The 110195-nt window shown below is 66.6% G+C and carries 104 protein-coding genes and 3 pseudogenes; 34 read left to right on the forward strand and 73 right to left on the reverse strand.

What is annotated here, in order from left to right:
* Positions 1-756: threonine ammonia-lyase (locus OMP44_RS19795; protein ID WP_488803455.1), on the forward strand; the 756-nt coding region annotated here is incomplete at its 5' end.
* 609 nt (positions 757-1365) lie between these two features.
* Here the strand turns inward: OMP44_RS19795 and OMP44_RS19800 are convergent.
* The 22 genes from OMP44_RS19800 to OMP44_RS19905 all read right to left on the reverse strand — a co-directional run bounded on the left by OMP44_RS19800 (position 1366) and on the right by OMP44_RS19905 (position 20327).
* Positions 1366-1602: a hypothetical protein gene (locus OMP44_RS19800; protein ID WP_133862244.1), complete on the reverse strand. Its 237-nt coding sequence runs from the start codon at positions 1600-1602 to the stop codon at positions 1366-1368.
* A 59-nt stretch (positions 1603-1661) separates the two neighbouring features.
* Positions 1662-2111, reverse strand: a complete 450-nt coding sequence (locus tag OMP44_RS19805) for an excinuclease (protein WP_158894320.1) — start codon at positions 2109-2111, stop codon at positions 1662-1664.
* 101 nt (positions 2112-2212) lie between these two features.
* On the reverse strand, positions 2213-2611 hold the full coding sequence (locus OMP44_RS19810) for a hypothetical protein (protein ID WP_133862242.1): 399 nt from the start codon (positions 2609-2611) through the stop codon (positions 2213-2215).
* 23 nt (positions 2612-2634) lie between these two features.
* A complete protein-coding gene (locus OMP44_RS19815) occupies positions 2635-3867 on the reverse strand; it encodes a beta-ketoacyl-ACP synthase (protein ID WP_273862459.1) in 1233 nt (410 codons plus the stop codon).
* Positions 3867-4604 carry a 3-oxoacyl-ACP reductase FabG gene (fabG, locus tag OMP44_RS19820; protein ID WP_208693989.1) on the reverse strand — a complete coding sequence of 246 codons (738 nt, stop codon included), beginning with the start codon at positions 4602-4604 and terminating at the stop codon, positions 3867-3869. The genes OMP44_RS19815 and fabG overlap by 1 nt, the downstream gene beginning before the upstream one ends.
* Positions 4601-5050: a hotdog family protein gene (locus tag OMP44_RS19825; RefSeq protein ID WP_280310666.1), complete on the reverse strand. Its 450-nt coding sequence runs from the start codon at positions 5048-5050 to the stop codon at positions 4601-4603. The genes fabG and OMP44_RS19825 overlap by 4 nt, the downstream gene beginning before the upstream one ends.
* Positions 5047-6231: a beta-ketoacyl-[acyl-carrier-protein] synthase family protein gene (locus OMP44_RS19830; RefSeq protein ID WP_280310668.1), complete on the reverse strand. Its 1185-nt coding sequence runs from the start codon at positions 6229-6231 to the stop codon at positions 5047-5049. The genes OMP44_RS19825 and OMP44_RS19830 overlap by 4 nt, the downstream gene beginning before the upstream one ends.
* The gene (locus OMP44_RS19835; protein WP_280310670.1) at positions 6228-6728 is read right to left on the reverse strand and encodes a hypothetical protein; all 501 of its coding nucleotides are present in this window, start codon (positions 6726-6728) and stop codon (positions 6228-6230) included. Before OMP44_RS19835 ends, OMP44_RS19830 begins: the two co-directional genes overlap by 4 nt.
* Entirely contained in the window at positions 6725-7972 is a 1248-nt protein-coding gene (locus OMP44_RS19840) for an NAD(P)/FAD-dependent oxidoreductase (RefSeq protein ID WP_093257486.1), read from the reverse strand. Before OMP44_RS19840 ends, OMP44_RS19835 begins: the two co-directional genes overlap by 4 nt.
* The gene (locus OMP44_RS19845) at positions 7965-10289 is read right to left on the reverse strand and encodes an MMPL family transporter (protein ID WP_280310674.1); all 2325 of its coding nucleotides are present in this window, start codon (positions 10287-10289) and stop codon (positions 7965-7967) included. The genes OMP44_RS19840 and OMP44_RS19845 overlap by 8 nt, the downstream gene beginning before the upstream one ends.
* On the reverse strand, positions 10286-10870 hold the full coding sequence (locus OMP44_RS19850; RefSeq protein ID WP_280310676.1) for an outer membrane lipoprotein carrier protein LolA: 585 nt from the start codon (positions 10868-10870) through the stop codon (positions 10286-10288). The genes OMP44_RS19845 and OMP44_RS19850 overlap by 4 nt, the downstream gene beginning before the upstream one ends.
* Complete coding sequence (locus tag OMP44_RS19855) at positions 10858-11292, reverse strand: acyl-CoA thioesterase (protein WP_187981072.1); 435 nt, start codon at positions 11290-11292, stop codon at positions 10858-10860. Before OMP44_RS19855 ends, OMP44_RS19850 begins: the two co-directional genes overlap by 13 nt.
* A complete protein-coding gene (locus tag OMP44_RS19860) occupies positions 11285-12811 on the reverse strand; it encodes an HAL/PAL/TAL family ammonia-lyase (protein WP_187981073.1) in 1527 nt (508 codons plus the stop codon). Before OMP44_RS19860 ends, OMP44_RS19855 begins: the two co-directional genes overlap by 8 nt.
* Positions 12801-13721, reverse strand: coding sequence for a lysophospholipid acyltransferase family protein (locus OMP44_RS19865; RefSeq protein ID WP_187981074.1), 921 nt, complete (start codon positions 13719-13721; stop codon positions 12801-12803). Before OMP44_RS19865 ends, OMP44_RS19860 begins: the two co-directional genes overlap by 11 nt.
* Positions 13718-14455, reverse strand: coding sequence for a glycosyltransferase family 2 protein (locus tag OMP44_RS19870; RefSeq protein WP_280310680.1), 738 nt, complete (start codon positions 14453-14455; stop codon positions 13718-13720). Before OMP44_RS19870 ends, OMP44_RS19865 begins: the two co-directional genes overlap by 4 nt.
* On the reverse strand, positions 14452-16098 hold the full coding sequence (locus OMP44_RS19875; protein ID WP_280310682.1) for an ApeI family dehydratase: 1647 nt from the start codon (positions 16096-16098) through the stop codon (positions 14452-14454). Before OMP44_RS19875 ends, OMP44_RS19870 begins: the two co-directional genes overlap by 4 nt.
* Positions 16095-16667, reverse strand: coding sequence for a COG4648 family protein (locus tag OMP44_RS19880; RefSeq protein WP_133862228.1), 573 nt, complete (start codon positions 16665-16667; stop codon positions 16095-16097). The genes OMP44_RS19875 and OMP44_RS19880 overlap by 4 nt, the downstream gene beginning before the upstream one ends.
* Positions 16668-16677: 10 nt before the next feature.
* Positions 16678-16932: an acyl carrier protein gene (locus OMP44_RS19885; protein WP_278438662.1), complete on the reverse strand. Its 255-nt coding sequence runs from the start codon at positions 16930-16932 to the stop codon at positions 16678-16680.
* 10 nt (positions 16933-16942) lie between these two features.
* Complete coding sequence (locus OMP44_RS19890; RefSeq protein ID WP_017642722.1) at positions 16943-17203, reverse strand: phosphopantetheine-binding protein; 261 nt, start codon at positions 17201-17203, stop codon at positions 16943-16945.
* Positions 17196-17963 carry a lysophospholipid acyltransferase family protein gene (locus OMP44_RS19895; protein ID WP_280310689.1) on the reverse strand — a complete coding sequence of 256 codons (768 nt, stop codon included), beginning with the start codon at positions 17961-17963 and terminating at the stop codon, positions 17196-17198. The genes OMP44_RS19890 and OMP44_RS19895 overlap by 8 nt, the downstream gene beginning before the upstream one ends.
* The gene (locus OMP44_RS19900) at positions 17963-18682 is read right to left on the reverse strand and encodes a beta-ketoacyl synthase chain length factor (protein ID WP_280310691.1); all 720 of its coding nucleotides are present in this window, start codon (positions 18680-18682) and stop codon (positions 17963-17965) included. Before OMP44_RS19900 ends, OMP44_RS19895 begins: the two co-directional genes overlap by 1 nt.
* 367 nt (positions 18683-19049) lie before the next feature.
* Positions 19050-20327, reverse strand: coding sequence for an MFS transporter (locus OMP44_RS19905; RefSeq protein WP_431312665.1), 1278 nt, complete (start codon positions 20325-20327; stop codon positions 19050-19052).
* 107 nt (positions 20328-20434) lie between these two features.
* On the opposite strand from OMP44_RS19905, the gene OMP44_RS19910 reads away from it, so the two are divergent.
* Positions 20435-21331 (forward strand): LysR substrate-binding domain-containing protein, encoded by an 897-nt coding sequence (locus OMP44_RS19910; protein ID WP_280310693.1) that lies wholly within the window; start codon positions 20435-20437, stop codon positions 21329-21331.
* Between the two features lie 21 nt (positions 21332-21352).
* On the opposite strand, the gene OMP44_RS19915 is transcribed toward OMP44_RS19910, so the two are convergent.
* The 4 genes and pseudogenes from OMP44_RS19915 to OMP44_RS19930 all read right to left on the reverse strand — a co-directional run bounded on the left by OMP44_RS19915 (position 21353) and on the right by OMP44_RS19930 (position 25612).
* Complete coding sequence (locus OMP44_RS19915; protein WP_280310695.1) at positions 21353-23035, reverse strand: ATP-dependent nuclease; 1683 nt, start codon at positions 23033-23035, stop codon at positions 21353-21355.
* Positions 23016-24506: a DEAD/DEAH box helicase gene (locus OMP44_RS19920; protein ID WP_348529687.1), complete on the reverse strand. Its 1491-nt coding sequence runs from the start codon at positions 24504-24506 to the stop codon at positions 23016-23018. Before OMP44_RS19920 ends, OMP44_RS19915 begins: the two co-directional genes overlap by 20 nt.
* A 72-nt stretch (positions 24507-24578) precedes the next feature.
* Positions 24579-24764, reverse strand: a pseudogene (locus OMP44_RS19925) (nuclease-related domain-containing protein); the annotation flags it as partial.
* Between the two features lie 455 nt (positions 24765-25219).
* Positions 25220-25612: a globin domain-containing protein gene (locus OMP44_RS19930; RefSeq protein ID WP_280310697.1), complete on the reverse strand. Its 393-nt coding sequence runs from the start codon at positions 25610-25612 to the stop codon at positions 25220-25222.
* Between the two features lie 215 nt (positions 25613-25827).
* On the opposite strand from OMP44_RS19930, the gene OMP44_RS19935 reads away from it, so the two are divergent.
* Both OMP44_RS19935 and OMP44_RS19940 read left to right on the forward strand, forming a co-directional pair.
* Positions 25828-26520 (forward strand): bacteriorhodopsin, encoded by a 693-nt coding sequence (locus OMP44_RS19935; RefSeq protein WP_280310698.1) that lies wholly within the window; start codon positions 25828-25830, stop codon positions 26518-26520.
* 2 nt (positions 26521-26522) lie between these two features.
* Complete coding sequence (locus tag OMP44_RS19940; protein WP_280310700.1) at positions 26523-27374, forward strand: Brp/Blh family beta-carotene 15,15'-dioxygenase; 852 nt, start codon at positions 26523-26525, stop codon at positions 27372-27374.
* Here OMP44_RS19940 and OMP44_RS19945 read toward each other — a convergent pair.
* Together OMP44_RS19945 and proP are read right to left on the reverse strand one after the other, a co-directional pair.
* Positions 27348-27827 carry an Lrp/AsnC family transcriptional regulator gene (locus OMP44_RS19945; RefSeq protein ID WP_064309082.1) on the reverse strand — a complete coding sequence of 160 codons (480 nt, stop codon included), beginning with the start codon at positions 27825-27827 and terminating at the stop codon, positions 27348-27350. The two genes, OMP44_RS19940 and OMP44_RS19945, sit on opposite strands and share 27 nt — an antisense overlap.
* 478 nt (positions 27828-28305) lie before the next feature.
* A complete protein-coding gene (proP, locus tag OMP44_RS19950; RefSeq protein ID WP_280310703.1) occupies positions 28306-29757 on the reverse strand; it encodes a glycine betaine/L-proline transporter ProP in 1452 nt (483 codons plus the stop codon).
* A 291-nt stretch (positions 29758-30048) separates the two neighbouring features.
* Between proP and OMP44_RS19955 the strand changes: the two genes are divergently transcribed.
* Positions 30049-31029: a DUF6515 family protein gene (locus tag OMP44_RS19955; protein ID WP_280310705.1), complete on the forward strand. Its 981-nt coding sequence runs from the start codon at positions 30049-30051 to the stop codon at positions 31027-31029.
* Between the two features lie 19 nt (positions 31030-31048).
* Here the strand turns inward: OMP44_RS19955 and OMP44_RS19960 are convergent, their stop codons facing one another.
* Entirely contained in the window at positions 31049-31732 is a 684-nt protein-coding gene (locus OMP44_RS19960) for a class I SAM-dependent methyltransferase (RefSeq protein ID WP_208694012.1), read from the reverse strand.
* Between the two features lie 1165 nt (positions 31733-32897).
* On the opposite strand from OMP44_RS19960, the gene OMP44_RS19965 reads away from it, so the two are divergent.
* From OMP44_RS19965 to OMP44_RS19990, 6 genes are read left to right on the forward strand one after another with little or no spacing between them, the layout of a single operon-like run.
* Positions 32898-33422: a GspH/FimT family pseudopilin gene (locus OMP44_RS19965; protein WP_280310708.1), complete on the forward strand. Its 525-nt coding sequence runs from the start codon at positions 32898-32900 to the stop codon at positions 33420-33422.
* Positions 33419-33946, forward strand: coding sequence for a type IV pilus modification protein PilV (pilV, locus tag OMP44_RS19970; protein WP_431312666.1), 528 nt, complete (start codon positions 33419-33421; stop codon positions 33944-33946). Before OMP44_RS19965 ends, pilV begins: the two co-directional genes overlap by 4 nt.
* A 10-nt stretch (positions 33947-33956) precedes the next feature.
* Positions 33957-34868 (forward strand): PilW family protein, encoded by a 912-nt coding sequence (locus OMP44_RS19975; protein WP_280310712.1) that lies wholly within the window; start codon positions 33957-33959, stop codon positions 34866-34868.
* On the forward strand, positions 34865-35488 hold the full coding sequence (locus OMP44_RS19980; protein ID WP_280310714.1) for a PilX N-terminal domain-containing pilus assembly protein: 624 nt from the start codon (positions 34865-34867) through the stop codon (positions 35486-35488). The genes OMP44_RS19975 and OMP44_RS19980 overlap by 4 nt, the downstream gene beginning before the upstream one ends.
* A gap of 19 nt (positions 35489-35507) precedes the next feature.
* The gene (locus tag OMP44_RS19985) at positions 35508-39959 is read left to right on the forward strand and encodes a pilus assembly protein (RefSeq protein ID WP_280310716.1); all 4452 of its coding nucleotides are present in this window, start codon (positions 35508-35510) and stop codon (positions 39957-39959) included.
* Between the two features lie 20 nt (positions 39960-39979).
* Positions 39980-40420: a type IV pilin protein gene (locus tag OMP44_RS19990; RefSeq protein ID WP_280310718.1), complete on the forward strand. Its 441-nt coding sequence runs from the start codon at positions 39980-39982 to the stop codon at positions 40418-40420.
* On the opposite strand, the gene OMP44_RS19995 is transcribed toward OMP44_RS19990, so the two are convergent.
* Positions 40417-41256 (reverse strand): DUF6502 family protein, encoded by an 840-nt coding sequence (locus OMP44_RS19995; RefSeq protein WP_133863247.1) that lies wholly within the window; start codon positions 41254-41256, stop codon positions 40417-40419. The two genes, OMP44_RS19990 and OMP44_RS19995, sit on opposite strands and share 4 nt — an antisense overlap.
* Positions 41257-41377: 121 nt before the next feature.
* Entirely contained in the window at positions 41378-41521 is a 144-nt protein-coding gene (locus tag OMP44_RS20000) for a hypothetical protein (RefSeq protein WP_007161029.1), read from the reverse strand.
* A 177-nt stretch (positions 41522-41698) separates the two neighbouring features.
* On the opposite strand from OMP44_RS20000, the gene OMP44_RS20005 reads away from it, so the two are divergent.
* On the forward strand, positions 41699-42799 hold the full coding sequence (locus tag OMP44_RS20005; protein WP_280310723.1) for a catalase family protein: 1101 nt from the start codon (positions 41699-41701) through the stop codon (positions 42797-42799).
* An 8-nt stretch (positions 42800-42807) separates the two neighbouring features.
* On the opposite strand, the gene OMP44_RS20010 is transcribed toward OMP44_RS20005, so the two are convergent.
* Positions 42808-43440, reverse strand: coding sequence for a glutathione S-transferase family protein (locus OMP44_RS20010; RefSeq protein ID WP_280310725.1), 633 nt, complete (start codon positions 43438-43440; stop codon positions 42808-42810).
* A gap of 127 nt (positions 43441-43567) precedes the next feature.
* On the opposite strand from OMP44_RS20010, the gene dbpA reads away from it, so the two are divergent.
* Positions 43568-44941 carry an ATP-dependent RNA helicase DbpA gene (dbpA, locus tag OMP44_RS20015; protein WP_280310727.1) on the forward strand — a complete coding sequence of 458 codons (1374 nt, stop codon included), beginning with the start codon at positions 43568-43570 and terminating at the stop codon, positions 44939-44941.
* Positions 44942-45254: 313 nt separating this feature from the next.
* On the opposite strand, the gene OMP44_RS20020 is transcribed toward dbpA, so the two are convergent.
* The 5 genes from OMP44_RS20020 to OMP44_RS20040 all read right to left on the reverse strand — a co-directional run bounded on the left by OMP44_RS20020 (position 45255) and on the right by OMP44_RS20040 (position 48789).
* Complete coding sequence (locus tag OMP44_RS20020; RefSeq protein ID WP_280310729.1) at positions 45255-46127, reverse strand: oxygenase MpaB family protein; 873 nt, start codon at positions 46125-46127, stop codon at positions 45255-45257.
* A 3-nt stretch (positions 46128-46130) separates the two neighbouring features.
* Positions 46131-46718, reverse strand: coding sequence for an NUDIX domain-containing protein (locus OMP44_RS20025; protein WP_133863251.1), 588 nt, complete (start codon positions 46716-46718; stop codon positions 46131-46133).
* A 115-nt stretch (positions 46719-46833) separates the two neighbouring features.
* The gene (locus OMP44_RS20030) at positions 46834-47481 is read right to left on the reverse strand and encodes a TIGR04211 family SH3 domain-containing protein (RefSeq protein ID WP_133863252.1); all 648 of its coding nucleotides are present in this window, start codon (positions 47479-47481) and stop codon (positions 46834-46836) included.
* Between the two features lie 236 nt (positions 47482-47717).
* On the reverse strand, positions 47718-47930 hold the full coding sequence (locus tag OMP44_RS20035; protein ID WP_133863253.1) for a hypothetical protein: 213 nt from the start codon (positions 47928-47930) through the stop codon (positions 47718-47720).
* A gap of 22 nt (positions 47931-47952) precedes the next feature.
* Positions 47953-48789, reverse strand: a complete 837-nt coding sequence (locus OMP44_RS20040) for a CDP-diacylglycerol diphosphatase (RefSeq protein WP_280310731.1) — start codon at positions 48787-48789, stop codon at positions 47953-47955.
* Here OMP44_RS20040 and OMP44_RS20045 point away from each other — a divergent pair.
* A complete protein-coding gene (locus OMP44_RS20045; RefSeq protein WP_017642690.1) occupies positions 48788-49054 on the forward strand; it encodes a DksA/TraR family C4-type zinc finger protein in 267 nt (88 codons plus the stop codon). The two genes, OMP44_RS20040 and OMP44_RS20045, sit on opposite strands and share 2 nt — an antisense overlap.
* A gap of 150 nt (positions 49055-49204) precedes the next feature.
* On the opposite strand, the gene OMP44_RS20050 is transcribed toward OMP44_RS20045, so the two are convergent.
* The 5 genes from OMP44_RS20050 to OMP44_RS20070 form a co-directional block, all read right to left on the reverse strand.
* Complete coding sequence (locus OMP44_RS20050; RefSeq protein ID WP_187981093.1) at positions 49205-49576, reverse strand: VOC family protein; 372 nt, start codon at positions 49574-49576, stop codon at positions 49205-49207.
* Positions 49577-49641: 65 nt separating this feature from the next.
* Entirely contained in the window at positions 49642-50340 is a 699-nt protein-coding gene (locus tag OMP44_RS20055; RefSeq protein ID WP_273862470.1) for a helix-turn-helix transcriptional regulator, read from the reverse strand.
* A 78-nt stretch (positions 50341-50418) separates the two neighbouring features.
* Complete coding sequence (locus OMP44_RS20060) at positions 50419-50784, reverse strand: hypothetical protein (protein WP_252977265.1); 366 nt, start codon at positions 50782-50784, stop codon at positions 50419-50421.
* Positions 50785-50936: 152 nt separating this feature from the next.
* Positions 50937-51491 (reverse strand): GNAT family N-acetyltransferase, encoded by a 555-nt coding sequence (locus tag OMP44_RS20065; protein ID WP_280310735.1) that lies wholly within the window; start codon positions 51489-51491, stop codon positions 50937-50939.
* On the reverse strand, positions 51491-52195 hold the full coding sequence (locus OMP44_RS20070) for a glutathione S-transferase N-terminal domain-containing protein (RefSeq protein ID WP_280310737.1): 705 nt from the start codon (positions 52193-52195) through the stop codon (positions 51491-51493). Before OMP44_RS20070 ends, OMP44_RS20065 begins: the two co-directional genes overlap by 1 nt.
* Before the next feature lie 145 nt (positions 52196-52340).
* Here OMP44_RS20070 and OMP44_RS20075 point away from each other — a divergent pair, with 145 nt between their 5' ends.
* Entirely contained in the window at positions 52341-53090 is a 750-nt protein-coding gene (locus OMP44_RS20075; protein WP_280310738.1) for an alpha/beta fold hydrolase, read from the forward strand.
* 3 nt (positions 53091-53093) lie between these two features.
* Positions 53094-54140 (forward strand): metal-dependent hydrolase, encoded by a 1047-nt coding sequence (locus OMP44_RS20080; RefSeq protein WP_280310741.1) that lies wholly within the window; start codon positions 53094-53096, stop codon positions 54138-54140.
* 86 nt (positions 54141-54226) lie between these two features.
* On the opposite strand, the pseudogene OMP44_RS25150 reads toward OMP44_RS20080, so the two are convergent.
* Positions 54227-54334 (reverse strand): annotated as a pseudogene (locus tag OMP44_RS25150) (hypothetical protein); the annotation flags it as partial.
* Positions 54335-54502: 168 nt separating this feature from the next.
* On the opposite strand from OMP44_RS25150, the gene OMP44_RS20090 reads away from it, so the two are divergent.
* Complete coding sequence (locus OMP44_RS20090) at positions 54503-55948, forward strand: aminotransferase-like domain-containing protein (protein ID WP_280310743.1); 1446 nt, start codon at positions 54503-54505, stop codon at positions 55946-55948.
* Here OMP44_RS20090 and OMP44_RS20095 read toward each other — a convergent pair.
* A complete protein-coding gene (locus OMP44_RS20095; protein ID WP_280310745.1) occupies positions 55945-57663 on the reverse strand; it encodes a GGDEF domain-containing protein in 1719 nt (572 codons plus the stop codon). The two genes, OMP44_RS20090 and OMP44_RS20095, sit on opposite strands and share 4 nt — an antisense overlap.
* 245 nt (positions 57664-57908) lie before the next feature.
* Here OMP44_RS20095 and OMP44_RS20100 point away from each other — a divergent pair, with 245 nt between their 5' ends.
* Positions 57909-58418, forward strand: a complete 510-nt coding sequence (locus OMP44_RS20100) for a nucleoside 2-deoxyribosyltransferase (RefSeq protein WP_273862476.1) — start codon at positions 57909-57911, stop codon at positions 58416-58418.
* Between the two features lie 139 nt (positions 58419-58557).
* Here OMP44_RS20100 and OMP44_RS20105 read toward each other — a convergent pair whose 3' ends face one another.
* Positions 58558-59259 (reverse strand): glutathione S-transferase family protein, encoded by a 702-nt coding sequence (locus tag OMP44_RS20105; RefSeq protein ID WP_273862477.1) that lies wholly within the window; start codon positions 59257-59259, stop codon positions 58558-58560.
* A gap of 154 nt (positions 59260-59413) precedes the next feature.
* Positions 59414-60315 (reverse strand): annotated as a pseudogene (locus OMP44_RS20110) (LysR family transcriptional regulator).
* 87 nt (positions 60316-60402) lie between these two features.
* Here OMP44_RS20110 and OMP44_RS20115 point away from each other — a divergent pair.
* Positions 60403-61185 carry an NAD(P)H-dependent oxidoreductase gene (locus OMP44_RS20115; protein WP_273862478.1) on the forward strand — a complete coding sequence of 261 codons (783 nt, stop codon included), beginning with the start codon at positions 60403-60405 and terminating at the stop codon, positions 61183-61185.
* Between the two features lie 437 nt (positions 61186-61622).
* Here OMP44_RS20115 and OMP44_RS20120 read toward each other — a convergent pair whose 3' ends face one another.
* The 3 genes from OMP44_RS20120 to OMP44_RS20130 are packed head-to-tail and all read right to left on the reverse strand — an operon-like array spanning position 61623 to position 65073.
* Positions 61623-61922, reverse strand: a complete 300-nt coding sequence (locus OMP44_RS20120; RefSeq protein ID WP_133862216.1) for a DUF2845 domain-containing protein — start codon at positions 61920-61922, stop codon at positions 61623-61625.
* Complete coding sequence (locus OMP44_RS20125) at positions 61919-62203, reverse strand: DUF2845 domain-containing protein (RefSeq protein ID WP_133862215.1); 285 nt, start codon at positions 62201-62203, stop codon at positions 61919-61921. Before OMP44_RS20125 ends, OMP44_RS20120 begins: the two co-directional genes overlap by 4 nt.
* 17 nt (positions 62204-62220) lie before the next feature.
* Positions 62221-65073 (reverse strand): DUF748 domain-containing protein, encoded by a 2853-nt coding sequence (locus tag OMP44_RS20130; RefSeq protein WP_488803456.1) that lies wholly within the window; start codon positions 65071-65073, stop codon positions 62221-62223.
* A 431-nt stretch (positions 65074-65504) separates the two neighbouring features.
* Here OMP44_RS20130 and OMP44_RS20135 point away from each other — a divergent pair, with 431 nt between their 5' ends.
* From OMP44_RS20135 to OMP44_RS20155, 5 genes are all read left to right on the forward strand, one after another.
* Complete coding sequence (locus OMP44_RS20135) at positions 65505-66458, forward strand: bestrophin family protein (protein WP_280310752.1); 954 nt, start codon at positions 65505-65507, stop codon at positions 66456-66458.
* A gap of 251 nt (positions 66459-66709) precedes the next feature.
* The gene (locus OMP44_RS20140; protein ID WP_187981103.1) at positions 66710-68014 is read left to right on the forward strand and encodes an MFS transporter; all 1305 of its coding nucleotides are present in this window, start codon (positions 66710-66712) and stop codon (positions 68012-68014) included.
* 1 nt (position 68015) lies between these two features.
* The gene (locus OMP44_RS20145; RefSeq protein ID WP_280310755.1) at positions 68016-69119 is read left to right on the forward strand and encodes a metallophosphoesterase family protein; all 1104 of its coding nucleotides are present in this window, start codon (positions 68016-68018) and stop codon (positions 69117-69119) included.
* Positions 69120-69167: 48 nt separating this feature from the next.
* Positions 69168-70436, forward strand: coding sequence for an arsenic transporter (locus tag OMP44_RS20150; RefSeq protein WP_280310757.1), 1269 nt, complete (start codon positions 69168-69170; stop codon positions 70434-70436).
* Positions 70437-70524: 88 nt separating this feature from the next.
* On the forward strand, positions 70525-71058 hold the full coding sequence (locus tag OMP44_RS20155) for a cytochrome b (RefSeq protein ID WP_280310759.1): 534 nt from the start codon (positions 70525-70527) through the stop codon (positions 71056-71058).
* A gap of 4 nt (positions 71059-71062) precedes the next feature.
* Here OMP44_RS20155 and OMP44_RS20160 read toward each other — a convergent pair whose 3' ends face one another.
* Positions 71063-71992 (reverse strand): LysR family transcriptional regulator, encoded by a 930-nt coding sequence (locus OMP44_RS20160; RefSeq protein ID WP_280310761.1) that lies wholly within the window; start codon positions 71990-71992, stop codon positions 71063-71065.
* 164 nt (positions 71993-72156) lie between these two features.
* On the opposite strand from OMP44_RS20160, the gene OMP44_RS20165 reads away from it, so the two are divergent.
* Complete coding sequence (locus OMP44_RS20165) at positions 72157-74388, forward strand: FUSC family protein (RefSeq protein WP_280310763.1); 2232 nt, start codon at positions 72157-72159, stop codon at positions 74386-74388.
* A 101-nt stretch (positions 74389-74489) separates the two neighbouring features.
* A complete protein-coding gene (locus OMP44_RS20170) occupies positions 74490-76922 on the forward strand; it encodes a glucan 1,4-alpha-glucosidase (RefSeq protein ID WP_280310765.1) in 2433 nt (810 codons plus the stop codon).
* A 30-nt stretch (positions 76923-76952) separates the two neighbouring features.
* Here OMP44_RS20170 and OMP44_RS20175 read toward each other — a convergent pair whose 3' ends face one another.
* Together OMP44_RS20175 and OMP44_RS20180 are read right to left on the reverse strand one after the other, a co-directional pair.
* Positions 76953-77405 carry a DNA-binding protein gene (locus OMP44_RS20175; protein ID WP_187981109.1) on the reverse strand — a complete coding sequence of 151 codons (453 nt, stop codon included), beginning with the start codon at positions 77403-77405 and terminating at the stop codon, positions 76953-76955.
* A complete protein-coding gene (locus OMP44_RS20180) occupies positions 77392-77994 on the reverse strand; it encodes a nucleotidyltransferase domain-containing protein (protein ID WP_187981110.1) in 603 nt (200 codons plus the stop codon). The genes OMP44_RS20175 and OMP44_RS20180 overlap by 14 nt, the downstream gene beginning before the upstream one ends.
* Positions 77995-78390: 396 nt before the next feature.
* Here OMP44_RS20180 and OMP44_RS20185 point away from each other — a divergent pair, with 396 nt between their 5' ends.
* Positions 78391-79536 (forward strand): acyltransferase family protein, encoded by a 1146-nt coding sequence (locus OMP44_RS20185; protein ID WP_280310768.1) that lies wholly within the window; start codon positions 78391-78393, stop codon positions 79534-79536.
* Here the strand turns inward: OMP44_RS20185 and OMP44_RS20190 are convergent.
* The 3 genes from OMP44_RS20190 to OMP44_RS20200 all read right to left on the reverse strand — a co-directional run bounded on the left by OMP44_RS20190 (position 79463) and on the right by OMP44_RS20200 (position 81732).
* A complete protein-coding gene (locus OMP44_RS20190) occupies positions 79463-80365 on the reverse strand; it encodes an NAD-dependent protein deacetylase (RefSeq protein ID WP_187981112.1) in 903 nt (300 codons plus the stop codon). The two genes, OMP44_RS20185 and OMP44_RS20190, sit on opposite strands and share 74 nt — an antisense overlap.
* 116 nt (positions 80366-80481) lie before the next feature.
* Positions 80482-80931: a GyrI-like domain-containing protein gene (locus tag OMP44_RS20195; RefSeq protein ID WP_280310771.1), complete on the reverse strand. Its 450-nt coding sequence runs from the start codon at positions 80929-80931 to the stop codon at positions 80482-80484.
* 201 nt (positions 80932-81132) lie between these two features.
* Complete coding sequence (locus tag OMP44_RS20200; protein WP_280310773.1) at positions 81133-81732, reverse strand: TetR/AcrR family transcriptional regulator; 600 nt, start codon at positions 81730-81732, stop codon at positions 81133-81135.
* Between the two features lie 72 nt (positions 81733-81804).
* Here OMP44_RS20200 and bdcA point away from each other — a divergent pair, with 72 nt between their 5' ends.
* Positions 81805-82518: an SDR family oxidoreductase gene (gene bdcA / locus OMP44_RS20205; RefSeq protein WP_208694042.1), complete on the forward strand. Its 714-nt coding sequence runs from the start codon at positions 81805-81807 to the stop codon at positions 82516-82518.
* Between the two features lie 36 nt (positions 82519-82554).
* Here the strand turns inward: bdcA and OMP44_RS20210 are convergent, their stop codons facing one another.
* Together OMP44_RS20210 and OMP44_RS20215 are read right to left on the reverse strand one after the other, a co-directional pair.
* The gene (locus OMP44_RS20210; protein ID WP_133862196.1) at positions 82555-83820 is read right to left on the reverse strand and encodes an Hsp70 family protein; all 1266 of its coding nucleotides are present in this window, start codon (positions 83818-83820) and stop codon (positions 82555-82557) included.
* Positions 83821-83949: 129 nt separating this feature from the next.
* Complete coding sequence (locus OMP44_RS20215; RefSeq protein ID WP_280310777.1) at positions 83950-84393, reverse strand: thiol-disulfide oxidoreductase DCC family protein; 444 nt, start codon at positions 84391-84393, stop codon at positions 83950-83952.
* Between the two features lie 153 nt (positions 84394-84546).
* On the opposite strand from OMP44_RS20215, the gene OMP44_RS20220 reads away from it, so the two are divergent.
* Positions 84547-85344, forward strand: coding sequence for an SDR family NAD(P)-dependent oxidoreductase (locus tag OMP44_RS20220; protein WP_187981120.1), 798 nt, complete (start codon positions 84547-84549; stop codon positions 85342-85344).
* 155 nt (positions 85345-85499) lie between these two features.
* Here the strand turns inward: OMP44_RS20220 and OMP44_RS20225 are convergent, their stop codons facing one another.
* The 5 genes from OMP44_RS20225 to OMP44_RS20245 form a co-directional block, all read right to left on the reverse strand.
* Positions 85500-86234 carry a DUF502 domain-containing protein gene (locus OMP44_RS20225; protein WP_133862193.1) on the reverse strand — a complete coding sequence of 245 codons (735 nt, stop codon included), beginning with the start codon at positions 86232-86234 and terminating at the stop codon, positions 85500-85502.
* 86 nt (positions 86235-86320) lie between these two features.
* The gene (locus OMP44_RS20230; RefSeq protein WP_280310781.1) at positions 86321-88138 is read right to left on the reverse strand and encodes an alpha/beta hydrolase family protein; all 1818 of its coding nucleotides are present in this window, start codon (positions 88136-88138) and stop codon (positions 86321-86323) included.
* Positions 88139-88693: 555 nt separating this feature from the next.
* Positions 88694-89758 carry a PA0069 family radical SAM protein gene (locus OMP44_RS20235; RefSeq protein ID WP_280310783.1) on the reverse strand — a complete coding sequence of 355 codons (1065 nt, stop codon included), beginning with the start codon at positions 89756-89758 and terminating at the stop codon, positions 88694-88696.
* Positions 89759-89853: 95 nt separating this feature from the next.
* Positions 89854-91119 carry an OprD family porin gene (locus tag OMP44_RS20240; protein ID WP_280310785.1) on the reverse strand — a complete coding sequence of 422 codons (1266 nt, stop codon included), beginning with the start codon at positions 91117-91119 and terminating at the stop codon, positions 89854-89856.
* Positions 91120-91371: 252 nt separating this feature from the next.
* On the reverse strand, positions 91372-92769 hold the full coding sequence (locus tag OMP44_RS20245; protein WP_208694052.1) for an MFS transporter: 1398 nt from the start codon (positions 92767-92769) through the stop codon (positions 91372-91374).
* Between the two features lie 448 nt (positions 92770-93217).
* Here OMP44_RS20245 and quiC point away from each other — a divergent pair, with 448 nt between their 5' ends.
* Positions 93218-95119: a 3-dehydroshikimate dehydratase QuiC gene (gene quiC, locus OMP44_RS20250; protein WP_280310788.1), complete on the forward strand. Its 1902-nt coding sequence runs from the start codon at positions 93218-93220 to the stop codon at positions 95117-95119.
* A gap of 54 nt (positions 95120-95173) precedes the next feature.
* The gene (locus OMP44_RS20255; RefSeq protein ID WP_158896317.1) at positions 95174-95830 is read left to right on the forward strand and encodes a TetR/AcrR family transcriptional regulator; all 657 of its coding nucleotides are present in this window, start codon (positions 95174-95176) and stop codon (positions 95828-95830) included.
* A 267-nt stretch (positions 95831-96097) separates the two neighbouring features.
* Here the strand turns inward: OMP44_RS20255 and OMP44_RS20260 are convergent, their stop codons facing one another.
* The 3 genes from OMP44_RS20260 to OMP44_RS20270 all read right to left on the reverse strand — a co-directional run bounded on the left by OMP44_RS20260 (position 96098) and on the right by OMP44_RS20270 (position 98562).
* Positions 96098-96955: a glucose 1-dehydrogenase gene (locus OMP44_RS20260; RefSeq protein ID WP_133862186.1), complete on the reverse strand. Its 858-nt coding sequence runs from the start codon at positions 96953-96955 to the stop codon at positions 96098-96100.
* 64 nt (positions 96956-97019) lie between these two features.
* On the reverse strand, positions 97020-97877 hold the full coding sequence (locus OMP44_RS20265) for an SDR family oxidoreductase (RefSeq protein WP_187981128.1): 858 nt from the start codon (positions 97875-97877) through the stop codon (positions 97020-97022).
* Between the two features lie 97 nt (positions 97878-97974).
* Complete coding sequence (locus tag OMP44_RS20270; protein ID WP_074585072.1) at positions 97975-98562, reverse strand: cytokinin riboside 5'-monophosphate phosphoribohydrolase; 588 nt, start codon at positions 98560-98562, stop codon at positions 97975-97977.
* 330 nt (positions 98563-98892) lie between these two features.
* On the opposite strand from OMP44_RS20270, the gene azu reads away from it, so the two are divergent.
* Positions 98893-99342, forward strand: coding sequence for an azurin (azu, locus tag OMP44_RS20275; RefSeq protein WP_280310795.1), 450 nt, complete (start codon positions 98893-98895; stop codon positions 99340-99342).
* 906 nt (positions 99343-100248) lie between these two features.
* On the opposite strand, the gene OMP44_RS20280 is transcribed toward azu, so the two are convergent.
* Positions 100249-100797, reverse strand: coding sequence for a glutathione peroxidase (locus tag OMP44_RS20280; RefSeq protein WP_280310797.1), 549 nt, complete (start codon positions 100795-100797; stop codon positions 100249-100251).
* An 81-nt stretch (positions 100798-100878) separates the two neighbouring features.
* Entirely contained in the window at positions 100879-101208 is a 330-nt protein-coding gene (locus OMP44_RS20285) for a hypothetical protein (RefSeq protein ID WP_280310799.1), read from the reverse strand.
* A gap of 221 nt (positions 101209-101429) precedes the next feature.
* Here OMP44_RS20285 and OMP44_RS20290 point away from each other — a divergent pair, with 221 nt between their 5' ends.
* Together OMP44_RS20290 and OMP44_RS20295 are read left to right on the forward strand one after the other, a co-directional pair.
* Complete coding sequence (locus tag OMP44_RS20290; protein WP_280310801.1) at positions 101430-102836, forward strand: L-cystine transporter; 1407 nt, start codon at positions 101430-101432, stop codon at positions 102834-102836.
* A 242-nt stretch (positions 102837-103078) separates the two neighbouring features.
* Positions 103079-103609, forward strand: coding sequence for an REP-associated tyrosine transposase (locus OMP44_RS20295; protein ID WP_280310920.1), 531 nt, complete (start codon positions 103079-103081; stop codon positions 103607-103609).
* Positions 103610-103753: 144 nt separating this feature from the next.
* On the opposite strand, the gene ureC is transcribed toward OMP44_RS20295, so the two are convergent.
* The 6 genes from ureC to qhpR all read right to left on the reverse strand — a co-directional run bounded on the left by ureC (position 103754) and on the right by qhpR (position 109954).
* A complete protein-coding gene (ureC, locus tag OMP44_RS20300; protein WP_187981133.1) occupies positions 103754-105454 on the reverse strand; it encodes an urease subunit alpha in 1701 nt (566 codons plus the stop codon).
* Between the two features lie 405 nt (positions 105455-105859).
* The gene (locus OMP44_RS20305) at positions 105860-106165 is read right to left on the reverse strand and encodes an urease subunit beta (protein ID WP_273863173.1); all 306 of its coding nucleotides are present in this window, start codon (positions 106163-106165) and stop codon (positions 105860-105862) included.
* Positions 106162-106671: a GNAT family N-acetyltransferase gene (locus tag OMP44_RS20310; RefSeq protein ID WP_133862177.1), complete on the reverse strand. Its 510-nt coding sequence runs from the start codon at positions 106669-106671 to the stop codon at positions 106162-106164. Before OMP44_RS20310 ends, OMP44_RS20305 begins: the two co-directional genes overlap by 4 nt.
* Before the next feature lie 10 nt (positions 106672-106681).
* The gene (gene ureA, locus OMP44_RS20315) at positions 106682-106984 is read right to left on the reverse strand and encodes an urease subunit gamma (protein WP_007162996.1); all 303 of its coding nucleotides are present in this window, start codon (positions 106982-106984) and stop codon (positions 106682-106684) included.
* A gap of 79 nt (positions 106985-107063) precedes the next feature.
* Positions 107064-107903 carry an urease accessory protein UreD gene (locus tag OMP44_RS20320; RefSeq protein WP_273863171.1) on the reverse strand — a complete coding sequence of 280 codons (840 nt, stop codon included), beginning with the start codon at positions 107901-107903 and terminating at the stop codon, positions 107064-107066.
* 1007 nt (positions 107904-108910) lie between these two features.
* Complete coding sequence (gene qhpR, locus OMP44_RS20325; protein ID WP_273863170.1) at positions 108911-109954, reverse strand: AraC-like transcriptional regulator QhpR; 1044 nt, start codon at positions 109952-109954, stop codon at positions 108911-108913.
* Positions 109955-110195: the final 241 nt, after the last annotated feature.

Genomic DNA, 110195 nt, shown 5'->3' on the forward strand with positions numbered 1-110195 from the left:
ACCGTCAGCTCGGACGAGATCTGCGCGGCGATCAAGGACATCTACGACGACACCCGCTCCATCACCGAGCCCTCGGGCGCCCTGGGCGTGGCCGGGATCAAGAAGTACGCCGAGCGCGCGGGCTCCGGCGGCCAGGTGCTGGTGGCCATCGATTCCGGTGCCAACATCAACTTCGACCGCTTGCGCCATGTGGCCGAACGCGCCGAACTGGGCGAGCAGCGCGAAGCCATCATCGCCGTGACCATTCCCGAGCGGCCAGGGAGCTTCCGGGCCTTCTGCGAAGCCCTGGGCCGGCGGCAGATCACCGAATTCAACTACCGCTACCACACCGGCGAAGAGGCCCATATCTTCGTTGGCGTCCAGACCCATCCCCAGCGCGATCCGCGCGAGGACCTGCTGCAGGGGCTGCGCGACCAGGGTTTTCCGGTGCTGGACCTGACCGACAACGAACTGGCCAAGCTGCATATCCGCCATACCGTGGGCGGTCATGCCGCGCGGGTGGGCCAGGAGCAGGTGTTCCGTTTCGAATTCCCCGAGCGACCGGGCGCACTGTTCGACTTCCTCGAAAAGCTGGGCGGACGCTGGAACATCAGCATGTTCCACTACCGCAACCACGGCGCGGCGGACGGCCGGGTGTTCGCCGGGCTGGAAGCCAGCCAGGCCGAACGGCCGGAGCTGCTGGCGACGCTGGATGCCATCGGCTATCGCTACTGGGACGAGACCGAGAATCCGGCGTACCGGTTGTTCCTGGGCTGAGATCTGGCGGTGTTGGGCTTCGCTGCAGGTAGGGTGGACAACGGCGCAGCCTTGTCCACCGTTGGCACCGGAGCCCCTCAGTGGAAAAGGCTGCGCCGTTTTCCACGCTACGGCGATGATCGCGGCCATGGGCCGCTCCTACAGGGAATGACGCTGTTGTAGGAGCGGCCGCAGCGGCGAACTGCCATGGTCGCGATGCGCCCACAAGCCCACGCTGGACCAGACCGCCCCCTCTCCCTGTGGGAGAGGGCTGGGGTGAGGGTAGCCCCATACCGGAAGGTGCCACCTGCTGGACTTTGCGGCGCCCAGCGCCAAGCTACGGGTAGGGTGGATAACGGCGCAGCCTTATCCACCGTTGGCACCGCAGCTCGTCTGTGGAAAAGGCTGCGCCGTTTTCCACGCTACGGGTAAGCGCAATTGATCGCGGCCATGGGCCGCTCCTACGGTCAAGCCTGTAGGAGCGGCCCATGGCCGCGATTGGTATTTGGCGCAAAAAGTGGAAAACGCTGCGCGGTTTTCCGCGCTACGCGCTGCGGAGCCCAACCGCCCCTTCTCCCTGCGGGAGAGGGTTGGGTGAGGATGACCACGCGCCAGACGCTCGACACCAACCTACGAAGCCAGCGGCTCCACTTGGATATCCGTCAGTCCATGCACCTCCGCCTGGCGCAGGATGGCCGCGGCGGGGGCATCGGCGGGCGGCAGCGCCAGGCTGTTCTCGGCGTCGGCGCGCAGCTGTTCCAGCACCGCCAGGGCGGCTTCGTGCGGGGCGAGACTGGCCTGCGGATGCTCGAGGTCGAGCTGGCGGGACTCGCCGTCCTTGCGGTAGTGGACGCGAAACGTGGGCATGGCGGCGGCCTCTAGGTAGGTCTCTAGAAAGACCCACCCGGCCGCACCGCCGTTCCGAGCTACTTGAGGATGACCAGCTTGCCCTTGAGGGCGACACCGGCCATGAGGGCGCCGGCGTGGCACTCGTAGCGGGTGGGATCGCTCCACTCGTTCTTCTTGTAGTAGCTGGTGATGTCGGTGACCGCATTGGCACCGGCGGCCTTGGCCGCTTCCTGCAGGCGGATCAGCGCCGATTGCAGCACCCAGCGGCAGGCGACCTCGTCGGTCTTGTTGAAGGCGTTGGTCTTCTGGTTGGTGGTGATGCTGGAGTTGACCACCGTGGCCTTGCCCGGCACCGGGTTGCCGGCCAGGTAGAACTTCACGCTGCCATCCAGACGCTTGGCGGCCAGGGCTTCCTGGACGACTTCGGCGAAGGGCAGTTGCAGGGTGGTGTCGCGGGCCTGGGCGGCGCTGGGCAGCAGGGTGGCGAGGCTCAGGGTAAGGGCGAGGGTGGAGGCTAGGGTACGCATGGCGACTTCCTTGTGGTGGTGGGGATGACTGTTTAACCCAGAACGTCCGCGCCGTCAGCCTGGAGAGCGGCGTTCTGCGCTATCGCGCAGGCCACGGGCGGTCATTCCGCGTCGGCTGCGGGGGCGGGCAACTGCAATTGCCGGCGGATGTCGGCGTCGAGCAGCTGGACCCATTTGTTGTAGTTGCGATGGATGCGTTCGCCGTCGTAGTCGAGGCCGGCGCTGTCGCGGTAGCGGATCTGGTAGCCCTTGGTGCTGTAGGGGATATCGACCCAGGCCTGGTGGCGATCGCGCACCACGATGCTGGCGACCACCAGGCCGGGGCTCTCCTGGCCGACGCTCCAGCCACGGCGTTCGAGGGTGTCGACGATGGCGCGGCGGACATCGGCGGCGTTCTCCGTGCGGTCGGCGGGAAAGACCTCCTGGGGCGTCACCAGGGGCGCGCGGGTGCAGGCCGCCAGGAACAGCAGCGCGGAGACGAGCAGCAGGCGACGCAACATGGGAGTACCTCGGGCTATGGCCATCAGGACCAGCGACGGAAGATCAGCGAGGTGTTGACCCCGCCAAAGGCGAAATTGTTGTTCATCACGTGATCGGTACGCAGGGTCCGCGGTCCGTCACGCAGATAGTCCAGCTCGCCGCACTGGGGGTCCAGGTCATCGAGGTTGAGCGTCGGCACGAACAGCTCCTCGTTCATCATGGCGATGCTGAACCAGGATTCCAGGGCGCCGCAGGCACCGAGGGTATGGCCCAGGTAGCTCTTCTGCGAGCTGATGGGCATGCGGGCGCCGAACAGCGCCTGGGTGGCGCGGGTCTCGGCGATGTCGCCCTGTTCGGTGGCGGTGCCGTGACCGTTGACGTAGCCGATGGCCTCCGGCCTCAGCCCGGCGTCTTCCAGGGCCAGCTCCATGGCGCGCTGCATGGTGGCCTGCTCGGGGCGGGTGGAATGCTGGCCGTCGGCGTTGCTGCCGAAGCCGACGATCTCGGCGTGGATGTGCGCGCCGCGCGCCAGGGCGTGCTCCAGCTCTTCCAGCACCAGGATGCCGGCGCCTTCGCCGATCACCAGGCCGTCGCGTCCGCGGTCGTAGGGACGCGGCGAGGTGTGGGGGGCGTCGTTGCGCAGGCTGGTGGCATAGAGGGTGTCGAAGACCATGGCCTCGCTGGGGCAGAGTTCTTCGGCGCCGCCCGCCAGCATCAGCGGCAGACGGCCGAACTTGATGGCCTCGTAGGCGTAGCCGATGCCCTGGCTGCCGCTGGTGCAGGCGCTGGAGGTGGGGATCAGCCGGCCCTTGAGGCCAAAGAACAGACTCAGGTTGGCGGCCGCCGTGTGCGGCATCATGCGCACATAGGTGTTGGCATTGAGGCCCACCGCGGCGTCGCTGAGCAGCATGTTGGCCAGCGCCTTGATGTCGTCGGTGCTGCCGGTGGAGGAACCGCAGGCCACGCCCATGCGGCCGTCGGTGATGCGGGCGTCGTCCAGCAGCCCGGCATCGGCCAGGGCGCGCTCGCCGGCGGCCACCGCCAGCTGGGAGACGCGGCCCATGCTGCGCAGTTGCTTGCGCGTCCAGTGGCCGGGCACCTGGAAGTCGACGATGGGTCCACCCAGGCGGGTGTTCATCTCGGTGTAGCGATCCCAGGCGTCCATGCGGCGGATGCCGCTGTGGCCGGCGAGAAAATGGTCGCGGATGGTCGGCCAGTCACTGCCCAGGGCGGTGACGCCGGCCATCCCGGTGATCACGACGCGGCGGCCGTTCATCAGCACAGTCCTCCGTTGACCGCCAGCACCTGGCGGGTGATGTAGCCGGCTTCGGGGGCGAGCAGGAAGGCCACGGCGTGGGCCACCTCCTCGGGGGTGCCCATGCGCCCGGCGGGAATCATTTCGAGGATCTTGTCCACCGGTACGTGCTCATCGAGAATCTCGGTGTCGATCAGCCCCGGGGCCACGCAGTTGACGGTGATCCTGCGCTTGGCCAGCTCCACGGCCAGGGCCTTGGCGGCACCGATCAGCCCCGCCTTGGAGGCGCTGTAGTTGACCTGGCCGCGATTGCCGATCAGTCCGGAGACCGAGGTGATGCAGACGATGCGCCCTGGCGCGCGGCGGCGGATCATCGGCATGACCACCGGGTGCAGGACATTGTAGAAACCGTCGAGATTGGTGCGCAGGACCACGTCCCAGTCTTCCCCGGTCAGCGCCGGAAAGGCGCCGTCGCGGGTCAGGCCGGCGTTGCAGACCACCCCGTAGTAGCCGCCGTGGGCCTCGGTATCGGCCTCGAGGATGGCCGCGCAGGCAGCGCGATCGCCGACGTCGAATTGCAGCACCCGGGCCGTGCGGCCCAGGGCCTCCACCTCGACACGGACGGCCTCGGCGTCCTCGCGACGGCTGCGGCAGTGCAGCACCAGGTCGTGCCCGGCCGCGGCCAGGCGCAGGGCGATGGCGCGGCCCAGGCCGCGGCTGGAACCGGTCACCAGGACCGGAGCGGGGGCGACGCTCATGGCGCGGGCTCCTCTAGGTACAGATCCGCCCGGGGCGGACGATAGACGTTCAGGCGGGCGCTGGCCTGGCAGCCAGGACCCTGCAGGTGGCAGTCGAAGATGGCCATGCCATCGTCGTTCTGCAGTGCCGGCCGGGCCTGGATGCGCAACTCACCGCCGGCGGGAAAGGCCGGCACGTCGCAGGCGAACTGGCGGGTGCCGAGCAGGAAACCCAGGGCCGGGGCCTCGCCACGGCGGCGCGCCTGGCAGCCAGCGAAGGCGGCCACGCTCTGGGCCATCAGCTCCACGCCGATCCAGGCCGGCAGGGCGCCCGCGGCATCGGTGAAGAGACCAGGCCTGACCACCAGGCGGGTCTCGATGCCGCCCTCGTCGCAGGCGAGGATCTCGTCGATCAGCAGCATGTCGCCGGCGTGGGGCACCAGCTCGGCAAGGGGCCAGGGGATCATGGCGTGGCTCCGAGGATGAGGCTGACGTTGCTGCCGCCAAAGGCGAAGCTGTTGCTCATGGCATGGCGACGACCGTCCAGGCGACTGTCGGCGTGGGCCAGCGCCAGGCGTGGCAGGGCCGGATCGGCCTGCCCGTCCCAGCGCTGCGGTGGCAGCTGGCCGGCGGGATTGAGCAGCGGGTCCAGGGTCAGCCAGGCGAAGGCGGCTTCCAGGGCGCCGGCGGCGCCGAGGGTATGGCCGGTCAGCGGCTTGGTCGAGGAGCAGGGCACCCCGGCCGGGAATACCTCATGGGTGGCGTGGCTTTCCATGGCGTCATTATGTGGCGTGGCGGTGCCGTGCAGGTTGAGATAGCCGATGTCGCCCGGCTCCAGACCGCTGGTGCGCAGCGCCGCCTGCATGGCCTGGACGGCGCCGCGACCGCTGGGATCGGGGGCGGAGATATGGTGGGCATCGGAACTGGCGCCGCCGCCGAGGAGGGCGATGGGACCGGGTTCGCGGGTCAGCAGGAACAGCGCCGCGCCCTCGCCGATGTTGATGCCGCAACGATTGACCGAGAAGGGATTGCACAGCGACTCGCTGACCGCTTCGAGGGCGGCGAAGCCGTTCAGGGTCAGGCCGCAGAGGCTGTCGACACCCCCGCAGAGCACGGCATCGCAATGGCCCTGGACCAGTAGCCGACGGGCGCTGAGCAGGGCGCGGGCGCTGCTGGTGCAGGCGGTGGACAGGCCGTAGCAGGGGCCGCTCAGGCCCAGGTAGCGGGCGAGGAAATCCGCCGGCGCCACCAGTTCCTGCTGGGCGTACTGATAGCCCTCGGGCAGCTGACCGCTGCGCTGGTGCACGGCGATGCCCTGACTGGCCTCGTGAATGCCCGAGGTGCTGGTGCCCAGCACCACGCCGATGCGGGCGGGGCCATGGCGCTCGATGGCCTGGCGCACCTGGGGCTCGATCTCGGCCAGGGCCGCCAGCAGGAGCTGGTTGTTGCGACTGAAATAGGGCGTCCAGGCCGCTGGCCAGGCCGGCAGCGGGGCGCTGACGGTGCCCACCGGTGGCTGGCGCTCGGGAATCCAGCCCGGGGTGGGCTGCATGCCCGCCGTGTCGCCGGCGAACAGACCGCGCGCCACCTCGGCCTTGCCCTGGCCCAGGGCGCAGAGCAGCCCCAGGGCGTTCAGGTAGGCGCTCAAGGCGCGGACTCCGGCAGCAGGGTCAGGCGATAGCGCGACCCGTCCGGCGCCTCCAGCTCCAGGCGCTCGGCAGCGGGGTAGCGCACCTGCCAGTCCTTGAGGCGGCGACTGCCGTCGGCGTCCCTGTGCCAGTCGCCCGCGGCATAGGCCCGCGGCAACTGGTCGGTCGGGGTCAGGGCGAACAGCAGCACGCTGAAGAAGGTGCGCGCCCGGGGATTGGGCGGCAGCAGGCCGTCGGCGTGCCAGGCGCCGTCGAGCAGCCGCTGGCGCGCCTGGGGCACGCCCAGGGGATCGAACAGCGAAAAGCGCAGGGCCTGACCTTCCGGCTGGATGGCCAGCAGCAGGGCGTCATTGCCCTCGGCGGTCTGACGCTCCACCTGGTAGACGAGGGCGCGCGCCAGCGGGGGCGGATTGCTGGGCAGTGGCGGCTGGCTGGCGCAGGCGGCGAGCAGCAGCAGGCAGGCCAGCGCGAAGACGAACGGACGGGGCAGGGTCATGCAGGATGGGCCGAATTCAGCTGGCAGAGCTCGACAAGCAGGCGCAGGCGCCGCTTGGGCTCCTTGACGAAGGGGTTGCGAAGGTCCCAGGCGTAGCCGGCGAGAATGGCGCAGATCATGCGGCGGATCTCGGGATCGGCGTTCTCGAAATAGATGACGTCCTGGAAGCTGCCATCGTACCAGCCCTCCACATAGGCACGGAACGTATCGACGCCCGCCTTGAGCGGTCGGGCGAATTCGCCCTCCCAGTCCACCGCCTCGCCACGCAGCTGGCGATCCACCAGGGGCGCAGCCAGGCTGGCCGAGCGCAGGGCGATGGTGACGCCCGAGGAAAACACCGGATCGAGGAATTCGGCGGCGTTGCCCAGCAGGGCGAAGCCAGGGCCGTGCAGGCGCTTGACGTTGGCCGCATAGCCGCCCAGTTCGCGCACCGGGGTATCCCAGACCGCATTGTGCAGCACCCGGGCCAGGCTCGGGGTCTCGGCCACCCAGTCGCGCAGACAGGTGGCGAGATCGGGGGCGCGTCCGGCATAGCGCTCGGCGGCGGCCACCACCCCGAGCGAGGTGCGGCCATCGCTGAACGGAATGGTCCAGAACCAGACGTCGCGCAGGGTCGGATGGGTGGTGATGAGGATGCGTTCGCGGTCGAAGCCGGGATCGTCGATGCGATCCTCGACATGGGTGAAGAGGGCGCGACGCACCGGGAAGTCCGAAGGGGCTTCCAGGTCCAGCAGGCGTGGCAGCACCCGCCCGTAGCCGCTAGCGTCGAGCAGGAAGTCGGTGGTCAGCGCATAGGCCTGGCCGTCGTCGCCCAGCACCTCGATCCGGGTCCTTTCACCGCCTTCGCCCAGGGTCACGGCGGTCACCCGCTGGCCGTAGCGGATCGCCACGCCCTGGCGCGCGGCGTCATCGGCGAGGATCTTGTCGAAGGGGCCGCGCTGGACCTGGAAGGTGCTGCGGCCACCGCTATAAGTGTCGCGAAAGTCGAAGTCGGTGTAGCGCTCGCCCCAGGCGAAGGCGGCGCCGACCTTGGTCTGGAAACCGGCGGCCTCGACCGCCGGCAGCATCCCGGCTTCCTCGACGAAGTCCAGGCTGTGGGAGAGCAGGCTCTCGCCGATGGAAAAGCGCGGAAAGTGCTGGGCTTCCAGCACCAGCACCGGATGGCCGCGACGCTTGAGCAGGGCGGCGACCACGGCGCCGGCCGGGCCGGCACCGATGACGACCAGGGGGTGATGTTCAACCATGACGAAGGTCCTTTTCGTGGGAGACGGGGGGCGAAGCCCAAGGCGCCAGCAGGAAGCTGAATACCAGCCCCAGGCTGATGGCCAGGCCGAAGTTGGCGATGGCCGGGGTGCTGCTGAGCATCAGCAGACCGAACGACAGCCAGCTGCCGACGCCGGACAGCAGGCCGCCGAGCAGACTGACCGCCGCGCCGCCGATGGCCTCGTGCATGAGGATGGCGTAGTCCACGCCGATGGCGGTGATGAGCAGCAGGGCGAAGAGGCTGAACAGGGTCAGCGGCTGGCCCAGCCAGCCCAGGCAGGCCAGGGCCGCGAGGGCCGCCAGCAGTGGCAGGCAGACGATGCGTAGCGCCGCGCGGCGACCGAAGGCCCAGAGCAGTAGGAGGAAGATGGCCCCCGAGGCCAGCAGCTTGAGTTCCACCGCCAGGCGCTGGGTATGAAGGAACAGTCCGCGCAATTCGCCGAGGCGATCCACCAGCTGCACCCCGGGCAAACCCTCGGCCACCGTCTGCAGCACCTGGGCGTTGCCCAGCCCTTGCAGGCTGACCAGGCCGGCTGCGTTGCCGTCGGCCGTGCGGCCCAGCCAGAGCGGTCGCCAGGGCTCGCCCAGCGGGCCGGCCAGGGCCTGGTCGAGACTCAGGTCGGGTAGCTGCTGCAATAGCTTGAGTTCGGCGTCCAGCGCCTCGGCCGGTATGCCTACCGCCAGCAGGGGTTGCAGGCGCTCGCCCCAACCGGCCAGGGCCTGGCGCAATTCGGCCTGGGCTGCGGCAGGGGCGACCAGACCACTGAGGGCGCGATAGCCCTGCAGCTGACCCTGACTGACCAGGCTATCCAGGCGCTGCCCCAGGGCAGCCTGGCGGCGCAGCACCTCATCGGCATCCGCCCCGCGCACCAGGAAGAACTGGCTGGTGGGTTGCAGCCCGGTAAGGCGGGCGATGGCCTGGGCTTCGCGGGTCAGTGCCGGGTCTTGGCCAAGCCAGAGGCGCAGATCGTTCTGCAGGTGCAGTTGCCAGACGCCCGCGCCGCAAAAGGCCAGCAGCGCCAGCAGCAGCGGCAGGCTGCCGGTACGCGCCAGCAGGCGCAGCCGCAGGTCGAGCAGGCGCTGCATCAGCCGCAGCGGCGCGGCGGGCGGTGCCAGGTCCAGACGCTGCCACCAGGCCGGCAAGAGGCAGACGGTGGTGAGGTAGGCGCCGATCAGGCCGGCGGCGGAAAACGCCGCCACCTGGGTCAGCGCCGGAAAGGGCGTGCAGGCCAGCGCCAGGTAGCCCAGCAGATTGGTCGCCAGGCTCAGGGACAATCCCGGCAGCGTCTCGCGCAGGATGGCCGTGGCATTCCAGGGGCCGCCCTTCCAGCTCTTGCTCAGGTAGTGCAGCGGATAGTCGGCGGCCACCCCGGTCAGGCTGGCACCGAGGATCAGGGTGAGGGCGTTGATCTGGCCGAACAGCAGCACGCAGGCGGCGCTGCCGGCCAGGAGCGCCACGCCCACCGCCAGCAGGCTGAGCAGTACCCGCCAGCGGCGGAACAGCCCCAGCAGCAGGGCCAGGGTGCCAAGGGTGGCCAGGCCGCCGATCAGCGACATCTCGCGACTGGCGGTGGCCTGGCCGGCGGCGGCGTATCTCAGGCCGCTGGCGGCGAGTAGCTGACCGCCCTCCGCGACCACCTCACGGCGGGCGGCCTCGATCAGGGCTTCCACCCGGGGCGGGGCATCGAAGTCGAAGGCATCGGCGCGGGTACGTGCGCGGATCAGGGCCCAGGTCAGGCCGTCGCCCTGGGTCAGCAGCAGGCCGCTGCCGGCGTCGAATTGCACCTTGCTGGCCGGGGTGAGCTGGCGCTGCAGCAGCAGGCCGAGGCCGAACCAGTCCTGCTCCAGGGGCAGGGCGCCGGCGCCGGCGAAGGGATCAAAGAGGGCCGCGGCGCGGGCCTGTAGATAGCTGTCGGGCGTCTTGAGCAACTCGTCGCGCGCCGGCCCTGGTGCCAACGCCAGGCGACTGGCCAGGAGTTGCTGGCGCAGACCGGGCAGGTCCGGCGTGAGTTGCCACTGCACCTTCTCGAACAGCGGCTCCCGCGACCAGGCCTGGCCCAGGCGCTCGGTCAGGGCCGGCAGTCGCTCACGCTGGGGATGGCCGACCAGCAGCAGGACCTCGCGATTGAGCGGCTCGGTCATGCGCGCCTCGGCCTGCAGGGTGAGGGCATCACCGGCGCCCTGGGGCAGCAGCGCCAGCAGGTCGGCGGCCACCGGCGGACCCTGCCGCCACTGCCAGGCGCTGAGCGCCAGCAGGGCGAGCAGGAACAGCAGGAAGGGGCGCTGCAGCCGGGTCACTGGAAGACCGCGCGCTGCTCGGCGCTCAGGGTGTCGCCAGGCTGGCCGTCCAGCTTGAGCAGGCTGCGGTCGCCCTGGGTCTCGCGGATCTCCACCTGTTCGACCAGGGCGCCGCCCTGGATGAGGATGGCGTCGAACACCTGCTTGAGCAGGGCGCCGCGCGGCGTCAGGCGCAGCTGCCAGTGGTTGGCGTCGCCGGTCAGGGCCAGCTCGAAGCCGCGTTCCAGGCCGCTGCGATCACCGCCGAGCACGGCCAGGAACAGCGCGCTCTGGCGCGCGGCCAGGTCGCTGCCGGGCAGGGGCGTCCAGCCCGTCGGCGTCTGCTTGGCGATGGCGCCGGGGGTGATGCGATAGGTCTGCGCCAGCGGCTTTTCCAGCCGCCAGAGCAGGCCCAGGCCGCGGGCCAGGGTGAAGTGACCGCTGCTGGTCAGCGGCTGCGGCAGGGCGCGCAGATAGCGCTGCTGGACGAAGCTGCCCGCGACCGCCGCGGGGCGCGCCAGCTGGGCGGCCAGGTCGTCGAGATCGAAGGCCTGGGCCAGGGGCGCGGCCAGGATGAATAGCAGAGCGATCAGCGTGCGCATGCCAGGGCCCTCTCCACGGCGTCGATGAAGACCCTGGGCGAGGCCAGCTGCATCTCGCGGCTGGCCAGGTCCACGGCGACCTGCACGGTGCTGGCGCGGGTCAGGCGCTCGCCGGTGGCGGCATCGCTGATCAGGTAGTTAAGCTTGAGGCGGTTCTCCCACTCCACCAGATCGGCCTTTACCCGCACGCGCTGCTGAAACAGCAGGGGGCGGATGTAGCGGATCTGCAGGTCGATCACCGGCCAGCCATAGCCGGAGTCGCGCATCTGCAGGTAGTTATGGTCAAGGCGGTCGAGCAGCGCGCAGCGCGCCACCTCCAGGTACTTCACATAATGGCCGTGCCAGGCGATTTCCATCATGTCGACGTCGAAGAAGGGGATCTGCATCTCCACCTCGACCTGCAGGGCACCGGTCTTACGCATAGAGCCTCCAGTGGCGGGCGCGAATCAGGGTCAGGGTCTGGCGCAATTCGGCTTCCAGGGCACGGTCTTCGATCAGCGGCGGGAAGGTCTCGCCCAGCGCGCGGTGCATGGCGGCCAGGGGTGCGGGCGGTTGCCCGCCCTGCTCGCACCTGAGCCAGACGCCCTGCTGGGCGGCCAGCAGGGTGGCGGCGGCCACCTGCTCGGTGAGCTCCAGCACGCGCAGGGCATCGCGGGCGGCGATGGTGCCCATGCTGACCTTGTCCTGGTTGTGGCATTCGGTGGAACGGGAGAAGACGCTGGCCGGCAGGGTGCCCTTGAGCGCCTCGGCGGTCCAGGCGCTGGCGCCGATCTGCACCGCCTTGAAACCATGGTTGAGCATGGCCCGCGCGGCCGGGGCGCCGGAGAGATTGCCCGGCAGGCCGTGGTTATAGCGCGCATCCACCAAGAGAGCGAGCTGGCGGTCGAGCAGGTCGGCGACGTTGGCCACCAGGGTCTTGAGACTGTCCATGGCGCAGGCGATATGGCCGCCATAGAAGTGGCCGCCGTGCAGCACCCGCTCGTCTTCGGCGTCGATCAGCGGATTGTCGTTGGCGCTGTTGAGTTCGGTCTCGATGAACTGGCGCAGCCAGGGCAGGCTGTCGGCCAGTACCCCCAGCACATGGGGCGCGCAGCGCAGCGAATATCTGTCCTGCAGGCGGTGCAGGGGCGCGGCCGGACCCTCTGCGGCCAGATCCGCGCGCAGCCAGGCGGCCACCTGGCCCTGGCCCGGATGGGGCTTGGCGGCGAACAGGCGCTGGTCGAAGTGCTCGGGGTTGCCGGCCAGGGCCACCACATTGAGCGCGGTGATGCGGGTTGCCAGGCGCAGCAGGTACTCGGCGCGGGAGAAGGCCAGGCAGGCCAGGCCGGTCATCACCGCGGTGCCGTTCATCAGCGCCAGGGCTTCCTTGGGTCTGAGCACCAGCGGCGTCCAGCCCAGCTCGGCATGGACGTCCGCCGCTTCCCGTAGCTCATTGCGCCAGAGCACCTGGCGCTCGCCGCAGAGGGCGGCGGCCACATAGGACAGCGGGGTGAGATCGCCGCTGGCGCCCACCGAACCCTCTTCGGGGATCAGCGGCAGGATGTCTTCGCGCAGGAAGGCGGTGAGGCGTTCGAGCAACTCGACGCGCACCCCGGAGACGCCCTGGCACAGCGACTGCAGCCGCGCTGCCAGTACCGCGCGGGTCGCCGCCGCATCCAGATGGCGACCCAGGCCGCAGCCGTGGAAGGTATAGAGCTGACGCGGCAGCGCCTCGACCTGGGCCAGGGGCACGGCGACCACGCAGGAGTCGCCATAGCCGGTGGTGATGCCGTAGACCGAGCCCTCGCGGGCCAGCAGCGACTCGACGAAGCGGGCACCGCGGGCGATGCCGTCGCGAAAGGCGGCGTCGTCCTGCAATTCGGCCTGGGCCCGGCCCTCGGCCAGGGCGACCAGGTCTTCGATGGCGAGGGCTTGGCTACCAAAGCGAACACTAGCGTTCATCGCGACTCCAGAAGGGGTAGAAGTTGAACCACTGCCGCGGCGCCTTGAGGCAATGGGCGGCAAGGCGCTCGGCATAGGCCTGGGCCAGACCCTGGATGCCGGCGGCGCGCTCCTGGCGACGCCAGGCCGGGGCCGGGGCGAAGTCTTCCAGATAGAGGTGGTAGCCGTCGGCTTCGCGCAGGCAGAACAGCAGGTTGGTCGGGCAGCGCAGCAGGTGCGCCAGCAGCCAGGGGCCCTGGGGGAAGGGCGCCGGGGCGCCGAGGAAATCCACCTCGACGGTCCGGCCGCCGTGCAGCGGCACCCGGTCACCGGCGATGGCCAGCCATTCGCCGCGCTCCAGGCGCTCGCTGAGCTGCAGCATCACCGCCGGGTCCAGCTCGCTGACCTGGATCAGCCGCAGATCACTGGCGCCGGCTTCCTCCAGCAGGCGATTGAAGGCTTCGGCATGGCGGGTGTGCACCAGCACATTGAGGCGCACCCGCCGCCCCAGCTGGGCCAGGGCGCGACAGACTTCGAGGTTGCCCAGGTGGGCGGTGACCAGGATCTCGCCGCGCGGCGCGTGCATGCGGCTGTGCACCTGATCCGGATCGTGCAGTTGCACCTGATCCAGGCCGAGACGGCCGTTCCAGGCATCGAGCTTGTCCAGCAGGGCTTCGGCGAAGGCCATGAACTGGGCGTAGCCGCTGCGCCAGCTGGGCTGCAGGTCGGGACGACCGCTCCAGCGGGCCAGGCGCTGCTGGTAGTCGCGGATGCCACGGCGGGCGCGGGCGCCGAACAGGAAGAAGTACAGCACGATCAGCCGCAGCAGCGGGGCGATGGCGCGGCGGCCCAGGTGCCGTGCCAGCCAGGCGGTGAGGCGCATCAGCAGGGGGCTGCCACGCTCGCGCTGCTGCGCCCAGTGGCCGCTCACGCGCGCACCCGGCGCCAGAGCAGGCGCGGCGCGCGCAGCAGCATGCCGAAGAACAGCCGGGTGTGCATGCGCGAGATCAGCACGTTGTCCTGCCAGAGGCGAAAGTGCGACCGGCCATCCAGCGGATAGTGCACCCGGGTCGGCCGCCAGCGCATGGGCTGCTCGCGCCAGGCCAGGCGCACCAGGATCTCCGGGTCGAAATCCATGCGCTTGCCCAGGCCGCCGGCGCGGATCACCGCCAGGGTCGGCGCCAGCGGATAGACGCGAAAGCCGCACATACTGTCGCGGATCGCCAGCGACAGGCTGTTGATCCACACCCAGACATGGGTGAGGTAGCGGGCATAGAGCCGACCCCTGGGCACCGAGTCGTCGAATTGCGGATAGCCGCAGATCAGCGCCTCGGGATAGGTCTGGGCCTCGGCGAGAAAGGCGGCCACGTCGGCCAGGTCGTGCTGGCCGTCGGCGTCCACCTGCAGGGCATGGCTGAAGCCCAGCCGCTGCGCCTCGGCGAGTCCGGCCATCACCGCGCCGCCCTTGCCCTGGTTGACCGGCAGGCGCAGCAGATGGACGTCGGGCTGGGTCGCCAGCTCGTCCATCACCTGGGCGCAGGCGGGGCTGGAGGCGTCGTCCACCAGCACGCAGGGCAGGGCGCGCTGGCGCAGCGCCTGGACCACCAGCGGCAGGGCGTGCTCATGGTCGAACACCGGGATCACCGCGCAGGCCCGAAAGCTCATGGCTGCGCCTCCTTGAGCAGGATGCGCCCGGAAGAGCAGGCCGCGGTGCCCTGGCGAAAGGCGAAGTGCAGCTTGCTGCGGGTGGCGTCGAAGTGGAAGGTCAGGGTCACCCGGTCACCGGGGCGCAGCAACTGCTGGAATTTCAGCACCTCCATCCCGGCGAAGTCCGCGGGCAGATCCAGGTGCTGGCGGGCCAGGCGCTGGGCCCAGCCGACCTGCACCACCCCGGGCACCACCGGCGCCGTGGGGAAGTGGCCGGAAAAGAACGCCAGGTCCGGGGCGACTTCCAGCTCCAGCCGCCAGCCGTCCGCGGTCCGCTCGACGTCGAGCGGTTCGATCTCCACTGGCCGTGGCTGGGCCAGCAGGCGTTCTACTTCGGCCTGGGCCAGCTTGCCCTGGGCGCTGTAGGGCAGCGCCAGCAGCAGGCGCCAGCGGCGTGGCAGGGCGATGGCCTCGCAATGGCCGACCAGGTGTTCGCGCAACTCGGCCACCAGGGCGCGGCGACCGCCATTGCGCAGCTGGTGCAGGCCGTGTTCGCTCAGGGCGACCAGGGCGCCGAGCAGGGCGCGACCCTGCTGCACCACGCCCAGGCGGACGTCGGCGACGGCGGGATGGTCGAGCAGGCGCGCTTCCAGTGCCGGCAAGGCGATGCGCTTCTCTTCCAGTTTGACGATGCGATCCAGGCGCCCGAGCAGTTCGAAGCGACCGTCATCCAGCAGGCGGACGCCGTCCATGGTCTGCTCGCGCACGCCCTGGGGCAGATAGGGCGAGGTCAGCCAGAGGGCGCCGTCAGCGTCCTGGCCCAGCTTCAGGTCAGCGAAGGCCTGCCAGGGCTGCGGGCCCTGGCGCCAGGCGATGCCGCCGGTCTCGGAGCTGCCATAGACCTCGGTGGGGTACTGGCCGAAACGGACCTGGCAGGCCGTCGCCGCCGCTTCCGGCAGCACGCCGCCAGAGGAAAACACCCGTACCACCTGAGCGAGGATGGCGTCGTCGAGGTTCTCGCCCAGGCGCTTGAGCAGCGCCGGGCTGCTGATCCACACCACACGGCGACCTTCGCGCAGCAGAGCGGCGGTCTCGCGCTGCAGTTCCTCGGTGAAGGGCAGCGCCTGGCGGGCGAAGGGGCGACCGGCGCAGAGCGGCCAGAGCACGCGAAACAGCAGGCCATAGATGTGCTGGGTGGAGACGCTGCCAAGGAGGGTCGCGTCGCCAAGAGAGCCACCCCACAGCCGCTCCAGGGCAGCGACCTCGTTGGCCAGCTGGAACAGCTGCTTGGCGATCAGTTTGGGTTCGCCACTGGAGCCCGAGGTGCTCAGGGTCAACAGCGGTGCCTGGAGGTCGAGCGCGGCGGGCGCCAGGGGCTCGGCAGCGGTCCAGCCGGCAAGATCGTCGAGCCAGGCATCGAGCGTAGGCATCAGCCGAGCACGGGTTGCGGGCTGGACGTCGGCCGGCAGGATCACCTCGATGCCGGCGCGCCAGGCACCGAGCAGGGCGCAGGCCAGGTCCTCGGCATCGTCCAGATGCAGCGCCAGGCGCTTGAGGCCAGCGGTCTGGAAGGCCGCCGCCAGGCTCAGGGCGCGCTGCTTGAGGGCCGCATCCAGCGGGCTCGCGGCGCCCAGCAGGTCGGCGAGAGGGGTGAACGTCATGACAGCCTCCGCACGCGCTGGCGGACCAGCCATTCACCGGCGAACAGCAGGCCCATCAGGCCATAGGCGATGACGCCGGTATAGAGCGTCCACCAGGCCAGCGGCGCCCAGAGCGCCAGGGCGGCGGCGGTGAGCGCATTGAACAGAAAGAACAGGCACCAGACCTGGGTCACCCGGCGGGTATAGCGCACCGCACGGGGTGGCAGCTCGGGTTCGCGCAGCCGCGCCAGGCGCTCAATCAGCGGCTGGCCGCGCAGCAGGCTCAGGCCGAATACCGCCAGCAGGAAGAGGCTGAGCAGCACCGGATACCAGCGCAGCAGCACGGCGGCGTCGCTCAGGGCCAGCAGCAGGCAGAAGCCCAGGGCGACCAGGGCGGTGCCGCGCTGCAGGCCGTTGAGGCCGGGTTGCAGCAGGCGCAGGCCCCAGAGGGCGCCGAGGCCGGCGGCGAACAGGCGCGGCGAAAGGTGCTGCAGGCCGAAGTAGACGGCGAAGGGGTAGGCCAGGCCGAGCAGGAGCAGCAGGGCACTGGCGACCAGGCCCAGGGGGGAGCGGGAAGGCAGGGCACTCATAAGCGGCGGATCAGGCGTCCGCCTGGCTGATGCGATGGACGGCCTCGACCACGTCACCCACGGTACGCACCTGGCGGAATTGCTCGGCGGCGATCTTGTGCCCGGTCTGACGGCGCAGGTGGTCGATCAGGTCGACGGCGTCGATGCTGTCGATCTCCAGGTCCTCGTAGAGGTTGGCGTCCAGGGTCACCCGCTCGGGCTCCAGTTCGAAGAGTTCGACCAAGGCGCTGCGCAGGGTCTCGAAGATGGCTTCACGGCTTTGCATGGCGATCTCCTCAGGCGGCGCGCTGGGCGGCGACGAAGGCCGCAAGGGCGTTGACGTTGGCGAAATGGGTGCGGGTGTCCTTGGCTTCGGCGTCGATGCGGATGCCGTAGCGCTTCTGGATCGCCAGACCCAGCTCCAGGGCGTCCACCGAATCCAGGCCCAGGCCGTCGCCGAACAGGATCTGGTCGTCGCCGATGTCGTCGACGGTGACGTCCTCGAGGCCGAGCGCCTCGATGATCAGGCTTTTGAGCTCAAGGTTGAGATCAGTCATGGTTGCCGGTTTCCTTCAGGTAGAGCTGGTGCAGCTGGTCGTTGAGTTCACGCGACGCCAGCGGCAACGGCCGCCCGGCGAAGGTGGTGGGGTCGATGTCGGCGCCCACTTCCAGCTGGAAGTCGAAGCGCCGCGCGGGAATGCGATACCAGGGCGTGGCCTTGGTCAGGGTGCTGGGCACCACGCGGATAATGACCGGGGTGATGCAGCGGGCGCCGCGCAGGGCGATGGCCGCGGCGCCACGATGGAAGCGCGGCGGCTCGCCGGGAGTGGTGCGGGTACCCTCGGGAAAGATGATCAGCGTCTGGCCTTCGCGCAGGGCGTCGGCAGCGTCGTCGAGCATCTCGGCGCTGCCGTTGTTGCTGATGTAGCCGGCGGCCTGGATCTGCCGCTTGAGATAGGGGTTTTGCCAGAGGCCCTGTTTGACCACGCAATTGGCGTCGGGCACCAGGCCGATGAGCACCACCACGTCGATCAGCGAGGGGTGGTTGGCGATGATCAGCTGGCCCGGACGACCCAGGCGCTCGCGGCCCTGGATGCGCAGATTCATCACCCGGGTCAGCACCATGAAGGCGACGAAGAAGCGGAACAGCCGGGCATTGGCCCGCCGCGCGCGCTGGCGGCGGCGCAGGGTATCGCCCGGCAGCACCAGCAGCACCGGCAGGATCAGCAGGCGGAAGACCAGGGCGCCGCAGCCGAACACCACGAAGTTGAGCCCCGTGGCCAGCAGCCGGTAGCCGTAGTCCAGCCGGCCAGTCATCAGCAGGTCTCCGCCTGCCAATGCCAGGCGCGCCCGGCATAGGCGAGGTGGCGCTCGCCGCGTGCTTGCAGCAGGCGCAGCAGTTCCAGGGCATGGGGCCAGGCGCTGATCCCGGCGTCCGCCGGGGCCGGTTCGCCGCTCAGGCCCACGTCGCTGCCAGGGGTGAGCAGCAAGCTCACGGCATAGGGAAAGGGAACATCGTCGATCTGGGGCGCATAGAGGGTGGGCGGCGCTTCCTCGGCGATCACCACCAACACCCCGCTGGCGCCTTCGGCGAGCAGGGTGCAGGCCTCCAGCACGGCGTGTTCGAGACCGTCGCGGCCGGTGGCCAGGGCATTCATCTCGCTGTGGTCGCCGCGCAGGATCGACCATTGGCCGATGATGGCGTTGTGCACCGAGAGGCTGAACTGGGTCGGGGAGAGCGGCTCGCCGCGAGCCAGTTCCTGGAGGATGGCCAGGGTGCGCGGGGTCTCGCCATGACGCGAGGCGAAGATCAGCGGCAGCGGCTCGCCATGGGCGTCGGCCAGCGGCCAGGCCACCTGGAAGGTCATGCGCGCCAGCCGGCTCAGGCGGCGGCGCTGCATGGCCGGCAGGAAGCTGGCATCGGGTTGGCTGCCGTCGTCCGCCGGGCGCCAGGGCGCGGCGCACCACTGCCGCCAGGCGTCCTGGTCGCCAAGACCAGGCGCCCAGGCGCGCCAATCGCTAATCTGGAAGTGCATGTTCACAGCCGAATCTACCCCGGAGCCTTGCGTGCTTGCCGTTTCATCTATCCCTGATGAGCAGGGTATTGCAGCGTTCGGCGCGCATTATCCAAGCGGCTCCCACCCTAGGCAAACATTTGTCTGAACTTTGCGAAGAGGTGACAGTCGCGCCGCCAAGCCAGGGACAGGCTAGCGTGGCGGGAGGTAGAGGGCCCCTTTTCAGGGCACGAAACGCCGCTCCGTGCGACGAGCGGCAGTGGAAACGGCGATTTAGGGAAGAGCGCTGAAGGTAAAGGTGAAGCTGTCGCTGACGGTTATCGCGATCATGGCTGCAGGGACCGCTCCACGGGCGTTTCAACCTCAAGGGAGCGGTCGAGGCCTGGCGTCACGCCGCTGGCAGCGGCTGCAACCTGGACAGGCGGACCGCCACGGCCAGGGCCGCGAGCAGCAGGGCGCCGATGAACAAACCGACACCAGTCCAGCCGCCCAGGTGCCAGCAGAAGCCACCCAGGGTGCCGGCCACGCTGGAACCGGCGTAGTAACTGAACAGATAGAGCGAAGAGGCCTGGCCCCGCGCCTGGCGCGCCCGCCGCCCGACCCAACTGCTGGCCACCGAATGGGCGCCGAAGAAGCCGAAGGTGAACAGCAGCATCCCCGGCAGCACCAGCCACAGCGGGGTGAACAGGGTCAGCAGCAGACCGCACAGCTTGAGCACGATGGCGCCAGCGAATACCTGCCGCCGGCCGAAACGGTCGGCCAGACTGCCGAACTTGGCCGAACTGTAGATCCCCGCCAGATAGACCAGCGACAAGACGCCGATCCAGGCCTGGCTCAGGTGATAGGGCTCGGCCAGCAGGCGATAGGCGATGTAGTTGAACAGGGTGACGAAGGCGCCCATCAGCAGGAAGGCTTCCAGGAACAGCCAGGGCAGGCCGGCATCGCGAAAGTGCAGGGCATAGCCGGCGAGCAGGCTGCGTGGCCGCAGGGGCCGCGGCTGGAAGCGCTTCGAGGCTGGCAGGCTGCGCTTGAACAGCACCGCCGCCACCAGGGCCAGCACCCCCAGGGCGCCGAGGGCAATGCGCCAGGAGACGAAATCCACCAGCACCCCGCTGATCACCCGGCCGGACATCCCGCCCAGGGCGTTGCCACTGATATAGAGGCCCATGGCATAGCCCAGGTGTTCGGGATGCACCTCTTCGGCCAGGTAGGTCATGGCCACCGCCGCCACCCCGGCCAGCGACAGCCCGACCAGGGCACGGGTCACCAGGATGCCGTCCCAGGTGGGCATCAGGGCGCTGAGCAGGGTGAAGCCACCCGCGGCGAACAGCGCATAGACCATCACCGACTTGCGCCCGATGGCATCGGAAAGCGGTCCGGTCACCAGCAGGCCGCAGGCCATCAGGCCCGTGGCCAGGGACAGCGACAGACTGCTGGCCGCGGCGGTGAGGCCAAAGGCCTGGGAAAAGATCGGCATCAGCGGCTGCACGCAATAGAGCAGGGCGAAGGTGGCGAAACCGCCGCAGAACAGCGCCAGGGCGGTGCGCAGGAATTGCGGCGTACCCTTTTCGATGAAGGCGTCCGGCGCGTGCTGCGGCTCATTGGCGGCAGGGCGGGTTTCCAGCGGCGGGGCAGGGGGCGTTGCGGACGACCGGGACGTATTCACGGGTACCTCAGGGCAAGTCTGACCCCATCACCCTAGGCTGGCAGCTGCCATATATCCAATATATTGTCCGTCTCGATTGATAGGTTTTACGACTCAATGGAGACGACGTGGAATTGCGCCACCTGAGGTACTTCGTGGCGGTGGCCGAAGAGCTGCACTTCGGTCGCGCGGCCGAGCGCCTGAACATCTCCCAGCCACCGCTCAGCCAGCAGATCCAGGCCCTGGAGACCGAACTGGGCACGCGTCTGCTGGAGCGCACCAACCGACGCGTCGCTCTCACCGAGGCCGGCCGGCTGTTTCTCGACGAGGCCCGGCAGATCCTCCTGGCCAGCGAGCGCGCCGCCGAACGGGTCCGCCGCGCCGGCCGTGGCGAGACCGGGCAACTGCAGGTGGGCTTCAGCGCCTCTTCACCCTTCGTCGCCACCATCCCCAAGACGCTGTTCGCCTATCGCCGCGCCTATCCGGAGGTGCGCCTGCAACTGCAGGAGATGAGCAGCCGCGAACAGATCGACGCCATGCTCGCCGGCAACCTGCAGATCGGCCTGATCCGCCCCATCGAATTGCCCGACGCCCTGGTGGCGGTCGAACTTTTCCGCGAACCCCTGGTGGTCGCCCTGAGACATGACCACCCGCTGGCACAGCAGGGCAGCACGCCGCTGCCCCTGGCCGCGCTCGCCGAAGAACCCTTCGTCTACTTCCCACGCAGCTTCGGCACCGGCCTCTACCAACAGCTCCACACCCTCGCCGCCCGCGCCGGCTTCACCCCGCGCATCGTCCAGGAGGCCAGCGAAGTCCTCATCATCCTCGGCCTGGTCGCCGCCGGCCTCGGCGTCACCGTGCTGCCCGCCACCTACCAACGTACCCAGATGGAGGGGCTGGTGTATCGGGAGCTGGATGATCCTGAAGCGACTTCGGCGGTGTGGTTGCTTAGACGTAGGGAGGAGGTGTCGCCGCAGGCGGAGGCGTTTGTGGGGTTGTTGGTAAGTCAATCATGTTCTAATTAGTTTAGTTGTTGCGGTTAGCAATCATGGCTCGTTTAATAGTCGTTTTAGGCCTCTTTCAGCAATTTCATTTACTGCTTCGATAACGATGTCAAAGGGGGCTGGGTGCGATTCTTCGTAAGGATTTTTCATGTAATCTAACATTAAATTCATGAAGTTTTTTTTGTGTTGATCGAAGATTTTTACCTTCTTTATATTTTTGGCCGCGTCATAATCGAATCCTTCCGGATCAAACCAGTTTTGATGATCCCTATGGGCAGCCCATATCCACTCATCAGGGAAAAGGCCTTCTATTTCTTTTCCTCCAGGAATGGATGTGTAATCTCTGTCGGGATAAAAGCCACCCTTCGATCCGAAAAATCCCCTCAGATCTTGTGTTGCTCTATCTCCCGCCTCGTCTCCGTCAAAGAGCGAGATTGCAATCACTTCTTTTGAGATGAACTCGTAGTTTGCTCTGAGGAAGCCAGATAGATTTTTGCAGCCGCCAAAGCTAATTATGTTTGTATTGCTTCCAATTACAAGTTTCTTTGAGTGTTTATTTTCGTATGATTTTATTGCGGATCGAAGATACTCCACATCGGTTTCTCCTTCGACAAAAATATTTATCTGCGAAAGGTTGAAATAGTCGGAAAATCGTACCCCTAGCGCGCTTCGAATGTCAGATGTTGCATGAGATATTGTTTTGTAGGTTTTAAGTGATGTGCTTTTTTCTTTTCTATCAAAAAATACGCCGCTTATTAGTGAGGGGTTGTTAGGAAGAAAGCCCAAACTGTGGGTCGTCTTTACAAGAGTAGAGGCATCTCCGAGTTTTTCAAGAATCATGCAGGCTTTCTGCGCCAATGCCGGATGCATAAAAGTTTCAGGTTCTTCTATGAGCCACACTACGTGATTGTCCTGTTGCTGCTTTGTAACCCACTCAAGCGCCGAAAAAAGGATCGTGGACTGCAGTCCCATTCCTTTTGAATAAATCGAGCTTTTGTTCGCATCGTCGACTTGCAGTTCTAAAGAAGATATCAGGTTTTCTAAAGCGCCTGATGGATAGTCTAGAGTAACTTCCGCTTCGGTAATTCCTGCTTCTGTCAGAGATTGATTCATGCTGATGCTAAGAGAATTGATGCTTTCTCTAATCATTGCATCATATGGCTGAATTGCTTTTGCAATTTCTTTTTTAACTAGTGGCGTTACAAACTCTTTATAGATTTTTTCAACGGATTTTTCAGATGGAATTCTGTAGCATTTAAAGTGATCCAGAATTGAGTCGATTACAAATTTTTGTAATGATAGGTATTCGGTTCTTTTTCGGATGTCTTGTTTTACTCCCGGGAATATCTGATATACGGGTGAGGACTTTCTAAAAACTAGATTTATTGTGAAAGTGTTTGTTATGCCCTCTTGTTTGTGATCAAGAAGCATGCCTTGCATTTTTCTTGCGGCATTTACTATTTCTCTGTCTAGGTTTTTGGATAAATCAAAATCAAATGCGCATGTTAGACTGGTTTGTATTGTTTCTTGATTGAATGGAAGGTCTATTGTGTGATTGTATTTATGGGTATTTTCCGGGCCAGTAAAGAAGTAGTATATGCCTAAAAGGGTGTTTGATTTTCCTGAGTTGTTAGGTCCTACGATCGTAAGCCCATTACTTAAGTCGATTACCTGTTCGGATGTTATGGTTCTTAGGTTTTTTATTCTAAGCTTGGATATTTTCATGATCGTATTTGCGTTTCTGGATGGTTAAGTTAATTTTTTGGGAAAAGGGTGAAGAGGTTTGATAACTCATCACCAACCGATCAATCGCCCGCGTCATCGCCACATACAGCAATCGCGCCTCGTCCGCTTCCGGCTCGCCCTGCTTGGGCATTTCGCCTAGTCCTGGAATCAGTACCAAGCCGAACTCCAGCCCTTTGCTGGAGTGCATGCTGACGATCTTCACGCTGTCTTCGGCGTCGTAGAGTTGGGCGCGGCCCTTGTTGCTGGCGCCGGAGCGGTAGGGGATGGCGGCCTTCTTGAGTTCGTATTCGGTCTGGTAGGCCTGGCTGGTGCTGCGGTAGAGGATGGCCATGTCGCTGAGCTGGCGGCCGTTTGCCTGTTCGTCGCGGATGCGGGCGATGAGCAGGTCCCATTCCTCGCGGTCGCTGCCGCACTGGATGAGTTCAGGGAAGGGGCCGCGGCGGCCGGCGCTTTCCGGGGCGATCAGGGGCACGCCGTCTTCGCTGGCGTCACGGCTGGTCAGCAGTTCGGTAGCGAAGGCGCGGGCGACGGCGAGGATCTCCACCGTGTTGCGGTAGTTGAGCTTGAGGATGGTGGTGCGGCCCTGGGCTTGGATGCCGACGCTGGCGAAGCTGAAGTCCAGCGCCTTCTTGCCGCCCTTGCCGCGGTAGATGGCCTGGGCGTCGTCATAGAGCACCAGCAGGGACTGGGTGCTGGGGTCGACCATCTGCACCACCAGCTGGAACCACTCGGGGGCGAAGTCGTGGCCTTCGTCGATCAGCACGGCGCTGTACTGGCCGCGGGGGATCTGGCCGCGGTCGACGCCCTCGATGGTGCGCAGCACGTACTGCTCCATCTTGGCCGCTACCGGCAGGCGGTGGTCCGGCTTGTCCACCTGGTAGGCGGTGAGCATCTCGGCGCACCAGGCGTGGAAGTTCTGCACCACCACCCGTTCGCCCAGGCCCTTCTGCTCGATCACCTGGCGCAGTCGCCCGGCCAGGGACTTGTTGTAGCAGAGCACCAGGATGGGTTTGACCGAGACCTGGGCCAGGTGGGCGCATCGATAGCCGAGGATCATGGTCTTGCCGCTGCCGGCGGCGCCGTGGATGACGCGGTGGCCGTCGCCTAGCGAGCGGGCCAGCTGTTCCTGTTGCAGGTCCATGACCTTGATCAGGCTGGGCAGCGGCGCCTCGGCGGCGTCGAACAGGCCGAATTGGCCGGGCTGGCTGTTGACTCGCACCTCGGGGTAGAGGTGATAGCGCACCCGGTCGATTTGCGGCAGGGTCAGGGCGCAGGGAAAGACGTGGGGAAACATGTCCCAGAGGCGTTGCTGGAAGGCTTCGGGGTCGGCGGACTCGGTCATCTCGTCCTGGAAGAGCACGCGCTGCGGATCGAGGACGTCGGCGAGATCGGTCTGCTCGAACTGGCGCCGGGTGATGCCGGTGAGCACCACGCCCCAGCCCCAGGGCATGATCAGCTGGCCCGGATGGGGCGAGCCGGCGCTCTGGCGCAGCAACGGGTCCTTTTTCAGCAGCAGGTCGACTTCGAGGATGTAGGAGCGGGCTTGCAGCAGGGGATTGGCGACGGTCTTGAGGCCGTCCTGGGTATGCAGCCGCACCTTGCCCGGGGTGACGGATTCCAGGGTGGCCAGCTTCCAGTCCTTGACCTCCAGCACCAGGATGCCGCGACGCGGATGCAGTACGACGAAATCCGGATAGCGCGCCTTGGGGCCGACCGGGACGTTGCTCTAGCAGAGGTAGTCGTCTTCGAGCAGTTTTTCCAGGCGTTCGGCGAAGCGACGTTCACCGGGGGTATCGAACTGGCATTGGCTGCGAGCGGGGAAAAAGCGGGCCATCGGTCATCCATTCCGAGAGGCGGCAGGGCGCGGTAAAGCGAGACCTGGCGCACAAAAATCCTTTCGTCATACGTTAGTCAGGCAGGTGCGGCGGGTAAAGCGCGAGACGGGTGTTGCCGGGCGATTGGCCGAGTTGGCCGACCGATGGTGGCTGGCAGGTGGCCGGTATTGGGCTGTCTTGGGGGGGATAGCGGTACTTCGGGGTTTGGTTTGCCCTCACCCCGGCCCTCTCCCGGAGGAAGAGGGGGCGTTTGGGTGCGGTGCGGTGCGGTGCGGTGCCGTGGGGTGTTGGGCTGAGCGCGGCGAAGCCCAATAGGCCCCAGGCCGGCTCAGTAATAACTGCGCATCACCGCGATCCCTGCCTCCAGCACGCCATGCCATTCCTGGCGCAGCGCTGGAGAGAAGTCAGGATCGTGTTGGGTCAGGGTGGCGAGCAGACAGTCGACCCAGAGGTCGTAGAGCTCGGGGTCGATGTTCAGCCGTGCGCGGCAATGGCTTTCGCCAAGCTGACGCAGCTTGGTGGTGGGCATGCCGCGGGCGACGAGTACCAGATTCATGATGCCGTGACGCAGCAGCAGCTTCTGCGCGGCCATGTCGGTGTGGGCGAATTTCTCCCGGACCCGGGGCGAGCTGGCCAGGAAGCGCTGGTAGAAATCATCGAAGAAGGCGGGGCTGGCGCAGCAGCGTCCATAGCTCAGCATCACGTTCTGGGCCGGCAGCATGCGGATTCCTGGGCGGGCATGAAGCGGCGCAGCCTGCCTGGGCGCGGGGCAGGCCGTGTTGATCCGGATCAGGTGACAGCCAGTTTGCCGCCCTGAAACATTTTGAACCAATTCACAGGGCCGCTTCTCTACCCTAGGCGCAGCGGTAGCCGAGAAACCCCTACTCCAGAGGGTCTGGTTCGTCGCGGCGCGACTAACGTCCCCTGGAGAACCCCATGAGTCAGACTCCCCTGCTAATCGGCTTCGTCATCATGTCGCTGGCTTCCCTGGCCATCTATGCCAAGGGTGCGCACCGCGGACCGTTGCGCGGCCATACCCTGGTCCATGCCGCAGTGCCCTTCATCGCTGCTACGGCCTATCTTTCCATGTACCTGGGAGTCGGTAATCTGATCAAGCCCGATGGGAGCATCACCTATCTGGCTCGCTACCTGGACTGGACCTTCACCACGCCGCTGCTGCTGGCCGGGGTGGTCAGTTCAGCCTATCTGGGCGCACGCGAGCAGGAAGGCCAGGCCGGCTTCGTGGCCTCCATCGTCACCCTGGACGTGGTGATGATCGTCACCGGCCTGGTCGCCTCCCTGGCGCCCTACGGCACCCTCAAGTGGGTGTTCTTCGCCTGGTCCTGCGCGGCCTTCGTCGGGGTGCTCTATCTGCTGTGGAAACCGCTGGCGGCCCTGGCTGGGCAGCACGCTGCGATCGGCGCGGCCTATCGCAAGAATGTCGGCTTTCTCAGTGTGCTCTGGCTGATCTATCCGGTGGTCTTCGCCGTGGGTCCCGAGGGGATCTGGGCGGTGAGCGACGCCGCCACGGTCTGGGTCTTCCTGATCCTCGATGTGCTGGCCAAGGTGGTTTATGCCTTCACCTCGGAGCGCAATCTCAAGGCGGCCCTGGCGCGGCCTGGCGTCTAGGGATGAGCGTGAGCGGGCGCGGCTGGCTGGCGCTGGTGCTGACCGCCGGGCTCGCCAGTCTGGCGAGCGGGGCCGGGCAACTGGCCTATGCCCTGGCGGTAGGCCTGGGTCTGGGCCTGCTGCATGGGGCCAGCGATCTGCGCCTGGTCGCACCCGGGCGGCGCCTCGCCTTTCTCGGCTGCTATCTGGCGACAGCCCTGGCCTGCCTGCTCTGCTGGCAACTGGCGGGCACGGCAGCGCTGCTGCTGTTCCTGCTGCTCTCGGCCTGGCATTTCGCCCATGAAGACGAGCTGTTTCCCAATCGGCTGACCTCGCTGGCCCTGGGGCTGTTCATCATTGGCGGTCCGGCGGTGGTGCACGAAGCCGCCGTCGCCCGGTTGCTGGCTTTGGCCATGGGGCCGGCTGCCTCTCTGGCCCTCGCGGACTGGCTGGCCCGCGTGCTCGCCCTGGGTGGGCTGCTGGCGCTGCCGGTGCTGTTGCTGGCCGCCTGGCAGCAGCGGTGCCCCAGGTTGGCGGTGACGCTGCTGGCCGTGGTGCTGGCGCCGCCGCTGGTGGGGTTCGCCCTGGGCTTCTACCTGCTGCACGCCGCGCCCCAGACCGGGGTGCGCCAACGTTTGTTGGGGGCGGCCACCTTCAAGGCCTATCTGCGTCTGACGTGGCCGATCCTGCTGGGCGCTGCGCTGTTTACCCTGGCCGGTGGCCTGGTGTCCCTGCTGCAGGAGCGCACCGGCATCCGCGCGCTGTTCGCCGTGCTGGCTGCCTTCGCCGTGCCGCACATGCTGGTGTTGCCGCGTTTTCTCGAAGCCGGCGTCGAAGCCGCGCCGCGCTCAGGGCCGCAGGTGATTGAGCGGTAGCTCGGTACTGGCCAGGATCTGGTTGAGCACAAAGCTCGACCGCACGCTGGAGACGCCCTCGATGCGCGTCAGGGTGCCCAGCAGCAGCTGCTGGTAGTGCTCCATGTCGGGTACGACGACCTTGAGCTGATAGTCCGCATCCATGCCGGTGACCAGGCAGCACTCCAGCACCTCGGGGCACTGGGCGATGATCGCCTGGAAGTTCTCGAAGCGCTCGGGGGTGTGCCTGTCCATGCCGATCAGCACGAAGGCGGTCAGCGACAGGCCAAGTTTCTTGCGATCCAGCAGGGCGACCTGGCGGGTGATGTAGCCGCTGTCTTCCAGTTGCTTGACCCGGCGTGAGCAGGGTGAGGGCGACAGGCCAATGCGTTCGGCCAATTCCTGGTTGGAGAGACGCGCATCGCGCTGCAGTTCTGCCAAGATTTTCAGATCGAAGCGATCGAGTTTGTCCATTTTGTGTGCCTTGCGCTAGCCGATTGCGTTCAATCCTAGGTTTGTGGCCATGGATTGCGCAAGAGGCAGGAAAGAAGCTGCACAACGCAACCCGCTGCCGGCAGCAGGGGCGTAAGCTGAACTCAACTTCGATAGCCCGGTAGAGCTGTCCAACGAAGGCGCCCTAGGAGGGCCTTTCGCATCGTCAACGACGGTATCCCGTCCGCGACGCCCGGGCCCGCCCAGGTCACCATTCCTGGTCGATCGCAGCCACCGTCACGAGCGGTGCGAGAGGACAACGAATTCAAGGGGAGGCCGCAAGGTCTCCCCTTTTCTTTTGGGCGGAAGTTTTTGGCGTTTGGCTTACCCTCACCCCGGCCCTCTCCCAGGGGGAGAGGGGCATTTGGGGGAGGTTGGGTGGGAAGAGCATCGCGGCCATGGGCCGCTCCTACAACAGTGCATGCCTATAGGAGCGGACCGCCATGGCCGCGATTGGGGCTTACGCCTGCCCGGGCGGTTGCTTGTCCACGGTCAGGGGCGCGTCGCTGGCGAGGAATTCCTTGGCCTCCTCTTCGCTGGCCACCGAGGGCGGCGAGCCGCGCAGGGGCTGGCCGGCGGTTTCGCGCACGGTGAGCATGGTCAGGATGCCGATCACCGCCGCGGCCATCATGTAGTAGGCCGGCACCAGGGGGTCGCCGGTCTTTTCCACCAGCCAGGCGGTGACCAGCGGGGTGGTCCCGCCAAACAGCGACACCGAGATGTTGAAGGCGATGGACAGGGCGCTGTAGCGGATCGGGGTGTAGAACAGCGCCGGAAGGGTGGACGGCATGGTGCTGGTGAAGCAGGCCAGGGCCATGCCCAGGAGCATCAGGCCGAGGAAGATCAGCCAGTCGTGGCCGCTGCCGATCAGCTTGAGGCAGGGAATCGCCAGCACCAGGATCGCCAAGCAGGCACCGATGATCATCGGCTTGCGGCCCAGGCGGTCGCTGAAGAAGCCACCGAGGATGTTGAGCGGCATCATCACCACCATGACGATGAGGATCAGCAGCAGGCCCTTGGTCTCTGCATAGCCCATGGTCACGGCCAGGTAGCTGGGCATGTAGGTCAGCAGCATGTAGTCGGTGACGTTGAACACCAGCACCAGGCCGATGCACTTGAGCAGGGCGACGCGATGCAGGGTGAACAGCTCGCGCAGGCTGTGCGCCGGGCTCTCCGCCGCCTTGCCCTCGTTGGCCTCGGTATGAGCCTTGAATGCCGGGGTCTCTTCCAGCTTGAGACGCATGTAGAGGCCGAGCAGGCCGAGCGGGCCTGCGATGAAGAAGGGCACGCGCCAGCCCCAGTCGAGCAGCTGCTCCTGCGTCAGGGCCGCCGTGAGCGCCGTCACCGTTCCCGCGCCGGCGATGTAGCCGGCGAGGGTGCCGAACTCCAGCCAGCTGCCCATGCGTCCGCGGGTCTTGTCGGTGGCGTATTCGGCGATGAAGGTGGCCGCGCCGCCGTATTCCCCCCCGGTGGAGAAGCCCTGCACCACCCGCGCCAGCAGCAGCAGGGCGGGCGCCCAGATGCCGATGCTCTGATAGCTGGGGATGAGGCCGATGCTGAAGGTGCCCAGGGCCATCATGATCATGGTCAGGGCCAGCACCTTCTGGCGACCGTACTTGTCACCCAGGGGGCCAAAGACCATGCCGCCGATGGGGCGAACCAGGAAGGCCACGGTAAAGGTGGCGAAAGTGGCGATCAACTGGGCCGCGGCATCGCCGTCGGGAAAGAAGACCTTGCCGAGGGTTACGGCCAGGTAGCCATAGACGCCGAAATCGAACCACTCCATGGCATTGCCAAGGGCGGCGGCACCGACGGCGCGCTTGACCAGGGAATTGTCGACGATGGTGAGGTCGTCCGGCTTTACCTCATGGCGGCGTTTGAACCAGCCAACGTGATGATGGTGTTTCGACATGTGTTTTCCTCCTTGCGTGGGGCCATAGACCCGAGCGGACCGCTAGAAGTGCGATGACAGAGGGGCAGAAACTTCCCCGCTACCCCCAGGGATCGACCCCGGGAATGCCCGAAGCCCGAGATGATTGCAGGCGCGGACGTTCGCTCCGTCCTTGCGGGCTCCGGGTTTCTCGGCGTGCTCTCGGCACCTGCAATGGCCGTTCGATGGCAGATCGGCGCGGGGCTAACAGCCAGGCTGGGGCAGGGTCCAAGCCTTGGGGTACTCTGGGTCATCCCCTCGTGGAGCCGTGCGATGAAATCGCCTGCCGTGCTGTGTGCGCTTGTCCTTTCCGGCGTTTCCCTGTGGAGCGCCGGGCCCGCCTGGGCCGATAACAACTATCGCCTCGGCGGCGGCTATGTCACGCCCCCGGCGGGCGCCCAGCCGCCACCGGTCATGCTCCCAGGCAATGCCGGACGCTGGCAGGGCGGCGGTCAGGGTGACTGGAATGGCAGCCCGCCCGGGCGGGGCGACGGTCCCGGGCGCGGCAATGGTCCGGCCCTGGAGCGCTGGGAGCGCAACGACCCCCCACCACCGCGGCCGGGCTATCAGCCGGCCTGGCAGGATCGACCCGTCCCCGTGCCGCGTCCCGGCTACATGATGCCGGCGCCCGACCAGCCGGGTCGGAACTATCCGCCGCCCCCGCCACCGCGTCCGGAGCGGGATCCGCACTGGGCCGGCCAGCGTCCGGGCTGGGGCGCCAATCCCCAGTGGCGACCGGGTTTCGAGGTGCCGGGCGTGCCGGCCGGCTTCACCCGCGTCTGGTACCGGGACAGCCAGTATTACTATGCCGATGGCTACTGGTATCGACCCCAGGGGCCGCGCTATGTGGTGACCCTGCCGCCGACCGGGGTGCGCGTCAGCGTCCTGCCGGCCTTCGCCGAGACCCTGTGGATGGGCGGCACCACCTACTATTTCGCTGCGGGCAGCTACTACCGCACCGATCCGGGTGGCGGCTTCGTCACCGTCGCCGATCCCAACGTGGCGGCCGTGCCGACCACGACGGCAGCGCCGGCAGGAACGGGTTACGACGCCTATGACGTCACCGCCTATCCCTTGCAGGGGCAGTCGCCGCAGCGCTACGCCACGGATCGCTACGACTGTCGGCGCTACGCCGCCGGAGAGTCGGGCTTCGATCCCGAACGCCCCGGCGCGGTCGCCGATCCCTATCTTGCCCAGCGCTTCCGCCAGGCCTTGGCGGCCTGTCTGGCGGGGCGTGGTTATCGCGTAGAGTAGCCGTCGCCTGGAGTAGTGCTCAGTCGTTGGTCAGTTGCACCAGGGTGAACAGTCCGAAGGGCGGCACGCTGCTGCGACTGGCGCGGCGCAGGTCTTCGCGGGAGAGGATGGAGTCCATGGCGAAGTCCGGGTGCCAGCCAAGCTTGCGCGAGGCCGGCGCCAGGGCTTTTTCCGCCAGCAGCCGCAGGCCGCTCTCGGCCTGGAAGTGATTGACCAGCAGGAGGTGACCGCCCGGCTTCACCACCCGCCGCATCTCCTGCATCAGCTTGCGCGGATTGGGCACCACGGAGGCCACGAACATGGCCACGGCGATATCGAAGGAGCCGGTGGGCAGCCCGGTGTCCTCGGCATTGGCTTCGAGCAGGGCGTCCACCGTGGTGATGGCGTCGCGGCTGACCCGCTCCCGGGCCTTGGCCAGCATGTCGGGCGAGAGATCGATGCCGGTGACGCGCTTGTCGGCGCTGTAGTGGGGCAGGGCCAGCCCCGTCCCTACCCCCACTTCCAGTACCCGGGTACCCGCCAGGGCGTTGACCGCCGCCACCGCGCGCTTGCGGCCGGGGGCGGAAACGCCGCCGAACACCCGGTCATAGACATTGGCCCAGCGCCGGTACGCGGAAATGATGGCGGCATTGTCCAGCGCGGAGTGTGGAGCTGAGGTGTCGGCAGTATTCAGCGAGTAATCGATTTTCTTCGAGTCGTGCATAGCGGCCTTGTCATTGTCGGTAGATGAAAGCAGCGGTGTTACGAAGCGAATTCGGCGCGTCGTTTGAGGGTGATAAGTGCGATCTATGGGTGGCTACAGGCGTTGCGCTATTTCGTCATGCGGATTGAAAGATGGCCTGGCGCTTGGCTGTCCAGGGCCTGCAAGCCAGGCGTAGCGGCTGCTCCAGATAGGATTTTTACCGTTTTAGAACAATCTAACGGGGTTTGGCTAGTTATGGCTGGTGTTATCTCGCCTGGATGAGAAGTTGGTAGTTTTAATTTTTTTTGATTGTTCGTTCTTTCAATTTAAATATTATTTTATTGTTTGTTCGTTCAATTAATGGAGCGGATAACCAGGAAGAGCGCTGATTTGCAATCCTTTGGCCGGGAAAGGGGAGGCAGAACGCAGGGACAGCTGGGAACCGAGTGTGGGGTAGCTACAGAGACGCGATGATCAGAAGCACCTTGGTTGCTTTCGCGAAAGCGCCTTGGCTTTTCTGGGCGCTGGCTGATAGACCTCGGGCGCAAGGCATTCGGAGCAGATTCGAATGCTTAGGTGGCACATTGATAGCTGGCTTTATTTGCATTTTGCAAGGTAATGCAGCCTGGCTACTGACTGCCGTTTCGCTTGTCCTAGTCTTGTCCGGTCATCCCGCCAGGATGGCCGAATATCCAGTCGTTACTGATTTGCAGGCCGCCTGGGTGCAGCATTCTCACTACGCCCTTACCCACACGGCAGAGCTGGCATACAGAAGGCTGCGGGCTTCACTCTTGCCTGATAGCTAAGGATCAGGCCGCTGCTGTACGGTGCCACACCGGAACGCTGTACCCGTGGCTGGAGAGAAAACTCCTCGACGGCCAAAGCCAGTGAGTGGCCCTTGGAACTCAGATCGCTTTGCCAATGGAGGCTGCCTTCGCTACCCATCACGGGTCTGCCCGGCCTGATTGTCAGGGCTGATACAGGCCAGGGACGGCTATGCCGGCCATCAAGGTTTCGGGGCCGACTATCCCGCGTCTGCTGACTTGCGTTGTCCATGGATTCAGCATGCCAGACGCAGGTATCAGCGAAACACGTCCAGGCTTGTGACGCCAGGTCGATACGTTTTTGTCTGAATGCTCAAGGATGACGACTGAGTGCTGTCTCGCTGCGGAAGGAGATTCCCGGCTTGCGCTTTTCACTTGGATACCCCGTCATGAAAAATAGGTCATTACGTCCAGTCCAGGGTTTCACCCTGATCGAGATGTTGGTAGTTGTCGCCTTGCTGGGCATCTTCTTGGCCATCGCCGCGCCCAGTTTTGCCGGTCTGATTCGCTCCAACAAGGTCCAGGCCGCTGCCGATGAGTTGGTGACGGTATTGCAGTATGCGCGTAGCGAAGCCATCACCCGGGGGGTGACCGTAACGCTGACGGCTGATAGTGCGACCACCTGGAACGCCGGCTTCAACATCACCGCGGCAGGGCAGATACTCCGGCGTATCGACGCCGGCGGTTTGCAGAGTGGCATAACGGTGAGCTCGGGTGCCGCTCAGGCAAGTTTCAGCGCGACCGGTACCACGGGTGGCACAACCAGCCAGTGTTTCACCCTTTGCCCGGCCGACCAGGCGGGGCAATGCCGCTTCGTTGGCGTCAGCGTGACCGGACGTATCACCCCGCCATCCATCGACCGGCCACTGACTGGGGAGTGCACGTGAGGAGGCTGCAGTCAGGCTTCAGCATGATCGAGGTGTTGGTCAGCGTCGTGCTGATCTGCGTGGGCCTGCTTGGCATCGCTGCGTTGCAAAGCAAAGCAGTGCCTTTCACTCAGGACTCCGTCCAGCGCAATGCAGCCATGATGCTGACCAATGACCTCCTGGAGCTCGTCCGCGCTAATCCGACGGCAGTCGATAGCTATATCAAGGCGCCCGACAGTGATTTCGCGAGTGCGCCGGCAAGCTGTCGCCCGACCCCAGCGGCTGCGGCTGATCAGCTTGCCTGCTGGGCAGCCCAGGCCAGTTCGCTGCTGCCCGGTGCGGCGGATCTGCTGAGCAGTTCCTTCTATGTCTGTCAGAACGCGACCCCAGGTCCTGCGGGGGCGGCGGCGTCCTGCAAGGGAGGCAGCTACCTTGAGATCCAGGTGGCCTGGGTCGCGCCGGTCGACAGCTGCCTGGACGGTGGTACTCCGACTGGCAACGGTACCAGCTCCATCTGTACCTACCGTTTGCGAACCCGACTCTGAGGCCAGTTCAATGCTCAACCGCTTCGCGAACGCATCGGCCCGGCAACGGGGACTGTCCATCGTCGAGCTGATGGTTGCCCTGGCCATCAGCAGCTTTCTGATCCTGGGAATCACCCAGCTCTACATCAACAACAAGAAAACCTACCTGTTCCAGCAGAGCCAGGAGGTCAACCAGGAGAATGGTCGCTTCGCGCTGGCGCTGCTGAATCAGGAGCTGGCCAAGGCGGGCTATCGACGGCGGCCGGATATCGCGGTCACCCAGGATTTTCCGGCTGACAGCGGAAGCTCGAATACCGGCAACGCCCTGGGTTGCAAATTCGCGGCGGGTGCCTCGGTGACTGGCGATGCGACCAGTATCTGTATTCGTTACCAGGCGCGCGATGCGCGGGAAGTCGACTGCCGCGGTCAGGTGCTGAGCGCCCAGTCGAGCACCTTGGCCAACAACGCCGATGCCCCCTACGAGTACTCCAATACCGCTCAGAACGCGGTGATCGTCGAACGCTTTTCCCTGGCGACCGATCTCAACTTCACCTCTGGCATCAAGGGCGAACGTCCAGGTGCTCTGGTCTGTGCCAGCAACCTGCTGGCCTGCGGCAATGGTGTCTGTACCCAAGTAGACGGAGCTACCGATACCGCCCAGCTCATCAGCGGTATTCGCGATCTGCGCTTCGACTATGGCGTCGGTGTCGACAGGAGCGTCTCCTCCTTTACCCTCACGCCCTCTAGCAGTGCAGCCACCCTGATCCGGGCTGTGCGCTACTCGGCAATGCTGCAGTCGGTGGCCCAGGGATCACGAGATACCAGCGATACACCGCTCGTCCTGAACCAGTGGAACCAGACCTATTCCACGACCTTTACCGGCAACGCCTATCTGTACCAGATCGCCCAGGACACCATCACCCTGAGGAACCTGATGCCATGATCGCCTCTCGACGCCAACCATTAAGACGAGAGCGTGGCGCGTCTCTGCTGATCGCGCTGGTGCTGCTCCTGCTGTTGACGATTCTGGCCCTGACCAGCCTAAGGGGCGTCACCCTGGAGTCACGGGTCATGGGCAATATCAAGCAGCAGCACAATCTGCAAAGTGCCGCTGAGACCGCACTGAGAGCGGGCGAGGGCGCCATTGGCAAAGCCGTTGCCGCGCCAGACCTGGCGAGTACCTGTACCGTGACCTTCTGTATTCCCTATCTGCTGCGCAACAACGTCTATCTGAATGCCGGGGGTGCCGCCCTGGGCAGCGAGAAGATTGGTAATCGCAACGTTCCCCTGGGGTACATGACGCCGCTGTTCCGTAATGGCGATCCCAGCGCCACCCTGGAGGGCTACAGCATCCTGAGCTCGGGCAGCACGGCTGAAACCCCCAATGCCCGCTGGTACGTGGTCGATCTGGGCCCCCTGGATACCGGTAGCGAAAACAATTGCGCCCTGACCGGGTGCGGCACGCGCTACTACGAGGTGGACAGCTGTGCGGGCGCAGGCTGTGCGAGCAATCAAGTCGGCCAGCGGATCACCTTGAGATCCGTCATGGCGAAATCCTTCTGATCGACCGGGAACGCTTTCTATGAACGCTCGTGGCCGCCGTTGCCTCCTGTTGTCCGCTCAGTTGATCGCCTGGTCGATCAGTGTCCAGGCGGCTACCAATTTCCCCACCCAGACGCCGCTGTTCGTCAACAGCGCAGTACCACCGCTGAACATGCTGGTGGTAGAGCGCGACCACAAGCTCTATGCCCCGGCTTACAACGATGCAGCGGATCTGGATGGCGATGGCGTCCTGGATATCTATTACAAGCCGGGAGTCATCGACTACACGGGCTACTTCGATTCCGCCAAGTGCTATTCCTACGATACCGCCAATGGCTACTTTGTCCCCCAGGGGGCGGGCACGGCGATTTCCGCAGCGCCCACGACCGGTACGCCGAAGAAGTGCGGGACGGGTAACAGCAACGCGCCCTGGAGTGGAGACTTCCTCAACTACCTGACCACCTCGCGGATGGATGCTCTGCGCAAGGTGCTCTATGGCGGCTATCGCTCCACCGATACCGCGACCAGTACCGTCCTGGCGCGTGTCAACGTGCCGACGGATGCCCACTCCTGGGGCAAGGAATACAACCGTGGCAACGGCTACAACATTTCCGACTATGCGCCTATCAGCACACCGAGCAGCGCCAATACCTACGTGCTGTTCGCCAACACCACCTACAACAGCCAGCCGAGCCTGAGAATCATCCCCAGCACCTCGGATATCCGCATCTGGGGCTGGGTGTCACGCGAATCGGTGCAGGGGCAGAATACCGCGACCACTACGTCCTTCTCGGACGTCAACCTGTCGGCGACCATTCCCTCGGGCACCCTTACCAGTTCGTCCGGCCGCAACGTCTACAGCTTCAACGTGCGTGTCCAGGCGTGCGTCAACGGGTTGCTGGAAAGCAACTGCAAGGCCTATCCCAATGGCCAGTACAAGCCGACCGGTTTGCTGCACGACTACGGCGAAGGCAACCAGATGTACTTCGGGCTGCTGACCGGTACCTACAATGACAACCTCCAGGGCGGAGTGCTGCGCAAGGCCATCAGCTCCTTCGCCAACGAGGTGGATGCCACCACCGGTATCTTCGGTGTGGCCTCGGGGAGTGGTAGGAACATCACCTACACCAAGCAGGGCATCATCGCTACGCTCGATGGCATCCAGTACTCGCCGGACGGCGCCTGCTCGGGCTGGGGAACGCCTGGCAACGACCTGCCCAACGGCCGGTGCTATAACTACGGCAATCCGCTGGGTGAAATGTCCTACGAGGTACTGCGCTACTTCAGCGGCGCCACTACGCCAACCTCCGGCTATGCCTCCGGTGCAGTGGACAGTGGTCTAGGGCTGCCAGCGGTGACCAGCTGGAGCAATCCCTATAGTACCTATCCCTCGTGCTCGAAACCCTTCCAGACGCTGCTCAGCGATGTGAATCCCAGCTACGACTCGGATCTGCCGGACAGCGCCTTCACCGCCACGTCCGTGCCCGCCACGCTCGCCCAGTTCAGTAGCCGCGCCCTGGGGCAGACCATCTGGGACAACGACATAGGCGGCAACCGCAGCATCAACATCGGCGAGGTGGCCGGCAGCGCTACCGATTATGCTCCCACCGCCAAGACGGCGAACGGCTTCGGCAACTTCCGCGGCCTGCCCGACGAACCCACCCGGCAGGGCACCTACAACGTCGCCAGCGTCGCCTACTACGGCAACAAGACCGCCCTGACCACGAGCGGGCAACGGCTGAAAACCTTCGCCGTGGCGCTGTCCTCGACCCAGCCGCGGATCCAGATGACCACCAGTCTCGGAACCCTCACCCTGGTACCCTTCGGCAAGGTCGTCACCGGTGGCAACACCTACCAGGCCACCGAGCAGATCACCGGCTTCTACATCGACACCATGGCCAATCTCAGCGGCATGCCGGTGGACAACAGCAAGAACGGCGGTCGGCCGCTGATCAGTTTCCGCGTGGTATACGACGACGCCGGTCAGGGCGGCGACTACGACATGGACGCCATCGTCCTCTACACCCTGGCGGCCAACGCCAATGGCACCATCACGGTCACCAGCGATACCCAGTATTCGGTTTCGGGCAACGATTCCCACATGGGCTACACCCTATCGGGCACCACGGCTGACGGTATCTACCTGGAGGTGACCGGTGGCGGTACGGCGTTCAACAGCGGAAGCCTGCATTATCCGCTGGATACCCCGCCCAACCGCTTGCCGGGGTCCTGCGTAAGCAATCCCAATGGCTGCCCGGCCTTGCCGGGGCGCAAGAGCAACAGCGTGATGGTGAACGGCACTACCGCTACCTCCCGGATCTTTACCCCGTCAGCCAGCTCCCTGGTCACCAATCTGCAAAATCCGCTGTGGTACGCGGCCAAATGGGGCGGCTACAACTACTCCAGCAGCAATCCCTTGCCGGTAGCCGGCGATTGGGACTCCAACACGGCGGGTACGCCGGACAATTACTTCCTGGTCACCAACGCCTCGACGCTCAAGACGCAGCTGTCGAGCGCCTTCAACCAGATTCTGCAGAGCAACAACTCGGTAGCGGCTCCGGCAGTGCTGCCCTACCAGAGCACCAGCAGCGGCACAGCCACGCGCTACGACACCTACGCCACGGCCATGAACGCCACTTACTGGAGCGGTGATCTGACTAAGAGCACTATTGAAGTTGCTCCCAGTACCACTGGTACGGCGACCAAGACGACCACCACGGTATGGAAGGCCAGTGCCCAGCTACCGGCCTGGGGTGCGCGCAACATTCAGATGGCCGCAGTTCCCGGAACGGGAAGCGGTCTGCAGGCTTTCACCTATGGCGCTCTAGCTGGGCGTACCTACGGCGGGATCAATCTGCAGTCCAATCTGGATACCAACAAGGTCGCTTTCCTGAAAGGGGATAACAGCCTGGCGACTTCCAGTTATCGACAGCGGTCGAGCCCGTTGGGCGACATCATCAATTCGGCGCCAGCCTTGGCCAATGGGGCGCAATATCTGACCAGCGCGGCCAACGCCCTGGAAAGCGGCAGTGACTACGGTGCCTTCAAGGTCAGTCAGGCTGCCGAGGCGCCGATGATCTATGTGGGCGCCAATGACGGGATGCTCCACGGCTTCAATGCAACCTCGGGTCAGGAGACTTTCGCCTTCGTGCCCACGGCGGTGATCCCCAATCTCTATCTGCTGGCCAAACCGAACTACAACAACGCCAGTGCCTCGCAGCACACCTACTACGTGGATGGCTCGCCCGTCATCGCCGATGTCTACTTCGGCAGTGCCTGGCACAAGGTGCTGATCGGAACCCTGCGTGGCGGCGGTCGTTCGCTCTTTGCTCTGGACATCACAGATCCGGATGCCGTCAAGCTGCTCTGGGAGTTCAGCGGTGAGGCCAGCAGCGCGGGTGGTAACAGCCAGACCAATGCGGCGCTGGGCTACAGCTTCGGCACACCTCTGGTATCACGCCTGCATACGGGCCAATGGGCGGTGCTGGCCGGGAATGGCTACAACAGCAATGGCGGGACGGCATCGCTGCTGATTCTCGACATCGCCACAGGTCGCCTGCTCAAGAAGCTGGACGCCGAGACCGCCACCCAGAGCAACGGCTTGTTCAATCTCAAGGTGCTGGATGTCAATTCCGATGGTATCGCCGACTACGTCTATGGCGGTGATCTGAAGGGCAATCTCTGGCGCTTCGATCTGCTCAACAACGGCAACCTCACGGCCACGGCAACGGTCGACAATTTCACGGTCGCCTTCGGTGGCAAGCCGCTGTATACGGCGCGGAGCAGCGACACCAATGGCGTGATCCAGCCCATCACGGCAGCACCCTCGGTGGTCAGGCATCCCTCCGGTACCGGCTTTATTGTGATGTTCGGTACCGGCAGCTACTTTGCCACCGAGGACAAGACTTCGACGGATCTGCAGAGCGTCTATGGCATCTGGGACAAGAATGTCTCGACCGTCTCAATTTCGAATACCGTCGCGACGTTGCCGGTGCTCAAGCGCAGCAATCTGCAGCGGCAGTCCATCACCCGTGAGACCGCCATCGGCGGCAAGAGTGCGCGCCTGCTGAGCAACACGGCAGTGGACTGGACGACGACCAGTGGCTGGTACCTGGATCTGCAGACCAATAACCAGGCGGTGGGTGAGCGGGTGGTGGATCCCATGACCGCCAGTGGCCAGACGCTCGTGTTTAGCACCGTGACGCCCAATGCGGATGTCTGCTCCTCGGGCATCAGCGGCTGGGCCTATGCGATAGATCCGGCCTCCGGTGGCCGTACCAGTTTCAATGTCTTCGACCTCAATGGCGATGGTGTGGTCAATAGCCTGGACAGCCTCGATGGCATGGTCGTCTCGAGTTTCGGTACGATCGCCGGAGGCACCACTCTGTCGAACAATCAACTGATCACCACGGACGGTAGCTCGACTACCGTCAATAGAGGTGGCCAGACGTCCGGCCGGCAAACCTGGCGGGTAATACCGCAACCTCAATGAGTTCGGGAGACCAACGCAGCATGACCAGTACCCGGGGCTTTACCCTGATCGAGCTGATGATCACCGTCGCCATCGTCGGCATCCTGGCTGCCATCGCCTATCCGAGCTACCAGAGCTACATCCTGCGCAGTCATCGTTCGGAGGGCATGGCGCTGCTCAGCGAGGCAGCGGCTCGGATGGAGCGTTATTATGCGCAGAACAGTACTTACAAGACGGCGTCACTAAAGGGGTTGGGCCTAACCGGCGACGATAAAGCCACGTCTCTGGACTCATCGAACAAGTACTACGCCCTGAGTCTTGGAACGCCAACAGATACCACCTACAACCTGAGCGTGGTGCCGCAGAACGCGCAGAGCAAGGACAGCTGCGGAACCTTGACGCTGGATTCGACCGGCCTGCGCGGTGCGGCGGGCAAGACCTCCGACAAGGACGCTGCGACCGTCACCAACTGCTGGCGCTAATCCTCCCGCCCCTGTACCAGGCCGGCATCCCGGTCCTGTTCCACACGATAGCCGCCAAAGCCCAGGGTCACCCGCTGGGTGGCGTCGGGCTTGCCGGCGTCGCGGGCTTCGTGTTCGACCACCAGGCGGTTGAGGCGGTTGAGCAGGTGCATGGATTCGTCGTAGGCGGTGCGATAGAGACTCAGGGTCGAGTCCTGGGTCAGGTTGTGGCCGTAGACCACGTGAAAGGTGAAGTCCGGCGCGGCGCGGTCCTGCAGGTAAAGGCGCTCGAACCCGGCCAGCAGGTCGCCGGTGAAGTGGGCCAGCAGCCGCCCCGCGCCTTCCTGGCTCTCGGTGCCGCGCAGCAGCGAGCGGGGCGTGAGCACCACGCGATCTTCCTCGTCGAGACGGGCGTAACCCTTGCGCAGCCATTCATCCAGCACGGTGCGGGCGCGGACGTCGCTGCCGACGCTGGCGACCAAGGCGTCGAAACTCTGTTCGCCGCCGCGCCGCTGGGTGCGGGGGAGGGGGCGCAGATTGCCCTCGGCATCGAGCAGATCCAGCCGTGAGGTCCAGGCGCTGAGCACCTGCCATTCCAGGCTAGGCGTGCAGGGGGTGCGTTCCGGGCTGGCTTCGCGCAGGGCGCGGACCTCGCGACGCGGCAGGCCGGTCAGCACCGAGATGCGACTGTCGGAATTGGGCTTGTCGCGCAGTGGTTCGAAATCCTGGGCGACCTCGAAGTAGGTCTGGCGCAGCAGGCGATCGAAGGTCTGGTAGGTCACGCCGGAGGCGATGGCGATACGCACCAGCCGACCGATCAGGCTGCGTAGAAGCAAGGGTACCTTGGTGGAAAGCATGGGGGACTCGACGCGGCAGACGCCCGCCCATCTTCGCGGGGCCTCAGGCCCCCGTCAAACCAGCCGGTCACAAAGTGTCGCGGACGCCGCTCAGGCTGTCGTCCGCGGGTCAGGGCACTGATTAGCCAGGGGTGCCCGATTCGGTCGCGCCAGCCACGTCCGGATCGTCCGGGAATTCCTCGGGTTCCATGTCTGCATAGGGCAGTTCTTCAGGCGGCGGGGTGTTGCTGGGGTTGTCGTAGGTCTTCTGGTCAGCGTCGCTCATGGTGGCTCTCCGGGGTGGGTGTGAAGATATCGAACCCCTCTGGGCGGGGCCGTTCCCGAGCAGCTGTCGACAGCGACCTCAGGTCGGCCAGATGGCGAGGGGCCGAACGTCGTTAGCGCGATAGCGGTCCATTGGCTGACCGTCTCCTCCGAATGACGGCGCCCGAGGATTCCCGTGATGACCACGCCTACCGCTGTCCATCCGTTGCCGTTCCAGCCCGCCTTCGAACAGGTGCCGGATGATGAAGCCGCCACCATTCGCGAAATGGTGGCGGCCATGAGAGACATCACCGAGACCACCTACGCCAATGGTGGCCATGCCATCCGCAGCGTGCATGCCAAGAGTCATGGTCTGCTCACCGGCCAGGTGACGGTATTGGGCGGCCTGCCGCCGGCCTATGCCCAGGGCGCCTTCGCCGTGCCGGGCAGCTATGCCGCGGTGCTCAGATTCTCGACCAATCCGGGCGATATCCTGGCCGACAGCGTCTCCACCCCGCGGGGCCTCGCGCTCAAGCTGATCGACGTGCCGGGCGAGCGCCTGCCTGGCAGCGAAGGGCAGGTGACCCAGGATTTCGTCATGCAGAATGCCCCGGCCTTTACCGCGCCGGATCCCAAGACCTTTCTCAAGACGCTCAAGCTGCTGGCAAAGACCACTGACCGCGGCGAGGGCCTGAAGAAGGTCGCCTCGGCAGTGTTGCGGGGTACCGAGAAGGTGGTGGAAGCCCTTGGCGGCGAGAGTCCGACGCTGAAGAGCCTGGGTGGCCACCCGGAGACCCATCCGCTCGGCGAAACCTTCTACACCATGGTGCCCTTTCTCTATGGTCCCTATTTCGCCAAGCTCAGCGTGGTCCCGGTGGCGCCCGAGCTAACCGCCCTGACCGATGCCCCGGTCGAGGTCAACGGCAAGCCCGACGGCCTGCGCGAGGCGGTCAATGCCCATTTCGCCCGGCACGGCGGCGTCTGGGAGATCCGCGTGCAGCTGGGCGTCGATATCGAGCAGACGCCCATCGAGGATGCCTCGGTGGTGTGGCCGGAAGATATCAGTCCCTATGTGACCGTGGCGCGCCTGGAGGTCCAGCCGCAGCCGGCCTGGAACGAGGCGCGCTCGCGCGAGGTGGACGACGGCATGGTGTTCAGCCCCTGGCACGGTCTGGCCGCGCATCGCCCGCTGGGCGGCATCATGAGGTCGCGGCAGCCAGCCTACGAGATGTCGTCGCAGTTCCGCAGCGAGCGTAACGGCTGCCCGTTGCACCATCCGCGTGGACCGGTGGAGCTGTAGCCGCGGTACTAGTTGAGCGTGGCGAGCTCGGCGTCGTCGAGTTCGCGGGCGCGTACCGCGGCCGGGCGGCTTACCAGCCCGGCGACATAGCGCTCGAAGTGCGGACGTTTCTCGACGGTGCCAAAGGCCATGCCCCAGGCGAGATGAGCGCCGACATAGACGTCGGCGGCGGTGAAGCGATCATCCACCAGGTACTCGCCCGGGGCCAGGGCGGCGTCGAGGGTGTCGAGCACCTCGTCGAGACTGCCATAGCCCACCGCGCCGCGCCTTTGCGGGTCGTCGGGCAGGACGACGCCCAGCGCCTGGTTGGTGGTGGCGGCCTCCAGCGGACCGGCGGCGAAGAACAGCCAGCGGTAGTAGGCACCGCGCGCCGGATCGCTCAGCGGCGGCGCGAGCCCCGCGGCGGGAAAGGCGTCGGCGAGATAGGCGCAGATGGCGGCGGTCTCGGTCACCACGGCGGCGCCATGGCGCAGCGCCGGCACCTTGCCCATGGGATTGATGGCGCGATAGGCCGGGGATTTCATCGCCGGCCCGTAGTCGACCCGCTGCACCTCGTAGGGTTGTCCGAGCTCCTCCAGCAGCCAGCGCACGATGCGTCCGCGCGACATGGGGTGGGTATAGAGCACAGGCCGGTCGAACATGGTGAAGCTTCCTTGAGTTGTCGTACCCCTTAGCATAGGTAGCCCCTCATCCAGCGTCCATTCACAGGAGCCTGGGTACCCTTCTGCTAAACTGGTAAACCTTTACCAGCCGTTTCACAGGACTCCCGTGCCCTCATCCTTCGCTTCCCTGCCACTGGCCGAGACCATGCAGGCCAATCTGGCCGAGCTCGGCTACCTGAGCATGACGCCCATCCAAGCGGCCAGCCTGCCCATCATCCTCAAGGGCCAGGACCTCATCGCCCAGGCCAAGACCGGTTCGGGCAAGACGGCGGCCTTTGGCATCGGCTTGCTGACGGGACTCAATCCGCGCTATTTCGGCTGTCAGGCCCTGGTGCTCTGTCCGACCCGCGAACTGGCGGATCAGGTGGCCCGCGAACTGCGCCGCCTGGCGCGCACCACGCCCAACCTGAAGATCCTGACCCTCTGCGGCGGCATGCCGCTGGGGCCGCAGATCGCCTCCCTGGAGCATGGCGCCCAGGTGATCGTCGGCACCCCGGGGCGGGTGCAGGAGCACCTGCGCAAGGGCACCCTGGTGCTGGACGGCCTCAATGTTGCGGTGCTCGACGAAGCCGATCGCATGCTCGACATGGGCTTCATCGAGGCCATCGCCGACATCCTCAGCCAGACCCCGGCACGGCGGCAGACGCTGCTGTTCTCGGCGACCTATCCGGAAGGCATCGAGCGCCTGGCCCAGGACTATCTGCGCGCGCCGCTGCGCATCAGCGTCGAGAGTCAGCACAGCGACACCCAGATCCGTCAGCGCTTCTACGAGATCGCCGCCCAGGACCGCCTCGCCGCCGTGGTGCGCCTGCTCCGGCACCATCGCCCGGCCAGCGCCGTGGCCTTCTGCCAGACCCGTCAGCAGTGCCAGGAGGTGGTCGAGGCGCTGCATGCCCAGCGCATCTCCGCGGCTGCCCTGCATGGCGATCTTGAGCAGCGCGAGCGCGATCAGGTGCTGGCGATGTTCGCCAACCGCAGTCTCTGCGTGCTGGTGGCCACCGACGTGGCGGCCCGCGGCATCGACGTCGCCGGCCTGGAAGCCGTGATCAACGTGGAGCTGTCCCGCGATCCGGCAGTGCACGTGCACCGTATCGGCCGCAGCGGGCGGGCGGGTGAGCAGGGCCTGGCGCTGTCGCTGGTGGCACCGGCCGAGGCCAGCCGCGCCCAGGCCATCGAGGCTCAGCAGGGCTCGCCGCTGGACTGGCAGTCCCTCGGCGCCCTGCGCGATACCCCGGAGCCGCTGGTGCCGACCATGCACACCCTGGCCCTGGCGGCGGGCAAGAAGGACAAGCTGCGCCCCGGCGACATCCTCGGCGCCCTGACCGGCGACGCCGGCCTGCCCGGAGCCAAGATCGGCAAGATCACCCTGTTCGACAACCAGGCCTTCGTCGCCGTGGAGCGCGATATTGCCCGCCAGGCGCTGCAGCGGCTGAGCGAAGGCAAGATCAAGGGCCGGTCGATCAAGGTGCGGATGCTGTAGGGGCGAGTTGGCCCCTTCGCATCCTGGTTACATCTTTCGGCAGGGGCTTTATCGCGGCCATGGGCCGCTCCTACGGATAGATTGGATACCTGTAGGAGTGGTCGATACGGCGCACCGGCATGGCCGCGGGCCTGTCTCAGGTGAGTGGTAGCGCCGTAGCGTGGAAAACGGCGCAGCCTTTTCCACTGGGACTTCGTCGTGAGGCGCGCCCTCACCCCAACCCTCTCCCTGGGGGAGAGGGGGTCGTCCGAATGCCTTGACGTAACTCGGGCTCTTGGGCTTCGACGATGAAGCCGTCTCAATTCAACCTGCCTCAGCCCTCGATCCCCATCCGCCGCCTGGCGCGATGGGAAGAGCCGTTGCGGACGGCCCAGCGCAGCACCGGGGCGGTGGCGCCGATACCGGTGCGAATCAGCTGCCGTTGCAGCGGACCCTGGTGGAAACCCAGTTCCGCGCTGGCCCAGCCGGGCAGCAGGTCGATGCCGGCCTGCATCATCAGGGCGCCGAAGGGCTTGGCCAGGGCGCTGGGCGCGGGCGCCTGCAGCAGCACCCGGCAGACCTCGCGGCTGCGTTCGTCGCAGACCAGTTGGGGGCGTATCGCCTGGTAGTAGGCGGCGATCTCCGCTCGCGAGCGGGGCACGTCGGTCGCGCCCAGGCGTTCGGCGACCAGGGCGATCTCGGCGTAGTAGCGATCCTGTTCGGCACCCGGCAGCTGAGGATCGAAATAGCGCAGATAGGCCGCGAGGAAATGGCTGACCTCGGCCACATGGACCCAGGTCAGCAGCGCCGGGTCTTCGGCGCTGTAGGGGCGACCGTCGGCGGCCTGGCCGCGGATATGCCGGTGGATGGCCTGGACCCGGGCGATCAGCCGCTCGGCATCGCCGCGGCTGCCGAAGGTGGTGGCGGCGATGAACTGGCCGGTGCGGCGCAGGCGGCCGAGCATGTCTTCGCGAAACTTCGAATGGTCCCAGACCCCGGCCAGGGCCAGCGGGTGCAGGGTCTGCATGAGCAGGGCGGCGATACCGCCGATCAGCATGCAGGTGAAGTCGCTGTGTACCCGCCAGGGGATGCTGTCAGGCCCGAACAGCCCCGGATCGCCCGGCGGCTGCTCGTAGTCGACTTCGCCCAGGGACAGTCCGGTGAGGCTCATCACCTGCCGCTCGATACGGTTGCGGATCAGTTCCATGGGCTAGCGCGACAGCAGGTAGAGGGCGGCGTACTGCAGCAGCATGATGGTCTTGCCATCCAGCAGCCGACCGTCACGGGCCATGGCCAGAGCCTCGTCGAAGGGCAATTCCAGCAGCTCTATGTCCTCGCCTTCCTCATGCAGGCCACCGCCGTCGGCGATGCGCTGGTCGGCGCGGTATTCAGCAGCAAAGAAGTGCAGCAACTCGGTCACCGAGCCGGGACTCATGAAGGCGTCGAACAGGTGCTGGACGTTGTCCAGGCGATAGCCGGTCTCTTCCTCGACTTCGGCCTTGATGCGCTCTTCCGGGGCGGCCGCATCGAGCAGGCCGGCGGGGGTCTCCACCAGCAGGCCATCGGCCAGGCCGTTGCCCAGGGTCGGCAGGCGGAACTGGCGGATCAGCAGCACGGTGCGCCGTTCGCGGTCATACAGCAAGATGGTGGCGCCATTGCCGCGGTCGTAGGTCTCGCGGGTCTGGCGTTGCCAGCTGCCGTCGCGGCGCAGGTAGTCGAAGGTGGTCTTTTTCAGCAGGCCCCAGTCGGCGGAAAGGGTCTCGACCTGCTGGATGCGAACGCGCGGGGTATCGGGCATGGGGGCTCGTCTGGACGGGAGGCGTCGGGCCACGGTAGCAGAAGCGGTGCCTTTTTAAGGCACGCGCCGCGACCCCGGGTTCCACCCCGCCGTGAGGACGGCTGATAGCCGACGTCTAGAACCAGCGGTCGTTCTTCTTGCGACCCCGCGTCATGGACGGCAGGATCAGGCCGGCCAGCAGGCCGGCGCCGGCGATGCTGCCGCCGTAGACCATGTACTGCATCAGCGCCTGCTTGTTCTCGTTGCCGAGCTTGGCCTGGGTGCTGCGCAATTCCGACTGGGCCTGGGTGAGCTGGGCGTCGAGATCCTTGCGGCGGCTCTCCAGTTCGTCGATCTGCTTCTTGCGCGAATCCAGGGTCTCCTGCATGCCCTGGACGCGATTCTTCCAGCTGTCGTCGATGGTCTTGAGCTGGCCGCTCAACTCGGCCACCTGCTGTTCCAGCTGCGGCAGGCGCTCGGCCTGGCCGGGCTTGGCCTGCAGGTCGGCATTGGGGATCCAGACGGTGCTGCCGCCTTCGCCGCGCACCTGGCTGTAGTCGCCCTGGGTGCTGATCAGCTCGACCTTCTGCCCGGACTTGAGGGTGCCGACGATGCGATAGCCATCGGTGGGACCACTGCGGACATAGGTGGTCAGGCTGTCGCTGACCCAGCGGGCAGTGCCTTCCTGGGCCACGGCGGTGCCGGCCAGGGAAGCGAGGGAGGCGGCCAGGCAGAGGCCGAGATGCGGGAGGCGGGACAGCAGGCGAGATGGGGACATGGGCATGATCGGGTCTTTATGCATGAGCTGAAAAGATGAAGGCCGTGGTGAACAAGCCGGATTATTGTGGGGCAGTACCCTAGCAAGCTGCCGCGCTCTATCCGCCAACCCGTAGCGCCCGCTGTTCGAGACGGTGAAGCAGTTCAAGCTTTGGCGGCGGAAAGCGACGGCCAGTGTCATCTTGCCGCCATGCGGCGGCAGGCGAAAGCTGCCAGGTCATTCAGGATCTTGCCGGCGGCGCTTCAGAGGCGCTGCAACAGATCCAGACTCAGGGCCGCGAGTGCGCCCAGGCCGGCGCAGCCGAAGGCCAGCGCCTTGCCCCACCAGTGTTTCCAGGCGATGGCGCCAGCCAGCATGCCCACCCCGCAGAGCAGCAGGCCGGACTTGAGATAGAAGTCGGACCAGGCGAGCAGCTGATCGATGAAGTCGAAGAGTTCTTGGAATTCCTGCGGCATGGGGCCTCCTGGCGCGCTGGCGCTATTGAGTCGCCGGGGCCCCGGTCGTTCCCTGGCAGTCCGCCGCCAGCAGCCGCTCGGCCGAACCCTGGTCGCCCGGCTGGCTGCCTGCGCGGCCGGCCAGCAGCAGGAACTGGCGGCTGGCGTCCCGGCTCGGCAGCGCCATCACCGCCAGCGACAGCCGTGGGTCCGGCAGCGGATAGGGCGGCTGGCTGGCCAGGGCCTGGAAGAAATCCGCGGCCAGCAACTGGGCTTCGCTCAGCCGCCGCGCCTGATAACGACTGCCCGCCAGCGCCATGGGCAGCGTGCGCCAGTGTTCGTCCAGCTCGGGCACCAGTGGCGAGAGCTGTTCGCGCACCTCGGGCCGCAGGCAGGCCAGGTGCACATGCAGCTGATCCTGGCTGCGCCCGCTGGGGGCATTGAGGGCCAGGGCGATCCGCTCGTCCGCCACCGGCGCCTGGCCCCAGGCGCCCAGGTACCAGCGCTGGCGCCAGGCCAGACCGAACCAGTTGGGTTGGCCGGGCTGCCAGAGCGCTGGACTCTCCAGCCCGCGCAGGGGCCGCAGCGGCACTAGGATGAAATGCTGTCGCTCACCTGGCGCGCGCAGCACGGCGAAGCCGGAGTCCTTGACCACCTGGCGACAGGGGGTGGCCAGGCCGGTGAGGCGGGCATTGGGTACGCAGAGCCCGGTCGTGACCTGGCGCAGCAGGTCGCGGCTGGCACAGCCCGTCAGCGCCACGCCCAGCATCAGCAGCCACGGCAGGCGCCGCCACGACGAGCGGATGCTGGGCGGCAGCGAACAACTGCGCGAACTGCGCTTCCAATGGCTATCAGGGCAATGCAGCGGGAGATCAGCCATGGCCAATGGTTGGGCCGGAGACGGCGCGGTTCAGGAACAGATCGACAGCACGGTGGACGATGCGGTGCAACGCGCCCGCAGCCGTCTGCACCGAGGCGCGAGCCTCACCCATTGTGAGGAGTGCGGCGACGCCATCCCCGAGGCGCGCCGCCAGGCGGTCCCGGGTGTGCACCTGTGCATCCGCTGCCAGTCCGAGCAGGACGCCGAAGACCAGCGCGCCGGCGGCTACAACCGGCGGGCGAGCAAGGACAGTCAGTTGCGCTAGGGGTGGATGGGGCAGTGGCATGGTGCGGCGACCTGGACAGGGCTGGACGTCTCGCAGGATCGAGGCTGCTAAGGGTTTGTACCATGCGGGCCTCACTCCAGCAGCTGGCATGTGACGTGCCAGCTGCTGGAGTGAGGCCGCCAGCAGGAATCAGTCGGGATGCACCGCATAGCCTCGCAGTCGGTTACCGTCAGGATCGCGTACGACGAAGCTGCGGCCGAACGGCAGGTTGGTTGGCGGTAAAAGCGCTTCGGCGCCCTGCATGCGCCAGCGATCGTACAGCTCATCCACCGCCGGCATGCTGGCCACCTTGAAGCCCAATTCACCCGTCGCGCTTCCCGCGCCAACCGCAGGAACCACGGCTTCCCTTGTCCACAAGCCCAGGGCGAGACCGGACGGAAGCACGAAGAGGGCGAAACCAGGGCCGTCCTCGACCGGGGTGAGGCCAAGCAATTCGGCGTAGAAATTCCGGCTGGTACGGACATCGGCAACATAGAACATCAGACTGGTGCTGTAGTGCATGGCGCATCTCCTCTGTGGTGATGCCGCCCAGTCTAAGGAACCCCACTGCCAGTTTCTGTCAGCATTCAGGCAGGCATGGAACCCTGGCGTTTCATCTGCCTTCGCCAATCTCTGAGCAGGCTCTGACGGCGCTGTGGATAGCGTTCTTCGCAGGCCTTTGCCGAGACGATGCGATCGGCGCGAAAGCTACGGAAGTCTTTACGCAACTCACACCAGCCGAGCAGCACCCGTGCGGCGTCGAAGTAGGCCAGCGCGAAGGGCCAGATGGTGCGCTGGGATTCGCTGTCAGTGGCATCGCGATAAACCAGGGTGAGCTTGGTTTCCTGGCGTATGGCTTGACGCAGGATCGCCGGATCGACCTGGTTGCGGGGTGTTTCCCGACTCGGTCCGATGAGCAGGGTGGTCATGGCCAATTCGTTTTGCAGCTCGCTCGGCAGGACCGCGGAGATCCGTGCCAGGGCATTGCTGGCGGCCGCTGCCAGGCTGCCATCGGTGCGTTCGGCTACCCAGCGCGAGCCGAGGACAAGGGCTTCAAGTTCTTCGGGGGTGAACATCAGCGGTGGCAGCAGAAAACCTGGCTTGAGGATATAGCCGACGCCCGGTTCACCCTCGATCGCCGCACCCAGCGCCTGCAGGCTGGCGATGTCGCGGTACAGAGTGCGTAGACTGACTCCCGTTTCTGCGGCCAAGGCGCGGCCACTCACGGCGCGGCGGTGCCTGCGCAAGGCCTGGAGCAGATCGAACAGCCGTTCTGAGCGTGACATCCGCGCAGTTTAATCTGGGAGCAGGTGATGCTCTAGCCGTGGCCAGGCGCGTTTAGGCTTCTTGATAGGGCAGGTCGGCTATAGAAAGTTACCGGGCTGACGCAAAAGCTCGTTGGCCATCTCTCTGAGGCGCGCGATCTCGATCCTTTGCGTCTGTTGCTCCTCTGGCCCAAGGTCTCGCTCGCCATATTCGCGGCTCAGATAGAGGATGGCATCGTTGCCATCCGGGTCGTCGCTGTAACTGGAGTGGGCTGCGATTTCGTTCAGCAGTGCGTGCGAAATCGGCGCAATGTGCACGTGCAGGGAGAAGCCTGCGGAAAAGCCCAGCTTGTAGAAGACCACCCTGTAGGGTGCATAACAGCGCTGCAGAAGTTTCTCGGCGAACCCCAGTTGCTGACCTAATTCGGCCAGACTAGGCGCGTCGAGTGTGTTGAAGTCGCTCACGGCTTGTTGACTGCTCAGGGTCAGAAGACCGGGATACCGAGAGTCCCACCGATAACCCAGGCGCCAGTGGACTGTCTCGACTATCAGGGTCGCCTCGTGTGTATCCGGCCTTGCAGTCATCGGTACCGCTCTACCTTGGAGAAGGGGACAGTCTACTCAGCTGCGACGCGCGCGGCCGTCCATTGCGCCTGGCTCAGCCGAAACAGCCGATGCGGTCGAAGCGGATGGCTTGGTGGCAGACGCGGATGTTCGAAGTGACCGGCGTCGGCCATCGCCAGCCGGCGCATCACGGCCAGTGACGGCTGATTGGCTGCCGCGGTAAAGGCGACCACTTCGTCGAGTCCGAGAGTGTCGAAGGCGTGGGCCAGGGCCAACTGGGCACCGCGGCTGGCGTAGCCCTTGCCCCAATAGAGGCGATCCAGCCGCCAGCCGATCTCGACCGCAGGTGCAAAAGGAAGATCGGATGACACCGGGCTGATGCCGAGCAAGCCGAGCAGGGCGCCGTCGGTACGGCGCTCCAGCGCCCAGAACCCCCAGCCGCGCTCGGCAATGCCCTGCCGGCAACGCTGGAGCAGCGCATCACTGGCCGCCCGGTCCAGGCAAGCAGGAAAATGCCGCATCACCTCGGGATCGGCATTCAGCCTGGCGAACGCGGCGCCATCCTCCGCTCGCCACTGGCGCAGCCCCAGGTCGACGTCGGCCGGCATCAGGACGCAGCCGGGATCTGCAGGCCGCGTTGCACCGCCGGGCGGGCGAGGAAGGCGTCGAGGGCGCGACGGACCTTGGGAAAGTCCTGGAAGCCGATCAGGTCGGCCACCTGGTAGACCTCCAGCAGGGCGCGGATCCAGGGGAAGGTGGCGATGTCGACGAGGCTGTAGTCCTCGCCCAGGATCCAGGCGCGGCCCCCGAGCTGACCTTCCAGCACGCCGAGCAGGCGCCGGGCCTCGGTCACGTAGCGGTCGCGGGGGCGCTTGTCTTCGATGTCCTTGCCGGCGAACTTGGTGAAGAAGCCGAGCTGGCCGAACATGGGGCCGATGCCTCCCATCTGGAACATCAGCCACTGGATGGCCTGGTAGCGTTGCGCCGGCGCCTCGGGCAGCAGGCGTCCGGTCTTTTCCGCGAGGTAGAGCAGGATGGCGCCGGACTCGAACAGCCCCAGGGGTTTGCCACCGGGGCCGTCGGGGTCGAGGAGGGCGGGGATCTTGTTGTTGGGGCTCAGGGAGAGGAATTCCGCAGTGTGCTGGTCGTCCTGGCCGAAGTCGATGCGATGCACCTCGTAGGGCAGGCCGAGCTCTTCCAGCAGGATGGCCACCTTGACGCCATTGGGCGTGGGCAGCGAATAGAGTTGCAGGCGCTCGGGATGCCGGGCGGGCCAGCGGTGGGTGATGGAGAAGCGCGACAGATCGGCCATTGTGGACTCCGGAAGGAGGGCGGTTCTGGGTGAGACCGGCCAGCGCGGCCCGGGTTGCCGGGTCTTCAGCGAAGCGGAACTTCGCGCGATGCCTACCCCTCCATCTGAGACGCATCCGCCTTCAGCCCCGCACCGAGGATTTCCCATGCTTCCCCACAGTCAGCAGGGCAGCGGCTCGCCCACCTTCGTGCTCATGCACTTTCTCGGCGGCTCGCACCGCACCTGGTTTCCCACCACGCCCTACCTGGATGGCGAACACCGTTGCGTGGCGCTCAATACGCCCGGTTTCGGCGATGCCGCCGCGGTCGAGGGCTACAGCGTCGCCGAGATGGCCGACCAGGTGGATGCCAGCATTCGCGCCCTGGGCCTGGAGCGTTGCATCCTGGTGGGCCACTCGATGACCGGCAAGGTGGCCGTGGTGCTGGCGGCGCGGCGACCGGAGTATCTGCTCGGGCTGATCCTGGTGGCGCCTTCGCCGCCCGGGCCGCAGCCCATGAGCGAGGCGGATCGCGATGCCCAGCGCGCCTATGGCAAGAGCCGGGCGGAGGCCGAGGCCTTTGTCGACGACTCCAGCGCCCATCGCCTGCCCGATGCCATCCGCGAGGTGGTGATCGCCGATGCCCAGCGGCTGAATCTGCAGGCCTGGCGGGCCTGGGTCGATCAAGGCAGTCGCGAGGACTGGAGCGACCGCATCGAGACCCTGGACTATCCGGTGCTGCTGGTCTGCGGCGCCGATGACCAGCAGGTGCCGGGTCCGGACGAACAGCGCCGCACCACCCTGGCGGCCTTCCCCAACAGCCGGCTGGAGGTCATTCCCGGTGCCGGTCACCTGATGCCGCTGCAGACGCCCCAGGCCCTGGCGCGGCTGATGCTCGACTTCGCCCGGGAGCTCTGACCGGTGGATTCGCTGACCCAGGCCGTGCTCGGCGCTACCGTCCAGACCGCACTGCTGGGTCGCTGGCAGGGTCGGCGCGCGATCCTCTATGGCGCCGCCCTGGCCACCCTGCCGGATCTCGATGTGGTCATCGACTACGGCGATGCCGTCAAGGAGATGACCTACCACCGTGGCTTCAGCCATTCGCTGTTCGTGCTGACCGGACTGGCCCTGCTGCTGACCTCGATCTGCAGTCGCTGGCGCGATCCGGGTTACAGCCAGGCACGCCTGTTCCTGACGCTCTGGCTGGTGCTCATTACTCATCCCTTGCTGGATGCCTTCACCACCTATGGCACCCAGCTGTTCTGGCCGCTGCCGACCACCCCGATAGCCTGGTCCAGCGTCTTCATCATCGATCCGCTCTATACCCTGCCGTTGCTGGTGGCGGTACTCGCTGGCCTGGTGATTGGCGCCCGGGGCCGAACCCCTCGGCTGGCCATGGTGGCCCTGCTGCTCTCCACGGCCTATCTGGGTTGGACCCTGGTGGCCAAATATTCCGCCGAGCGCCAGGTACGCCAGGCGCTGGCGGCCCAGGGGCAGGCGGATGCACGCCTGTTCAGCGCGCCGCTGCCCTTCACCAGTCTGCTCTGGCGGGTCATGGTGGATGACGGACCCGAACGCTACCGGGAAACCTGGGTGGGGCTGTTCGACGACCGCCCGCCCACCTTGGTCCCGCTGCCACGCGGGGGCGAACTGGCGCCGATCGTCGCCGACTCGCCGGCCGAACAGCGGCTGCGCTGGTTCACCGACGACTGGCTGCGCTATGACCGCCTGGGCGACGACCTGGTGGTGACCGATCTGCGCCTTGGCGCCACCGGCTACCACAGTTTCCGTTTCGCCCTGGCTCAGCGCGAGGCCAGCGGTTGGCGACTGGTCGCCGAACCCTCGCTGTGGCCGCGCGAGCGCGGCGGTCGCGAACAGCTGGCGGTGGTCTGGCGCAGACTCTGGCACCCGGAGTCGCCGGCACCGGTGGCGGACTGGGCGGCGCGGCTGTCGCGCCTGCCGGACTGACGCCAGGCCTCCAGCAGCAGCCGCCACCAGGGGCGCTGGGCCTCGTGCAGGGCGGTATGGCGATCCAGGCCGATATCGGCCAGTTCCCGGTCGGTAAGGTCCGGCAGGATGCGGCGGGTGGTCAGCTGGCGCTGGAACAGCAGCCAGCAGCCGCTGGCGCGGGTCTGATCGTGAAGGCTGGGGTCTCTGGGCATGGCGTCTCTCCTGGGCTGTCTCCATGCTCCGCCGCCTCTACGGTCAGGGGCAGACCCAGGTCGATGGGTTGTCCGCCATACAGCCGCCTTACAGCGGTCAGCTGTATGGTGCAGGGCGTGGCCATCTGTATGGCGCGCGTTTCCTGTCTACGCCGCTATAGTCCGAGCATGAATCGCTATCAGCTGCTGGCCGATGCCCTCGGCCGTCGTATCGAACAGGGTCTCTATCGACCGGGCGAACGCCTGCCGTCGGTGCGCGTCCTGGCCCAGGAGCACGGGGTCAGTCTGGCCACGGTGCAGCAGGCCTATCGGCTGCTGGAAGATCGCGGGCTGGTGGAGCCACGGCCCAAGTCCGGCTATTTCGTCCGCCTGGAAAGACGCGTCATCGAGTTGCCGCGGGTGACCCGTCCGGCGCGCTGGCCGGTGGAGGTGTCCGGGTGGGAGCCGGTGCGCGAGCTGATGACCAGCACTCCGGATTCGGTACGGGTGCAACTCGGCCGCGGCCTGCCGGATACCGAGGCGCCGACCCTGGCCCCCTTGCTGGCCGGCATGGCGCGCCTGGCGCGGCGGCCGGGCAATGCCGGGCTGTCCTACGACAGCATCCAGGGCGTAGTGGCCTTGCGCGAACAGGTGGCCCGGCTGCAGCTGGATGCCGGCTGCGTGCTCACCGCCGATGACATCGTCATCACCAGCGGTGCCCACGAGGCCCTGGCCACGGCCTTGCGCGCCACCTGCCAGGAGGGCGACATCGTCGCGGTGGATTCGCCGACCTTTCACGGGGTGATGCAGACCCTCAAGGGTCAGGGCCTCAAGGCACTGGAGATCCCTACCGATCCGCGCACCGGCATCAGCCTGCCGGCGCTGGAACTGGCCCTGGAGCAATGGCCGGTACGGGCCATCCAGCTCACCCCCAGTTGCAACAATCCCCTGGGCTACTGCATGCCCGAGGCCAACAAGCGCCAGCTGGTGGCCCTGGCGCGCAAGCACGACCTGGCGGTGATCGAAGACGATGTCTATGGCGATCTGCTCTATGGCTATCCGCGGGCGCGAGCGCTCAAGGCCTTCGACGAAGACGATCGGGTAATCCTCTGCAGTTCCTTTTCCAAGACCCTGGCACCCGGTCTCCGGGTTGGCTGGGTGGCGCCCGGGCGCTATGCCGAGCGAATCCTGCACCTCAAGTACATAGGCACCGGCTGTACCGCTCCCCAGCCGCAGCTGGCCATCGCCGAATTCATCGCCGCCGGTCACTACACCGTGCACGTCCGGCGCATGCGCGCCCAGTACCAGCGCAATCGCGACCTCATGAGTGCCTGGGTGCAGCGCTACTTTCCCGCCGGAACCCGGGTCAGCCAGCCCCAGGGCAGCTTCCTGCTGTGGGTGGAGTTGCCCGAGGCCTGCGACAGCCATCGACTCAATCGCGAACTGCTCGCCCAGAGCGTGCAGATCGCCTGCGGCAGCATCTTTTCTGCCTCGGGCAAGTACCGTAACTGCCTGCGCCTGAACTATGCCCAGGCCCAGCGTCCGGGGATCGAGGAGGGCGTGCGGCGCGTGGGCGAGGCCGCCTGCCGCCTGCTCGACGAAGCGCTGCCGCGGTCGCTGGCCCTGCCGGTCTAGCCGAGTTCGGCGATCTCGCTGCAATTGCGCCCGCGATGCTTGGCGCGGTAGAGGGCGGCATCGGCCTGGGCCAGCAGGCGGACCGGGACGCCTTCCGCCAGCCGCGGCGTCACCGCCACGCCGAAGCTGGCGGTGACCGGCAGCGCCTCGGTCGGGCCGACGGCGAAGGGCGCCTCGGCGATGCCGCAGCGCAGGCGCTCGGCCAGTGCCAGGGCGTCGGTCGGCTGGGCTACATCGGCGAGCACGGCGAATTCCTCGCCACCGATCCGGGCGATGCGATCACCGGGACGCAGCAGCTCGCGGCAGCGCTGCGCCAGTTGCTGCAGCAGCAGATCACCGGCGGCGTGCCCGTAGGTGTCGTTGATGCGCTTGAAGTGATCGATATCGAAGGCGATCGCCGCCAGCTGCCCGGCGGTGCGGGTCACCCCCTGCGCCAGCTCGCGTTCGAAGGCGCGTCGATTGGCCAGGCCGGTCAGGTAGTCGGTCTCCGCGCGGACCCCCAGTTCGGCGATCAGGGCATCACGCTCCTCACGCAGCCGGTCGGCCTGCAGTAACTCGTCCTCCAGCTGGGCGAAGGCGGCGAACAGGCTGCGCGGGTCATCTTCGGCCACCGTCCCGAGCGGTCGGGCGCGCCGGCTGAGGCTGAGCAGTCGCTGGGTATTGGCCAGCAGCGGCGTCAGCAGGCGCTGCTTGAGCAACAGTAGACCGGTACCCAGCGCCAGCAGGATGCCCACCGCCGCGGCGATGGTCAGCCACAGCCGCAGCTGGGCCTCGCGTGCCAGGGCATCGGCTTCGTCACGGGCCAGACTCAGCATCTCGTCGCGCAACTCCAGGATGCTGACCATGGTCGGGACATAGCCCTGGGCGAAGCTGGCCGCAGTGGGTGCCGTGCCGGTCGCCAGGGCGGCGAGGGTCTGGTGGTACCAGTCCAGGCCTTCGCCCAGGTAGCGCTCCTGCACCTGCACGAAGCGGTCGTGCTCGGGACGGCCGGGGGCCAGGTTGAGGTTGCTGCGCAGGAGATCCATCAGCTGGTTGATGCGGCCCTGGGTCTGCAGCAACTGGACCTGTTCCGCGCCGCTGGGCAGGCGCTGCGCCTGCAGCGCGGGGGTCAGCAGCGAGCCCAGCCGTCCGGCGGTGTCGCGCAGGCGGGCGGCCAGCTTGGCATTGACCAGGTAGATGGCCACGGCCGGGCTGCGCTGGATGAGGTCGTGCAGGGTGAGGTCGGCGGTGATGAAGTTGCTGTCGAGGGCGCGGAACATGCCCTGGACCAGGGTGGCGATGTCCTGGGACGGGGGATCGTCCGGCGTCCCCCGGAGGCGCTGGTCGACCCGGGCACGGGCCTGCAGCAGCGTCTGATAGCCGTTTGCCGCCTGCTCGGCGGTCACGCTGCATTGCCGGCAGCCCTGCAACAGCACCTGTAGCCGGGCGAAGCGCTGATCGCTCAGGGCCCGGGCGCGCGCCAGCTCATGGCTATCGCCGCCGCGACCGCCGAGCAGGGCATTGGTCGGGCCACGCTCGGCGGAGACGGCCTCCACCAGCCGCAGCGCCTCCTCGTAGACCGGCAACTGGTCACGGGTCAGGCCCATGCTCATCGAGTTCTCCTGGGCCTGCTGGACGAGCAGGGCCATGCCGCAGGCGGTGGCGAGCGAGGTCACCACCAGCAAGGCATTAATCAGTCGATTGAGATGAGCGGTCAGCAGAAAACGGCCAGACATCAGGCGACACCGAAGCGAGCATGCCCAGGAGGCGAGCCGATTCCGGACAGCGGAGGATTCAGGCTCTCAAGGTGCGCCGATGTTAAAAGGTCTAGCTTTCAAAACGTATACAGCTGGGGCCGGGCGGATTGGTTATTGCGCCAACGGTCATGCCGACAGCACGAGTGGCAGGGCGGCCACGAAACCTCGTCAGGCAGACGGGGTATCGCCCACCCTCTACACTGGCCATTTCGCGAGGTCCTGCCATGCCACCCTGTATCTATCTCGCCGGTCCCGAAGTCTTCCGGCCCGATGCCGTCGCCCAGGGCGACGCGCTCAAGGCGCTGTGCGCCCGTCATGGCTGCACGGGGCTGTTTCCGCTGGACAACGCCCTTCCCCCGAGGCTGACCGAACCAGGGGAGCAGGCGGCCTGGATCTATCGGGCGAATCTGGCGCTGATCGAGCAGGCGGATGGCGTCCTGGCCAGCCTGGATTTCTTTCGCGGCGCCGAGCCTGACAGCGGCACCTGTTTCGAGGTGGGCTATGCGGTAGCGCTGGGCAAGCCGGTGGTGGGCTATGTCCCGGAGGCGGGCAGCCTGGCCGAGCGGATTCGCGCGCGACATCCCGAGTGGGTAGGCGTGGGGCTGCTGGACCGTGACGGCTGGACGCTGGAGGAATTCGGCCTGCCGCTGAACCTGATGCTGGCGGTACCGGCCAGCATCGTCGTCGGTGGGCCGGAGGTGGCCCTGGCGGTATTGCGCGAGCGGCTCGGCTAGCGAGTCAGGTGGGTACGACCCTCACCCCGGCCCTCTCCCAGGGGAGAGGGGGTGGTTAGCGGTCAGTCCAGTGGAAAAGGCTGCGCCGTTTTCCACGCTACGGGGCCTCGACCCAGGCAGATCGGCGGTCTGAACGGAATCAGCCGCGCGCCAGGGCCGCCAGTTCGTCCAGTCCGCTGTTGCCGTCGGCATAGGCCGCGCGGAAGCTGTCGCGCTGCTGCCAGCGCGCCCAGAAGGCCGCCAGGTGCTCGAAGCGCTCGTCCAGCGGCGTCTGGTTGGTGGGGAACTTGGAGAAGGCGATGGCGGTGCACAGGGTGATGTCGGCAAAGGTCGGCGCCGCGCCGCCCAGCAGCCACTCGCGACCATCCGCCAGGTGCCGATCCACCAGCGCCGCGTGCATCAGGGCTTCCTTGCGGCAATGCTCGCCCCACTGCGGATTGTGGGTCAGCTCCAGCTTGTGGCCGAGGCCTTCGTGCTGCACATGGAACATGGTCACGATGCGATAGAGCACATGGATGAAGATGCGGTCATTCCACATGGCGTCCTGGCCCTGCTCCAGCGGCGTTTCGCCCATTACCTTGCGGCCGGGATAGCTGTTGTCCAGATAGCGGGCGATGGCCGCGCTCTCGGCCAGGTAGCCGCCGTCGGCGAGTTCCAGGGTCGGCGTCTCGCCCCAGGGATTGCGCTTGAGATGCTGCCACTGGCGTTGCTCGCCTTCGGGCGCCATCTTCAGGATGACCTCCTCGAATTGGTCGGCGATGCCCTTTTCCTGGATGAACAGCCGCAGCCGTTGCGGGTTGGGAAAGGCAGATGGCGAGGTGAAGAGACGTAGCTTGGCCATGGAGGACTCCGGAAGGGACAGTGACGAAGCATGTGACTGCGGGCAGTCGTGCCGCGTTCGTACGAGGTGACCAAGGATGCCGGGCCAGGGCCGGGGCGAACAGCCAAGCCGCTGTATGCCCTCCATGCAGAGAGTCGATTGGTCAGGCGGGCGTTCAGCTCACGAGGCTGGCGACGATCCGTTCGCGCAGCCAGGCATGGGCTGGATCGCGGTGCAGGCGTTCGGGCCAGAGCAGCAGCATGTCGAAGCCCAGGATGGCCAGGGGGGCGGCTGGACCTGGAGACCGGGATGGTTCAGGGCGATCTGGGCGGGCAGCAGGGCCACCAGATCGCTGACCAGGAGGACACTGGCCAGGGTGGCGAAGTGGGGCACCGACAGCACCACCCGCCGTTCGCGGCCCTGTTCCGCCAGCAACCGGTCAGTGACGCTGGCGAAGCCGCCACCGCTCGGCGAAACCAGCGCCTGATCCAGTTGGCAGAAGGTTTCCAGGGACACAGGTTGCTGCAGCGCCGGATGGCCGCGCCGGCCCGCCAGCAGATAGTGTTCGGTGAACAGCAGCCGCTGACGCAGACCCGCTGCGGCGGTATCGGCCACGTCCAGCGCCAGGTCCAGGCGATCCCCCTCCAGTTGCTCGGCGAGCAACGCCGGCTTCTTGTCCAGCAGCGCCAGGCGGATGCCGGGCGCCTGCTGGCGCAGGTCAGCCAGCAGCGGGGTGAGCAGGGTGGTGGCACTGTGGTCGCTGGCGGCGATGCGCCAGGTTCGCTCGGCGCGAGCCGGTTCGAAGGGGGCGGCCGGTGCCAAGGCCTCGTCCAGGGCTGCCAGCGCCTGGCGCAAGGGTTCACGCAGCGCCGCCGCGCGCGCCGTGGGTCGCATGCCGCGCGGCCCAGGTAGCAGCAGGGGATCGTCCAGCAGCTGGCGCAGCCGACCCAGCTGCAGGCTGACGGTGGGCTGCGCCAGATTCAGGCGGCGCGCGGCGCGGGTGACGTTGAGTTCCACCAGGAGGGCGTCGAGAGTCACCAGCAGATTGAGATCGAGGCGGCGCAAGCTATTGTGCATGGCAATGGCCACTGTTTCGGTAATTCATTTCCAGCATAACTCCGCCGTCACCTAGCCTGGCCTCCTTTCCCTCGAGAGGTACGTGCCATGAAGGTCCTGCTGGTCTACGCCCATCCCGAACCCCGATCGCTCAACGGTGCGCTGCGCGATTTCGCCGTGGCCCATCTGCAGGCGGCCGGCCATGAGGTCCGGGTCTCCGATCTCTATGCCCTGCACTGGAAGGCCACCCTGGATGCTGCGGACGCGCCACACCTGGCGCCTGGGGCACGCTTCGATGCGGTCCTGGATTCGCAGCAGGCCTATGCCGCCGGCCAGCAACCGGCGGATATCGCCGCCGAGCAGGCCAAGTTGCTGTGGGCCGATGTGCTGATCCTGCAATTTCCGCTGTGGTGGTTTTCCTTGCCGGCCATCCTCAAGGGCTGGGTGGAACGCGTCTATGCCTGCGGCTTCGCCTATGGCGTCGGCGAGCACAGCGACACTCACTGGGGTGACCGCTATGGCGAAGGCACCCTGGCCGACAAGCGCGCCATGCTGGTGGTGACCTGTGGCGGCTGGGCGTCGCATTACAGCGAGCGCGGCATCAATGGCGCGCTGGATGACATCCTCTTTCCCATCCAGCACGGCATCCTCTTCTATCCCGGCTTCAGCGTGCTACCGCCGTTTCCGGTCTATCGCACGAGCAAGCTGGACGCCGCCGGCTTCGAGCGACTGTGCCAGGCCTATGGGGCACGGCTGGATGGACTGGCCACGGACACGCCCCTGGCGTTCCGGCGGCAGAATGGTGGGGATTACGAGATTCCGGCACTTACCCTGAAGCCCGAGCTGGCGCCGGGGCGGACCGATCTGGGGATTCATCTGCGGGAGAAGTGAGGGCTGGCGCGGCCATGGTTTCCATGGCTCGGGGCCCAACGGCGGGGCTGGGCCTTGGGTGGTGTTGGGCTTCGCTGGCGCTCAACCCAACCTACGAAGCGTCCCTCACCCCAGCCCTCTCCCAGGGGGAGAGGGGGCGGTTACATGCGGTGTATGGACTGCAGTGAAGTTGACCTTATCAGTGGAAAACGCTCTGCGGTTTTCCACGCTACGTAGCGAGTCTACCGGGTTGAGCCGTAGGTTGGGTTGAGCGCAGCGAAGCCCAACGGTGCCCAGGATTGAACATCCTCGTTGGGCTTCGACGATGGAGCCGTCTCAACCCAACCTACGTGACTACGACGCTTCAGTGGAAAAGGCTGCGCGGTTTTCCACGCTACAGGCTGTAGGGTGGACGACGGCGCAGCCTCGTCCACGCGAATCATTCAAGGCAAGTCGCCTCAGTTGGCTCTCTTGCTGTCTACCTGATCCAGGCGGCCGCCGCGGAAGGTAAGGAAATGCAGCATGCCGTTCCAGGGACCGTAGGCCCATTCCTCGACGAATTCCACCTGGCGATAGCCATAGCCGTCGGTGACCTGGCGTTCGCCCAGGGGCGTGACGCTCAGCGGCTCGCCGCACTTGCCGCGAACCTCGTGGGTGGTGGAGCCGGTGGAGACCAGGGCGCTGCCGCAACGCAGCGACGCGGCCTGGCTGGTGCCGGTGGCGAGCAGGAGCAGCAACAGCAGGGGGCGCAGATTCATTGGCGCTGGAACTCGATGCGGGTGAGGCGATTGGCTTCGAAGGTGAGGATGTAGTTGGCGCCGTTCTTCGGGCCGTACACCCATTCCTCGATCACCGCCTCGCGGCGTTCGTTGCGGCCCAGTTCGTAGCCCACCAGGTCGCGGTGGGCGGGTTCGCCGCATTTCTGCAGCACTTCGAAGGCGCGATCGCCCCGGCTGACCAGGGCGTTGCCGCACCTCATGGAATCGGCGGCGGCGCCGGTGGCGACCAGCAGGGTGAGGGCGGCGAGCAGGCAACGCATGGGGGTCTCCTGACCGGTCAGAGCACCCCGAGCTGCAACTGCGCGGCCGTGGGCGATTCACCGGATTGGGCTTGAGTGCTGACGTCCAGCAGATAGACCCGCTGGGCATCCAGTTTCGCCGTGTCCACCAGATAGGTCTTGATGGCGCCCGCGCGCTGCTGGGCCAGGCTGCGCAGTAGGCCGTCGTTGCCACTCCAGGCTTCGAGCACCGCCTGGCGCAGGCGCGCCGTGCGGGTGGCATCGTCAAGACTATCCCATTCCTGCGGGGGTTGCGCCTGCAGTCGCAGGCGGTACAGGCCTTCCAGCAGGGGCGCGCGCATGGCGGCGGGTACCTGCAACTGGCTGGGATCGGCCGGGACCTTGTCGCCGCGACGCTGCAGCAGGTTGAAGTACTGGGTCTGGAAGTCCTTTTCCAGCTGGCTGGCGGCCAGGGCGCGACCATCGCTGGCGGCGCCGGCATGGCCCCTGACCTCCACCGTCAGCTGCGGCCGCTGGCGCAGGGCCGCGGCCAGTTTGTCCAGCTCGCCGCGGGCCTGGGCCGAGAGCGTGGTGCTGCCGGCGGCGAAGTCGATGGCGCTGAGATCCGCCTCGTGCCCGCCGACCAGTCCCGCCAGCATGCGGAAGGGCGCCTGGACGGCGCGGCTGAGCACATTGCGCAGGGTCTGCCAGACCACCGGCATGACGCTGAAGTTGGGATCAGCGAGATTGCCCGCCACCGGCAGGCGCAGGTCGATGCGACCGTGGCTGTCCTTGAGCAGGGCCACCGCCAGGCGCACCGGCAGGTCCACGGCGTCCTTGCTGTCCACCCGCTCGCCCAGTTCCAGCTGGTCGAGCACCACGTGGTTCTGCGCCTGCAGCCTGCCGTCGTCGATGCGGTATTGCAGGTCCAGGTCGAGGCGCCCCTTGCGCACCGCATAGCCGGCGAACTTGCCGGTATAGGGCGACAGGGTGGTGAGTTCGACCTGGCGGAAATAGGCGGTCACGTCCAGTTGCTGCAGGGGATCGAGAGGGTCGAGGCGGCCCTTGATCTCCACCGGGGCGAAGCGATCGACCTTGCCGGCGAGATGGATGTCGGCCGGCTTGGAGGCGGCGGTGTCCAGGGTGCCGATGCCGCCTTCCAGCGACTGGATATTGGTGGCGAAACCAGGTTTGAGGCTGTTGTCGGCGAAGTCGGCGCTGCCATCCTTGATGGATACTCCGCCAATGCGGATCTGCAGCGGTGGCGAGCTGTCCTTCGACGCGGTTTTCGGCTGGGGGACCAGCAGGGCGCTGAAGTTGTTGCTGAGGTCTTCGTTGATCACCAGGGTGCCATAGGGCTTTTCCAGGTCGATCTTGTCGATGACCAGCTGTTTGCCAAGGGTGAAGGCGATGCCTTGCAGGTCCAGCAACTGCCAGCGCATGAAGTCCTGCTGGTGCAGGGTGTCGAGCACATGCACCTGGGTGACCTGGGCCGCGCCGCTGACGGTCAGCCCCAGCGGCTCGCCCGGGGCCAGGGCTACCTTGAGCCGGCTGGCCAACTGGCCGCTGCGGATCTCCAGGCGCACATAGGGGCTGAGATAGGGCTGGGCCTGACGCAGGTTGAGTTCGTCGATGCCGACGTCGAAGCTGCCCTGCAGGGGCGTCAGCGCCAGCTGGCCGCTGGCGGTGATGCGACCGCGATCACCGAGGGTGGTCTTGAGCTCCAGGCCGAAGGGCTTGCTGCTGGCGGTGTCGAAGCCTTTCACCGCCAGGTCCAGGCCGCTGAAATAGAGACTGGCCGGCTCCTGGGGCACGCGGTCCACCAGGTGCAGCTGGTTGTCGCTGAGCTGGGCGTCGTCGAGCTTCACGCGCCACTCCGGGCCACTGCTGGGGGCATCGCTGGTGGGGAAGAGCTGCTGCCAGTCGAGCGTGCCGTCCTGTTCGCGATTGCCCCAGGCATCCAGGCCGTTGCCGCGCAGGCGGGCGATGCTGACTTCGCGCTTCTGCAGATCCAGACCGATACCCTCGGCGGCCAGGCGCTTGAAGCTGGCCTTGGGTTCGGCATTCACTGCCTGCACGGCCACGTCGTCCAGCGCCAGGCGGCCTTGGCTGAGTTGCAGTTGCAGGGTCTTGCTCAGGTCCAGGCGGTAGTGGGCGCTGGCTTCCAGGCGCCCCTTGCCCAGCGCCAGCGGCAACTGGTTGCGCACATAGGGCCACCAGGGCGCGAGGCTGACGCCCTTGAGGGTCAGGTCGCCTTCGCTGCGCAGCGGCAGGAGATCCAGGCTGCCCTTCCAGGTGAGCTGGCCGCCCTGGGCGGTGGTGGCGGTCATTGCCAGTTGGCCCGGGGTGTCGCCGCTGCGGGTACGGAAATCCTGCAGGGTGGCGTCCAGGGGGGTGAAGGTGGCCTCCACCGGCTGGGCGCCCTGGGCATCGAGGAAATGCAGCCGGCCACCGACCAGGGCAATGCGCTCGATGTGCACCGGGAAGGGCTGGCCCGGCTCCGCCTCCGCCGGGGTCGGCGCGGCGGTGGCGGTGGGGTCGCTGCGCCAGAGCTGGGCCAGATTGACCTGGCCACCCTTGGCGATGCGCAGATCGACCTGGGGCTGGTCGAGGCGCACCTCGGTCAGGTGCAGGGTCCGTCGCCAGAGGCTGTCCCACTGCACATCGGCCGAGAAGCCTTCGGCCGCCACCACGGGGTGCTCCGCCGGACCGACCAGCAGCTTTTCGGCGTGCAACTGCAGGGTGAAGGGGTTGAAGCTCAGGGCTTGCAGGCTGGCCGGCTGGGTGAGGCGCTCGGCCAGCGTCTGGTTGAGGTAGTGCAGGGCGAGGCGCGGTCCGGCCAGGAATCCGAGCAGACTGTAGAGGGCCAAGAGCGCGAGCAGCACGAGGCTCGCTTTCACAATTCTGGGCATGCAGGCATCTAGGACGGCGAAGGTGCCCGGATTATGGCACGGCACCTTCGCCAACGAGGGCGTTGGCCGTCCCAAAAGCACTGCTGGCTATGCGAGTCATCAGGGCCACGACTACAGGAGCGGCTGCAGGATCGCTCACAGTTTCGCCAACCCGGACGAGCGGAGCGGGCGCACGACCGATCGGTGGTCAGGTGGACGGGAAGGCTTCTGGTAGAGGCGTCGAGGCCTGTGCCGAAGGCTCTAACACGGCACTTTGCCATGATCCGCCCGTCGCTCCGGATTAAGTTTGACTTAAGGACCGCCGACTAGTCTCGCGAACAGGTTGCATTCTCAGGGAGGGGGACACGGCGACGGGCTCAGCGGCTCGCGGCGTGACGACAGGACGGCCAGGGCAACCGCGAATCGAGAAGCCGCGCCGCCGGGAGTCGCAGATGTCCAGTCCGATCCAGCTCCATTCCATCCAGAAGAAGATCCAGTTCCTGCGCACCACCTTCAGCTACGTCGGCTGGTCGCTGTTCGGTCTGCTGCTGTGGGACGTGGCGGTGACGGTGGACGCCATGCTGTTCGTCGACGAGCGCTTCGACCTGCCGCTCACGCCCCTGACCCTGCTGTGCTCGGCGCTGGTGGTGCTGATCAGCTTTCGCAACAGCAGCGCCTATGCCCGCTGGTGGGAGGCGCGGACCCTGTGGGGCGCCATGGTCAACAGCTCGCGCAGCTTCGGCCGCCAGGTGCTGACCCTGATCGACGACCAGGGCAGGGCGCAGAACCGGGTCAAGGCCGTGCTGCTGCGTCGGCACATGGGCTATCTGCATGCCCTGCGCGCCCAGCTCAAGCGCCAGGACCCGGCCGCGGCGGCCGCGCCCTATCTGGCCCGCCACGAATTGGCGTTGGCCGACGGCAGCCTCAACTTCGCCAACGACATCCTTGCCGGCACTGCCGAGCTGATCGCCAGCGAATACCGCCAGGGCCGGCTGGACAGCATCCGCCTGGCGCGGCTGGAAGAGACCCTGGTGGACATGTCCAACTGGCAGGGTGGCATGGAGCGCATCGCCAATACCCCCTTGCCCTATCCCTACGTCTGCTTTCCGCAGCTGTTCAGCTTTCTGTTCTGCATCGCCATGCCGCTGGGCCTGGTCTCGACCCTCGGCTGGTTCACCCCGCTGGTGTCGACCGTGGTCGGCTTCATGCTGCTGGCGCTGGAGCGCATCGGCAGCGATCTGCAGGCGCCCTTCGCCGACAGCCAGCACCAGATCACCATGGACAAGCTGTGCGCCACCATCGAGGCCAACCTCTTGTCGATGCTGCGGCCGCGCAGCGAAGAGGGCAGTGCGGTGGCGCTGGCCCAGCCCGAGGTCGACGCCGTGCCAAGCCGACGGGTGGCCTGATCGGCGGCGTTACCCAGGAGGCGTCGGGTCGCCAGGCTGCAAAACGTGCGGAAAGTCCCGCGCCAGAGGCATTTCTTTCCTGAGGGCACGGCACTAGCGCCGCTTCGCTCCGGTCACATTTTGCAATCTCCCCTGGCAGCGGTGGTTGGCTGGGGCCCAGCGGGTCATGCCGTGGGTCGCTGGCGGGCCGGGGCGAGAGGTGCCGTGGGGCCTGCGTCCCGCGACCTATATCTCGCTACGGATGCCCGCTCATGTCCGAAACCCGTTCCCCGACCGCCGGGGCCAGCGCCGAACCCTCTCGCCGCGCGCGCCACGCCCTGGATGCCCTGAACTTCACCCTGGCCGACGTCCGCGACGGCCTGGGGCCCTATCTCGCCATCTACCTGATCGCCGTGCGCGGTCCGGGGGAGGGCTGGAACGAGGCCACCGCCGGTTTCATCATGACCCTGGCCGGCATCGCCGGGCTGATCGCCCAGACCCCGGCCGGCGCCCTGATCGACCGTACCCGCCACAAGCGCCTCATGGTCGGCGTCGCCGCCCTGGTGGTGACCGTCTGCAGCGTGCTGCTGCCCTTCGTCTCCAACTTCTATGTGGTGGCGGCCACCCAGTCGCTGGCCCATGCCGCGGCGGCCATCTTCGCCCCGGCGCTGGCGGCCATCACCCTGGGTATCGTCGGGCCCAAGGCCTTCACCCGGCACATCGGCCGCAACGAAGGCTTCAACCACGCCGGCAACGCCGTCTCGGCGGCGCTGGCCGGTGGCCTGGCCTATTTCTTCGGCCCCACCGTGGTGTTCTGGCTGATGGCGCTGCTGGCGGCGGCCTCCATCGTCGCCATCGTCCGGGTGCCCCAGGACGAGATCGACGATGACCTGGCCCAGGGGCTGGGTGACGAAGTCGGTGCCCGCGACGCCAAGCCGGTGTCGGCCTGGCAGGCGCTGCTGGCCAATCGCAAGTTGCAACTGCTGGCGCTGCTGGCCGCGATCTTCCACCTGGCCAATGCCGCCATGCTGACCTCGGTCGGCCAGCAGCTGACCCATATCGTCGGCAAGGACAGCGCCACCTCGCTGGTGGCCGTCTGCATCGTCGCCGCCCAGTGCGTGATGGTGCCGGTGGCCATCCTGGTGGGGCGCAAGGCCGACGTCTTCGGGCGCAAGCCGATCTTTCTCTTCGCCTTCGCCGTGCTGGCGATCCGTGGCGTGCTCTACACCTTTTCCGACAGCCCCTACTACCTGGTGGCGGTGCAACTGCTCGACGGCATTGGCGCCGGGGTCTATGGCGCCCTGATGCCGGTGATCGTCGCCGACCTGACCCGCGGCAGCGGACGCTTCAACGTCAGCCAGGGCGCCATCGCCACCGCCCAGGGACTGGGCGCGGCGATCAGTGCCACCATCGCCGGGATCATCATCGTCCGCTTCGGCTACGCGGCGGCCTTCACCACCCTGGCGGCCATCGCCGCGGTAGGCTTCGTGCTCTATCTGCTGCTGATGCCGGAGACCCGCGACGAGCACGTCGCCGGGGACGCGGCGCGGTCGAGCGGCTCGGTGGTGGGAGGCTGAAATGACACGCCAGGATGATTTTCTCGCCTTCGCCCATATCGGCGATCTGCACCTGACCACCGCCGAAGCGGACAATGCCCGGGATTTGCAGACCCTCCTGCAGCGCCTGCGCGGGCGCAGCGAACTGGATTTCGTCTATCTGCCCGGGGACAACGCGGACAATGGCACCGCGGAGCAGTATCTGTTGCTCAAGCGACTGCTGGACGACTTTCCGCTGCCGGTAACGGTGATCACCGGCGACCACGACATGGAAGGCGGCGATCTCGGGCCCTTCTATGCCGAGTTGCAGGTGCCGCAACTGCCTTATGCCAGGGAGGTGGGCGGCGTGCGTTGCCTGTTCCTCGACATGTGCGGACCGGGCACCGGCGGGCCGGATTTCCGCCTTGGCCGCGAGCAGGTGCAATGGTTGGAGCAGGAGTTGCACCAGGCGACCCGGCTGGAGCAGCGCTGCGTGGTCTTCATGCACAGCTATCCGGCGGACCTGCAGGGGCCCGGCGAGGCCGAGCGGGTGGCGCGGCTGCTGCACGAGGGCCCGGTGCGCCTGGTGGAGATCGGTCATACCCACTACAACGAACTGGCCCACGACGGCGGCGTGCTCTATGCCGCCTGCAGATCCACCGGCCAGATCGAGGAAGGCGGTGTAGGATTCGCGCTGGTCACCCTAGACGGTCCGGCGGTGAGCTGGCGCTTTCGCGAATTGCCCGACGGCTGGCCCTGGGTGCAGATCACCGCGCCCGGTGATGCCCGCCTCAACGGCGCCGGTGTGGCCGAGGTCCGCGAGTGCCGGGTGCTGGTGCTGGCCGAGAGCGACCTCACGGCCTGCGAGTGGCAGTGCGACGACGGTCCCTGGTGGCCGCTGCAGCCGCTCGGCAAGGGTCGCTATCAGGGGGACCGACCCGTGCCGGAGGGCGTCCGCCGGTTGCAGGTCCGGGTCCGGGATGCGCAGGGCGGCGAAGACCGTGACGAGGTGGAGCTGAGCGGTCATCTCAGCCCCGTCGCCGCGCCCGTCGACTGGGGCTCGGATCGCACCCAACTGGGTGAATGGCGGGCCAGGGGCGTCCTGGGGACCCAGCTGGGACCCAATCGCAATGGCCGCAAATGGTGAGGTCGGCCAGGCCGGTTTCGCGAATCGACTAGAAGGAACAGCGCTTTCATGGGGTCCATCATCACCACTCCCCACGTCCTGACGTGGGTCATCGCCGCCCTGGCCACCCTCGGGGTGGTCTCGCGGCCCTTCGGTCTGCCGGAGGCGCTGTTCGCCGTCGCCGGTGCCGCGCTGCTGGCGCTGTTCGGCCTGTTGCCGCTGGACGGCGTCTGGCACGGCGTCGCCAAGGGCACCGACGTCTATCTGTTCCTCATCGGCATGATGCTGCTGGCCGAGATCGCTCGTAAGGAAGGGCTGTTCGACTGGGTCGCCGGCCACGCGGTGCGTGCGGCCAAGGGGTCGGCGCTGCGGCTGTTCGCGCTGGTCTATGGCGTCGGCATCCTGGTCACGGTGTTCCTTTCCAATGATGCCTGCGCCGTGGTGCTGACCCCGGCGGTCTACTACGCCACCCGCGCGGCGAAGGTGAAGAATCCGCTGCCCTATCTGTTCTCCTGCGCCTTCATCGCCAACGCGGCGAGCTTCGTGCTGCCGATCTCCAACCCGGCCAACCTGGTGGTCTTCGCCGAGCACATGCCTGAGCTGAGCCGCTGGCTGGCGCTGTTCACGGTGCCGTCGATCCTGGCCATCGCCGCGACCTTCCTCACCCTCTGGGCGACCCAGGCCAAGGTCCTGCGTGCCGAGCGGTTGTCCGAGGGGGGCGCGGTGGAGGCGCTGCCCACCACCGGACGCATCGCCGGCTGCGGTCTGATCCTGACCATCCTGGTCCTGCTCGGCGCCTCGGCGCTGGATCTTGAGCTGGGTCTGCCGACCTTTCTCGCCGGCTTCGCCACCTTCCTGGTGGTGGTGGCCTGCAAGCGTGGCGGCGGCCTGGAGTTGCTCAAGCACATTTCCTGGGGCGTCCTGCCGCTGGTGGCCGGGCTGTTCGTGCTGGTGGAAGCCCTGGAGACCACCGGGGTGCTGCAGGCGCTGGCCAATCAGCTGCAGGCCGCCGCCCAGGCGACCCCGGAGCGCGCCGCCTGGGGCGCCGGGCTGCTGGTGGCCTTTGGCAGCAACCTGGTCAACAACCTGCCGGCCGGCCTGCTGGCCGGGGCGGCGGTGCAGACCGCCCATGTCTCGGAAAAGATCGCCGGTGCCGTGCTGATCGGCATCGACCTCGGGCCGAACCTGTCCATCACCGGCTCGCTGGCGACCCTGCTGTGGCTGGCCGCGCTGCGCCGCGAAGGGCTGTCGGTGAGCTTCTGGCAATTCCTCAGGCTGGGCGCCGTGGTGATGATTCCGGCGCTGGTGCTGGCGCTGGCTGCCCTGATCCATCTCTGACGGACGGTCACGGCTTATCCTCAGGCAAGGCGATTTTTGCCCTCTGCCTGGGGCACTATCGGCATACCTCTGCTACGAAGAGCTGCCCATGGCCATCGCGCGCTACACCGGCTTCGCCCAGGCCCTGCACTGGCTGACCGTCGCCCTGCTGTGCCTGCTGCTGCCCTTCGTCTGGGTGGCGGAAAACTTTCCGCCCGGACCGGTGCGGACCCTCTGGTACCTGCTGCACGAATCCACCGGGATCTCGGTGTTCCTGCTGATCCTGATCCGGCTGACCTGGCGCTGGCGGCATCCGGCGCCGCCGGCCCATCCCCGTGACGGTCGTCTGCTGCGGCTGCTCGCCGCGCTTAACCATGGCCTGCTCTATGCCGTGCTGCTGCTGATGCCGGTGACCGGCTACCTGATGGCCGGCCAGGGCCAGCCGGTACCGGTGTTCGGGCTGTTTTCCCTGCCGGGTTTTCCCCGGCATGAAGCCCTCGGCATCCTCGCCAATCGCATCCATGTGGCTGGCCAGTTCGCCGTCTATGGGCTGGTGATCCTGCACGTGACGGCGGTGGTCTGGCATGTGGCGATCCGCCGCGATGGCACCCTGGAGCGGATGTTGCCCGAGCAACGGCTTTAAGGCGTCAGCTCCCTTCCACCCGCTGCCGGTCGCGTTCCAGCAGGGCCGGCAGGGTCTCGCGCAGGTGGTCCACCAGGGTGCGGATCTTGGCGTCGAGAAAGCGCCGCGACGGATAGAGCGCATGGATGTCCAGGGCATAGAGCCGGTGCCCCGGCAGCACGCGCTGCAGGCGGCCACTGGCCAGGCCGGCGACCGCGGCGTACAGCGGCAGGGCGCCGATGCCCAGGCCGCTGGCCACGGCTTCGGCCAGGGCATCGGCGGTGTTGACCTGGAAGGGCGGTCGATCCACCGCCACCTCGGCTATGTCCTCCGGTCCTTCCAGCAACCAGCGATCCGGCGCCATGGCGCGATTGACCAGCCGCAGGCAGCGATGCCCGACCAGCTCCGCCGGGGTGGTCGGCCGGCCCTGGCGCTCCAGGTAGGCGGGCGCCGCGCAGAGCACGCTGTGGGTGCTGCCCAGATGCGCCGAATGGAAGGCCGAGTCTGGCAGACCGTCGGCCAGGATCAGCGACAGGTCGTAGCCTTCCTTGAGGATGTCGGTGAAGGTGTTGGTCAGCTGCAGATCCAGGTCGACCTCGGGATAGCGCTCGCCGTAGCCGGCCAGGCTCTGGATCAGATAGTGCTGGCCGAGGCCGGTCATGGTGTGGATGCGCAGCCGGCCACGCGGCACGGCCAGGGCATGACGGGCCTCGGCATCGGCTTCATCGAGGTCGGCGAGGATGCGCTGGCAGCGCACCAGGTAGCGTTCGCCGGCTTCGGTCAGGCGCAACTGGCGGGTGGTGCGGTGCAGCAGTCGGGTCTGCAGGTGCTGCTCCAGCTGGCTGACCGCCCTGGATACATAGGCGGTGGTGAGTTCCAGCTGGCGCGCGGCGGCGGTGAAGCTGCCGGTCTGGGCCACGCAGGCGAAGGCGCGCAGATTGAAGAGATGATCCATGGACGGGGCAGGGCGGTGGAAAGGGCCATTGTGGGCCATTACCCGCCCGTTGGTTAAGGCTCTTTGCTGCCATACCCGGCTTAATCCGGGCGGGCGAGGCTTTCTAGAATGGCCGCCGAGGCGCTGCGCCTCCCCCCTTCCGCTCGCTCTCGTCGTTGCCCAGCATGCCTCTCGCCTCACCGCCGCTCGCGCGGCCCGCCGCTGCCTTCTCCCGTACCCGCTGGCCGAGCCGCAACGCCTGGCGCCGTGCCGCTCGCGAATGGGCGCGTACCGATGGCCAGACCTGGGCCTTCATCGCCAAGGCGCTGCTGGCCGCGGCCCTGGCGCTGTGGCTGGCCTATCGCCTGGAGCTGCCGCAACCGAGCACGGTGCTGGTCACCGTCTTCATCGTCCTGCAGCCGCAGAGTGGCCAGGTGCTGGCCAAGAGTTTCTATCGCATCCTTGGCAGCCTGGCCGGCCTGACCTTTACCGTGGCCGCCATCGCCCTGTTCGCCCAGGAGCGAGTGCTGCTGCTCGGCGCCCTGGTGCTGTGGATCGGCTATTGCACCCGTGGCGCGGCGCGCTATCGCGACTTTCGCAGCTATGCCTTCCTGCTGGCCGGCTATACCGCCTGCCTGGTCGGGCTGCCGGCGGTGGCCCAACCCCAGGGCGCCTTTCTCCAGGCGATCTGGCGTCTGCTGGAGATCGCCCTGGGCATCTGCTGCGCCGGGGTCGTGAGCGTGGCGATCCTGCCGCAGACCACCCGCGGCGTCCTGCGCCGCACCCTGGCCCAGCGCCTGCGCGATTTCCTGGCCATGGCCCATGACGGTCTGCTGGGTCAGCTCGACGGCGAACGCTTCGCCGGGCTCAGTGCGCGTTTCGCCGCCGACTCCGTGGGCTTCGAAAGCCTGCGCAGCGCCAGCGTCTTCGAAGAGCCCTATCTGCGCCGACGCAGCGGACGGCTGGCCGCCCTGGGCAATCGCCTCATGCTGCTCAACACCCGCTTCCATGCCCTTCATCAACTGCTCGACCGTCTGGCCGGACGGCCACCGGCGGTGCGCCAGGCGCTGGCGCCCGCCCTTGGGCTGATCGCCGCCGCCCTGGCGCCGGGCCTGGGTCACCTGCCGGAAGAGCGTGACCTGCGCCGCCTCAGTGAGCGCCTGGCCGGGGAGCGCGAGATGCTGATGACGGCGATCCGCGACGGTCGCCAGCAACTGGGCCAGACAGCGCCTGGCGCCGCAGTCGATCGCCTCGACTACGACACCGCCGCCGAACTGCTCTATCGCTTCGCCGAGGACCTGCACCTGCTGCTGAATACCCAGCTGGAGCTGGACCTGCCGACCAGCACCGCGCCCAAGACGCGCGAGACCTTCACGCCGCTGGCCAGTCGCGCGGTGGCCTGGATGGCCGGGCTGCGCAGCGCCCTGGTGGTGCTGGGCGTGGGACTGTTCTGGATCGAAACCGCCTGGCCGAGTGGCGCGGCCTGCACCCTGGCGGCGGCGCTGATCTCGGCGCTGGCCTCCACCTCGGCCGATCCGCGCCGCTATTGCCTGCAACTGGCCGGTGGCACCCTGGTCGGGGCCCTGGCCGGTGGCCTGCTGCAATTCCAGGTGCTGCCCTGGATCGACGGCTTCGCCCTGTTGCTGCTGGTGCTGGCGCCGGTGTTCGCCGCCGGCGCCTGGCTGATCACCCGGCCACGCCTGGCCGGCTATGGCACCGGGCTGATGGTCTGGTTCTGCTCGGCGGCGCTGCCGGGCAATCTGCCGCGCTACGACGCCGACCTCTTCTGCAACACCTACCTGGCCTATCTGGTGGCCTGCGGCGTGGCGGTGCTGGCCGTCAGCGTGCTCTTGCCGCCCAGCCAGCCCTGGGTCTGGCGCCGGCTGGAGGCGGCCCTGCGCGAGCGACTGGTCCACGCCATCGGGGCACCCCTGGCTGGTTTGAGTGGCCGCTTCGATTCCGGCCTGCGCGATCTGCTCAATCAGGTACAGGTGCTCACCGTGGGCCAGCCGGTGGTGCAAAGGCAGCTGCTGCGCTGGACCTTCCTGAGTCTGGAGCTGGGCCACGCCATCATCGAGTTGCGCCTGGAGCAGGCCGCGCTGCCGTCCTTGCCCTGGTATCGCCAAGAACGTGCCTGGCGCCTGGCCATTCGCGCCCTGGGGCGGGCGCTGGTGCGATTGTTCCGCCAGCCCGACGCCGCCAACCTGGCCCGCGCCCTCACGGCCGTGGACCAGGCTATCCTGCTTGCGCACCAGGCCCAGCGCCACCTGGAGCCCAATCCAGGCGACTTTGATCGCTCACCGCTGCGCCGTATCGCCAGCTACCTGCATTTCATCCGCACCTCGCTGCTGGCGCCGGATTCGCCCCTGGCCAGGTACCTGCCGCCGGCCCGGCCACCGGCGCGGGACGAAGGCTGAGCAGCGCTTCTGGAAATATTGGCTAGGCTTACGAACGGGGAGGGCCGTCAGGCCCTCTGCCATGCGACTTTCGGCACAACCAGAACAAGGCCCGCCTGCCCATGCCCGTCCGCTTCGTCCGTCCGCTGCTCTGTTCCGCCAGTTTTCTGCTGACCCCCCTGGCGTTTGCCCTGGAGGCCCCTGGCGCCCCCGGTGCCACGCCCTTCTGGTCCTATTCCGGCAAGACCGGCATCGGTACCAGCTACGAGGCCTATCGCGACGGCGCCTACAGCGACCAGGCCAGCACCGGCCGCGTCTCGCGGGTGTGGTTCTCCCTGGCCCAGGGCGTGGTCACCGAGACCATGCAGGGTCTCATCCACGAGGCGCAACTGCGCGAGATGCAGCTGGTGATCCGCGGGCCCGACTTCACCCACCTGGAGCGCGACGACACCGATAGCCGCATCGAATACCTGGCCACCGATGCCGCCGGCCGGCCCACCTCCCTGGCCTACAAGATCGTCAACCGCGACCGCCAGGGGCGCTACAAGATCGAGAAGCACGTCTTCACCGACCCGGACCAGGATACCCTGGTCATGCGTGTCATTTTTCGCAGCCAGGACCCACGCATCCAGCCCTATCTCTATGTCGATCCGGCGCTGGCCAACAGCGGCAGCCACGACCGCGCCGCGGTGAAGGGTGGGGTGCTCTACGCCAGCGAAGGCGAGCACGCCCTGGTGGTCAAGGCCAGCCAGCCGCTGCAGACGCCCACCGTGGGCTTCGTCGGCAGCTCCGACGGCCTCGACGACCTGCGCCGCAACGGCAAGCCGACCCAGACCTACAGCAGCACCGGCGACCAGGCCGGCAACGTCGCCATGCTGGCCAAGCTGCCGCTCAAGGGCGCCGAGACCACCCTGGACGTGGTGGTGGGCTTTGGCGCCAATCCGCGCCAGGCCGAGGCGGCGGCGGATGCCACCCTGGCCCGCGGTTATCAAAAGGTGCTGGCCCACTACAACGGCGAGGGCGACGCCATCGGCTGGCAGGACTACCTCGCCGGCCTCGACCAGCTGCCGCGTCTGCAGGCCCAGGCCGGCGACGGCGGCAAGCTGGTCAACGCCAGCGCCCTGGTGCTCAAGGCCCAGGAAGACAAGACCCACGCCGGCGCCCTGATCGCCTCGCTGTCCAATCCCTGGGGCGAAACGGTGCCGGCGGGCAAGGGCACCACCGGCTACAAGGCGGTCTGGCCACGGGACTTCTACCAGTGCGCCATGGCGCTGCTGGCGCTGGGTGACCGGCAGACGCCCAAGGTCGCCTTCAGCTACCTCAAGCAGGTGCAGGTGGATGCCAATACCGCGCACAAGCCGGCCGACAGTTCCGCCTTCATCCATCAGCAGAAGCAGGGCGACGAGGTCCGCGCGCCGGGCGCCACCGGCTGGTTCCTGCAGAAGACCCACGTCGACGGCACCATCGAGTGGGTGGGCGTGCAACTCGACCAGACCGCCATGCCGATCATGCTCGGCTATCGCCTCTGGCAGGGCGGCCTGCTGGGCGACGCCGAGATCGATCGCTGGTACCGCGACATGCTCAGGCCCGCGGCGGATTTCCTCGCCCGCGACAGCCAGGTCAACCTGGGCTGGAACACCTGGCAGGTCAGGCCGCCGCAGACCCAGCAGGAGCGCTGGGAAGAGCAGTGGGGCTATTCGCCGTCCACCACCGCGGCGGTGATCGCCGGTCTCGCCACCGCCAGCGAACTGGCGCGCCATGCCGGCGACGAGGCCAATGCCAGCCGTTACCGCGACACCGCCCGGCGCTATTCCGGCCAGGTGGAAAAGACCATGGCCACCACCCAGGGCAGCCTGGGCGCCGGCAACTACTACCTGCGCATCACCCAGAACGACGATCCCAACGACAAGGGCAAGCTGGTGGACAACAACAGCCGCCCGGGCCTGCCGGAGGACCAGGTGCTGGACGCCGGCTTCCTCGAACTGGTGCGCTACGGCGTGCGGCCGGCGAGCGATCCCCTGGTACAGAAGAGCCTGGCGGTGCTGGACGACGAAGGCCTGCCGGAGAATCTGCGGGTCAAGTACAGCTTCCAGTACCCGGGGGTGAACGGCACCTTCCCCGGCTGGCGGCGCTACGGCAACGATGGCTATGGCGAGAGCGAAAGCTCCGGCATCAATTTCCCCGCCACCGAGCAGCCGGTACCCAACTCCGGACTGCGCGGCCGGGTCTGGCCGATCTTCACCGGCGAACGCGGCCATTACGAGCTGGCGCGTCTGGTCCTGCAGGGCAAGCCGGATGCGGCAGCGCTGGGCAAGCTGCGTGACACCTACGTTCGCGGCCTGGAACTGTTCGCCAACGCCGGCCTGATGCTGCCCGAACAGGTCTGGGACGGCGTAGGTGACAACCGGCGCCACGGCTACACCCAGGGGCAGGGCACCGATTCGGCGACGCCGCTGGCCTGGTCCCATGCCGAATACGTCAAGCTGCTGCGCTCCCTGGCGGACGGCCAGGTATGGGATCACTACCCGTTGGTGGCGCGGACACTGGCGCCCTGAAGCAAGCCAGTTGTCGGATCGCGAGCGCTGCTAGCGCTCGCGATCCGATAGCAGCTCTGGTCGATTTTGCTTCAGCCAATGCGTGACGTGCTGGAGCAGGATCTCGGCCTGCTGCAAGGCCTCCTGCGCCATCGAATCGCTGACTAGATCGCCCGAGTAGTCGATGACGTTGCGTTGCTTGCGCAAGGTATCCAGTACCAACATCGTCGCTGTATCAAGCTCGATGGTCCGGGGTAGTGACTGGATCATGGTCTGATGGTGACCGGGGCGGCTAGTGAGGGTCCGATAGCCATTGGCCTGAAGCGCTGCGTTCGCGCCCTGCATGATTGCCTTGTAGGCCAGATCGAAGCGGCTTTCGCTGCTCAGTATTGGCAGACAGGCATCGGTCAAGCTGCGTTGCGCTGCCTCCAGCAAGCGCTGGATGCTCGCAGGGTCCGGTGTGATCGCCTCAAGACTCTTGCCGAGCAGATTATCCAGGGTCATCTGTCTTTCCTTGTGACAGGTACGAAGCGTCGCCGATGACGAACACCTTGGGCTTTTCCAGCAGGTCCGTGATGAAGGCTCCTCCTTCCGCCAACAGCCTCTGCCATTCCTCTCGCTGGTATACCTTGGGATTGATCTCGCGCCCAAGCGTCTCCTGACAGGGATAGAGCACTGCCACTGCCTCGCGGAAGGTCACGGTACCCAGGATCATGAGGTCAATATCGCTTCCAGCGCTTGCTTTGCCGCTAGCCATCGAGCCGAAGACGAAAGCTGCCGATATTTGGTCTGCAATGGGGCTCAGCGCCTCGGCTAGAATATCGGTCAGGCCACTGGTCTTGCGCAAGATGCTCGCCAGCTCTTCGAAGATGGGGCACTCCCGATTGGCGCGATAGTGCTGTTGATTACCCACGCGCGTCTTCACGGCCAGACCTGCCGCGACCAGCTTGACGAGCTCACGGCTCAGGGTGCCAGACTGGGTCTCGGTCAAGCGCGCGATTTCGCGCTGATGGTAGCTGCTCTCCGGATGGAGCAGAAGAAGCGCCAGGACCTTGCGGCGATAGTCGGGAAATAGAACGGAAGCAAGGGACATAAGAAATTCGTTTGCTGCCTTTTGGGCTGCAATTGAAGCCTAAAAGGCAGCAAACAGCCAGTGCGATTGCCCTTGATGTATTCCAGCGCCTGAGCAGCCGACCAACGGTAGCGCGTTACCAATGCCTGTGCCAGGGCCGCTGAGCCAGGGCAACGAAACGTCGACCCCAAGGGAACGCCTGTAACAAGACTTGTCTGATGGGCGTTCTCGCGCTTTGCTGAGGCAGCGGATCCTTCCGCTCGTCGCTGTTCTCCTTTCTATCCGGTCCCTCTGCCCTCGGTCGCGTACCGCGCGGTAGCGTGCCCGGCTGTCGCGCTTTTCTCTCGCTCGCTCCGGCGACCGCTCCGGTGGTCTGGGGGCGGGTCTTTGCCGGTTCCTGTCAAGAAGGTCACGGATATGACTGACGTCGCTCTCCCCATCGCCCTCTACCTGGGCACCCTGGTGCTGCTGGCTTTCGCCCTGCGCCGCAGCCCGCTGCTCACCGAGGAGACCCTGGCACGCTCCTCGCCGCTGGATGCCCTGCGCGGCATCCTCGCCACCGCCGTGGTCTGCCTGCATTTCGTGCTGACCTATCACCTCAAGGCCGAGGGCCAGTGGCGCGAACCCGACAGCGACCTGCTCTACAACATGGGCGTGGTGCCGGTCTCGCTGTTCTTCATGATCACCGGCTACCTGTTCTTCGGAAAGGTCTATCGGCGCACGCCGGACTGGAGCGAACTGCTCCGTTCACGGGTGCTGCGGGTCATGCCGCTGTATCTCTGCGTGGTGGCCGTGGTGGTGCTCTTCACCCTGATCCGCACCCACTTCGTCATCGCCGACGGCCAGCACTTCATGCTCGAACTGCTCAGCTGGGAGCTGTTTTCCGGCTTCAGTCTCAACGGCCTGGAAGAGAGCGGCTGGATGACCGCCGGCGCCCACTGGACGCTGCGCTACGAGGCGCTGTTCTACCTGGCGCTGCCGCTCATCGCCGCGCTGTTCAATCGCCGTGGCTTCGGCCTGCCGCTGCTGGTCTCGGCGCTGCTGGTGGGTGGCCTGGTCGCCGCCGGTTATCACTATCACGTGCTGGGCGCGCGCTTCGGCCTGCTGTTCCTGCTGGGGTTTCTGCCGGTGTTCGTCAAGGTCCATCGGCCGGCGCTGCTGGCACGCCTGCGCACGCCCCTGGTGGCCGCGCTGTCGCTGGCGCTGGTGGCTTACGCCATGACCCAGTCGGACTACAACCTCAGGCAGATGCTGGCGCTGGCGTTGCCCTTCGCCGCCATGGCCGCCGGCAACGACCTCTTCGGCCTGCTGCGCAGTCGCGGCCTCAAGGTGCTGGGCGAGATCAGCTACAGCCTCTATCTCACCCACGGCCTGCTGCTCTACGGCCTCTTCACCCTGCTCAACCTGGGTTCGGTCGAGACCCTGGGTACCGTCGGTTTCATGGCCCTGCTGCCGCCGGTGCTGGTGCTCGCCTGCCTGCTGTCGATGCTCAGCTACCGCTGGATCGAGCGTCCGCTGATGCACCTGGGAAGGGCGCCACGGCCTCGGCACGTGCCGGCGTAAGCGCCGGCGCTGCCCCGGGATACTCCAGCAGAAAGGCCAGTGCCTGGGCGCAGGAGGCTTCCACCTTGAGCGCCAGCAGGTCGTCCGCGCGGGTCCGCCCATAGCCCAGGGCGGCGATGGGCAAGCCGGCGCGGGCCGCGGCCTGGGCGAAGCGAAAGCCGGAATAAACCATCAGCGACGAGCCCACCACCAGCAGCGCATCGGCGCGGCCCAGGTGGGCGAAGGCGCGCTCCACCCGCGCGCCGGGCACGTGTTCGCCAAAGAACACCACGTCCGGCTTGAGCAGAGCCCCGCAGCGTGGGCAGTCGGGCACCCGGAAACTCATGAAGTCCACGCCTTCCAGATCGGCATCGCCATCCGGCGCGGTAGCCGCGTCCAGCGCTAGCCAGTCGCCATTGAGTTCGCCCAGCCACTGCTGGAATTCCTGGCGCGGCAGGCGTAGCTCGCAACCTAGGCAGCGGATCTGGTCGAGGCGGCCGTGCAGGTCGATCACCGCCTCGCTGCCGGCGGCCTGGTGCAGCCGATCGACGTTCTGGGTCAGCAGCATCTCCACCTGGCCACGCCGCTCCAGGGCCGCCAGGGCCTGATGGGTGGCGTTGGGCCGTGCCTGGCAGAAGCGCGGCCAGCCGATCAGGCTGCGCGCCCAGTAGCGGCGGCGCAAGAGTTCGTCGCCGACGAAGGCCTGCAGGGTGACCGGTTGCGGGCGCTTCCAGGCGCCATCGCGGTCGCGGTAGTCGGGAATGCCGGAATCGGTGCTGCAACCGGCACCGGTGAGCAGGAAGATCCGCTCGTGCCGGGCGATAAAGGACTGGAGCTCGGGCAGGGACATCGGGCACCTGGAGTTGCGGACGATACCCCCAGCTTGGAAAGGGTTATGCCGGGAGGCAAGCCGCAGCTGACGAACGTCCTGTCCGGCGCGCGGCGCTCCGCGCGAAGGACGCCTTGCTAGAACACCGGCACGTAGATGTATATCTGCGAATCCTGGGCATCCACCCCGGTGAAGGCCTCGGTGTAGTGCTCGAAGCAGGCGCCCGGGCGGGGTTGCAGGCCGCGCGCCGGCAGCAGCTCGGCGAACAGTCGGCCGAGGCTCTTGGCCACGCTCGGCGCGGTGCCCAGGTGCACGTAGCGGGCATAGCGGCCTTCCGGCAGTTCCTGGCGCACCATGCCGGTGGGCAGGGGCGCGCCCGGCGCGGTGGCCACTGCGGCCAGGTAGTGCATGGCGCCGGCCTGACGCCAGCTCAGGCCATACCATTCGGCGTCGCCTTCGCGGCCGGTGATTTCCCCGGCGCGGTCGGCGAAGCGCCGCCAGAGGGCGGCGATGTCTTCGCCCTGGCCAGGCTCGAACAGCAGACCGGTCACTTCCAGGGCGGGATGGTCGACGATTTCCAGCGACATGGGACAGACTCTCTCGAAGATGCGATGAAGGCCGCCACCTTACTCCAGCGGCGCCTCGCGGTCAGCCTGGGCAGGGCATAAGCCGGTCAGGCGAAAGGTCGCAGCGGACCCGTGGCGCCATTCCGGTTCGCCGGGTGTGTTCCTGGCGGCTGCCCATTCGGCGAGTGCACCTGCTGCGCCACCCGGGCGCCAGGCTGGGGTTTAGCGGTCCTCGGCAAGCGCCTGGGTCAGCGCCAGGCCCGCCAGGCGCGCGCTGGCCAGCAACCGCTCCGGACTCTGCCCATGGCGGGCACTGGCGGAGAGCCCGGCCATGGTGGTGATGACGAAGTCGGTCAGCTCCTGCGCCCGTTCTGGCTTGCAGGCGGCGACCCGGGTGCGGATGAGCGCCTGGGCCGCCTGGTGGTAACGGTCGGCCGCCGCGCGGGCCTGGGGATCGTCGGAATGGGTGCCCTCCAGCACCAGGCAGCCGGCCGCGCGGGGATCGACGGTATAGCTGCGCGCCACCTCTTCCAGCACCTGGGTCAGGACCTCCGCCAGGGATAGCTCGGCCTCCAGGATGTGCTGCAGCAGCACGGCGCCCGTCGCAATGTAGCGATCGAGCACCCGCTGGTAGAGCTCGAGCTTGCTGCCGAAGGCCGCATAGAAGCTCGGCGGCCTGATCCCGAGCGCCTCGGTCAGGTCGGCGACGCTCACCCCGTCGTAGCCCCTTTCATGGAACAGGCGCTGGGCTTGGACGATGGCCTCGTCCGGATCGAAGCGACGCGGCCGCCCACGGGGTGCGGATTTATTTGTAGTGCTCATTACAAAAATACTTTGACAGCAAACGGGAGAGGCTTATTGTAGCACTCACTACATTAATCAGGAGGCAGATCCATGAGCAATTTCGCAGGCAAGAAGATCTTGGTGCTGGGCGGCAGTCGTGGCATAGGCGCCGCCATCGTGCGGCGCTTCGCCGCCGAAGGTGCCCGGGTCACCTTTACCTATGCCAGTTCCGCTGACGCCGCCCAGGCCCTCGCCGCGGAGACCGGGAGCACCGCCGAGCTGACCGACAGCGCCGACCGCGACGCGGTGATCGCCCGGGTGCGCGCCTGTGGTCCGCTGGACGTGCTGGTGGTGAATTCCGGCGTGGCGCTGTTCGGCGATGCCCTGGAGCAGGAGCCGGACGCCGTCGACCGCCTGCTGCGCATCAACGTCCAGGCGCCCTATCACGCGGCGGTCGAGGCGGCGCGGCAGATGCCGGCAGGCGGGCGGATCATCGTCATCGGCTCGGTGAATGGCGATCGCATGCCGTTGCCCGGCCTGGCCGCCTATGCCATGAGCAAGTCTGCCCTGCAGGGGCTCGCCCGTGGTCTGGCGCGGGACTTCGGTCCGCGCGGCATCACCGTCAACGTGGTGCAACCCGGCCCCATCGATACCGAGATGAATCCGGCCGATGGCCCCATGAAGGAACTGATGCACAGCTTCCTGGCGATCAAGCGCCACGGCAGCGCCGACGAGGTGGCCGGCATGGTCGCCTGGCTGTCCGGCCCCGAGGCCGGCTTCGTCACCGGTGCCATGCACACCATCGACGGCGCCTTCGGCGCCTGATCGAGCGTGCGACCGGCGCCGAGCGTGGCGGCTATCCTAGCCGTAGCGCTTGAACGCCTCGATGGCCAGGCCGTTGCCGATGTTGCCGAAGCGGTCGCCGTCCACCAGGCGGGCGCCGGGGAAGCGCCTGGCCAGGGCCTGGCGCAGCGCCGGGATGCCGCTGGAGCCGCCGGTGAAGAACAGGCTGTCGACCCGCGCGGGATCGAGGTCGGCGCGGGCCAGCAGGTCGTCCACGCCGCGGCTCAGGCGTTCCAGTTGCAGGGCGATGGCGGCATCGAACAGCGGCCGCTCCAGATCCGCGGCCAGGCCGGTCTCGATGCGATCCAGGCGCAGGGTGCGGCGCCAGTCGTCGGTCAGGGCGATCTTGGCGTCTTCCACCTGGATCGCCAGCCAGTGGCCGGCGCGCTGTTCGATCAGTTTGAACAGCCGATCCATGCAGCGGGTGTCCTGGGCGTCGTATCTCATGTCGCGCAGGCCCAGCACGCTCTTCTTGGCGTAGACGGCGTTGATGGTGTGCCAGGTCGCCAGATTGATGTAGTGGCTGGTGGGCATGGTGGCGCCGCTCTTCATGGCGCTGCCGTAGCCCAGCAGCGGCATCACCCCTTCCAGACTCAGCTGGCGGTCGAAGTCGGTGCCGCCGACGTGCACGCCGCCGGTGGCGAGGATGTCGCCGGCGCGGTCGGCCAGGTTGCGGCGCTCCGGCGCCAGGCGCACCAGGGAAAAGTCCGAGGTACCACCGCCGATATCGACGATCAGCACCAGCTCTTCGCGCTCGATGCTGCGCTCGTAGTCGAAGGCGGCGGCAAGGGGTTCGAACTGGAAGGAGATGTCGCTGAAGCCTACCTGGCGCGCCACCGCGGCCAGGGTGTTCTCGGCCTCCTGGTCGGCGACCGGATCGTCATCGACGAAATGCACCGGACGGCCCAGCACCACGGCGTCGAAGGGGCGATCGGCCTGCTGTTCGGCGCGCTGCTTGAGGGTGCCGAGGAAGAGGCCGAGCACCTCGGTGAAGGGCAGGGCACTGCCGAGGATGCTGGTCTCGCCCTTGAGCAGGTTGGAGCCGAGCAGACTCTTGAGCGAGCGCAGCAGACGCCCCTCGTAGCCTTCCAGGTATTCGTGCAGCGCCTGGCGGCCATAGGCCGGGCGGCGCTCCTCGGCGTTGAAGAAGATCACCGAGGGCAGGGTGGCCTTGCCTTCTTCGAGGGCCAGCAGGACCTCGCCGGAAGGCCGGAGCCAGCCAGCGGTGGAATTGGAGGTGCCGAAGTCGAGGCCCAGGGCGCGGGCGGGTAGAGCAGCAGACATGTCAGGATCCGTAACGCGAGCAGCCGCGCAGTTTAGCCGAGACAGGCGTGCAGGCGAACCCTGGCCGGATGCCAGCAGGGTTGGTCGGTGCTCTGTCAGGCCCGTGGCGAGTGCGGGCGAGCGATGGCGTCAGCCCTTGCGCGAGCGATCGCGCGGCGCCTCCAGCGTGCAGACATCATCCTGGCAACGCCGACTGCCCTCCGGATGCGGCAGCCAGGTCAGGCCTGGACGCAGCTTCAGGAAGAGCCGATAGCCTAGCTCCAGAACAGGCCGCAGCGGTCGCCAGCCCAGCGGCCGCGCCCAGTGACCGAGACCGGCGGTGCGCCAGCTCCAGTAGGTGGCGTCCAGGCCCTTGAACCAGCGGCCATCGGCATCCCGGGCATGCAGCAGGTCGAGCATGGCCTGGCGCGGCGGGGCATCGGCCGGCGCCTGCGCGGGGTAGTCCGGCGCGGCCAGGTCCACCAGCTGCAGTTGACTGGAGTCGGCATGGCGGCGCAGCCAGGCGATCTCGCGGGCGCACAGCGGACAGGCGCCGTCGTGAAAGAGGGTCAGGGGCAGGCGAGGTGCGTGCATCGTGATCTTCCCATGGGTCTTGCCTATCTGGACCGGCAGGCAGGGCGGCCGTTGCGCTTTCCGCCGAACGGTAAGCGCAACGGCCGCTCGTGGCGAGTCGGAATCAGAGACGCCGGATCACGGCATGGTAAGCAATCTGATAGCGAGGTCGGTATGGATCTGGGAATCAAGGGGCGCGTTGCCCTCATCACGGGTGCCAGCGGTGGCATGGGTCTGGCCACGGCAAAGCTGCTGGCCGAGGAGGGCGTCAAGCTGGTGCTCTCCGACCTGGAGCAGGGCAAGCTGGAAGAGGCGGCCAAGGGCCTGCCGGGCGATACGCTGCTGATCGCCGCCGACATGACCGACCAGGCGGCGGTGGACCAACTGGTGGAGCAGGGCGAGGCCCGCTTCGGCCAGATCGACATCGTGGTGCACACCGCCGGTGTCACCGGCGCCAAGGGCGATCCCCTGGAACTGGCCGATGCCGACTACGAGGAAGCCTGGGCCACCGACTTCTTTTCCGCCGTGCGCGTTGGCCGCGCCGCCATCCCGCGCATGCGCCAGCGCGGCTGGGGTCGTTTCGTCTGCATCACCTCGGAAAACGCCGTCCAGCCCTATTGGGAAGAGGCCGTCTACAACGTGGCCAAGGCCGCCCTGGCCGCCTTCATCAAGAACCTGTCGTACAAGGAAGCGGCCCACGGCGTGCTGTGCAATACCGTGTCGCCGGCCTTCATCGAGACCGGCATGACCGACGGCATGATGGAAAAGCGCGCCAAGGAAAAGGGCGTCTCCTTCGAGGAAGCCATCGAAAGCTTCCTCGACGAAGAGCGGCCCGGCATCGTGCAGAAGCGCCGCGGCAAGGTGGAAGAGGTGGCTGCGGCCATCGCCCTGCTGGTGTCCGAGCGCGGCTCCTTCATCAACGGCAGCAACCTGCGTGTGGATGGCGGTTCGGTCCAGGCGGTGCAGAACTAAGAATCTATTCGCGATCTGCTGCGCGTCGGCCAAACTGCGTTGAAAAGGGCCTGGGTCGCCAGCCCGGTCGGAATGCTCATTTACCAGTTGTAAACTCCGCTTCCTCAGCCCTTTTCGCCTTGTTTGTCTCTAGCTCGCGGGACCGTGAACAGATTCTAGGACGGGCGGGGCGGCTCCTCGGCCGTCCCGTTTTCCTGCTGGCGGCGCACCGCTTCTTCCAGCGGAATGAATTCCACCTGGCGGTCCTTGACCACAGGCGGCAGGGTGATGCCCATGGAGACATAGATGCTGGTGAACATGTCGACGCCCATGTCCGCCGGCTTCACCCAGTCCACCGGGACATAGAGCAGCCCGCCACCCACGGGTACCGGCGCCGAGGGCACCAGCACGGCGTGATAGTGGCGACCCTCGATGTCGATCACCGCCGGATTGGGCAGCAACGCCAGCACCGCCACGCCCTTGCCCCCAAAGAAGCACCACACCGGACTCATGGCGCGGATGTCCGCCCCACCTTCCTTGCGGTCGAGCAACTCGACGAAGCGCTCGGCCAGGCCATAGAGCTTGCCCACCACCGGAATGCGCCGAAAGGTCATGTCGGCGAACCAGCCCAGTGGCCGGCGCAGCCCCAGCTTAACCGCCAGGCCCAGCGGATAGAGCAGCACCAGGAGCAGCAAGGTGCCGAGGCCATAGGCCGCCAGGGAATTGCCGACGAAGGGATGACCGACCGCCACGAACAACCGGCCCAGGGTGGTGTTGGGTCCGATCAGGCCATTGAGGAAACTGACGATCCAGCCGATCAGCGCCAGGGTCAGCACCAGCGGCAGGAGCAGCAGCAGACCGGCCAGCCAGGTGGAGACGATGCTTTCGATACCGCGGCGAACGAAGGGCATGCAAGAACTCGACGGCTAAAGCGCCATTCTATACGGGCCAGGCGCACCCAGCGTCGGCGCGGGCCGACTTTCTGAGCGCGCCTTCCTTACAGCCAGCGACGATAGAAGGCGGCTTCCTGTTCCAGGGCGTCCGCCTGGTTGACCGCCCGGCGAAAGCCATGGCCCTCGTCGGGATAGCGCCTGACCACCACCGGTATGCCGCGTGCCTCCAGGGCCGCGGCCATGGCATCGGTCTGGGCGGGGACCACCACGGCGTCCTTGAGGCCCTGCAGGAAGATCACCGGCGCCTGGATGCCCTCGGCATGCAGCAGCGGCGTCCGGGCCTCGTAGCGCGCGCGGTCAATCTCGGGATCGCCGATCAGCCAGTCCAGGTAGTCGGCCTCGAACTTGTGGGTGACCTTGGCCAGCGCCAGGGGATCGCTGACGCCATAGAGGCTGGCGCCGGCGCGAAAGACGTCGCGGAAGGCCAGGGCGCAGAGCACCGTGTAGCCGCCGGCGCTGCCGCCGCGGATAAAGGCGCGCGCCGGGTCCGCCAGGCCCTGGGCGCCCAGGTAGGCGACCACCGCACAGGCATCCTCGACGTCCACCTCGCCCCAGCGCAGGTGCAGCGCCTGGCGGTAGGCCCGACCGTGGCCGCTGCTGCCGCGATAGTTGAGATCGGCCACGGCGAAGCCCTGGCGGACCCAGAACTGGATGCGCGCATCGAACACCGGATAGGTGCAGGAGGTGGGTCCGCCATGGATGCTGACCAGCAGCGGCGGCGGACCCTCGCCCTGCCGTTCCGGCAGATAGAGAAAGCCCTGGGCCTGGCCGTCGCCACTGGGATAGCTCAGCGACCGGGGCGCGACGATGGCGCTGTCGCCGAGGGGCGCGACGCCGCCGGTGACGATCTCCACCGCACCAGTCCGGCGATCGATGGCCAGTACCGCCGACGGGCGTGTGGGCGCCGCGGCGATGCAGTAGCAATGGCGCTCGTCCAGGGCCAGGCCACGGAAACGGCTGAAGTCTGTGGCCAGGTGGCGGGTCTCGCCCGCGGCCCGGCGCTCGCCAAGCACGCCGAAGCCGTCTTCCTGCCAGGTCGCCAGCCAGCCTTCCGCGGTCGGCAACCAGCTGCTACCGCCCAGCTGCCAGGGCGCCGCCGCATGATCCGCCGCGGGTGCCTGCTGGGGCGCGAAGCCCTCCGCGGACTCGCACCAGGGCTGCCACCAGCCCTGGCGATCGCTCAGCGCCCAGAGCCGCTGCTCGCTGTCGAACAGCGGTTGTTGCAGCGACTCGTCGGGATCGGCCGACACGACGGTGGGCACATCGGGGCGTCCTGCGGTATCCAGCGTCGCCGTCAGCAGCCGGGTGCGGGTCCAGGGCTGGTGGGGCCGGTCCCACTCGATCCAGGCCAGGCGGCGGCCGTCGGCGCTGGTGCGCGGTGCGGCGTAGAAGTCCGCGCCTTCGGCCAGCACCTGGCGCGCGCCACCGGCCCGCAAGGCGACCAGGCGATGCCGCGGCGGCTGCTCGCGGCGATCCTCCTCGACCGCCAGCACCTGCTGCCGGACGCCATCCCAGTGCAGATCGCCGTAGCGCCAGGCCTCGCCCCCGGCCAGCCATTCGGGCGCGCCGCCCTCTCGCGGCTGGCGATAGACCGCCTGGTCGGCTTCGTTGACGAACAGCGGTCCCTGGTCACCCAGGCAAAGGGCACCGCCGCCGTATTCGTATACCTTGCTGCGCAGGCTGAAGCCCGCCGGCGTAAGGCACCGCGGCGCCGCGCCGGCCTCGCGAACCCAGAGGCGGGTGGCGCCATCGGTGGGGTCGTATTGGCTCCAGTAGAGGCCGCTGGCATCGACCTTGAGTTCGGCGAAGTCGATACCGGCGGCAACGGCCTGGGCCGGCGTGAGCGGGATAGGGGCGGTCATGGCGACTCCAGAGAGGGACACAGCCGTCTAGCCTAGCAGCTGGGTGGGAAGGGCTGGGTGAGGGATGCCACGCTGTTGGGCTTCGCTGCGCTCACCCCAACCTACGGGGTGTGTGCCGCTTTTCCCCCTCTCCCTGTGGGAGAGGGCTGGGGTGAGGATGGCTGGATCGTTGGGCTTCGCTGTGCTCAGCTCAACCTACGGGGCGTGCGCTGCCTTTCGCCCTCTCCCCTGGGCGAGGGCTGGAGTGAGGGTGGCTGTATCTTTGGGCTTCGCTGTGCTCAGCCCAACCTACGGGGCGTGCGCTGCCTTTCTCCCTCTCCCCTGGGAGAGGGCTGGAGTGAGGATGGCTGGATCGTTGGGCTTCGCTGCGCTCAGCCCAACCTACGGGGCGCGCCTCGTTTTTCCCCCCTCTCCCTCTGGGAGAGGGCTGGAGTGAGGATGGCTGGATCGTTGGGCTTCGCTGCGCTCAACCCAACCTACGGGGTATGCGCTGCCTTTCTCCCTCTCCCTGTGGGAGAGGGTTGGGGTGAGGGAGCAGTCCGTTCGGCGCCGGTGCTAGAACAGCCCCAGCTGCTCCCCCGGCGGGGCGAACTGGCTGCAATCCAGGCCTTCACCCTCGCGGCGCTCCAGGCCGAAGCGTCGGCGGGCCAGGCGAAAGCGCTGGGCCAGCAGATCGGCGAACTGGCCTTCGCCCTTCATGCGGATGCCGAAGCGACTGTCGTAGTTCTTCCCGCTACGCGACTGGCGGATCAGGCTCATCACATGGGCGGCGCGTTCGGGAAAGTGCGTCTGCAGCCATTCCTCGAACAACTCGACGATTTCCAGGGGTAGCCGCAACAGCGTATAGCCGGCCGAGCGGGCGCCGTGGTCGCGGGCCGCCTCCAGCAGGGCTTCCAGTTCATGGTCGTTGATCATGGGAATCATCGGCGCCAGCAGGGCGCTCACCGGCACCCCGTGCTCGTGCAGCGTGCGCATGGCGCGCAGCCGGGCCTGGGGCGCCGCGGTGCGCGGTTCGAGGATGCGTTTGAGGTCGTCGTCCAGCGTGGTGAGGCTGAAGGCCACCCGTACCAGGTTGCGCTCGGCGAGCTGCACGAAGAGCTCCAGGTCGCGCAGGATCAGCGCGCTCTTGGTTATGATCGTCACCGGATGGCGATAGCGCAGCAGGATCTCCAGCGCCTGACGGGTCAGCTGGTACTGCCGCTCGATGGGCTGGTAGCCGTCGGTATTGATGCCCAGGGCGATGGGCTGCGGCTGATAGCCCGGCTTGCTCAGCTCCGCCTCCAGCCGCTCGGCCAGATTGGTCTTGGCGATCAGCTGGGTCTCGAAGTCGATACCGGGCGAGAGGTCCCAGTAGGCATGGGAGGGGCGGGCGAAACAGTAGATGCAGCCATGCTCGCAGCCGCGATAGGGATTCACCGAGCGATCGAAGCCGACATCCGGCGACTGGTTGCGGCTGATCACCGTCTTGGCCGTTTCCTGGCGCACGCGGGTGGTGAAGGTCAGCGGGGTGGCTTCCTCGTACCAGCCGTCGTGCTCGCTCTCGCTGCGGGTCGCGGCAAAGCGATTGTGCGGATTGCTGGCGGTGCCACGACCCCGTGGCGGGCGTTGGGGCTGGGTCATGAGCAGACCTCGATAGCTGTATTTTTATACAGTATAAGGTCTGGTCGATCCGGGCAAGGGTGCGGTTGCCAGCCGGGCAGCCGCACCCTTGTTTCCTACAACACCGAGATCGGGTAGTTGAGGATGATGCGGTTCTCGTCGAAGGAGCCGCTGGCACTGTAGTCGCGTCTCATGCTGGAGTTGCGCCAGCGGATCAGCAGCTTCTTCAGCGGGCCGCTCTGCACCTCGTATTGCACCTCGGATTCGCGACCCCATTCCTTGCCGTCGGTGATGGTGCCGGTGTGCACGTTGTCACCACTGAGGTAGCGGTTCATCAGGGTCAGACCCGGCACGCCGAAGGCGGCGAAGTTGTGGTCGTAGCGCACCTGCCAGGAGCGTTCCCGGGCGTTGTCGTAGCTGGAGTTGTAGCTGTCGTTGGCCAGGGTGCCGCCGCTGGTGCCGTTGACCCTCATCCAGGCGCTGTCGCCGCTGACGCGTTGCAGGCCGACATAGAAGGTGCCGCCGCCCTGCTTGGCCGAGAGCAGCGCATAGGCAGTGCGGTTGTCCAGGGCACCGGCGCGGGCCGAGCCGTCATCGTCGCCGATGAAGTAGCCGAGGTTGGCGCCCAGGGTCCAGCTGCCCACCGGCTGGTAGTGGATCAGGTTGATGAACTTCTGGTTGTAGATGTCTTCGAGCTGGGCGTACCAGAGGCCGATCTGGGTGCGCTTCTCGTTGAACTTGTATTCGCCGCCGACGAAGTTGAAGCGGTCGGAGGTGGCATTGGCGCGGCCCTGCATGAACATGTCTTCCATGCTGGCGTCGTTGCGCGGGCTGTTCTGGCGCATCTGGCCGCCCCAGAGTTCCAGGTTCTGGATCTCGGTGGAGTGGATCTGCGCGCCCTGGAAGGTCTGCGGCAGCGAGCGGCCGTCGTCGGATCTGAGGATCGGCAGCACGGCGAACCACTCGCCGACCTTGATATCGGTCTTGGAGATCTTGGCCTTGGCGGCCACCGCCAGGCGGCCGAAATCCTTGGCCGGTTCGTTGCCGGCATGGGTCGGCAACAGCTGGGTGCCGTAGGTGCCGGCGCCACCGTCGAGCTTGACCGAATACAGCCCCAGGGCATCGATGCCAAAGCCCACCGGTCCCTGGGTGTAGCCGGAGGTCAAGCCGAAGATGAAGCTCTGGGTCCATTCCTCGGCCTTGTTCTGCGCGGTGTAGGCCGGATCGACGAAGTTGCGATTGAAGTAGAAATTACGCAGGTTGAGCGTGGCCTTGGTGCCTTCGATGAAGCCGTCCGCGGCCCACAGTGGCGTGGTGCTGGCGAGAGCGGCGAAGGCGGCGCAGGCACGGGCGAGCCGGCCGGAAGCGAGTCGAGTGCTCATGGTGTTCCTTGTTCTTGTAGGTGAGGGGTGCCCTGCCGGCGCGGGGGCGGCATCTGACGAGGGCGGATAGGGCGGTGACGCGCGGGACGGCTAGGAGGGTACAGGCGACATGAGGGATTCCTTTCTTATTTGAATTATCGGAAAGCAGCGACCGAGGCGTTCGGTCGATTAGTTATATGACAACGTATGTCTTACAGCAAGGCTACCAAGGTAGCAGGGCGGAGCCCTCACCAGGCGAGGGCTCGCGAGGGGTCAGACGCTGGCCTTGAGGCTGTCCTGACGGGCCGTGTCATAGGCGTGCTTGTCCATCTGCACGGCGCCCGGCTTGCCCAGGTCGCTCATCGGTACCCGGTAGGTTTCCGGCGATAGGTAGGCCGCCAGGGCCGACAGGCAGGTCACGCCGAAGGCCAGGCTACCGACCACCATCCAGATGTTGTCGGTGCCGGGCGGGGCGACCAGGGCGAACAGGGCCGGCAGCAGGGCGGTGAGCATGGTGCCGATGTTCTGGGCGATGGCCATGGCCGAGACGCGGTAGCGGGTCTGGAACTGCTCCGGGTAGAAGCTGGGGAAGACCGCGTTGTAGCCCTGGTAGACCACGCCCCACATCAGCAGCGACATGAGGAAGGCCAGCGGCAGGTTGTGGATGCTGATGGCATAGAGATAACCGAAGGCCAGCAGACCCGAACCCAGGGCGCCACCGATCATGGTCGGCCGGCGGCCGATGCGGTCGGAGAGGTTGCCGACCAAGGGGATCACCAGTACCGCGACGATGTTGCCCACCACCGGTATCCACAGGTAGACGCTCTTGTCGAAGCCGATGCCATAGGCCGGTTGCACCGCGTAGGCGGCGCCGAAGATGGTGGCCACCACCGGGATGACGTTCATTAGCGCCATCAGCGCGACCAGGATCATGGCCTTCCAGCTGGTGGTCAGGGCTTCGCCGATGGGCGAGCGTCTGGCCACGGTGGCGGTACCGGTCTTGGCTTCTTCCTTGACGAAGGCGGGCGTCTCCTGGACTTCCCGGCGGATGATGAAGCCGGCCAGCAGGACGAAGGCGCTGAGCAGGAAGGGAATGCGCCAGCCCCAGCTGTTGAAGGCATCGGCGGGCATGAAGTAGGCCAGCGGCAGGAACACCGCGGCGGCCATCACCTGGCCGGCCTGCACCCCCTGCAGGGTAAAGCTCGCATAGTAGCCACGTCGGCCGAAGGGCGCGTGTTCGAGCACCATGGAACTGGCTCCGGAGATCTCGCCGGCCACGGCGAAGCCCTGGATCAGGCGCAGTACCACCAGCAGGATGGGCGCGAGGATGCCGATCTGGTGGTAGGTGGGCAGCAGGCCCACGGCCATGGTGGCGATGCCCATGAGGAACATGCACAGCAGCAGGACGTTCTTGCGGCCGCGGGTATCGCCCCAGTGACCGAGCACGAAGGCGCCGACCGGCCGCGCCAGATAGCCCACGCCATAGGTGGCGAGGGAGGCGACGATGGCCATCTTGGGATCGCTGGAGGGGAAGAAGATCTGCGGAAAGATCAGCGCCGCCGCCTGGGCGTAGATGAAGAAGTCGTAGTATTCCAGCGCCGAGCCGATCCAGCCGCTGGCGGTGGCTTTCTTGGCTTGGGAGCCGGGGGTGGGGGAGGCGGTAGTGGCCATGGTTGTCTCCGGAATTTTATTGTCAGGCCAGGAGGGTTTCAGCGCCGCGCACGAACTCGCTCGGACAGCGGGAGCCGAAGATGAAAAGGACGGGAAGACCTAGCCTGGCCGTCGCCGACTGAGCGCGGTGGGACTGCAGACGCGACGGGGCACGCAGGATAACGTGGATAGCTGGGGCATGGACGCACACTCTTGTTTGTCTTGTTATGGTCGACGCGGCGGAAGCGACGAGCGCTGGGCTCTGCGATCCATAGTGCGAGGCGCTGCCGGGCCTGGTCAATTCGCCGGATGACCAAATGTTCGATCAGCGAACAGAAACTAACCGGTTCGTACATAATCCATTGTTGGGCCTCGCGGTGCCACGAATAATCGGTGCCAGACCCGACGAATCCGCGCCACGCTGCCCTCCATGTTCGGCAGCGTGGCCGTCCAACACAGGAGCACCGGCATGCAGCGTTCCATCGCGACCGTATCCATCAGCGGCACCCTGACCGAGAAGCTCGAGGCCATCGCCGCGGCGGGTTTCGACGGTGTGGAGATCTTCGAGAACGACCTGCTGTATTCCGGGGCCAGCCCGCGGGAGATCCGCCAGCGCGCCCAGGACCTGGGGCTGGCCATCACCCTGTTCCAGCCGTTCCGCGACTTCGAGGGCAATCGCCGCGAGCGCCTGCAGCGCAATCTCGACCGCGCCGAGCGCAAGTTCGACCTCATGCAGGAACTGGGCACCGACCTCATCCTGGTGTGCAGCAACACCGCCGCCGACAGCCTCGGCGACGAACGCCTGATCGCCGACGACCTGCAGCTGCTGGCCGAGCGCGCCGCCCGGCGCGAACTGCGCATCGGTTACGAGGCCCTCGCCTGGGGCCGCCACGTCAACACCTGGCAGCAGGTCTGGCGCCTGGTGAAGGCGGTCGATCATCCCAATCTCGGCGTGCTGCTCGACAGCTTCCACACCCTGTCCATCGGCGGCGATCCGGCGGCCATCGCGCAGATCCCGGGGGACAAGATCTTTTTCGTGCAGATGGCCGATGCGCCGCTGCTGCAGATGGACGTGCTGGAGTGGAGTCGGCATTTCCGCTGCTTCCCGGGGCAGGGCGAATTCGACCTGGCCGGTTTCCTCGCGCCCATCCTGCAGACCGGCTACCAGGGACCGCTGTCGCTGGAGATCTTCAACGACGGTTTCCGCGCCGCCCAGACCCGCGCCACCGCAGCCGATGGTCTGAGATCCCTGCTCTACCTGGAAGAGCAGACCGCCGCGCGGCTGCAGCGCGAGGAGACCCCGGTGGCAGCGCCGCTATTCGCCCCGCCCGAGGCGCCGCGCCTGGAAGGCACCGAATTCCTCGAATTCGCCGTCGACGACGGCCATGGCGCCGAATTGGCGCGCTGGCTGGGCAAGCTGGGCTTCGCCCAGGCCGGCCGGCATCGCTCGAAGAACGTCACCCTGCTGCGCCAGGGCGAGATCAACCTGGTGCTCAACGCCGAACCCTATTCCTTCGGCCACAACTTCTTCGAGGCCCACGGGCCCTCGCTGTGCGCCATGGCCCTGCGCGTGCCGGTCAGCCAGGCCGCCCTGGAGCGCGCCCAGCAGTACCGGGCGCAGCCCTATCGCGGCCTGGTCGGCCCCAACGAGCGGGAAATCCCGGCGGTGCGGGCACCGGACGGCAGCCTGATCTATCTCGCCGATCGCGGCGTGGATGGCCGCAGTCTCTACGACACCGACTTCGATGTCAGCGCCGGCGCCAGCGGAGGGCTCGGTCTGACCCATGTCGACCACGTGGCCATCGCCCTGCCGGCCGATGCGCTGGACAGCTGGGTGCTGTTCTACAAGAGCCTGTTCGACTTCAGCGCCGACGACGAGGTGGTGGTCCCGGACCCCTATGGCCTGGTCAAGAGTCGTGCGCTGAAGAATCGCGAGAGCAGCGTGCGCCTGGCGCTGAACATCTCGGAGAATCGCAACACCGCCATCGCCCGGGCACTGTCCAGCTATCGCGGCTCGGGGGTGCATCACATCGCCTTCGCCTGCCAGGACATCTTCCAGGCGGTGGAACAGGCCAAGGCCGCCGGGGTACCCCTGCTGGAGATCCCGATGAACTACTACGACGACCTGGGCGCGCGCTTCGATTTCGACGACGACTTCCTCAGTCGGCTGGCCTACTACAACGTGCTCTACGACCGTGACGCCCAGGGTGGCGAGCTATTCCATGTCTACACCGAGTCCTTCGCCGACCGATTCTTCTTCGAAATCCTCCAGCGCAAGGATTACAGTGGCTACGGCGCGGCCAACAGCCCGGTCCGCCTGGCGGCCATGCTGCAGGCCCGCCAGGGCCGCCCGGCACCCCTGGAATTCTGAGCCAGGCGGGCACCTGCGGGTGCCCGCGCCTCTCCTCCGACAAGAGTCAGCCCGATGCAGGACACCCCGGCGCTCGCGCCTACGCTCCGTACCCCGCGCAAGAACAATCCCGAGAAGACCCGTCAGGCCATCCTCGCTGCCGCCGTGGCCGAGTTCGCCGACCTGGGGCTGAGCGGAGCGCGGGTGGATGCCATCGCCGAGCGCACCCATACCTCCAAGCGGATGATCTACTACTACTTCGGCAGCAAGGAGCAGCTCTACCTGACGGTGCTGGAAAAGCTCTACAGCGACGTGCGCGGCAACGAGGCCGAATTGCCACTGGACCGCCTGCCGCCGCTGGAGGCGATCCGCACCCTGGCGGAATTCCTCTTCGAGCACCACCGCAGCCACGACGACTTCATCCGCGTGGTGAGCATCGAGAACATCCACCGCGGTCGCCACCTGGCGCAGTCCGAGACCATCTCCAGCCTCAACTCCTCGGCGCTGGAGGCCCTGCGCCGCATCCTGGCGCGCGGCGAAGCCAGCGGCGAGATCCGCAGCGGGCTGGACGCGGTGGATGTGCACCTGCTGATGTGCTCGTTCTGCTTCTATCGTGTCTCCAACCGCCATACCTTCGGCCACATCCACGACATCGACATGGAAGAACCGGCCGTGCTGCGCCGGCACAAGACCATGATCGGCGATGCAATGGTGCGCTACCTGCAGCCGTAGGACATCCATGCGGCCCTCACCCAACCCTCTCCCGGAGGGAGAGGGAGCGTTTGACCGAAGCTTCTAGTCTCCAACATGGATTCGCAGGGTGGAAACCCCGTAGGTTGGGTTGAGACGGCTTCATCGTCGAAGCCCAACACTGCCGGCTACCTCGTATTGGGCTTCGCTGCGCTCAACCCAGCCTACGGAGCACGGAGTCCAATCGCCCCCTCTCCCTCCGGGAGAGGGCCGGGGTGAGGGCAAACCCAGGCACCCCAGCCAGAACCCTTAGAGCACCGGCATCCCGCCCGTCACCGGCAGCATGGCGCCGGAGATATAGCTCGCCTCGTCGGACGCCAGCAGCACATAGGCTGGCGCCAGTTCCACCGGCTGGCCGGGGCGACCCAGCGGCGTGCTGCTACCGAATTGCTCCGGCTCGTCCGGTTTCATGGTGCTGACGATCAACGGCGTCCATATCGGGCCAGGGGCCACGCTGTTGGCGCGGATACCTTTCTCTCCCAGCAGCTGCGCCAGACCCGCGGTGAAGTTGGCGATGGCGCCCTTGGTGGCCGAATAGGCCAGCAGGGTCGGCGGGGCGATGTCGGCGTTGATCGACGCGGTGTTGATGATGGAGCCGCCGCGTGGCATGTGCTTCAGGGCGGCCTGGGTGATGCGGAACATGGCATGGATGTTCACGTTGAAGGTATGCACCCATTCCTCGTCAGGGATCTCGTCGAGGCTGTCGCGCACCTGCTGGAAGGCGGCGTTGTTGACCAGCACGTCGATGCGGCCAAAGGCTTCGACGGTCTTCTGCACCACGTCCAGGCAGGTCTGGCGTTCGGCCAGATCGCCCGGCAGCAGCACGGCCTGGCGCCCGGCTTCGGTGACCAGGCGGGCAGTCTCCTGGGCATCCTCGTGCTCGTCCAGGTAGGCGATGGCGACATCGGCGCCCTCACGGGCGAAGGCGATGGCCACGGCGCGACCGATGCCGCTGTCGGCACCGGTGATCAGGGTCTTCTTGCCCGCCAGGCGACCCGAGCCGCGGTAGCTCGCGGCGCCGCTGTCGGGTTGCGGATCCATGCGTGCTTCGGAACCGGGAAAGGTCTGGGGTTGGGGTTTCAGCGGGGGTTTGGGATGGTCGCTCACGAGCGGGCTCCGGATACGGAAGAAAGAAGGGGCGACCCCGGCCTGTGCCGGGGCGTAGGGCTGGTCAGAGAATCGGCTTGCCGCCGGTGACGGCGATGCGCGCGCCCGAGGTGTAGCTGGATTCGTCCGAGGCCAGCATCACATAGACCGGCGCCAGTTCCACCGGCTGGCCGGGGCGGCCGAGCGGGGTGTTGCCGCCGAATTCCTTGACCTGCTCCGGCGGCATGGTGGCCGGGATCAGCGGAGTCCAGACAGGGCCGGGAGCCACGCTGTTGGCGCGGATGCCCTTCTCGCCGAGTAGCTGAGCCAGGCCGGCGGTGAAGTTGGCGATGGCGCCCTTGGTGGTGGCATAGGCCAGCAGTGTCGGCCGCGGCATGTCCGAATTCACCGAGGTGGTGTTGATGATGGAGCCACCCGGGCCCATGTGCTTTATCGCGGCCTGGGTGATGCGAAACATGGCGGTGATGTTCACATCGAAGGTGTAGACCCACTCGTCGTCGGGAATCTCTTCGAGGGTCTCGTGGGTCATCTGGAAGGCGGCGTTGTTGACCAGCACATCGAGACGGCCGAAGGCGGCCACGGTCTGGTCCACCACTGCCAGGCACTGCTCGCGCTTGGACAGGCAACCCGGCAGCAGCAGCGCCTCGCGGCCGGCTTCGCGCACCAGGCGGGCGGTGTCCTCGGCGTCTTCGTGCTCGTTCAGGTAACTGATGGCGACATCGGCGCCCTCACGGGCGAAGGCGATGGCCACGGCACGGCCAATACCGCTGTCGCCACCGGTGATCAGCGCCTTCTTGCCGGCCAGCCGGCCAGAACCCTTGTAGCTTTGCTCGCCGCAATCCGGTACCGGATTCATGCGCGATTGCAGGCCGGGAACGGCCTGCTGCTGTTCCGGCATCGGGGCTTTGGGGAAATCGGTCATGGAAGAATCCTCGTCGCGGTAACTTTTGCGGGCCTGTCAGTACCGACAGGCCACAAGCGGCGAGGGTTCGAGATCCGGGACGGGCGGTGTACCGGCGCTAGCGGGGTGCCGCTTCGGCCCAGCGCGGCGGCACCGTGGGTTGCCAGGCGGCGAGGGCGTCTAGCAGGGCCGTTGGTGAAGCTTCCACTTGCAGCATGGCGCGATGCGGCGCGGCGACGAAGCCCTGGGCGACCAGGTGATCGAGGAAGCCCTCCAGCTGGGCATAGAAGCCATCGACCTCCAGGAGGCCCATGGGTTTGGCGTGATAGCCGAGCTGACCCCAGGTCCAGACCTCGAAGAGCTCTTCCAGGGTGCCCAGGCCGCCGGGGAGGGCGATGAAGGCATCGGCCAGTTCCGCCATTCGCGCCTTGCGCGCATGCATGCCGTCGACCACTTCCAGGCGGGTGCAGCCGGTATGGCCCAGCTCGGCGGTCTTGAGACTCTGGGGAATGATGCCGATGACTTCGCCACCGGCAGCCAGGGCGGCATCGGCGACCACACCCATCAGGCCGACCTTGCCGCCCCCATAGACCAGGGTGAGGCCGCGCTCGGCGAGGGTGCGCCCGAGGTGCGCCGCGGCTTCGGCGAAGACAGGCGAGGCACCGGGCTTGGCGCCACAGAAGACACAGACGGTTTTCAGCGACATGGGGACTCCTAGGCAGGCAAAGCGCCTAGCCTAGCCGCCCGCTCCGCCGGAGCAAAGCACCCTCATCGCGCGAGGAAAGCGACCTCCGGCGCATTGCCGCTGGCGGCCTGGGCATAGTTGGCGAACAACTCGTGCAGCAGGGCGGTAAGGGTCATGGCGGGCGTCCTTGGCTGACGGATGATGGAGGGATAGTACCCAGAGCTGAGGCCCGGCGACCTGGCAAAGGTTTCGATGGAGGCGATAGAGCGAAGCCGTGCCCTTGCCATGGCCGCTGGAACCCGCCACCCTCGCATCGGTCTGACTGGCGACTTTCACGCATCCGGAGGGTTCATGAAATCCACGTTTTTTGCCGCCGCACTGTTCGCCCTGGGAAGTACCGGCGCCTGGGCCGCCGACAGCTGTACCACCCAGATCGAAGCCGGCGACCAGATGACCTACAGCCGCGCCTCGATTCAGGTCCCGGCCTCGTGCAAGACCTTTACCGTCGAGCTGATCCACAACGGCAGCCTGCCGAAGAACGTCATGGGCCATAACTGGGTGCTGACCCGCTCCACCGATGCCTCGGCCGTCGACGCCGCCGGCATGAACGCGGGTGAAGACAAGGGCTACCTGCCGGAGGGCGACGAACGCATCATCGCCCACACCCTCATGCTGGGCGGCGGCGAGAAGGACTCCGTGACCTTCGATACCGGGGCCCTGGAAGCGGGCAAGGAATACACCTTCTTCTGTTCCTTCCCGGGGCATTTCGGCTCCATGCGCGGGGTGTTGCAGCGGGGGTAAGGGGAAGGTTGGGTTGTGGCGGTCGACCGTCGCAATCCGACCTCTTGTGCAGAAGACGCCTGTAGGTTGGGTTGAGCGTTAGCGAAGCCCAACGGCTTCGAAGTTGTTTGCCCTAGCTGTTTACCGGCATTGCTGCTGCCCCTATTTCGCCTGGCCGGCGACTTACTTTTCTTTGCTTGTGCAAAGAAAAGTAAGCAAAAGAAAGCACACCCCACGTTTCGGCCCTTCGCTGCGCTCCGGGTCCCCTCGCTCCGGCGCCGCTCCAGGGGCACGGCACGAAGGGGCCTCCTGCCCCTCGTGCCTTGCTCGGCGTCCTGCCTCGCATCCCCCTGCGCGACACCTGCACTCGGCCTCACTGACGGGGACGGGGCGCCAGCCTGAGGTTGCGGTGTTTACAGGAGGAACCAGAGTGATTAGTTGCGTGGAAAACCGCGCAGCGTTTTCCGCTGGTGCGTAACGCGATCCCTGTGGATAAGGCTGCGCCGTTATCCACGCTACGGGGTACGAGCGGTTCATTGCTCTTCAACCAACACTTCCAGGCTGGCGAATCGCCCTGTTCAGAAGGGCGAACGCCAGTGTCGTGGAGTGGGTCGAGCCGCATGGCTGCGGCGAGAGGCCTACACGGGCCATGGACGGCCCGTGTAGGCCGACCCCGGAACGGCGCTGGCGTGAGCGGACCCGGAGCGAAGCGTAGGGCCGGATGATCAGGGCAAGCGATTTTGCTTACTTTTGCCGCGACTGGCAAAAGTGAGTCGCTCGGGAGAGCGAAACAAGAGGTGCCAGCAAAACTCGATAATCAGCTAGGGCACCAATATTGAAGGTTGGCCCTGGCAGTGTTGGGCTTCGCTGGCGCTCAACCCAACCTACGAATCAGGTCACGCCTCGCCATTTACCGGCAGGGCAGCTTCAGCCCTTCGCCAATTCCTTCTCGATGGCCGCCACCAGCCGCGGATCATCCGCGGTCACATCCGGTGCGAAGCGCCCCACCACCTCCCCATCCCGCCCGATCAGGAATTTCTCGAAATTCCACAGCACCTCGGGCTTGGGGTTGGGCGTGCCTCCACGGCTCAGCATGCGCTCGCGGAAGGGGCCGTCGCCGGTCGTCTCGGGTTGCGCCTGGGTCAGTTCGGCATAGAGCGGATGCTTGTCTTCACCCACCACGCTGAGCTTGGCGAACATGGGGAATTGCACGCCATAGGTGAGGGTGCAGAATTCCTTGATCTCGGCGTCGCTGCCCGGCTCCTGCTGCTTGAAGTCGTTGGCGGGAAAGCCGAGCACTTCCAGGCCGCGCTCGCGCTGGGCCTCATAGAGGCGTTCCAGGCCTTCGTACTGGCTGGTCAGGCCGCACTTGGAGGCAACGTTCACCACCAGCAGCACCTTGCCCAGGTAGCGCTCCAGGGTCAGGGTTTCGCCGTCGATGGATTGCAGCGGGAGTTTCATCAGGGTCGCGGTCATGGTCGGCTTCCTCGGAAAGAAGCGATCAGCCTAGCGCAAAAACGCCGCCTCGATGGGCGGCGTCGATCGGACGGATGGGGCTCAGCGCTTGAGCTTGACCACGTCGCCGGAAACGGTGGTGGTGAAACCACTCAGGACGTAGGCCCAGAACCAGTTTTCCTGCACCTGGGCATTGATCAGCGCATCGCCACCGCGGGACTTGATGGCGGCCTGCTGAGCGCGCACGAAGCGGTCGTTCTGCTGGACCGGAATGAAGCCCAGGATCATGAGACCGGTAGCCTTGCCCTCGCCATGACCGACGACGGTGTACTGCGACGGATCCAGGTTCTGCGTCTTCATCGCGGTGCCGGTGCAGCCAGCGACGGCGGCGGCGAGGGCGAAGGAAGCGGCGAACTTGGCGAAACGTTGCATGGAGTATTCCTTTTCTGATGTGGCAGGGCCGGGCGTCATTTCCCGGTTGGCTGAACTCTAGCAGCGCACCGCCCTGGACGAGCGCCGTTCACCCCGGCGATAGGACCGCTCCTCCCGTTATCAGGTGATAGCACCTCGATCTAAGCCGAAGCGGCCCGAGCTGCTACCATCGCCGCCTTTTCGTCCGGCGGTCGTGTCGGGCGCCGTTCTGGAGACCTCGTGTGAATCTGCCTCTCGTTCTCAACCTCGTCGCCTTCGCCGTGCTGCTCGGCCTGCTGGCGCGTACCCGCAACACCGGCTGGAGCCTGGCCGTGCGCGTCTTCATCGGCCTCGCCCTGGGCGTGGGCTTTGGCCTGGTGCTGCAATTCGTCTACGGGCATGACGCCCCGGTGCTCAAGACCTCCATCGGCTGGTTCAACCTGGTCGGCAACGGCTATGTGCAGCTGCTGCAGATGAGCATCATGCCGCTGGTGTTTGCCTCCATCCTGGCGGCCGTGGCGCGGCTGCGCGAAGCGTCTTCCATGGGGCGCATCAGCCTGCTGACCCTGGGTACGCTGCTGTTCACCACCGCCATCGCCGCCCTGGTCGGGGTGCTGGTCACCTGGCTGTTCGGCCTGAGCGCCGAGGGCCTGGTGCAAGGCGCCCAGGAGACCGCGCGCCTGACCGCCCTGCAGAACAGCTATGTCGGCAAGGTGGCGGATCTGTCGGTGCCGCAGCTGCTGCTGTCCTTCATTCCGAAGAATCCCTTCGCCGATCTCACGGGTGCCAATCCCACCTCCATCATCAGCGTGGTCATCTTCGCCGCCTTCCTCGGAGTCGCCGCCCTGCGCCTGCAGCGCGACGATCCGGTGCGTGGCGAGAAGGTGCTGGCCGGCATCGACGTGCTCCAGGCCTGGGTGATGAAGCTGGTGCGCCTGCTGCTGCAACTCACCCCCTACGGCGTGCTGGCGCTGATGACCAAGATGGTCGCCACCGCCAGTCCCCAGGACGTGCTCAAGCTGGGCACCTTCCTGATCGCCTCCTACCTGGGCCTGGGCATCCTCTTTGGCGTGCATGCGCTGCTGCTGACCCTGAGCGGCCTGTCGCCCGCGCGCTTCTTTCCCAAGGTCTGGCCGGTGCTGAGCTTCGCCTTCACCAGCCGTTCCAGCGCGGCGACCATCCCGCTGAGTATCGAGGCCCAGACCGAGCGTCTCGGCGTACCGCCGGCCATCGCCAGCTTCGCCGCCTCCTTTGGTGCCACCATCGGCCAGAACGGCTGCGCCGGTCTCTATCCGGCCATGCTGGCGGTGATGGTCGCCCCGACCCTGGGCATCAATCCGTTCGATCCGCTGTGGATCGCCACCCTGGTGGGTATCGTCACCCTGAGTTCGGCGGGTGTGGCGGGCGTAGGTGGTGGTGCTACCTTCGCCGCCCTGATCGTGTTGCCGGCCCTCGGCCTGCCGGTCACCCTGGTAGCGCTGCTGGTGTCCATCGAGCCGCTGATCGACATGGGCCGTACCGCCCTCAACGTCAACGGCTCCATGACCGCCGGCACCCTGACCGCACGCTGGATGGGCCAGCTGGACAAGGCCACCTACGACCGCAACGACCGCGCCGAAGCCCCGGCGGCGCCGATCAGTCGCGGCTGAGTCCGTAGGTTGGGTTGAGCGCAGCGAAGCCCAGCGGCGCCCGAAGCCTGCTGCGGTCTGTTGGGCTTCGGCGATGGAGCCGCCTCAGCCCAACCTGCGGGTGCCTAATGTTGACTGGGTATAACGTGGATGGTTGAACCGCGCAGGTTGGCGCTGAGCGCAGCGAAGCCCAACAGGCACGATCTATCCAAAAGCACTGGAAAAGGCTCTAGACTGCGACTTTCCATTCACCAGGGACGGTGATCTTGGACTATCGACGCAGCCGTGCCGCGGGCGGCATCTTCTTTTTCACGCTCAATCTCAACGACCGCTCGGCCACTCTGCTCGTCGACCATATCGGATCGCTCAAGCAGGCCGTGCGCGAGGTGAAGGTCCGGCATCCCTTCGATATCCTCGCCATGGTGGTCCTCCCCGATCACCTGCACGCGCTCTGGCGCCTGCCAGATGACGATGGTGACTATCCGCTGCGTTGGAGCCTGATCAAGGCAGGCTTCTCGCGTCAGTTACCGCCGTTGGAGACGGTGAATCTCTCGCGCCGGCTGAAACGCGAACGCGGCGTCTGGCAAAGACGCTATTGGGAGCACCGGATTCGGGACGAGCAGGATCTGCAGCGACATTTCGACTACATCCATTTCAACCCGGTGAAGCACGGCCATGCGCCTAGGGCGGTGGAGTGGCCCCATTCGTCCATTCATCGCTATGTGCGAGCGGGCGTCCTGCCGGTGGATTGGGCAGGACAGCGCGATGATGACTGGGCGGTGGGCGAGCGGTGAGAGTTGATCGTGTTGGGCTTCGCTACACTCAGCGCCAACCTACGCGGTTCAACTCTCCACGTCGTGCCAAAGCGACGTTGGAGACCCGTAGGTTGGGTTGAGCGCAGCGAAGCCCAACAGGCTGTGCCTTTGGAACAGGCCTCGTTAGAACAGGAAATACCGCTGCGCCATCGGCAGCACCTCGGCCGGTTCGCACCAGAGCAGCTGGCCATCGGCCTTGACCTGGTAGTTCTGCGGATCGACCTCGATGGTCGGCAGGTAGCCGTTGTGGATGAGGTCGCTCTTCTGCGCGGTGCGGCAACCCTTGACCACCCCGATGCGCTTCTTCAGCCCCAGTTGCTCGGGTACCCCGGCGTCGAAGGCGGCCTGGCTGATGAAGGTCAGGCTGGTGTCGTGGAGCATGCCGGCGTAGCTGCCGAACATCGGGCGGTAGTGCACCGGTTGCGGGGTGGGGATGGAGGCGTTGGCGTCGCCCATCAGACTGGCTGCGATGGCGCCGCCCTTGAGGATCAGCGTCGGCTTGACGCCGAAGAAGGCTGGGCGCCAGAGCACCAGGTCGGCGAACTTGCCCACCTCGATGGAGCCCACCTCGTGGCTGATGCCATGGGTGATCGCCGGGTTGATGGTGTACTTGGCGATGTAGCGCTTGACCCGGAAATTGTCGTTGCCAGCAGTGTCCTCGGGCAGTGGGCCGCGCTGCTTCTTCATCTTGTCGGCGGTCTGCCAGGTGCGGGTGATGACCTCGCCGACGCGGCCCATGGCCTGGCTGTCGGAACTGATCATGGCGAAGGCGCCGAGGTCGTGGAGGATGTCCTCGGCGGCGATGGTCTCGCGGCGGATGCGACTCTCGGCGAAGGCCACGTCCTCGGCGATGCTCGGGTCCAGGTGGTGGCAGACCATGAGCATGTCCAGGTGCTCGTCGATGGTGTTCTTGGTGAAGGGCCGCGTCGGGTTGGTGGAGCTGGGCAGCACATTGGGGAAGCCGCAGGCCTTGATGATGTCCGGCGCGTGGCCGCCCCCGGCGCCCTCGGTGTGGTAGGTGTGGATGGTGCGACCCTTGAAGGCGCCCAGGGTGGTCTCGACGAAACCGGATTCGTTGAGGGTGTCGGTGTGGATGGCCACCTGGATGTCGAAGCGATCGGCCACCGCCAGGCAGTTGTCGATGGCGGCCGGGGTGGTGCCCCAGTCCTCGTGCAGTTTCAAGCCGATGGCGCCGGCGCGGACCTGCTCTTCCAGCGGCCCGGGCAGGCTGGCGTTGCCCTTGCCGGTGAAGCCGATGTTCATCGGGAAGGCGTCGGCGGCCTTGAGCATCTGCGCCATGTGCCAGGGACCGGGGGTCACGGTGGTGGCATAGGTGCCGGTGGCCGGGCCGGTGCCGCCACCGATCATGGTGGTGGTGCCGCTCATGAGCGCCTCTTCGATCTGCTGCGGGCAGATGAAGTGGATGTGGGAGTCGATGCCACCGGCGGTGAGGATCATGCCCTCGCCGGCGATGACCTCGGTGGCGGCGCCGATGGGCACGCTGACGCCGGGTTGGATATCCGGGTTGCCGGCCTTGCCTATGGCGTGGATGCGGCCCTGCTTGAGGCCGACATCGGCCTTGACGATGCCCCAGTGGTCGACGATCAGCGCATTGGTGATGACGGTATCCACCACCTCGGCCGCCAGCAGCTGGCTCTGGCCCATACCGTCGCGGATGACCTTGCCGCCGCCGAATTTCACTTCTTCGCCGTAGACGGTGTGGTCTTCTTCGACCTCGATCCAGAGCTCGGTATCGGCCAGGCGCACCCGGTCGCCGGTGGTGGGGCCGAACATGTCGGCATAGGCTTGGCGGGAGATTTTCATAGGTGTGAATCCCGAATAAAGGTGGTCCGGTTTGCCCTCACCCCGACCCTCTCCCGGAGGGAGAGGGGGAAGAGCGGGTGGCATCCTGTTGCCGCGAGCAGGGAGTTATTCCTGGACGGCAGGGTGTTCTGGTTTGTCCTCATCCCGACCCTCTCCCAGGGGGAGAGGAGGGAAGAGCGGGTGGCATCCTGTTGCCTCGTGCAGGGAGTATTCCTGCACCGCAGGGTGTTCTGTTTTGCTCTCACCCCGACCCTCTCCCAGGGGGAGAGGGGGAAGGGCGGGTGTTCCGGTTTGGCCTCTCGCTCCGCTCCAGTCTCGCGGAGCAGGAGGAAAGCGCAAAAGGCACGGTGTCTGCTTTTAGCCCCCTCTCCCTGAGGGAGAGGGTTGGGGTGAGGGGGCTTGTCCCTACAACTTCCCCATCACCCGCCCGGCGAAGCCGTAGACGGTGCGCAGGCCGGTCAGCTCGACCAGTTCCACCTCGCGACTCTGGCCTGGTTCGAAGCGCACGGCGGTGCCGGCGGCGATGTTCAGGCGCATGCCGCGGGCCAGGGCGCGATCGAACAGCAGGGCGTCGTTGGTCTCGTGGAAGTGGTAGTGGGAGCCCACCTGGATCGGCCGGTCGCCGCTGTTGGCGACGGTCAGGCTCAGGGTGCGGCGGCCGGCGTTGAGTTCGATATCGCCGTCCTGGATCTGGTATTCGCCGGGGATCATGGGCGCTGCTCCAGCATCAGTTGCATGAAGGTGAGGTCCAGCCAGCGACCGAACTTGGTGCCGACCTGGGGCATCTGCCCGGTGGTGATGAAGCCCAGGCGCTCGTGCAGGCGGATGGAGGCCTGGTTGCCGCTCTCGATGGCGGCCACCATCACGTGTTTGTCGCAGGCGCGGGCGCGTTCGATGAGCACCGTCATCAGGCGCGGGCCGATGCCCTGGCCGCGCTGGTCGGGATGGATGTAGACCGAGTGCTCGACGGTGTGGCGAAAGCCCTCGAAGGGCCGCCAGTCGCCAAAGGAGGCATAGCCCACCACCACGCCGTCGGCATTCTCGGCGACCAGGATGGGATAGCCCTGGGTGGCGCGCAGGTCGAACCAGGCCTGGCGATTGGCCAGGTCCACCGGGGTCTCGTTCCAGATCGCCGTGGTGTTGCTGACGGCGTCGTTGTAGATGTGCAGCACGGCCGGCAAGTCGGCAGGGATGGCGTCGCGGACGATCAGACTCATGGCGGTCTCCCTAGGCGATCGGCTGGTGGACGGTGACCAGCTTGGTCCCGTCGGGGAAGGTGGCTTCGACCTGGATCTCCGGGATCATCTCCGGAACGCCTTCCATCACCTGGTCGCGGGTCAGCAGGGTGGTGCCGTAGTGCATCAGCTCGGCGACGGTGCGACCGTCACGGGCGCCTTCGAGCAGGGCGGCGGAGATCAGCGCCATGGCTTCCGGGTAGTTGAGCTTCACCCCACGCGCCAGGCGGCGTTCGGCCACCAGGCCGGCGGTGAAGATGAGCAGCTTGTCTTTTTCGCGGGGCGTCAGGTCCATGGGTGTTCCGGTTGGCAGGTTCGGTCAAGGAAGGTCGATCATCGCGGCCGTGGGCCGCGCCTACAAGAGTGACGTGGCCTCAGGTGCTCCAGATCCGCGGTGGCACGGCGGCGCGGCCGAGCAGGGCCGGGCGCAGCAGGCGCCAGACCTCGATCAGCCAGGCGCGCGCCTGCAGCGATTCGGCGGCCAGGCAGCGGGCGACCACCAGACCGGGCAACTGGGTCAGGTCGCCGCGGACCGGCAGGCCGAGTTCGCGGCAACGCGCCAGGGTATCCGCGTCCAGGGTGCCGGTGATCAGCAGGGTGGCGAACACCGGGCGACCGGCGAGGCCGATGGGCGAGTCCAGCAACCGATCCGCCCCGACCAGGCGCTGGCGCTCGTGCCATAGCGGAGTGCCATCGCGACGGATGTCCAGGTGCGCCTGGAACAGCCCCTCGGCGAAGCGCTCGGCACTGGCTGGGCGGCCCAGGGCGACGATGTCCCAGTAGCAGAGGCGAGCGTCGCCCTCCAGCTCGATGCGGGTGGCGAGACGGGCCTGGGCGCCGGAGAAGACGATGGTCTCCTGGGGCAGCCATTCCAGGGTGGCGCCGGCAGCGACGCGCAGGTCGATCTGCTGGTGGGCGGCGCTAGCGGCGCGATACCACTTGGCGGCGCCAGGGCTGGTGAGCTGGGCCCAGGCGGTTGCGCCGACGCTGACGTCGATGTCCAGCCGATCGCCCCCGGCGATGCCTCCCGGGGGATGCACGATGATGTGCTGGCAGACCTCGGGGCCTTCGGCGTGCAGGTGTTTCTGCACCCGCAAGGGGCCGAGGTGGCGGCGGGTGGTCGGCCGGGTCCAGTCGCCCTGGCGGGCATAGGCCAACTCCAGGCGCGCCAGCCAGGCGGGGGTGAAGAGGGCAGGGGGCAGGGCAGAGGTCATCGGGTTGGTCGTTGTTCTGGTTGGGCTATTTGGGGAGGGCCTTGCAAGAATCTGACCGGGTGGACATAGGTTGCCTTTCGGCTAGGTATGGTGGAGGTGTTTGGCTGATTCTCGCGTTTTGATGATGCTTATATTTCGCTCACCCAAGCGCACCACCTTCACTGCTTCGGTAGGTTGGCGCTGAGCGGAGCGAAGCCCAACGTTGCGATGGTGCAAAATTTATTGGTTCCTCAGCTGCTTACCGAGCTTTGCTGATCCCTCTTGTTTCGCCCACCCGGGCGAGTCACTTTTGCCAGTCGCGGCAAAAGTAACCAAAAACGCTTGCCCCACCATCCGGCCCTCCGCTGCGCTGCGGGTCCGCTCACGCCAGCGCCGTTCCGGGGTCGGTCCAGATGGGCCGTCCCTGGCCGACTGGACCTCTCGCCGCATCCCTGCGGCTCGACCCACTCCACGACACTGGCGTTCGCCCTCCTGAACTGGGCGATTCGCCAGCCTGAAAGTGTTAGTTGAAGAGCCATAACCGTCCGTAGCGTGGACAACGGCGAAGCCTTGTCCACTGTCCAAGGCCAGACTCACCCGTGGAAATCATTACTGGGGTTTGAGCCTGTTGAAATCGCGCCCATGCCGGTGCGCCGTAGCGACCACTCCTACAAGCTGAGTCCAACCCTGTAGGAGCGGCCCATGGCCGCGATAACACAGTTGCACCTATGGGCGCTGGGCTTCGGCGGTTGATAGCTGTCACAGCCTCAGGCTGGAGTCCCGTCCCCGTCGGTGAGGCCGAAACGTGGGGACAGCGTTTTTGGTTACTTTTGTTCGGGACGCGTAGTCCGGGGCGCGCAGCCGCGATTGGCAAAAGTGACTCGCCCGGGTGGGCGAAACAGAATCTTCCCCCAAATTCGATAAGCAGCCAGAACACCGATAAGCCAGACCTGACGCACCGCTCTGTTGGGCTTCGCTCCGCTCAGCACCAGCCTACGTCAGCCGGTCTTCGGCGCGCCGACCCTTCCCTACGAAATCCCCCGCCACTGCCGCGGACTCACCTGAAACCACCGCCGGAACGCTCGCGAAAAGGCGCTGGTCTCCGAATAGCCCAGCAGCGGCGCCAGGTCGCTGACCGGCAGCCGCTGCCGCAGGTAGTGCTGAGCCAGGTCGCGGCGAACGCCCTCGACCAGCGCCGAGAAGCTCGCGCCCTGGTCGCGCAGGCGCCGTTGCAGCTGGCTGGTGGAAAGGTCCAGGCGCTGGGCGATGGACTCCAGGCTGGGCTCGCCCAGGGGCAGCGCCAGGCGCACCGAGGCACGGACCTCTTCGAGCAGTTCCATCTGCGGCAGGCGCTGGCCGAGTTGGCGGATGGCGTCCTGTACCACCAGCAGGAGCAGCGGATCATGGTCGGGCATGGCGCGGTCGCGCAGGTCGGCCTTGGGCACCAGCATGGCGTTGCAGGGCTGGCCGAAGCTGACCGGGGCGTCGAACAGCCGGCGGTGCTCGTGCCAGCCCTCGGGACGCGGGTGTTCGAACTGCACCGCGCGCGGCGCCCAGGTAGCGCCGAGCACATGGCGCAGCAGGTTGAGCAGCATGCCCAGGGTCAGCTCGGCGTCCTGGCGGCGGGCGACGATGGCGCCGTGGCGTACCTGGTAGTCGAAGCGCCAGCACTCACCGGCGTCCACCAGCTGGATCAGGGTGCTGTGCTGGTGGAAAGGAAAGGCGCCGGCGAAGTTCTGCAGCGCCGCCTCGGCAGTGGGCGAACAGAGCCCCACGTAGCCCAGCAGGCCGAGCATCTGCGGCTTGAACTGCCCGCCGTAGTGCAGGCCGAAATTGTCGCAGCCGGACTGGGCGGCAGCCTCTTCCAGGACCCGGCAGTAGTTGCCCAAGCCGAGGCTCAGCGTCGGGTGCTGCAGCTGTTCGGGATCGATGCCGGCGGTGCCGAAGATGCGGTCGACGTCACCGCCGTGGCTGGTGATGACGGCGTCCAGGCCGCTGGCGGCGGCGGAGAGCACGCCAAGGTTGCGCGACGGTGCGGTCAGGGCGGCAAAGCCGGAGGCGGCCAGGGGCATGGTGCGGGTCCAGGGAGGAGATCGGCATGAATGAAGCAAAGGCTGTGCCCCGGGGTGGAAAGCGGTCCTCCAGTGCGGCTGGAACGCCGAGGCCTTCACGTTATCGAGCGCCTTGGCGTGCTTCATCGCGGGGCGAGTGGTCGGGCATCGCACCAGCGTGGTGCGGTCTCGGGTAGCACCCTGGGAAGAGGGGTAACGCCGACTTGACCCGAGGTCACGGCGACCGTGCCAAGCGGTCAAG

It is taken from the genome of Pseudomonas flavocrustae, from assembly GCF_029872515.1.
Classification (GTDB): Bacteria; Pseudomonadota; Gammaproteobacteria; order Pseudomonadales; family Pseudomonadaceae; genus Chryseomonas; species Chryseomonas aestiva.

What these genes read in the sequence shown, in the direction of transcription:
- OMP44_RS19800 (WP_133862244.1), bottom strand. Translation starts at nt 1,602, where the DNA reads ATGCCCACGTTTCGCGTCCACTACCGCAAGGACGGCGAGTCCCGCCAG.
- OMP44_RS19805 (WP_158894320.1), bottom strand. Translation starts at nt 2,111, where the DNA reads ATGCGTACCCTAGCCTCCACCCTCGCCCTTACCCTGAGCCTCGCCACC.
- OMP44_RS19810 (WP_133862242.1), bottom strand. Translation starts at nt 2,611, where the DNA reads ATGTTGCGTCGCCTGCTGCTCGTCTCCGCGCTGCTGTTCCTGGCGGCC.
- OMP44_RS19815 (WP_273862459.1), bottom strand. Translation starts at nt 3,867, where the DNA reads ATGAACGGCCGCCGCGTCGTGATCACCGGGATGGCCGGCGTCACCGCC.
- fabG (WP_208693989.1), bottom strand. Translation starts at nt 4,604, where the DNA reads ATGAGCGTCGCCCCCGCTCCGGTCCTGGTGACCGGTTCCAGCCGCGGC.
- OMP44_RS19825 (WP_280310666.1), bottom strand. Translation starts at nt 5,050, where the DNA reads ATGATCCCCTGGCCCCTTGCCGAGCTGGTGCCCCACGCCGGCGACATG.
- OMP44_RS19835 (WP_280310670.1), bottom strand. Translation starts at nt 6,728, where the DNA reads ATGACCCTGCCCCGTCCGTTCGTCTTCGCGCTGGCCTGCCTGCTGCTG.
- OMP44_RS19840 (WP_093257486.1), bottom strand. Translation starts at nt 7,972, where the DNA reads ATGGTTGAACATCACCCCCTGGTCGTCATCGGTGCCGGCCCGGCCGGC.
- OMP44_RS19850 (WP_280310676.1), bottom strand. Translation starts at nt 10,870, where the DNA reads ATGCGCACGCTGATCGCTCTGCTATTCATCCTGGCCGCGCCCCTGGCC.
- OMP44_RS19855 (WP_187981072.1), bottom strand. Translation starts at nt 11,292, where the DNA reads ATGCGTAAGACCGGTGCCCTGCAGGTCGAGGTGGAGATGCAGATCCCC.
- OMP44_RS19860 (WP_187981073.1), bottom strand. Translation starts at nt 12,811, where the DNA reads ATGAACGCTAGTGTTCGCTTTGGTAGCCAAGCCCTCGCCATCGAAGAC.
- OMP44_RS19870 (WP_280310680.1), bottom strand. Translation starts at nt 14,455, where the DNA reads ATGAGCTTTCGGGCCTGCGCGGTGATCCCGGTGTTCGACCATGAGCAC.
- OMP44_RS19875 (WP_280310682.1), bottom strand. Translation starts at nt 16,098, where the DNA reads ATGACGTTCACCCCTCTCGCCGACCTGCTGGGCGCCGCGAGCCCGCTG.
- OMP44_RS19880 (WP_133862228.1), bottom strand. Translation starts at nt 16,667, where the DNA reads ATGAGTGCCCTGCCTTCCCGCTCCCCCCTGGGCCTGGTCGCCAGTGCC.
- OMP44_RS19885 (WP_278438662.1), bottom strand. Translation starts at nt 16,932, where the DNA reads ATGCAAAGCCGTGAAGCCATCTTCGAGACCCTGCGCAGCGCCTTGGTC.
- OMP44_RS19890 (WP_017642722.1), bottom strand. Translation starts at nt 17,203, where the DNA reads ATGACTGATCTCAACCTTGAGCTCAAAAGCCTGATCATCGAGGCGCTC.
- OMP44_RS19895 (WP_280310689.1), bottom strand. Translation starts at nt 17,963, where the DNA reads ATGACTGGCCGGCTGGACTACGGCTACCGGCTGCTGGCCACGGGGCTC.
- OMP44_RS19900 (WP_280310691.1), bottom strand. Translation starts at nt 18,682, where the DNA reads ATGCACTTCCAGATTAGCGATTGGCGCGCCTGGGCGCCTGGTCTTGGC.
- OMP44_RS19915 (WP_280310695.1), bottom strand. Translation starts at nt 23,035, where the DNA reads ATGAAAATATCCAAGCTTAGAATAAAAAACCTAAGAACCATAACATCC.
- OMP44_RS19920 (WP_348529687.1), bottom strand. Translation starts at nt 24,506, where the DNA reads ATGCCCTGGGGCTGGGGCGTGGTGCTCACCGGCATCACCCGGCGCCAG.
- OMP44_RS19930 (WP_280310697.1), bottom strand. Translation starts at nt 25,612, where the DNA reads ATGCTGCCGGCCCAGAACGTGATGCTGAGCTATGGACGCTGCTGCGCC.
- OMP44_RS19935 (WP_280310698.1), top strand. Translation starts at nt 25,828, where the DNA reads ATGAGTCAGACTCCCCTGCTAATCGGCTTCGTCATCATGTCGCTGGCT.
- OMP44_RS19940 (WP_280310700.1), top strand. Translation starts at nt 26,523, where the DNA reads ATGAGCGTGAGCGGGCGCGGCTGGCTGGCGCTGGTGCTGACCGCCGGG.
- OMP44_RS19945 (WP_064309082.1), bottom strand. Translation starts at nt 27,827, where the DNA reads ATGGACAAACTCGATCGCTTCGATCTGAAAATCTTGGCAGAACTGCAG.
- proP (WP_280310703.1), bottom strand. Translation starts at nt 29,757, where the DNA reads ATGTCGAAACACCATCATCACGTTGGCTGGTTCAAACGCCGCCATGAG.
- OMP44_RS19955 (WP_280310705.1), top strand. Translation starts at nt 30,049, where the DNA reads ATGAAATCGCCTGCCGTGCTGTGTGCGCTTGTCCTTTCCGGCGTTTCC.
- OMP44_RS19960 (WP_208694012.1), bottom strand. Translation starts at nt 31,732, where the DNA reads ATGCACGACTCGAAGAAAATCGATTACTCGCTGAATACTGCCGACACC.
- OMP44_RS19975 (WP_280310712.1), top strand. Translation starts at nt 33,957, where the DNA reads ATGCTCAACCGCTTCGCGAACGCATCGGCCCGGCAACGGGGACTGTCC.
- OMP44_RS19980 (WP_280310714.1), top strand. Translation starts at nt 34,865, where the DNA reads ATGATCGCCTCTCGACGCCAACCATTAAGACGAGAGCGTGGCGCGTCT.
- OMP44_RS19985 (WP_280310716.1), top strand. Translation starts at nt 35,508, where the DNA reads ATGAACGCTCGTGGCCGCCGTTGCCTCCTGTTGTCCGCTCAGTTGATC.
- OMP44_RS19990 (WP_280310718.1), top strand. Translation starts at nt 39,980, where the DNA reads ATGACCAGTACCCGGGGCTTTACCCTGATCGAGCTGATGATCACCGTC.
- OMP44_RS19995 (WP_133863247.1), bottom strand. Translation starts at nt 41,256, where the DNA reads ATGCTTTCCACCAAGGTACCCTTGCTTCTACGCAGCCTGATCGGTCGG.
- OMP44_RS20000 (WP_007161029.1), bottom strand. Translation starts at nt 41,521, where the DNA reads ATGAGCGACGCTGACCAGAAGACCTACGACAACCCCAGCAACACCCCG.
- OMP44_RS20005 (WP_280310723.1), top strand. Translation starts at nt 41,699, where the DNA reads ATGACCACGCCTACCGCTGTCCATCCGTTGCCGTTCCAGCCCGCCTTC.
- OMP44_RS20010 (WP_280310725.1), bottom strand. Translation starts at nt 43,440, where the DNA reads ATGTTCGACCGGCCTGTGCTCTATACCCACCCCATGTCGCGCGGACGC.
- OMP44_RS20020 (WP_280310729.1), bottom strand. Translation starts at nt 46,127, where the DNA reads ATGGAACTGATCCGCAACCGTATCGAGCGGCAGGTGATGAGCCTCACC.
- OMP44_RS20025 (WP_133863251.1), bottom strand. Translation starts at nt 46,718, where the DNA reads ATGCCCGATACCCCGCGCGTTCGCATCCAGCAGGTCGAGACCCTTTCC.
- OMP44_RS20030 (WP_133863252.1), bottom strand. Translation starts at nt 47,481, where the DNA reads ATGCCCATGTCCCCATCTCGCCTGCTGTCCCGCCTCCCGCATCTCGGC.
- OMP44_RS20035 (WP_133863253.1), bottom strand. Translation starts at nt 47,930, where the DNA reads ATGCCGCAGGAATTCCAAGAACTCTTCGACTTCATCGATCAGCTGCTC.
- OMP44_RS20045 (WP_017642690.1), top strand. Translation starts at nt 48,788, where the DNA reads ATGGCCAATGGTTGGGCCGGAGACGGCGCGGTTCAGGAACAGATCGAC.
- OMP44_RS20040 (WP_280310731.1), bottom strand. Translation starts at nt 48,789, where the DNA reads ATGGCTGATCTCCCGCTGCATTGCCCTGATAGCCATTGGAAGCGCAGT.
- OMP44_RS20050 (WP_187981093.1), bottom strand. Translation starts at nt 49,576, where the DNA reads ATGCACTACAGCACCAGTCTGATGTTCTATGTTGCCGATGTCCGTACC.
- OMP44_RS20055 (WP_273862470.1), bottom strand. Translation starts at nt 50,340, where the DNA reads ATGTCACGCTCAGAACGGCTGTTCGATCTGCTCCAGGCCTTGCGCAGG.
- OMP44_RS20065 (WP_280310735.1), bottom strand. Translation starts at nt 51,491, where the DNA reads ATGCCGGCCGACGTCGACCTGGGGCTGCGCCAGTGGCGAGCGGAGGAT.
- OMP44_RS20070 (WP_280310737.1), bottom strand. Translation starts at nt 52,195, where the DNA reads ATGGCCGATCTGTCGCGCTTCTCCATCACCCACCGCTGGCCCGCCCGG.
- OMP44_RS20075 (WP_280310738.1), top strand. Translation starts at nt 52,341, where the DNA reads ATGCTTCCCCACAGTCAGCAGGGCAGCGGCTCGCCCACCTTCGTGCTC.
- OMP44_RS20090 (WP_280310743.1), top strand. Translation starts at nt 54,503, where the DNA reads ATGAATCGCTATCAGCTGCTGGCCGATGCCCTCGGCCGTCGTATCGAA.
- OMP44_RS20095 (WP_280310745.1), bottom strand. Translation starts at nt 57,663, where the DNA reads ATGTCTGGCCGTTTTCTGCTGACCGCTCATCTCAATCGACTGATTAAT.
- OMP44_RS20100 (WP_273862476.1), top strand. Translation starts at nt 57,909, where the DNA reads ATGCCACCCTGTATCTATCTCGCCGGTCCCGAAGTCTTCCGGCCCGAT.
- OMP44_RS20105 (WP_273862477.1), bottom strand. Translation starts at nt 59,259, where the DNA reads ATGGCCAAGCTACGTCTCTTCACCTCGCCATCTGCCTTTCCCAACCCG.
- OMP44_RS20115 (WP_273862478.1), top strand. Translation starts at nt 60,403, where the DNA reads ATGAAGGTCCTGCTGGTCTACGCCCATCCCGAACCCCGATCGCTCAAC.
- OMP44_RS20120 (WP_133862216.1), bottom strand. Translation starts at nt 61,922, where the DNA reads ATGAATCTGCGCCCCCTGCTGTTGCTGCTCCTGCTCGCCACCGGCACC.
- OMP44_RS20125 (WP_133862215.1), bottom strand. Translation starts at nt 62,203, where the DNA reads ATGCGTTGCCTGCTCGCCGCCCTCACCCTGCTGGTCGCCACCGGCGCC.
- OMP44_RS20130 (WP_488803456.1), bottom strand. Translation starts at nt 65,073, where the DNA reads ATGCCCAGAATTGTGAAAGCGAGCCTCGTGCTGCTCGCGCTCTTGGCC.
- OMP44_RS20135 (WP_280310752.1), top strand. Translation starts at nt 65,505, where the DNA reads ATGTCCAGTCCGATCCAGCTCCATTCCATCCAGAAGAAGATCCAGTTC.
- OMP44_RS20140 (WP_187981103.1), top strand. Translation starts at nt 66,710, where the DNA reads ATGTCCGAAACCCGTTCCCCGACCGCCGGGGCCAGCGCCGAACCCTCT.
- OMP44_RS20145 (WP_280310755.1), top strand. Translation starts at nt 68,016, where the DNA reads ATGACACGCCAGGATGATTTTCTCGCCTTCGCCCATATCGGCGATCTG.
- OMP44_RS20150 (WP_280310757.1), top strand. Translation starts at nt 69,168, where the DNA reads ATGGGGTCCATCATCACCACTCCCCACGTCCTGACGTGGGTCATCGCC.
- OMP44_RS20155 (WP_280310759.1), top strand. Translation starts at nt 70,525, where the DNA reads ATGGCCATCGCGCGCTACACCGGCTTCGCCCAGGCCCTGCACTGGCTG.
- OMP44_RS20160 (WP_280310761.1), bottom strand. Translation starts at nt 71,992, where the DNA reads ATGGATCATCTCTTCAATCTGCGCGCCTTCGCCTGCGTGGCCCAGACC.
- OMP44_RS20165 (WP_280310763.1), top strand. Translation starts at nt 72,157, where the DNA reads ATGCCTCTCGCCTCACCGCCGCTCGCGCGGCCCGCCGCTGCCTTCTCC.
- OMP44_RS20170 (WP_280310765.1), top strand. Translation starts at nt 74,490, where the DNA reads ATGCCCGTCCGCTTCGTCCGTCCGCTGCTCTGTTCCGCCAGTTTTCTG.
- OMP44_RS20175 (WP_187981109.1), bottom strand. Translation starts at nt 77,405, where the DNA reads ATGACCCTGGATAATCTGCTCGGCAAGAGTCTTGAGGCGATCACACCG.
- OMP44_RS20180 (WP_187981110.1), bottom strand. Translation starts at nt 77,994, where the DNA reads ATGTCCCTTGCTTCCGTTCTATTTCCCGACTATCGCCGCAAGGTCCTG.
- OMP44_RS20185 (WP_280310768.1), top strand. Translation starts at nt 78,391, where the DNA reads ATGACTGACGTCGCTCTCCCCATCGCCCTCTACCTGGGCACCCTGGTG.
- OMP44_RS20190 (WP_187981112.1), bottom strand. Translation starts at nt 80,365, where the DNA reads ATGTCCCTGCCCGAGCTCCAGTCCTTTATCGCCCGGCACGAGCGGATC.
- OMP44_RS20195 (WP_280310771.1), bottom strand. Translation starts at nt 80,931, where the DNA reads ATGTCGCTGGAAATCGTCGACCATCCCGCCCTGGAAGTGACCGGTCTG.
- OMP44_RS20200 (WP_280310773.1), bottom strand. Translation starts at nt 81,732, where the DNA reads ATGAGCACTACAAATAAATCCGCACCCCGTGGGCGGCCGCGTCGCTTC.
- bdcA (WP_208694042.1), top strand. Translation starts at nt 81,805, where the DNA reads ATGAGCAATTTCGCAGGCAAGAAGATCTTGGTGCTGGGCGGCAGTCGT.
- OMP44_RS20210 (WP_133862196.1), bottom strand. Translation starts at nt 83,820, where the DNA reads ATGTCTGCTGCTCTACCCGCCCGCGCCCTGGGCCTCGACTTCGGCACC.
- OMP44_RS20215 (WP_280310777.1), bottom strand. Translation starts at nt 84,393, where the DNA reads ATGCACGCACCTCGCCTGCCCCTGACCCTCTTTCACGACGGCGCCTGT.
- OMP44_RS20220 (WP_187981120.1), top strand. Translation starts at nt 84,547, where the DNA reads ATGGATCTGGGAATCAAGGGGCGCGTTGCCCTCATCACGGGTGCCAGC.
- OMP44_RS20225 (WP_133862193.1), bottom strand. Translation starts at nt 86,234, where the DNA reads ATGCCCTTCGTTCGCCGCGGTATCGAAAGCATCGTCTCCACCTGGCTG.
- OMP44_RS20230 (WP_280310781.1), bottom strand. Translation starts at nt 88,138, where the DNA reads ATGACCGCCCCTATCCCGCTCACGCCGGCCCAGGCCGTTGCCGCCGGT.
- OMP44_RS20235 (WP_280310783.1), bottom strand. Translation starts at nt 89,758, where the DNA reads ATGACCCAGCCCCAACGCCCGCCACGGGGTCGTGGCACCGCCAGCAAT.
- OMP44_RS20240 (WP_280310785.1), bottom strand. Translation starts at nt 91,119, where the DNA reads ATGAGCACTCGACTCGCTTCCGGCCGGCTCGCCCGTGCCTGCGCCGCC.
- OMP44_RS20245 (WP_208694052.1), bottom strand. Translation starts at nt 92,769, where the DNA reads ATGGCCACTACCGCCTCCCCCACCCCCGGCTCCCAAGCCAAGAAAGCC.
- quiC (WP_280310788.1), top strand. Translation starts at nt 93,218, where the DNA reads ATGCAGCGTTCCATCGCGACCGTATCCATCAGCGGCACCCTGACCGAG.
- OMP44_RS20255 (WP_158896317.1), top strand. Translation starts at nt 95,174, where the DNA reads ATGCAGGACACCCCGGCGCTCGCGCCTACGCTCCGTACCCCGCGCAAG.
- OMP44_RS20265 (WP_187981128.1), bottom strand. Translation starts at nt 97,877, where the DNA reads ATGACCGATTTCCCCAAAGCCCCGATGCCGGAACAGCAGCAGGCCGTT.
- OMP44_RS20270 (WP_074585072.1), bottom strand. Translation starts at nt 98,562, where the DNA reads ATGTCGCTGAAAACCGTCTGTGTCTTCTGTGGCGCCAAGCCCGGTGCC.
- azu (WP_280310795.1), top strand. Translation starts at nt 98,893, where the DNA reads ATGAAATCCACGTTTTTTGCCGCCGCACTGTTCGCCCTGGGAAGTACC.
- OMP44_RS20280 (WP_280310797.1), bottom strand. Translation starts at nt 100,797, where the DNA reads ATGACCGCGACCCTGATGAAACTCCCGCTGCAATCCATCGACGGCGAA.
- OMP44_RS20285 (WP_280310799.1), bottom strand. Translation starts at nt 101,208, where the DNA reads ATGCAACGTTTCGCCAAGTTCGCCGCTTCCTTCGCCCTCGCCGCCGCC.
- ureC (WP_187981133.1), bottom strand. Translation starts at nt 105,454, where the DNA reads ATGAAAATCTCCCGCCAAGCCTATGCCGACATGTTCGGCCCCACCACC.
- OMP44_RS20305 (WP_273863173.1), bottom strand. Translation starts at nt 106,165, where the DNA reads ATGATCCCCGGCGAATACCAGATCCAGGACGGCGATATCGAACTCAAC.
- OMP44_RS20310 (WP_133862177.1), bottom strand. Translation starts at nt 106,671, where the DNA reads ATGAGTCTGATCGTCCGCGACGCCATCCCTGCCGACTTGCCGGCCGTG.
- ureA (WP_007162996.1), bottom strand. Translation starts at nt 106,984, where the DNA reads ATGGACCTGACGCCCCGCGAAAAAGACAAGCTGCTCATCTTCACCGCC.
- OMP44_RS20320 (WP_273863171.1), bottom strand. Translation starts at nt 107,903, where the DNA reads ATGACCTCTGCCCTGCCCCCTGCCCTCTTCACCCCCGCCTGGCTGGCG.
- qhpR (WP_273863170.1), bottom strand. Translation starts at nt 109,954, where the DNA reads ATGCCCCTGGCCGCCTCCGGCTTTGCCGCCCTGACCGCACCGTCGCGC.